The organism is Pseudomonas sputi, from assembly GCF_021603585.1.
In the GTDB taxonomy this organism is placed as follows: domain Bacteria; phylum Pseudomonadota; class Gammaproteobacteria; order Pseudomonadales; family Pseudomonadaceae; genus Aquipseudomonas; species Aquipseudomonas sputi.
Map to the genome: position 1 here is coordinate 1 of NZ_BQHI01000018.1, position 109,487 is coordinate 109,487.

At 61.0% G+C, this 109,487-nt stretch carries 81 protein-coding genes, 1 tRNA gene, 1 rRNA gene and 7 pseudogenes; 45 read left to right on the plus strand and 45 right to left on the minus strand.

Annotated elements, in window-relative coordinates:
• Window positions 1–164 precede the first annotated feature (164 nt).
• Together L6D81_RS21050 and L6D81_RS21055 are read left to right on the plus strand one after the other, a co-directional pair.
• Complete coding sequence (locus L6D81_RS21050; protein WP_236181775.1) at window positions 165–1,841, plus strand: MFS transporter; 1,677 nt, start codon at window positions 165–167, stop codon at window positions 1,839–1,841.
• Between the two features lie 124 nt (window positions 1,842–1,965).
• Window positions 1,966–2,934: an AraC family transcriptional regulator gene (locus L6D81_RS21055; RefSeq protein WP_236181776.1), complete on the plus strand. Its 969-nt coding sequence runs from the start codon at window positions 1,966–1,968 to the stop codon at window positions 2,932–2,934.
• Between the two features lie 30 nt (window positions 2,935–2,964).
• On the opposite strand, the gene L6D81_RS21060 is transcribed toward L6D81_RS21055, so the two are convergent.
• The gene (locus L6D81_RS21060) at window positions 2,965–4,875 is read right to left on the minus strand and encodes a tyrosine-protein phosphatase (protein ID WP_236181777.1); all 1,911 of its coding nucleotides are present in this window, start codon (window positions 4,873–4,875) and stop codon (window positions 2,965–2,967) included.
• A gap of 225 nt (window positions 4,876–5,100) precedes the next feature.
• Between L6D81_RS21060 and L6D81_RS21065 the strand changes: the two genes are divergently transcribed.
• From L6D81_RS21065 to L6D81_RS21080, 4 genes and pseudogenes are all read left to right on the plus strand, one after another.
• On the plus strand, window positions 5,101–5,355 hold the full coding sequence (locus tag L6D81_RS21065) for a FecR/PupR family sigma factor regulator (RefSeq protein ID WP_236181778.1): 255 nt from the start codon (window positions 5,101–5,103) through the stop codon (window positions 5,353–5,355).
• Window positions 5,356–5,410: 55 nt separating this feature from the next.
• Window positions 5,411–5,905: a PaaI family thioesterase gene (locus tag L6D81_RS21070; protein ID WP_236181779.1), complete on the plus strand. Its 495-nt coding sequence runs from the start codon at window positions 5,411–5,413 to the stop codon at window positions 5,903–5,905.
• A 24-nt stretch (window positions 5,906–5,929) separates the two neighbouring features.
• Entirely contained in the window at window positions 5,930–6,325 is a 396-nt protein-coding gene (locus tag L6D81_RS21075; RefSeq protein ID WP_236181780.1) for a RidA family protein, read from the plus strand.
• Window positions 6,313–6,453, plus strand: a pseudogene (locus L6D81_RS21080) (LysR family transcriptional regulator); the annotation flags it as partial. The gene L6D81_RS21075 and the pseudogene L6D81_RS21080, both read left to right, overlap by 13 nt.
• Window positions 6,454–6,514: 61 nt before the next feature.
• Here L6D81_RS21080 and L6D81_RS21085 read toward each other — a convergent pair.
• Window positions 6,515–7,675 carry a radical SAM protein gene (locus L6D81_RS21085; protein WP_236181781.1) on the minus strand — a complete coding sequence of 387 codons (1,161 nt, stop codon included), beginning with the start codon at window positions 7,673–7,675 and terminating at the stop codon, window positions 6,515–6,517.
• A 69-nt stretch (window positions 7,676–7,744) separates the two neighbouring features.
• A complete protein-coding gene (locus tag L6D81_RS21090; protein ID WP_236181782.1) occupies window positions 7,745–8,692 on the minus strand; it encodes a LysR family transcriptional regulator in 948 nt (315 codons plus the stop codon).
• 136 nt (window positions 8,693–8,828) lie between these two features.
• On the opposite strand from L6D81_RS21090, the gene L6D81_RS21095 reads away from it, so the two are divergent.
• The 3 genes and pseudogenes from L6D81_RS21095 (at window position 8,829) to L6D81_RS21105 (ending at window position 10,020) form a co-directional block, all read left to right on the plus strand.
• On the plus strand, window positions 8,829–9,233 hold the full coding sequence (locus L6D81_RS21095; RefSeq protein ID WP_236181783.1) for a RidA family protein: 405 nt from the start codon (window positions 8,829–8,831) through the stop codon (window positions 9,231–9,233).
• Window positions 9,234–9,355: 122 nt separating this feature from the next.
• Window positions 9,356–9,487 (plus strand): annotated as a pseudogene (locus tag L6D81_RS21100) (transcriptional regulator); the annotation flags it as partial.
• Between the two features lie 20 nt (window positions 9,488–9,507).
• On the plus strand, window positions 9,508–10,020 hold the full coding sequence (locus tag L6D81_RS21105) for a GNAT family N-acetyltransferase (protein WP_236181784.1): 513 nt from the start codon (window positions 9,508–9,510) through the stop codon (window positions 10,018–10,020).
• A 12-nt stretch (window positions 10,021–10,032) separates the two neighbouring features.
• On the opposite strand, the gene L6D81_RS21110 is transcribed toward L6D81_RS21105, so the two are convergent.
• The 5 genes from L6D81_RS21110 to L6D81_RS21130 form a co-directional block, all read right to left on the minus strand.
• Window positions 10,033–10,263 (minus strand): putative antibiotic biosynthesis monooxygenase, encoded by a 231-nt coding sequence (locus L6D81_RS21110; protein ID WP_236181785.1) that lies wholly within the window; start codon window positions 10,261–10,263, stop codon window positions 10,033–10,035.
• On the minus strand, window positions 10,260–11,297 hold the full coding sequence (locus tag L6D81_RS21115) for a catalase family peroxidase (protein WP_236181786.1): 1,038 nt from the start codon (window positions 11,295–11,297) through the stop codon (window positions 10,260–10,262). The genes L6D81_RS21110 and L6D81_RS21115 overlap by 4 nt, the downstream gene beginning before the upstream one ends.
• A 5-nt stretch (window positions 11,298–11,302) precedes the next feature.
• Complete coding sequence (locus L6D81_RS21120; protein ID WP_236181787.1) at window positions 11,303–12,760, minus strand: aldehyde dehydrogenase family protein; 1,458 nt, start codon at window positions 12,758–12,760, stop codon at window positions 11,303–11,305.
• A gap of 19 nt (window positions 12,761–12,779) precedes the next feature.
• Complete coding sequence (locus tag L6D81_RS21125) at window positions 12,780–14,309, minus strand: GMC family oxidoreductase (RefSeq protein WP_236181788.1); 1,530 nt, start codon at window positions 14,307–14,309, stop codon at window positions 12,780–12,782.
• 115 nt (window positions 14,310–14,424) lie between these two features.
• Window positions 14,425–15,348, minus strand: a complete 924-nt coding sequence (locus tag L6D81_RS21130; protein ID WP_236181789.1) for a LysR family transcriptional regulator — start codon at window positions 15,346–15,348, stop codon at window positions 14,425–14,427.
• Window positions 15,349–15,497: 149 nt separating this feature from the next.
• Here L6D81_RS21130 and L6D81_RS21135 point away from each other — a divergent pair, with 149 nt between their 5' ends.
• Entirely contained in the window at window positions 15,498–16,427 is a 930-nt protein-coding gene (locus tag L6D81_RS21135; RefSeq protein ID WP_236181790.1) for a LysR substrate-binding domain-containing protein, read from the plus strand.
• 173 nt (window positions 16,428–16,600) lie between these two features.
• Here L6D81_RS21135 and L6D81_RS29735 read toward each other — a convergent pair.
• A pseudogene (locus L6D81_RS29735) lies at window positions 16,601–16,774 on the minus strand (LysR family transcriptional regulator); the annotation flags it as partial.
• A complete protein-coding gene (locus tag L6D81_RS21145; protein ID WP_236181791.1) occupies window positions 16,771–17,091 on the minus strand; it encodes a hypothetical protein in 321 nt (106 codons plus the stop codon). The pseudogene L6D81_RS29735 and the gene L6D81_RS21145, both read right to left, overlap by 4 nt.
• Before the next feature lie 253 nt (window positions 17,092–17,344).
• On the opposite strand from L6D81_RS21145, the gene L6D81_RS21150 reads away from it, so the two are divergent.
• The 6 genes from L6D81_RS21150 (at window position 17,345) to L6D81_RS21175 (ending at window position 20,974) form a co-directional block, all read left to right on the plus strand.
• The gene (locus L6D81_RS21150; RefSeq protein ID WP_236181792.1) at window positions 17,345–17,530 is read left to right on the plus strand and encodes a DUF1843 domain-containing protein; all 186 of its coding nucleotides are present in this window, start codon (window positions 17,345–17,347) and stop codon (window positions 17,528–17,530) included.
• A 34-nt stretch (window positions 17,531–17,564) separates the two neighbouring features.
• On the plus strand, window positions 17,565–18,191 hold the full coding sequence (locus L6D81_RS21155) for a DUF1842 domain-containing protein (RefSeq protein WP_236181793.1): 627 nt from the start codon (window positions 17,565–17,567) through the stop codon (window positions 18,189–18,191).
• 39 nt (window positions 18,192–18,230) lie between these two features.
• Window positions 18,231–18,809 carry a DUF1842 domain-containing protein gene (locus tag L6D81_RS21160; protein WP_236181794.1) on the plus strand — a complete coding sequence of 193 codons (579 nt, stop codon included), beginning with the start codon at window positions 18,231–18,233 and terminating at the stop codon, window positions 18,807–18,809.
• A gap of 103 nt (window positions 18,810–18,912) precedes the next feature.
• Window positions 18,913–20,376: a GDL motif peptide-associated radical SAM/SPASM maturase gene (locus L6D81_RS21165; protein WP_236181795.1), complete on the plus strand. Its 1,464-nt coding sequence runs from the start codon at window positions 18,913–18,915 to the stop codon at window positions 20,374–20,376.
• A 96-nt stretch (window positions 20,377–20,472) separates the two neighbouring features.
• Window positions 20,473–20,679, plus strand: a complete 207-nt coding sequence (locus L6D81_RS21170) for a hypothetical protein (RefSeq protein WP_236181796.1) — start codon at window positions 20,473–20,475, stop codon at window positions 20,677–20,679.
• A gap of 220 nt (window positions 20,680–20,899) precedes the next feature.
• A tRNA-Gln gene (locus L6D81_RS21175) sits at window positions 20,900–20,974 on the plus strand.
• 49 nt (window positions 20,975–21,023) lie between these two features.
• On the opposite strand, the gene L6D81_RS21180 is transcribed toward L6D81_RS21175, so the two are convergent.
• The 3 genes from L6D81_RS21180 to L6D81_RS21190 all read right to left on the minus strand — a co-directional run bounded on the left by L6D81_RS21180 (window position 21,024) and on the right by L6D81_RS21190 (window position 22,646).
• Window positions 21,024–21,416: a DUF1801 domain-containing protein gene (locus tag L6D81_RS21180; protein ID WP_236181849.1), complete on the minus strand. Its 393-nt coding sequence runs from the start codon at window positions 21,414–21,416 to the stop codon at window positions 21,024–21,026.
• A gap of 154 nt (window positions 21,417–21,570) precedes the next feature.
• On the minus strand, window positions 21,571–21,912 hold the full coding sequence (locus L6D81_RS21185; RefSeq protein WP_236181797.1) for a YajG family lipoprotein: 342 nt from the start codon (window positions 21,910–21,912) through the stop codon (window positions 21,571–21,573).
• A gap of 86 nt (window positions 21,913–21,998) precedes the next feature.
• Window positions 21,999–22,646: an ATPase gene (locus L6D81_RS21190; RefSeq protein ID WP_236181798.1), complete on the minus strand. Its 648-nt coding sequence runs from the start codon at window positions 22,644–22,646 to the stop codon at window positions 21,999–22,001.
• A 164-nt stretch (window positions 22,647–22,810) separates the two neighbouring features.
• On the opposite strand from L6D81_RS21190, the gene L6D81_RS21195 reads away from it, so the two are divergent.
• Window positions 22,811–23,056 carry a hypothetical protein gene (locus tag L6D81_RS21195; protein ID WP_236181799.1) on the plus strand — a complete coding sequence of 82 codons (246 nt, stop codon included), beginning with the start codon at window positions 22,811–22,813 and terminating at the stop codon, window positions 23,054–23,056.
• A gap of 82 nt (window positions 23,057–23,138) precedes the next feature.
• On the opposite strand, the pseudogene L6D81_RS21200 reads toward L6D81_RS21195, so the two are convergent.
• The 3 genes and pseudogenes from L6D81_RS21200 to L6D81_RS21210 form a co-directional block, all read right to left on the minus strand.
• Window positions 23,139–23,525: pseudogene (locus tag L6D81_RS21200) on the minus strand (AraC-like ligand-binding domain-containing protein); the annotation flags it as partial.
• Window positions 23,526–23,667: 142 nt separating this feature from the next.
• A complete protein-coding gene (locus tag L6D81_RS21205; protein ID WP_011333744.1) occupies window positions 23,668–24,135 on the minus strand; it encodes a hypothetical protein in 468 nt (155 codons plus the stop codon).
• Window positions 24,136–24,233: 98 nt separating this feature from the next.
• Window positions 24,234–26,360 (minus strand): TonB-dependent receptor family protein, encoded by a 2,127-nt coding sequence (locus L6D81_RS21210; protein WP_236181800.1) that lies wholly within the window; start codon window positions 26,358–26,360, stop codon window positions 24,234–24,236.
• 144 nt (window positions 26,361–26,504) lie between these two features.
• On the opposite strand from L6D81_RS21210, the gene L6D81_RS21215 reads away from it, so the two are divergent.
• Window positions 26,505–26,933 (plus strand): hypothetical protein, encoded by a 429-nt coding sequence (locus tag L6D81_RS21215; RefSeq protein ID WP_236181801.1) that lies wholly within the window; start codon window positions 26,505–26,507, stop codon window positions 26,931–26,933.
• A 36-nt stretch (window positions 26,934–26,969) separates the two neighbouring features.
• Here L6D81_RS21215 and L6D81_RS21220 read toward each other — a convergent pair whose 3' ends face one another.
• The 3 genes from L6D81_RS21220 to L6D81_RS21230 form a co-directional block, all read right to left on the minus strand.
• A complete protein-coding gene (locus L6D81_RS21220) occupies window positions 26,970–27,596 on the minus strand; it encodes a DUF3885 domain-containing protein (protein ID WP_236181802.1) in 627 nt (208 codons plus the stop codon).
• 46 nt (window positions 27,597–27,642) lie between these two features.
• Window positions 27,643–27,915 (minus strand): hypothetical protein, encoded by a 273-nt coding sequence (locus L6D81_RS21225; RefSeq protein ID WP_236181803.1) that lies wholly within the window; start codon window positions 27,913–27,915, stop codon window positions 27,643–27,645.
• Between the two features lie 64 nt (window positions 27,916–27,979).
• Window positions 27,980–28,750, minus strand: a complete 771-nt coding sequence (locus L6D81_RS21230; protein ID WP_236181804.1) for an AraC family transcriptional regulator — start codon at window positions 28,748–28,750, stop codon at window positions 27,980–27,982.
• 223 nt (window positions 28,751–28,973) lie between these two features.
• Here L6D81_RS21230 and L6D81_RS21235 point away from each other — a divergent pair, with 223 nt between their 5' ends.
• The 7 genes from L6D81_RS21235 (at window position 28,974) to L6D81_RS21265 (ending at window position 37,550) form a co-directional block, all read left to right on the plus strand.
• Window positions 28,974–30,605, plus strand: a complete 1,632-nt coding sequence (locus L6D81_RS21235) for an APC family permease (RefSeq protein ID WP_236181805.1) — start codon at window positions 28,974–28,976, stop codon at window positions 30,603–30,605.
• 22 nt (window positions 30,606–30,627) lie between these two features.
• A complete protein-coding gene (locus L6D81_RS21240; protein WP_236181806.1) occupies window positions 30,628–31,554 on the plus strand; it encodes a 4-hydroxyproline epimerase in 927 nt (308 codons plus the stop codon).
• 55 nt (window positions 31,555–31,609) lie between these two features.
• Window positions 31,610–32,557, plus strand: coding sequence for a dihydrodipicolinate synthase family protein (locus tag L6D81_RS21245; protein WP_085649123.1), 948 nt, complete (start codon window positions 31,610–31,612; stop codon window positions 32,555–32,557).
• An 81-nt stretch (window positions 32,558–32,638) separates the two neighbouring features.
• Window positions 32,639–34,231, plus strand: coding sequence for an aldehyde dehydrogenase (NADP(+)) (locus L6D81_RS21250; RefSeq protein ID WP_236181807.1), 1,593 nt, complete (start codon window positions 32,639–32,641; stop codon window positions 34,229–34,231).
• On the plus strand, window positions 34,221–35,483 hold the full coding sequence (locus L6D81_RS21255) for an NAD(P)/FAD-dependent oxidoreductase (protein WP_236181808.1): 1,263 nt from the start codon (window positions 34,221–34,223) through the stop codon (window positions 35,481–35,483). The genes L6D81_RS21250 and L6D81_RS21255 overlap by 11 nt, the downstream gene beginning before the upstream one ends.
• Window positions 35,484–35,701: 218 nt before the next feature.
• Window positions 35,702–36,388, plus strand: a complete 687-nt coding sequence (locus L6D81_RS21260) for an EcsC family protein (protein ID WP_236181809.1) — start codon at window positions 35,702–35,704, stop codon at window positions 36,386–36,388.
• A 238-nt stretch (window positions 36,389–36,626) separates the two neighbouring features.
• A complete protein-coding gene (locus L6D81_RS21265; protein WP_236181810.1) occupies window positions 36,627–37,550 on the plus strand; it encodes a putative phage abortive infection protein in 924 nt (307 codons plus the stop codon).
• Window positions 37,551–37,601: 51 nt separating this feature from the next.
• Here the strand turns inward: L6D81_RS21265 and L6D81_RS21270 are convergent, their stop codons facing one another.
• Entirely contained in the window at window positions 37,602–38,777 is a 1,176-nt protein-coding gene (locus L6D81_RS21270; protein ID WP_236181811.1) for a XylR family transcriptional regulator, read from the minus strand.
• Window positions 38,778–38,952: 175 nt separating this feature from the next.
• Here L6D81_RS21270 and xylA point away from each other — a divergent pair, with 175 nt between their 5' ends.
• From xylA to L6D81_RS21295, 5 genes are all read left to right on the plus strand, one after another.
• Window positions 38,953–40,269 carry a xylose isomerase gene (xylA, locus tag L6D81_RS21275; protein WP_236181812.1) on the plus strand — a complete coding sequence of 439 codons (1,317 nt, stop codon included), beginning with the start codon at window positions 38,953–38,955 and terminating at the stop codon, window positions 40,267–40,269.
• 142 nt (window positions 40,270–40,411) lie between these two features.
• Window positions 40,412–41,413 carry a D-xylose ABC transporter substrate-binding protein gene (gene xylF, locus L6D81_RS21280; RefSeq protein ID WP_236181813.1) on the plus strand — a complete coding sequence of 334 codons (1,002 nt, stop codon included), beginning with the start codon at window positions 40,412–40,414 and terminating at the stop codon, window positions 41,411–41,413.
• A gap of 78 nt (window positions 41,414–41,491) precedes the next feature.
• Window positions 41,492–43,048, plus strand: a complete 1,557-nt coding sequence (xylG, locus tag L6D81_RS21285) for a D-xylose ABC transporter ATP-binding protein (RefSeq protein ID WP_236181814.1) — start codon at window positions 41,492–41,494, stop codon at window positions 43,046–43,048.
• Window positions 43,049–44,185, plus strand: a complete 1,137-nt coding sequence (locus L6D81_RS21290; RefSeq protein WP_236181815.1) for a sugar ABC transporter permease — start codon at window positions 43,049–43,051, stop codon at window positions 44,183–44,185.
• A 127-nt stretch (window positions 44,186–44,312) separates the two neighbouring features.
• Window positions 44,313–45,302, plus strand: coding sequence for a zinc-dependent alcohol dehydrogenase family protein (locus L6D81_RS21295; protein WP_236181816.1), 990 nt, complete (start codon window positions 44,313–44,315; stop codon window positions 45,300–45,302).
• 88 nt (window positions 45,303–45,390) lie between these two features.
• On the opposite strand, the gene ycaC is transcribed toward L6D81_RS21295, so the two are convergent.
• Together ycaC and L6D81_RS21305 are read right to left on the minus strand one after the other, a co-directional pair.
• Entirely contained in the window at window positions 45,391–46,023 is a 633-nt protein-coding gene (ycaC, locus tag L6D81_RS21300) for an isochorismate family cysteine hydrolase YcaC (protein WP_007958138.1), read from the minus strand.
• Between the two features lie 142 nt (window positions 46,024–46,165).
• The gene (locus L6D81_RS21305) at window positions 46,166–46,387 is read right to left on the minus strand and encodes a hypothetical protein (protein WP_236181817.1); all 222 of its coding nucleotides are present in this window, start codon (window positions 46,385–46,387) and stop codon (window positions 46,166–46,168) included.
• A 158-nt stretch (window positions 46,388–46,545) separates the two neighbouring features.
• Between L6D81_RS21305 and L6D81_RS21310 the strand changes: the two genes are divergently transcribed.
• The 3 genes from L6D81_RS21310 to L6D81_RS21320 all read left to right on the plus strand — a co-directional run bounded on the left by L6D81_RS21310 (window position 46,546) and on the right by L6D81_RS21320 (window position 48,366).
• A complete protein-coding gene (locus L6D81_RS21310; RefSeq protein WP_236181818.1) occupies window positions 46,546–47,088 on the plus strand; it encodes a YniB family protein in 543 nt (180 codons plus the stop codon).
• Between the two features lie 110 nt (window positions 47,089–47,198).
• On the plus strand, window positions 47,199–47,705 hold the full coding sequence (msrA, locus tag L6D81_RS21315) for a peptide-methionine (S)-S-oxide reductase MsrA (protein ID WP_236181819.1): 507 nt from the start codon (window positions 47,199–47,201) through the stop codon (window positions 47,703–47,705).
• 88 nt (window positions 47,706–47,793) lie between these two features.
• A complete protein-coding gene (locus L6D81_RS21320) occupies window positions 47,794–48,366 on the plus strand; it encodes an eCIS core domain-containing protein (protein ID WP_236181820.1) in 573 nt (190 codons plus the stop codon).
• A gap of 60 nt (window positions 48,367–48,426) precedes the next feature.
• On the opposite strand, the gene gabP is transcribed toward L6D81_RS21320, so the two are convergent.
• Window positions 48,427–49,833, minus strand: coding sequence for a GABA permease (gene gabP, locus L6D81_RS21325; protein WP_236181821.1), 1,407 nt, complete (start codon window positions 49,831–49,833; stop codon window positions 48,427–48,429).
• Between the two features lie 599 nt (window positions 49,834–50,432).
• On the opposite strand from gabP, the gene L6D81_RS21330 reads away from it, so the two are divergent.
• Window positions 50,433–50,795 carry a DUF6124 family protein gene (locus L6D81_RS21330; RefSeq protein ID WP_236181822.1) on the plus strand — a complete coding sequence of 121 codons (363 nt, stop codon included), beginning with the start codon at window positions 50,433–50,435 and terminating at the stop codon, window positions 50,793–50,795.
• 186 nt (window positions 50,796–50,981) lie between these two features.
• Here L6D81_RS21330 and L6D81_RS21335 read toward each other — a convergent pair whose 3' ends face one another.
• The 7 genes and pseudogenes from L6D81_RS21335 to L6D81_RS21365 all read right to left on the minus strand — a co-directional run bounded on the left by L6D81_RS21335 (window position 50,982) and on the right by L6D81_RS21365 (window position 64,119).
• On the minus strand, window positions 50,982–55,577 hold the full coding sequence (locus L6D81_RS21335) for an NACHT domain-containing protein (RefSeq protein ID WP_236181823.1): 4,596 nt from the start codon (window positions 55,575–55,577) through the stop codon (window positions 50,982–50,984).
• A 282-nt stretch (window positions 55,578–55,859) separates the two neighbouring features.
• Entirely contained in the window at window positions 55,860–59,633 is a 3,774-nt protein-coding gene (dsr1, locus tag L6D81_RS21340) for an anti-phage defense-associated sirtuin Dsr1 (RefSeq protein WP_236181824.1), read from the minus strand.
• Between the two features lie 376 nt (window positions 59,634–60,009).
• Window positions 60,010–61,189, minus strand: a pseudogene (gene solA / locus L6D81_RS21345) (N-methyl-L-tryptophan oxidase).
• A 143-nt stretch (window positions 61,190–61,332) separates the two neighbouring features.
• Entirely contained in the window at window positions 61,333–61,704 is a 372-nt protein-coding gene (locus L6D81_RS21350) for a colicin E3-like toxin immunity protein (protein WP_373874325.1), read from the minus strand.
• Window positions 61,649–61,900, minus strand: a complete 252-nt coding sequence (locus L6D81_RS21355; RefSeq protein ID WP_197870734.1) for a pyocin S6 family toxin immunity protein — start codon at window positions 61,898–61,900, stop codon at window positions 61,649–61,651. The genes L6D81_RS21350 and L6D81_RS21355 overlap by 56 nt, the downstream gene beginning before the upstream one ends.
• Window positions 61,901–61,910: 10 nt before the next feature.
• Entirely contained in the window at window positions 61,911–63,104 is a 1,194-nt protein-coding gene (locus L6D81_RS21360; RefSeq protein WP_236181825.1) for an S-type pyocin domain-containing protein, read from the minus strand.
• Between the two features lie 91 nt (window positions 63,105–63,195).
• Window positions 63,196–64,119 carry a LysR family transcriptional regulator gene (locus L6D81_RS21365; protein ID WP_236181826.1) on the minus strand — a complete coding sequence of 308 codons (924 nt, stop codon included), beginning with the start codon at window positions 64,117–64,119 and terminating at the stop codon, window positions 63,196–63,198.
• 104 nt (window positions 64,120–64,223) lie between these two features.
• On the opposite strand from L6D81_RS21365, the gene L6D81_RS21370 reads away from it, so the two are divergent.
• From L6D81_RS21370 to L6D81_RS21395, 6 genes are all read left to right on the plus strand, one after another.
• The gene (locus tag L6D81_RS21370) at window positions 64,224–66,191 is read left to right on the plus strand and encodes an alkyl/aryl-sulfatase (RefSeq protein ID WP_236181827.1); all 1,968 of its coding nucleotides are present in this window, start codon (window positions 64,224–64,226) and stop codon (window positions 66,189–66,191) included.
• A gap of 133 nt (window positions 66,192–66,324) precedes the next feature.
• Window positions 66,325–67,374, plus strand: coding sequence for an NAD(P)-dependent alcohol dehydrogenase (locus L6D81_RS21375; protein WP_236181828.1), 1,050 nt, complete (start codon window positions 66,325–66,327; stop codon window positions 67,372–67,374).
• Window positions 67,375–67,491: 117 nt separating this feature from the next.
• Window positions 67,492–67,878, plus strand: coding sequence for a hypothetical protein (locus L6D81_RS21380; protein WP_236181829.1), 387 nt, complete (start codon window positions 67,492–67,494; stop codon window positions 67,876–67,878).
• Window positions 67,879–67,973: 95 nt separating this feature from the next.
• Window positions 67,974–68,489 carry a GNAT family N-acetyltransferase gene (locus tag L6D81_RS21385; RefSeq protein WP_064382008.1) on the plus strand — a complete coding sequence of 172 codons (516 nt, stop codon included), beginning with the start codon at window positions 67,974–67,976 and terminating at the stop codon, window positions 68,487–68,489.
• A 37-nt stretch (window positions 68,490–68,526) separates the two neighbouring features.
• Window positions 68,527–69,567 carry a GSCFA domain-containing protein gene (locus tag L6D81_RS21390; RefSeq protein ID WP_236181830.1) on the plus strand — a complete coding sequence of 347 codons (1,041 nt, stop codon included), beginning with the start codon at window positions 68,527–68,529 and terminating at the stop codon, window positions 69,565–69,567.
• Window positions 69,536–70,225, plus strand: a complete 690-nt coding sequence (locus L6D81_RS21395) for a hypothetical protein (protein WP_236181831.1) — start codon at window positions 69,536–69,538, stop codon at window positions 70,223–70,225. Before L6D81_RS21390 ends, L6D81_RS21395 begins: the two co-directional genes overlap by 32 nt.
• A gap of 44 nt (window positions 70,226–70,269) precedes the next feature.
• On the opposite strand, the gene L6D81_RS21400 is transcribed toward L6D81_RS21395, so the two are convergent.
• The 8 genes from L6D81_RS21400 to hchA all read right to left on the minus strand — a co-directional run bounded on the left by L6D81_RS21400 (window position 70,270) and on the right by hchA (window position 96,507).
• Entirely contained in the window at window positions 70,270–71,139 is an 870-nt protein-coding gene (locus tag L6D81_RS21400; RefSeq protein ID WP_236181832.1) for a TauD/TfdA dioxygenase family protein, read from the minus strand.
• Window positions 71,140–71,154: 15 nt separating this feature from the next.
• Window positions 71,155–71,361 carry an MbtH family protein gene (locus tag L6D81_RS21405; RefSeq protein ID WP_236181833.1) on the minus strand — a complete coding sequence of 69 codons (207 nt, stop codon included), beginning with the start codon at window positions 71,359–71,361 and terminating at the stop codon, window positions 71,155–71,157.
• Complete coding sequence (locus L6D81_RS21410) at window positions 71,354–72,043, minus strand: hypothetical protein (protein WP_236181834.1); 690 nt, start codon at window positions 72,041–72,043, stop codon at window positions 71,354–71,356. The genes L6D81_RS21405 and L6D81_RS21410 overlap by 8 nt, the downstream gene beginning before the upstream one ends.
• Window positions 72,040–81,135 carry an amino acid adenylation domain-containing protein gene (locus L6D81_RS21415; RefSeq protein WP_373874326.1) on the minus strand — a complete coding sequence of 3,032 codons (9,096 nt, stop codon included), beginning with the start codon at window positions 81,133–81,135 and terminating at the stop codon, window positions 72,040–72,042. The genes L6D81_RS21410 and L6D81_RS21415 overlap by 4 nt, the downstream gene beginning before the upstream one ends.
• On the minus strand, window positions 81,135–85,247 hold the full coding sequence (locus L6D81_RS21420) for a non-ribosomal peptide synthetase (RefSeq protein WP_236181836.1): 4,113 nt from the start codon (window positions 85,245–85,247) through the stop codon (window positions 81,135–81,137). The genes L6D81_RS21415 and L6D81_RS21420 overlap by 1 nt, the downstream gene beginning before the upstream one ends.
• Window positions 85,244–94,252 (minus strand): non-ribosomal peptide synthetase, encoded by a 9,009-nt coding sequence (locus tag L6D81_RS21425; protein WP_236181837.1) that lies wholly within the window; start codon window positions 94,250–94,252, stop codon window positions 85,244–85,246. The genes L6D81_RS21420 and L6D81_RS21425 overlap by 4 nt, the downstream gene beginning before the upstream one ends.
• 660 nt (window positions 94,253–94,912) lie before the next feature.
• Complete coding sequence (locus L6D81_RS21430) at window positions 94,913–95,632, minus strand: PA1136 family autoinducer-binding transcriptional regulator (protein WP_236181838.1); 720 nt, start codon at window positions 95,630–95,632, stop codon at window positions 94,913–94,915.
• Entirely contained in the window at window positions 95,629–96,507 is an 879-nt protein-coding gene (gene hchA / locus L6D81_RS21435; protein ID WP_236181839.1) for a glyoxalase III HchA, read from the minus strand. The genes L6D81_RS21430 and hchA overlap by 4 nt, the downstream gene beginning before the upstream one ends.
• Before the next feature lie 165 nt (window positions 96,508–96,672).
• Here hchA and L6D81_RS21440 point away from each other — a divergent pair, with 165 nt between their 5' ends.
• The 3 genes from L6D81_RS21440 to L6D81_RS21450 all read left to right on the plus strand — a co-directional run bounded on the left by L6D81_RS21440 (window position 96,673) and on the right by L6D81_RS21450 (window position 100,470).
• Window positions 96,673–98,532 (plus strand): ABC transporter ATP-binding protein, encoded by a 1,860-nt coding sequence (locus L6D81_RS21440; protein WP_236181840.1) that lies wholly within the window; start codon window positions 96,673–96,675, stop codon window positions 98,530–98,532.
• A gap of 144 nt (window positions 98,533–98,676) precedes the next feature.
• Window positions 98,677–99,510 carry an oxidoreductase gene (locus tag L6D81_RS21445; RefSeq protein ID WP_236181841.1) on the plus strand — a complete coding sequence of 278 codons (834 nt, stop codon included), beginning with the start codon at window positions 98,677–98,679 and terminating at the stop codon, window positions 99,508–99,510.
• Between the two features lie 21 nt (window positions 99,511–99,531).
• Window positions 99,532–100,470, plus strand: a complete 939-nt coding sequence (locus L6D81_RS21450; protein WP_236181842.1) for an AraC family transcriptional regulator — start codon at window positions 99,532–99,534, stop codon at window positions 100,468–100,470.
• A gap of 26 nt (window positions 100,471–100,496) precedes the next feature.
• On the opposite strand, the pseudogene L6D81_RS21455 reads toward L6D81_RS21450, so the two are convergent.
• The 3 genes and pseudogenes from L6D81_RS21455 to L6D81_RS21465 all read right to left on the minus strand — a co-directional run.
• Window positions 100,497–100,710, minus strand: a pseudogene (locus L6D81_RS21455) (AraC family transcriptional regulator); the annotation flags it as partial.
• Window positions 100,711–100,738: 28 nt separating this feature from the next.
• Window positions 100,739–102,865 (minus strand): TonB-dependent siderophore receptor, encoded by a 2,127-nt coding sequence (locus tag L6D81_RS21460; protein ID WP_236181843.1) that lies wholly within the window; start codon window positions 102,863–102,865, stop codon window positions 100,739–100,741.
• A gap of 145 nt (window positions 102,866–103,010) precedes the next feature.
• Complete coding sequence (locus L6D81_RS21465; RefSeq protein WP_236181844.1) at window positions 103,011–103,595, minus strand: TetR/AcrR family transcriptional regulator; 585 nt, start codon at window positions 103,593–103,595, stop codon at window positions 103,011–103,013.
• Between the two features lie 210 nt (window positions 103,596–103,805).
• Between L6D81_RS21465 and L6D81_RS21470 the strand changes: the two genes are divergently transcribed.
• Both L6D81_RS21470 and L6D81_RS21475 read left to right on the plus strand, forming a co-directional pair.
• Window positions 103,806–104,483, plus strand: coding sequence for a type 1 glutamine amidotransferase domain-containing protein (locus L6D81_RS21470; RefSeq protein WP_236181845.1), 678 nt, complete (start codon window positions 103,806–103,808; stop codon window positions 104,481–104,483).
• A 116-nt stretch (window positions 104,484–104,599) separates the two neighbouring features.
• Window positions 104,600–105,724 carry an alkene reductase gene (locus tag L6D81_RS21475; protein ID WP_236181846.1) on the plus strand — a complete coding sequence of 375 codons (1,125 nt, stop codon included), beginning with the start codon at window positions 104,600–104,602 and terminating at the stop codon, window positions 105,722–105,724.
• On the opposite strand, the gene L6D81_RS21480 is transcribed toward L6D81_RS21475, so the two are convergent.
• The 4 genes and pseudogenes from L6D81_RS21480 to rrf form a co-directional block, all read right to left on the minus strand.
• A complete protein-coding gene (locus L6D81_RS21480) occupies window positions 105,703–107,235 on the minus strand; it encodes a sensor domain-containing diguanylate cyclase (protein WP_236181847.1) in 1,533 nt (510 codons plus the stop codon). The genes L6D81_RS21475 and L6D81_RS21480 overlap by 22 nt on opposite strands.
• Before the next feature lie 183 nt (window positions 107,236–107,418).
• Window positions 107,419–108,963 carry a methyltransferase regulatory domain-containing protein gene (locus L6D81_RS21485; protein WP_236181848.1) on the minus strand — a complete coding sequence of 515 codons (1,545 nt, stop codon included), beginning with the start codon at window positions 108,961–108,963 and terminating at the stop codon, window positions 107,419–107,421.
• A gap of 79 nt (window positions 108,964–109,042) precedes the next feature.
• Window positions 109,043–109,246, minus strand: a pseudogene (locus L6D81_RS21490) (VOC family protein); the annotation flags it as partial.
• A gap of 136 nt (window positions 109,247–109,382) precedes the next feature.
• A 5S ribosomal RNA gene (gene rrf / locus L6D81_RS21495) occupies window positions 109,383–109,487 on the minus strand; the annotation flags it as partial.

Sequence of the window (109,487 nt, forward strand, 5' to 3'; positions counted from 1 at the left end):
CCCCCCAATCCCAATTATGCTCAATGAAACCCCGCCCTCCCGCGCGGGCGGTGATTCTGTGCACGCTCCAAGAAACACCTGCTCCAGCACCAGCCAAAGGCCTCGGGTACGCGACGTTGATGAAGTGCTCCGGCCTACAAAAACAAGCACGACGGAGAACCCCCATGGCAGTACTCGACAGCACGTCCACAGGCAGTGCCCCGCACCACAGCGTTACCCGAGAGGAGCGCAAAGTCATCTTTGCGTCGTCGCTCGGCACGGTGTTCGAGTGGTACGACTTTTACCTCTACGGCTCCCTGGCGGCGATCATCGCCAAGCACTTCTTTGCCGGGGTGAACGAGACCACGGCGTTCATTTTCGCCCTGCTCGCCTTCGCCGCCGGTTTTGCGGTGCGGCCGTTCGGGGCGATTGTGTTTGGGCGGTTGGGTGACATGATCGGGCGCAAGCACACGTTTCTGATCACGATTGTGATCATGGGGGTGTCGACGGCGATTGTCGGGTTCTTGCCCGGTTACGCGACCATTGGCGTGGCGGCGCCGATCATTCTGATTACCCTGCGCTTGCTGCAAGGCCTGGCGCTGGGCGGCGAGTACGGCGGCGCGGCAACGTATGTGGCCGAGCATGCGCCGAAGGGCAAGCGCGGGTATTTCACGTCATGGATTCAGACCACCGCGACCCTGGGCCTGTTTATGTCGTTGCTGGTGATCCTCGCCTGCCGTACCGCGCTGGGCACCGAAGCATTCGAGGACTGGGGCTGGCGGATTCCGTTCCTGCTGTCGATCCTGCTGCTGGCGGTCTCGGTGTACATCCGGCTGCAACTGAACGAGTCGCCGGTGTTCAAGAAAATGAAGGAAGAAGGCAAGTCGTCGAAAGCCCCGCTGACCGAGTCCTTCGCCCGTTGGGACAACCTGAAAATCGTGATCATGGCCCTGCTTGGCGGTACCGCAGGGCAAGCGGTGGTCTGGTACACCGGGCAGTTCTACGCGCTGTTTTTCCTGCTGCAAACACTGAAGATCGATCCGCAGACCGCCAACCTGCTGATCGCCGGCTCACTGCTTATCGGTACGCCGTTCTTCGTGATTTTCGGCAGCCTGTCCGACCGCATCGGGCGCAAGGGCATCATCATGGCCGGGTGCATTCTGGCGGCGGTGACCTACTTCCCGATCTTCCAGGCGCTGACCCAGTACGGTAACCCCGACGTATTCGTCGCTCAGGAGAAGAACCCGGTCAAGGTGATCGCCAACCCCGACCAGTGCTCGTTCCAGTTCGATCCGGTGGGCAAGGCCAAATTCACCAGTTCCTGCGATCTGGCGAAAACCATCCTGGCCAAACGGGCGATCCCCTACGAAAACGTGGTGGCGGAACCCGGCACCGTGGCCCAGGTGCGTATCGGCGACAAGGTCATCGAAAGTTTCGAAGGCACCGCCATGCCGGCCGCCGACTTCAAGACCCGCAACGATGCCTTTACCGCCAGCCTCGGCACCGCGTTGAAAGAGGCCGGTTATCCGGAAAAGGCTGATCCGGCCAAGACCAATTACCCGATGGTGCTGCTCCTGCTGACCATCCTCGTCATCTACGTAACGATGGTCTACGGCCCGATTGCGGCATGGCTGGTGGAGCTGTTCCCGGCGCGCATCCGCTACACCTCGATGTCGCTGCCGTACCACATCGGCAACGGCTGGTTCGGCGGGTTCCTGCCGACCGTGGCGTTTGCGATGGTCGCGGCCACCGGGGATATCTACTACGGCTTGTGGTACCCGATCGTGATTGCGGTGATGACGGCGATTCTCGGGATCTTCTTCCTGCCGGAGACCAAGGATCGGGACATTCATCACACCTGAAATGACTTCGCTCGATGCTGTGCGTGGCGTTCACGCACAGCATCGAACGTTGTCACATCGGCGTCATTCTCCCTTGGTAACGTCCTCGCGCCCCTTCGCCCCGACCATCAAGGTGCCCCTGCCGGTGTACTCAAGTCCGACACGCCAGACCCTCATCCTGCGATCCGACAACATGGCCAGTGACGACTTTGGCGCGCTGTTCTCGCGAATGTTCGGCAACCGTTATGGCGACACACCGCCGCCGCCCAAAGACATCATCATTGGCGGCGTTTACGGGCGGTACGACGGCGTGAGTTTCCGGCGCATGCATTACCGGGGTGATTTCACCGTCGCGTTTCCCGAGCCATTCGACGAAATCACCTTCGTCATTCCCACCGCCGGCAAGATCGTTTTCAACCATGAAGCCGTGGGGCTGAGCGATGTGGGGCTGGCCATCGACAAGGCCGATCTGCGTTCGATGCGCTTTATCGACAATCATGCCCAGCATGGCATGTCGATCAGCCGTGCGGCGCTCACCGAACGCCTGTCGACCCTGCTGGGCAAGCCGATCGTGCACAAGCTGCATTTCGAGCCGAGGGTTGATCTGAACAGCCCGGCGTTTCAGGGCATTCGCGCCTTGATCGATCTGGCCACCGGTAGCGAATTCGATCTGCTGTTCAATGCCGGTTCGCTGATGCCGTCTCGGCTGCGGGAGATGCTGGTGGACGCGGTGCTGGAGGCCTGGCCGCACAATTTCAGCCAGGCCTTGCGCCGCCCGGAGGCATTGATTGCGCCGAGGCATGTGCGGCAGGCAATCGATTACATTCAGGCGCATCCCGAGATTCAGGTCAGTGGCACAGACCTGGCGCGGATGGCGAATGTCAGCCTGCGTGCGTTGCAGGAAGGCTTCCGGCGATTCGCCGGGACGTCGATTGTCGGCTATCAGCGACAGGTGCGGCTGGAGCGTGCTTACGACACGTTGCGCCAGGGCACCCCTGCGTCGGTGACCGAAGTGGCGCTGCGATTGGGCTTCAGCAATGTCGGCCGGTTCAGCCAGTATTTCCAGAGTGCCTACGGCGTGAGCCCGGCCGATGTGCGAAAAGGACTGCGATAGCGCAGTCCTTTTTTGTGCCGCTCAAATGCTTCAGAACTGATAGCTGGCCTTGAGTGCGCCACTGAAACCGTGGCTGTCACCTCCACCACTGGCACCGACTTCAGCCCCCAGGCTTAGCGCACCAAGGCTGGCCATGACGTTCACGCCGCCGTTGAACTGATCGCGGTTGTCGAACGCCGCGCGCTGCTCGATGTCCAGCCCCAGCAGATGGCCCTCGCTGTCGACCTGATGATCGCCGAGCACACGCTCATAACCGACCCGCACGCCCGGCACCAGTTGCCACGCGCCCATCACCACCGGGGCGAACGCAACGTCGAGGTTGGCCACCGCGCTGCGCCGGGTTTCTTGAATGTCATCAACGTCCAGAGCCAGTTCGCTGCCCTTTTCCTGGAAGCCCGACAGGTCCAGACGGCTGACCCGCACGCCGAGGCTCGGCTCCAGAATCACAGTGTTCAGCGGCACGCGATAACCCAGCGCCATCGTAGCGCCGCTGAGATGGCCGTGGGTGTCGCCCTTCGCCGAGCCGAGGCCACCACCGAGGTCGCGTTTGCTGTCGTAGTCGACGTAACCGGCGCTGATGTCTGCGTCGACAAACAGGCCACGTTCCAGGCTGGCGAAGCCATAACGAGCGCCCAGGTCGAAGAAGGTGAAATCGGTATCGGCCTCACCGCCCGCGCCGCCCACCGAGCCTTTGCTGTAACCGATCCCTGCGCGCGCACTGAGTTGTTCCGAGAAACGCTGGGTGACGCCAACCATCAGGCCCTGGCTGTGTTCGTTGCTGCTTTGCGCATGGTTTGAACCGTCAGTGCCCAGGTAACCGGCGAGCGCGGTGCTCCACAAACGGTGTTGGCCGACCTTGAGGTCGGTGCCGCTGGCGAACGGCGCGGCGGCCTGCTCGATCATTGCGTTCTGACGCAACAGGTAACTCGCCGCATCGGCGTGCACCTGACCGCCGACCGTGGACTCGACACCACCCAGAGTGCCGGCGTCGATGGCCGATTGCAGGTAGTAGTTGTAGGCGCTGTAAGTGCCCGACAGGCTGCTGTTCTGCAGTTGCTGCAACAGCTGCGCACCCGCGGCGGCGTTGCCGATCAGCCCGGCCTGACCGGGCAGGCTGTTGTACTCGACCATTTTGCCGCGTAGCACATAGATGGTTTCCTGGGACAGGCCCAACCCCTGCTTGAGGTAGTTGTCCATGCTGCCGTACTGCGCGGCCACCTGATCCAGACCCGCTTGCAGGTAACTGGCCTCGACGCCCAGCAGCGGCGCGTAGATCGCGGCCATGCTCGGCGGCAGCATCGCCAGGGTCTTGGCCACCCGTTCGGCGGTGTAGTCGTTGGTCGCCAGGTAGTTGCTCATGATCGTGGCGTTATCCACGCCGGCGATGCTCAACAGAACGGCAGCGGTCCAGCCCGTACGGTCCTTGCCGGCGGTGCAATGGAACAGCGCGGCGCCGTCGACACCGGCCAGTTCGTTGAACAGCACGTTGAACTGGCTACGCATCCCCGCATCGCTGACAAACGCGCGGTTGGTCTCCTGCATCATCGCAACGGCCTCGGCCGCACTTTTGAACGACACGGAGGTGATGTTCGCGCCGGAGGTGGTGCTGCCGATGATGTCGATATTCTGGTAGGTCGCACCGCTCGGCATCGTGTCCGGTGTGGCGGCGATTTCGCTCGGCGTACGCAGGTCGTACACCGCCCTGATTCCCAGACCGTTGAGGGTCGCCAGATCCGCCGTCGTCGGCGTCAGAGCATTGGAGCGATAAAACACGCCGGCGCGCATCGTGCCGTCATGGGCCGTGGAATAGGCGGTGGTGGTGCCGGCGATATCCCGGAAGTTGTCGATGCCCGCCAGACGCGGGGTTTCGAGGTCGGCCGCCTGGGCGGCAGCAATGGACAGACTCAGCACGGACAGCGAACACACAAGACGTTGAAACACGGGGCAGCCTCACTGAAAACACGTTGGGCTGCCCACTATCGGCATTGAAATGTGACGGAATATGACAAACCGAAGAAGCCCCGAAATCATGGCGCGATCTGTCCATCGGCGGCGTTTTTTGTCCGTTGAACGTTCACTAACCGTTTAAATACTCAAGGTGCTTTGACGTTTTTTTTGCAAGCGGCAACGTAAAATGCCCCTCTCCGGCCATCGTGGAAACCGTCAATGAACGACGCAGATGAAGAAATCCTGAACCAGGCAGCGCACTGGTGCCTGCGCCTGCAGGAGGACGATTGCACGCCCGACGAACGCCAGGCATTCCAGCAGTGGATTCAGCTCAGCCCGCGCCATGCCTTCGAATACGCCAAGATGCTGGAAATCTGGGACATCAGCGAGCAACTGCCCAACCACTCCACAACCCGCAAAAAACTCCTGACCGATCCACAACAGCCCGCGCAAAAGGAGCCATCCTCACGGTGAGCATTCGGGGTTAGAATCCGTCCGGTTCGGCTTACCGTTTAAGGATGACTGCGCCATGGCCTCCCCCGACATTTCCCTGCAAGACACCGCCGCCCCCGAGGGCGTTTGTTTCGGCTGCGGCAGCCGCAATCCGCACGGGCTGCACATCAAGAGCTTCTGGCACGAAGACGGCGTACACGTCATGGCCGAGCATGTGCCCGAAGCCAAGTACAGCGGCTGGCCGGAGCTGGTCTACGGCGGCCTGATCGCCATGCTGGTGGACTGCCATTCCAACTGGACCGTAATGGCCTACCACTACCGGGCGGAAAACCGCGAACCCGAAAGCCTGCCGCGCATCAACTGCGTCACCGGCAACCTCGGCATCAAGTTCATCAAACCCACGCCAATGGGCGTACCGCTGACGCTGAAAGCCAAGGTCGAAGGAGACGTCGGGCGCAAGACCCGGGTGATCTGCGAGGTCTACGCCGGGGATGTGCTGACGGCGGTGGGTGATTCGGTGTTCGTGCGGGTGGATACCGAGCAGTTAGCGGCGGCCGCCCATGGTCGCTGAGACCTGTCACTCAAGGAAAACAACATGCCTGATCGCAAAATCATCATCCCCGATTCCATGAAACCCATCGTCGAACGCGCCGGTTACGCCCCGGCGGTGCTGGTTGGCGACACGCTTTATTGCGCAGGCCAGGTGGGCCGCACCGCCGACCTGCAGGTCATCGAAGACCCCGAACAGCAATTCATCCGTGCCTGGGAAAACCTCGAAGAGGTGCTGCTGGCCGGCGGCTGCACGTTGAACGATGTGGTGGAGATGACCACTTATCACGTCGAGATGAGCCGGCACATGCCGGTGTTTCGCGAAGTGAAAAACCGTGTGTTCCCCAAAGGCTTCTGCGCCTGGACCTGCATCGGTGTCAGCGAACTGGCCCATCCGGGGCTGCTGGTGGAAATCAAGTGTGTGGCGGTGCGCAGGCGCTGAGCCTCACGCTGTCGGCCATCCGCCAGCAGATCCGCAGCCTTGAGGCGTACCTGGAACAGCCGCAGTTTTTCCGCAGCGTCAGCCTGACCAACGCCGGCCATGATCTGCTTTCTATCCGGCGTGTCATCAGAGCGTGTTAGCGCAGCCCGCAGCGCAGTCAACTCAACTGACAGCGCCCGCCCCGCAGATTCAGACCGCCGTGAAATGACCTGCGCCGAGCCGGCCTTCCAGCCGACCGAACAGGACGTAATGCTGATAACCGCTGGTAAAGGCTCCCGTGGAAATCGCATTCTTGACGTCCTGATTCATATGCAGGTATTGCGCTTCGTCGAAGTGCTCGGCGCTGACTTCGCCATTGCGCCCAAGCTTGTCGCTCTCGACTGGCATACCCATGATCGTGCGTCGCTGAAAATCGATGATCCGGTTGACGGCGTGACTTTCGAGCGGTCCCCGGTTGGAGTGCGCCGAGTAGATGTGCAATCCGTTGTTCGCGCAGCGATTGCACATGTCGATGCAGTTCGGCTGAGTGGACTTGCGTTCGGTCAGTTGGGCCAGCGGCATGTCCAGGTATTTGCCGACCTGATATTCGGTCTGATTGAAGATGGAACAACACAAGATGGTGTTGCCATTGCAGTCGAGCACCAACCAGTCGTCCTTGAGCGTACAGGCCTGCTGTGGGTACTGGCGGACCAGATTGACCAGGTCGTCGTAGGGCGGCAGCGCGAGTCGCTGCAGGGTCTCGCGGTCGGTATCGGTCACCGACGGGTCGCGCTCGATCAGCGCCAGCGTCTTCTCCAGCGGCATCATCACTGAATAGCCGGTCGAGAACTCAAAGCCCAGGCTCTGGCTGAATTCGCGCATCAGCCCTTCTTCTTCCATGTTGTCCAGGTAGCGGTGGTAATAGACCTCGATCCGCGTGTTCAAGCCGTGTTGCTGCTTGAGCTCATGCAGCTTGATCATGTTGGCCTTGACGACCTCAATGTCGCCGCCCACGTGTCCCTGTTCGTATGTCTGCTGATAAAACCCGGACAGCGAGATGCGGAAGAACCATGGATTGGCGAGCATCGCCGTCTCCATGTTTTTCGCCAGATTCAGATTGGAACTGATACCGCTGCGCAAACCGGCCGCGTTGATGATTTCGACAAATTCGCCGATGCGCGGGTGGATCAATGGCTCGGTCCAGTTATACAGAAAGATCGACTCGACCCCTTCGCTTCGGGCCTTCTCGACAATCTTCCTGAACATGTCAACTTGCATGGCTTTCTTGAAGTTGACGTTTTCCGAGTTACCCATCGGACACGAAGGGCAGCTCAAATTGCACGCGCCGACAATATCGATGTACATATTCATTGCGAGTGACGCTCCTGGAGTGAATAGCGGTGCATCCCGACTGTCGACTTTTGTGATTGCCGTTATTCGCTATTTTTTTGACAGTCCCGGAGCGCGGCGAGCAAGTTCCGGGCCATTGGCGTGCGTGGCCATCAATTCGACGATCCAATCGATAAATACCCGCAGCTTTTGGCTGATATGCCGGTTCGGCGGGTACGCAACGTACAGCGGCATCGGGTCAAGCGCCCAGCCCTCGAACAGGGGTAACAACTCCCCCCGAGCCTCGTGCACCGCCGACATGTAACGCGGTAGCCAAAGCACACCCAACCCGGCAAGGCCCGCCGCCAGGTAGGCGTTGCCATCATCGACCGCCAGGACATGCTGGCCCTTGATCAGCAGGTTCTCAGAGACATTGCGCAAGGCGTAAGGCACCGGCCTGCCGGTGCGCGCCCAAAGAAAACCGACCACTCGGTGATGGCTGTCTTCCAGCTCTCGGGGATGCGTCGGGGTGCCGGCTCGGGCCAGGTAACTCGGCGCGGCATACACGCCCAGTTGCAGATCGGCGACCCGCCGGGCCATCAGCGACTGATCCCGCAACTCGCCGCCGCGGATCACGCAGTCGACGTTTTCATCGATGATGTCGACGATCCGGTCGCTGACGCCCATGTCGATCTGGATCTGCGGGTAACGCGCGTAAAACTCGGGCAGCGCCGGCACCAGAATCAGATTGGCCAGAGGGCTCGGCACATCCACCCGCAAGCGCCCCTTGGGCTGCGCCGCCGCCCCCGGAAGGCTGGTCTCGGCATCGTCCATGTCAGCCAGCAGCTTGATCACCCGCTCGTAATAGGCCGCGCCGTCCGCCGTGGCGTTGACCTTGCGTGTGGTGCGGTTGAGCAACTTGACCCGCAGGCGCGCCTCCAGTTGCTGAATCAGTTGGGTCACGGTGGTCTTGCTCATGTGCAAAGTCTCGGCGGCCTTGGTGAAACTGCCCGCCTCCACCACCCGGGCGAAAGCCTGCATCGCGTCGAAACGGTCCATAACCCCACCTCTGATAACGGCTTGATTGTTTGGAATTTACAAACAGTGATCGCCAAGGTTGCGCGTTTATCGCGCGGATGCAAGGCCCTACAGTCTCTCCCTCACAGGTTTTCATCCCATTTGAAGGAGACTCCCCATGACGAATGTTCAGCCAAAACGCGACGTGGTTTTCCCGCCCGGACGCCACGCCCTTTACGAGCGCAATCGTTATTCTCCGGCGGTCCGTTCCAACGGTTTTCTGTTTGTCTCAGGCCAGGTCGGCAGCCTTGAGGACGGTTCACCGGAGCCGGATCTGAAACAACAGGTGCGACTGGCCTTCACCAACCTCAATGCCATTCTCGGCGCGGCCGGCGGCAGCTTCGATGACGTGGTGGACGTGACGGTGTTCATGGTCGACCCGCAATCGACCTTCGAAACCATCTGGGAAGTGGTGCCCGAGTTCTGGGGCGAGGCGCCGCATCCGACGATCACGGCGGTCGGCGTGACCTGGCTGTATGGGTTTCAGTTCGAGATCAAGGTGATTGCCAAACTGCCGGAATGACCTGATATCGCGTGGATTTGCAGTACGGGCCGACGGTCTTCAGACTGTCGGCCCGCATTTCTTTTGCGATCCATCGCCCTGTCTGACACCTTGCTGGAGCCCAGTCTGCCCGGCATCGCCCTGCGCCGCCGGCACTGGAATTCGTCACTGGCCGCAACGACTCGAACCTCGTGCCCATCCGCGAAAGCCTGTGCCGCTGGACGCGGATCGCGCTGTCGGACGGCACCGCCGTACGGCTGGTGGAAACCCTGTAGACCGGAACACCCGAGAACGCATGAACACAAACATCACAATCCGCAACGAACGCCCCGAAGACATCGACGCCATCGCCCGAATCACCGAGGCCGCGTTCCAGCACGAAGAACACTCCAGCCACACCGAACAATTCATCGTCAACGCCCTGCGCAGCGCCGGCCAGCTCAGTGTGTCGCTGGTGGCGGTGGAAAACGACACGGTGGTCGGCCATGTCGCCATTTCCCCCGTGACGATTTCCTCCGGTGCTCAAGGCTGGTACGGCCTCGGCCCGATCTCCGTACGCCCGACCCGCCAACAGCAAGGCATCGGCTCGGCGCTGATGAAAGCCTCGCTGGCGCAATTGCAGCGCATTGGCGGCGTTGGCTGCGTGGTGCTTGGCGATCCGGGCTACTACGGGCGTTTTGGCTTCAAGGCCCATGCCGGTCTGGAGTTGCCGGGGATTCCGGCGGAATACTGTCAGGCGTTGGCGTTCGAAGGTGAGTTGCCGGTCGGTGTCGTCAGCTACCACGAGGCTTTTGACGCCACCGAGTAAGGCCCGGACCGCTTAACGCACCAACCACCGCGCCATCAACCGCGAACTCTGCGGCATCAGCCAATACACCATGTTGAACGAAATCAACCCGGCCACCAGCATCTTGAACAACCACCCCGGCAATCGCAGGTCCGCCAGTTCCAGCAGCGCCGCCAGTGCCCAGGGCGTGGACACCGACAGCGGCCACACCACCAGCCATGACACCAGCCATTGCTTCCAGCGTGCGCCGGCCTCGGTGGTCATGGTTGTTGACGCCGCAGCACGGCGCGATGGTAGATGCGGTCGCGGGTCAGGGGCATCGGGTCGCGGCTCAGGGCGATGCCGTCGAGCAACCGACCGGGGCTGAAGTCGAGGCGTTGCTGGGCGGTTTGCTGATCATCGGCGGGCACCACAGAGTCGAGGGTGAAGATGCCCAGTTCGACTTCGCGGCGGTTTCTTGGCCACGGGATCGAGCCGTCTTCAATCACGTCGCCCGGCGCTGCCAGTTGCGCGATCAAACGCATCTGCGCGGGGCCCTTCGCCAGTCGTGCCGTCAGTTCGTCCTGCAAGTAGTCGGCTGGCATACGGGCGGCTTGCTGGTCGCTGAGCAGCGATTGGCCGGTCAACGGTTCGATGCGATAGCGAACGATCTGCTCCCGGTTTTCCCGGTTACTGAAAACCAGCGCGTTCACGCCGAAGTATTCGATGCTGGTGTAGCTCGACGGCGCCGGTTTCGGCGTTTCCAGAAAGTGCCTGGCCCTCGGATGCTCTGCCAGAAACGCCTGCAACGGCTGCGGATCCCGCGGCGTCGCGACCGTTGCAGCAATGCCTTTCAGGAAGCCGAGAAATTCCAGGGGCGTGGCCACCGGAAAACCGTCGAACGAATGGCCGACAATGTCGGTGAACTCGCCGTTCGGCAGTTTGAAGCGCACCGCAAAGCCGCGCGGGCTGGCCAGCGGATCGCCGTCCACCGTGGCCGGCACGCCGCTGAAGTTGGAGAACCGCAGCACCACCGGTACCGGTTTCCCCTGCAAATGTGCTGCTCGGCTGAGGGTCGCCGCCGCGGGTGAAGCGGTGAAGGTCCCGTTCACCAACAGACCTTTGGCATGGGTCGCGCGAAAGCCTGGATGCTTGCCGAACGTGGCATACAGCGCATCCAGCAGCGCGTCGTAGAGTTTGTCCTGTGACACCGGATCAGTCCTTGTGAAAGTCAGAGGTTGTTCGCCCGCGGCATAAGCCGGGGACGCGTTAAGCGCCCCCGCCAGCAGCGCGACGATCCACGGTCGGGATAATCGCATCGGGGTCACTCCTGACGCCGACCGGGGTTGAGCGCGATGTGTTTGTACTCGACAAAATCATCCATCGCCCCCACACCGTTCAGACGCCCCTGCCCCGATTGTTTGAAGCCGCCCTCCTCGAACTCGTCGTAGACCACCGCCCAGTCGTTGACCCACACCGTGCCGGCCTCCAGATCGCGGGCGACCCGCAGCGAGCGGTCGATGTCGCGGGTCCAGACGCTGGCGGCCAGGCCGAACTCGCTGTTGTTGGCCAGTTCGATGGCTTCGGCTTCGCTGTCGAATACCTGCAGGGTCAACACCGGTCCGAAGGTTTCGCGCTGGACGATGGCCATCTCCGGATCGCTGACCCGCAGCAGTGTCGGCCGATAGAACGCGCCCTTGGCCAGCGGCCCGTCAGTCACAGGCCCACCGCGCACGATGACTTGCGCACCGGCAGCAATCGCCTCTTCCACCACCTGATTGACCCGTTGCACGTTGGGCTTGTCGATCAGCGGCCCCATGTCACTGGCCGGATCCGCCGCCGGCCCGACCCGAACGGCTTCGAGCCGAGCAGCAAGGCGTTCGGTCAACACGTGAGCGATGTCCCGCTGCACCAGCAGTCGCGAACCGGTCATGCAGAACTGCCCCGAAAACACTGTGAGCGCCTTGACCAGCGTCGGCACCACGGCGTCGAGGTCGGCATCGTTGAACACCAGCATCGGCGTTTTGCCGCCCAGTTCCAGGCCGAAGCGCTTGAGGTGTGGCGCCCCCGCCGCCGAAATCGCCCGACCGGTGCCGGTGCTGCCGGTGAAGCTGATGACCGGCACCTGCGGTGACTCCACCAGATGGATCGAACCGGCCGCGCCCTGCTCGCTGAACAGGTTGATCACGCCACGCGGCAGCGACGGCGCTTCACTCATGATCCGCGCCACCAGCGCGTTGGTCTGCGCGGTCTGCCCCGGCATTTTGATGACCGTGGTGCAACCGGCGGCCAGGGCCGGCGCCAGCGAGCGGATCATCAGCACCACCGGCGAATTCCACGGCACGATAATGCCCGCTACACCGACGGCCTGACGGATCACCAGAGATATCTTGCCGGGCCGGGGTTGCGCGGCGCGGCCATATTCGGTGCGGGCCAGCGCGGCGTAATAGCGCAATTTGGACGGCACCATGCCGACTTCGAAGGCGGCCTCGGGACGGATTTTGCCGTTCTCCAGCGCCAGGGTGTCGATCAGCTCGGCGGCGTTGAGTTCGAAGACGTCCGCCAGTTCCAGCAAGACCTGCGCACGCAGCTGACTGTCGTCTTTCCATGGGGTGTGCGTGAAGGCCCGTTGCGCGGCGTCGATGCCTTGCTGCGCTTCAGCCAACCCGCCTTCGGCGTAGCGACCGATCAGCTCATAAGTCGCTGGGTCGATGGAATCTTTGTAGTCACCGGAATCCAGCCACAGGCCGTCGATCCAGTTCAAAACCTTGGTGTTGTTCATGGCGAAAACTTCCTTGGATTCAGGCATAGAGACCGGCGATTTTTTCGGCGGTGGCGATCACGGTGAGGTTGGTGGCAACCGACGGCACGTCCGGGAAGATCGAGGCGTCGACCACTCGCAGGCCCTGCACGCCGATCACTCGGGCTTCGAGATCGACCACCGCATGCGCATCTCCCGGCCGGCCCATCGGCGCGGTCGAGGTCGGGTGGTGATAGGTGTCGAGCGTGGCCTTGACGCTGGCCAGCAAGGCGTCGTCGGAATCGTTGCCCTGCCCCGGATTCAACTCCGAATGAATCAAACCCTTGAGCGGCGCCGTCGCCCCGATCCGCCGCGCCAGACGAATACCGTCCAGCAGACGCTGGCGATCCATCGGCTCGGCGAGGAAATTCAGATCAATGTTCGGCGCCACTGACGGATCGCGACTGGCCAGCGTGACCTTGCCCCGTGACAGCGGCCGGGTCAGCGCCACCGCGAGCACGAAACCGACCTGGGTCGGGCTCTGGTCGTGGGGGAACAGGTGGGTCGCGGTGATGTGAATATCCAGATCGCCGTGTTCGGCGCTGCGGCTGTGAGTCCAGAGTTTGGCGCCAATGGCCGGTGACTGGCGGCCGATCAGGTCGGGTTTAGCGGCGTAGGCGTTGTAGTAGAACGGGTGATCCGCCAGGTGTTGCCCGACCGGCAATTCGGCGACCGGTTCAATGTCCAGCGCGCGCAGATCGTCGCCAGGGCCGATGCCGGAGCGCAGCAGGATCGCCGCGCAGCCATAACTTCCCGCCGAAAGAATCACTTCGTTGGCGCGCAATTGCTCGCCATTGGCCAGTTGCACGCCCACCGCACGTTTGCCGTCGAACAGCACCTTGTCCACCACACTGTCGGCGCGAATCTGCAAATTGTCGCGGGCGCGCACCTCGTCCGTGAGGTAAGCCATGCCGGTGTTGACCCGCACGCCGTCGACGATGTTCATCGGGTACGGGCCGACGCCGTTGGCATTCGCGCCGTCGAAGTCGTCGATCATCCGGTAACCGTTGGCGACCGTGGCATAGATGAAGGCTTTCTGCATTGGCGTGACGTCGGCGCTGCCGAGCTGACGCACCGGCAGCGGCCCGTCGTGGCCATGCAGTGCGCTGGCGCCGCCGCTGTGGTTTTCCAGTTTCTTGAACGAGGGCAGCAAGTCCTCAAAGCTCCAGCCCGGCAGATCCCAGCGCTGGAAGTCCGTTGCTCGGGCGCGAATCGCCACCGCGCCGTTGATGGCCGAACTGCCGCCCAGCACTTTGCCGCGCAGCGCGCCGATCGGGTGTTCGACGTAGCCTGGCCGGGAGGTGTAACCCCACTCGAACTGGCGATTGCCATTGGCACCGACCACGTCGCTGCTGGCGACGATTTCGGGGTACTTGCCCGGGGCAAAACTCTGGCCCGCCTCCAGCAACAGCACCTGGCGCCGGGTATTTTCACTCAAGCGACGGGCCAGCACTGCGCCGGCGGAACCGCCGCCCACCACGATCACATCGACCGGGGCACGCCGGGCAGAATTTACAAGGGTATCGTTCATCGGTTTCTTCCCTGTCAGGCGTCAAAGCGCGCCTGTTGAGGAAGAGCTTATTGAAGGGTTCGAGGGCTCATAAGCCGGGACAAACCGAATCGCGGTTTCGCTTTTCCCGAACGGCTCAACCTGTCGAATGGGCCGCGAGCAATTGCTCCCACACCGGCGGACTGCCGATCTGTTCGCAGAGAAAATCGGTCAACGCCTGCAACTTCGGTGAGGCCCGCTGGGAGCGCCGATACACCGCTGAAATATTCCCGCCCCGAGGCGCGTAAGGCGCCAGCACCTCTTGCAGTTCGCCGTCCACGATAGCTTGCGCCGCCAGAAACGTCGGCAGGATCGCCAACCCCATGCCGGCCTTTGCCGCTTCCATCAGTTGATGGCCGTTATTGGTGCGCATCCGGCAACGCACGCGAAACGATTCCAGCGCATTGTTCACCGGCAACGTCCACATGCCGTGGGGTTCGCGGTTCACGTAGAGCATGGCGAAATGCTCGGACAGTTCCTGCGGCGTTTGCGGCGTGCCATGGGCGGCCAGGTAATCGGGACTGGCGCAGATGATGTGGCGATTGGAGGTGATGGTTTTCGCCACCAGCGAGGAGTCCGGCAACTCGCCGATGCGGATCGCCGCGTCGTAACGTTCTTCGTGCAGGTTGACGTGGCGGTCGTCGAATTCGATGTCCAGCCGCAACTCGGGATAGCGCACCGCGAACGACGACAGGATCGGCGTCAGGTAACGAATGCTGAACGCCATCGGCGCCGCCAGTCGCAGACTGCCGCGCAGGCTCGATTGAAAGGCCAGCACCGCGTCCTCGGCCTCTTCTACCTCCGACAGAATCCGCACGCAATAACGATAAAACACTTCCCCGGCCTCGGTCAGCCGGGCCTGCCGTCCACGTTCGAGGACGATGCTGCCGAGGCGTTTTTCCAGTTGTGCAATCCGCTGGCTGACCATGGATTTGGCGGTGCCCAATTGCCGGGCTGCCTCGGTGATACTGCCGGTGTCGACCACCATGACGAACGATTGCATCTCGCAAAGCTTGTTCAAGTTCTACATCCAGTGTGTGCAAGGTCAGACGGCGCAATCTACGGCTCGTCCGGCATCGCCCACCAGAGCCGAAAACGGGCCGCTGCTTCCCACACAATGGACAATCGGGCTTGTATAGTTGGCGTCCCTTTTCCAGCGAGTCTCGCCCCGTGCTAGACCTCAATGACTTGCAGTATTTCGTGATGGTGGTGGACCACGGTGGCTTTGCGCCGACGGCGCGGGCGCTGGGGATTCCCAAGTCCAACCTGAGCCGGCGCATTGCCTTGCTTGAGGAGCGTCTGGGCGTGCGCCTGATCATCCGCAACACCCGGCACTTCTCGGTGACGGAGCTGGGCCAGACCTACTACGACCATTGCCGCGCAATGCTGAAACAGGCCGAGGTTGCCGAAGCCGCGATTGCCATGACCCGCGCCGAACCGGGCGGCGTGTTGCGCGTGACCTGCCCGACGACGCTGCTGGAAGAATGCGTCGGCGGGATCATCACGCGTTTCATGGCGATGCACCCGCGCGTCGAAGTGCATCTGGAGGCCAGCGACCGGCAGGTCGACGTGGTGGCCGAAGGCGTCGATCTGGCGTTGCGGGTGCGACCGCCACCCTTGCAGGATTCCGAGCTGGTCAGCCGGGTGCTGTCGCAGCGGCCGCAATGCCTGGTCGCCAGCCCTGCGCTCTTGAATCGACTGGGCGAACCCCGTGAGCCGCGAGACCTGTCGCGCTTCCCCAGCGCTCACCACGGCAGCCCGCAGCAGGTTTACAGCTGGACGCTGTTTCATCAGGACGGTTCTGAGTTCACCCTGCAGCATCGCCCGCAGTTGATCACCAAAGGCTTGCCGATGCTGCGCTGCGCGGCCATCGACAGCGTGGGCGTTGCGCAAATGCCGATGTCGCTGGTGCATGACTTCATCGAGCGCGGCCAATTGGCGGTGGTGCTGCCCGACTGGGCGCCGCGCACGGAGATGATCTACGCGGTGTTTGCCAGCCGTCAGGGCATGCTGCCGTCGCTGCGGATGCTGATCGATTTCATGGCCGAGCAGTTCGAATTGCTGGACGATCCTTTGCGCGGAATGCGTGCAAAGGCCTGAGAGCATTGCTCACGCTTCGTGTTCAACCGCTTCACCAAAGCGCTATGGATGCCATTTCTGCGATCAATATTCTGTCCTCATGTTGTTTTTGCCCCGGACAGAAAAGAGCGCAAGCCATGCCCAGCCCGAGAACGCTGTACCAGAAGCACATCGACAGTCACACCGTCTGCACCCCGAGCCAGCAGCTTGCTCGCCAGCGTGGTTTCCAGCACAGAGATGCGTTTACTGACGTAGGCCGGCGAATAGCCCATCTCATCGGCGGCGCTGGCAAAGCTGTTCTTGCGGATGACGGTAAGAAAAACCTTGAGGTCTTCGGGCAAGGGAAACTGGTCACGATTGGTGTTCATTGATCGGCTTTTTTCCAGACCGAGTGTCGCAATCCGTGAAAAATAGCCGCGGTAATGACCGTTCGGCGCTTTTTCTGGCAGCCCTGCACAAACGGGTCTAGGGTTGCGTGGCTGGCATAATGCTGGCCACTTGGCAAACGTCGCTCGACGGGCGCCATCAGCGGCACTGGAAGAAAAATCAGGGATGGTTTTTGTGCTTGCGCGGGTATTGCACTCTTGAAGAGTGAACGACCTATCCCTGTGTTTCGTTGCTTTCTATCAAGGACAGAAAGATGACCAACGTACAGGCGAAATTCCTCCGTTTGCCCCTTCGGCAACTTCTCTCATTAATGCCCGAGGCCAGACCCGACGGTTTTGGCTGACGACGCTTGCGCGTGAGCCGGCGCTGCGGCGTCGCCCCTGCGCGAACCCGATTTACGGATTGATCAGATCCCGACGGATCAGGCAGTCACGTCGCCGAGAATCCCGGCTGCCGGTGATTCTGGCGGATGTCGTTCGCCTGCCTGTCAGGAAAGGCGCCCCTTCTGCGCAAGGGGTCGAGCGGTAAATACCCACGAGGAAGGCCTCGACATGACCGGTTCAAACCACAACATCCCGCCCTACGGCGTCGCCATCCAGAGCGCGATCACCGACGGCGACCTGCAGCAGATGAAGACTTTGTTGAAGCAGCGCGATTCAACGAAGCCGGAAGCGAAGGCGCTACAAACCGCGTACGAAAAACTGGCCAAAGAAGTTTCTCGACTGGAAAAACCCTAAGGCCAATTCCCACATTGCAATGGAGGCAATCAACATGTCAGCTACTCAGCAAAATGTCGGCTTGTTCCCGGTGAGCTACCGGATCGGTACCGGCCAGCCAGGGGCGCAGAGTCTTGCGCTGAACCTGCTGGTGTCCACGCCGCAGCAGCAGGTCACCGGCAACGCCGCCGTGACTCAGGCGACCAATCCGCCGCTCGACATTGACTCGGACGTCTGGGGCGAATACACCTACATGACGGTGATGAAGCCCGGTGTCAGCAAGATCCTGATCACCGCCCAGGGCAACCATGGCGGCCCCGGCTCCAACTCGATCATCAACTTCAAGATCCATCTGGTGGTCGGCACCGACTGGCGCGAAGGCGTGGCCAACTATGAATACTTCGACGGCCAGCGCTGGCACGAACTGAACAACGTACCGGCGCATCTGGTGGAGGTGCCTTCGAACGTCCTCCAGCCGTTCAATCCCGGCCCGGTGATCGAGCCGCACAAACCGGTTCTGCCGCTGTATGCCGCGCCGATTCAGGGCGCCATCGCCAGCGGTGACCTGGCCCAGATGAAAAGCCTGTCCGCGCAGGCCAGGCAGCAGCTGGAGCAATTGCCGCAATTGCGCATAGCGGTGGACTCCGCCAAGACAGAAATCAGCCGCTTGCAAAGTCGCTGATCGGCTATCGGACCCATTACTTTCACAAGGAGCAGCATCATGTCGATCGGACTTTTTCACACCCGCCTCATCGCCAGCAATTCACTGCTGGGCGCACCGGTCCTGACCCTCGATATCGTGGTCGATACCGTCCGCAAAAAAGTCAGCGGCACCGCCAGCGTGTTTCAAAGCACCTGGCCACCGGTGAATTTCCATGCCCGGGTCTGGGGCGACTATTCCGAGGCCAAGCTCACGCCATCCACCGAGACCTACCTCATTCTCACCCTCGACGGCAGCCCGAGCGGCCCGCTGAGTCAGATCGCCCAGACCTTCCACCTCAAGGGCATTCTGAACGACTGGACCAGCGGTTTTGTCGATTACCGCTACAACGAAAGCGGCCAGTGGCAGGACGTGCGGCACGTCGCCGTGCATCAGGCACCGAGCGTCGAGCCACTGCCGCCCGAGCATCACGTCCAGCCGCTGTATGCCGTGGCTGTGCAAACGGCAAAGGAAAGCGGCGATCTGGCGCAGTTGAAAGTCGCCGTGCAGCAAGGCGAGCAACAACTGGCCCACGAGGGCGCACTGCGCAGTGCCCTTGAGCAACTGAATGCGGAAATCGCGCGACTGGAAGCGCGCTAAGGCGTACGGCCCGGGCGCGGTCATGGGTGACCGCGCCCGGTCTTCCAGCCCATCGAGGTCAGTCCAATCGTGCCGCGCACAGGCCCGTGCGCAAGGATCTCCCATGACAGACAACCGCCCTGCCCGCTACCTCAGCGACACCGACCTCAAACGCTACGTGCCGGTGCACGTGGTCTGGGAAATCACCCTCGCCTGCGACCTCAAGTGCCTGCATTGCGGCTCCCGCGCGGGGCATCGGCGTCCCGATGAACTCAACACCCGCGAATGCCTTGATGTCATCGACTCCCTGGCTGCGCTCGGTACGCGGGAAATCACCCTGATCGGCGGCGAAGCCTACCTGCGCAAGGACTGGACGCAATTGATCCGCGCGATCCACGACCACGGCATGTACTGCGCGATCCAGACCGGCGGGCGCAATCTGACCCCGGCGAAGATGCAGGCGGCGGTCGATGCGGGGCTCAACGGGGTCGGGATTTCCCTGGACGGACTCGCCCCGCTGCACGACAAGGTGCGCAATGTGCCAGGCTCGTTCGACAAGGCTGTCGACACCCTGCGCCGGGCCAAAGCCTCGGGGCTGGCGGTGAGCGTCAACACCCAGATCGGCGCGGCCACATTACCGGACTTGCCGGAATTGATGGACACCATCATCGAACTCGGCGCCACCCATTGGCAGATCCAGATCACGGTAGCCATGGGCAATGCCGTCGACCATCCGGAACTGTTGCTCCAGCCGTACAAGCTGTTGGAAGTGATGCCGCTGCTCGCCCGGTTGTACCGCGAAGGTTTGGATCGCGGCCTGCTGATGAACGTCGGCAATAACATCGGTTACTACGGCCCTTACGAACATCTTTGGCGCGGTTTCGGTGACGAGCGGGTGCACTGGAGCGGCTGCGCGGCCGGCCAGACCGTGCTCGCATTAGAAGCGGACGGCACGGTGAAAGGCTGCCCGTCACTGGCCACCGTCGGTTTTTCCGGTGGCAACGTGCGCAACATGAGCCTGCACGACATCTGGCATTACAGCGAAGGCATGCACTTCGGTCGCCTGCGCTCGGTCGATGATCTGTGGGGCTACTGCCGAAGCTGTTATTACAACGACGTCTGTCGGGGTGGCTGCACCTGGACGTCGCACTCGCTGCTGGGCAAACCCGGCAACAATCCCTACTGCCATTACCGCACCCTGGAATTGCAAAAGCAGGGTTTGCGCGAGCGCATCGTCAAAGTCGAAGACGCCGCCCAGCGCTCGTTTGCCGTCGGACGCTTTGACCTGATCACCGAACGCATCGACACCGGCGAAAAAGTCAGCAGCGTCAGCGATAGCGGACAGGTGATCAAACTGGCCTGGATCAATCAGGGCCAGTCCTCCCCCGAGGAAGGACGCCTGCCGACGCAATTGGCCCTGTGCCGCAGCTGCCTGCAATACATCCACCCGCATGAATCGATCTGTCCGCACTGCCACGCCGATGTCGCCGCCGCCGAGGCCCGACACTTGACCGACCGGGCCCGGCAGCAGGCGATCATGAAGACGCTGAGCGGTTTGCTCGCGGGAGTGCCGAGTTCGTTGAGCTAAGACGGTGGCAGCGGCCGTTCGCCCGCTCGCCGCGAAAAATCTCGAACTCGCTCGGTGGCGCTGCATCCAACGTTTAAGCCAACGGAGGTCAACGCCATGAACAACGACAACAAAGCCCAACCCACGGATACATCCGGCAAACCGGTCGATGTGGTGATACGCGATCTTGAGGACCGGGACCACGACACTCGCGGCGTGGATGAGGTCATCACGCCCTCGTCCACTCGCACCAAGGAACAGGACGCCGAGACGTTACAACGCAAGGTTGACGAAATCGAACGCAAGGTTGCAGACGGCAACTGATCGGTTAGCCCGAGCAGGTCTTTCGGGCTTCATCGGTGGCCCTGATTGTCAGGGCCATCGCTGGAAAAGCCCGGAAAACCTGACCGGCGATGCCATCCGGGAAATAAGTAGCTGTTTTCCATGAAATTTATTGTCTTGAGGGGTTCCCAGATCGGAAGAACGCTGGTAAATTGCCGCCCACTGTTGCAGAGGTCCTCCCGGGACTGAAACCAATAGCTACAGGGGCGTCGCCAAGCGGTAAGGCAGCAGGTTTTGATCCTGCCATGCGTTGGTTCGAATCCAGCCGCCCCTGCCATTTTTCCTCGTTTCACCCTCCTCCGTTTCATCTCTGCCTCAACGGCACATCATTTCTTTGTATTCAACGTAATCGCCGAACGCACCAGTGCTTTCAAAGCCTTGGCATCGATCGTGTCGTCTTCGTGAACATCAATCGCCCGCCGGGTATTGCCTTCCAGACTGGCATTGAACAGTCCTGACGGATCCTCCAGCGCCGCGCCTTTGGCGAAGGTCATTTTCACCACAGCCTTGTAGGTTTCCCCGGTGCAGATGATTCCGTTATGCGACCAGACCGGAACACCGCGCCACTTCCACTCCTCGACGACCTCCGGATCCGCCTCATGAATGATCGTGCGAATCTCGGCCAGTTTCTGGCCGCGCCAGTCGTTCAGTTCCTTGATTCTCGCGTCGATCAGCACAGACGGATTCTCAATCGCCACGCCGCCGCTATCCTTCTTCATTTCCTTTTCCTCCCGAAAAACCTTGTCCGCCATCCAGCCTGGCGCCGACTGCGCCAAACGCCGGGCAAAAAAAGCCCCGCAAGGTGCGGGGCAAAGGAATTGGTTGGTTGCGGCCAACCAAAGGAGCATCGTCAAAAGCGTTAACCGTCAGGCGTTACAGGCACTCCTGGGCAGCCCGTTCAAAACTCGACGGCAGGAAACTCGACGCCAGCAAGTGGCGCTCATACAAAAACACCTTGCCGCCGTCCGGTGCCTTGTAGGCTTCAAGGACGTTGTCCGCCGCCACCTTGCTCGGCACCACGATCCGATAGCTGCGCTGGGTCTGCGACACGGTCGGGTTCAGCGCACTGCCCTGCAGTTTCGGCACCACGCATTCGGCGTACTGGGCGGGCGTCTTGTGCGTCTGCAGGGTCAGCGTCGGGTCGTTCGGCGCAGAGGCGCAAGCGCTCAGCAGTAAAGTGACAGAAGCCATGGCAGGGATAAAAAAAGCACGCATGGATGAAATCCTGAAAATAAAAGGTTCGGTTATTCGGCAACGTTCAGTGTCACGGGCACTGCCGTTGCCGTTTTTGATTAAGGTGTTCAGCCTGCACTCACCAGGGCCTTGAGCGAATCATCGAACTGCTTCAAGGCACTCAGTTGCAGGTCGCGCTGCTGTTCGATCCCGGCGGCGATTTCAGGCGCGGCCTTGTTGTGTACCCACACCGACGGCAGCTCCTTCTCCACCGCGCCTTCGGCCTTGCCGATGTATTGCAGGTTGGCGTCGTAGAAGCGTGCGGCGAACCGCGCTTCGACCTGGCTGTTGCGTTGAGTCAGCAGACGGTTGTGGGTATCGAGCATCACCACTACGTCTGGATGGGCCTGCACCAGCGCATCAAGGTTTTCGTAGACGGTCACCGAGAGAAACTGGTGTTGCAGCGAACTCATCAGCCAGTCGATGGCCAGTTCCGGCTCGGAGCTGTCGACGAAAGCCTCACGGATCCGCGCATCGAGCGCATCCTTGGCACCGTTCACCGCTACATCGTGGTAACGCTCGAGGTATTGCAGGTTGTCCAGGGTGTTTTCGCTGTACAACACACCGACGGTTTGCGAGTGCTGCAGCGCGGCACTGCTGGCGGCGACGGGCAGAAAATGGCACGACTTGGCGTCGTCTGCGTAAGCCGGGGCTACGGTAGCGGCCACCCCGCCCATCAGCAGGGCGACGACAGCCAGTCGGATCAATGTCTTCATCGCGCAAATGCCTTCAGCAGCGTGTTCGATGGAGGCGATTTTCCGCCCATCGGCGCCAAAGCAGAACTTGCGTTTCTTGATGGTCACTATTACTTGAACCAATAGTTACGCAGCGTGCAGACTGCAGCACACTCAATCACAACGAAAACAGATGAGGATTACCCGTGCGAACCTTTGATCTGATCCGCGATGCCGTCGTGCCAGAATTTCGCGACCGCGTGGCCGAATACCTTGTCGAATACGAAACCGTGCTGGGCCAGTCAGCGGACGATTCGGAGTCGGTGCGGGCCGTGGCCAATCAATTGCGCGGCTATCTGCGCGGCCTCAACACCACGCGAGTACTGGGCATGGCGGACTGGGAAGAACTGGACCGGCGCGTGCTGAACACCTGGCTGGCACCTGCTCGATGACACGCTAGCCTCTTCAGGCCGGGAGGCACCACCTCGGCCGGCGTGCCGCTGCAGCGCGTCAGTCGGGAGCCGTCGCCCCTCTGCGCAGCGGCAAGTTGAGGATGAATTTCTCGCAGTCGTCGGAATAGGTCAGGTCGACCGGATCGTCCGGGTTGATCAACAGCAATTCGCCCGGCACCAGATGATGCTCGCGCTGGTGCCCGCGCCACAGGCAGTTGCCTTGCAGCAGGACTTGCAGGTGATACACCGTTTCCAGTGCAAGTGAAGTGACGCGAACGCTGCCGCCATAGCTGATGCGGCACAGGTCGAGGTCGGCGAGTTTGCGGTGGTTGAGGCTAGCTTGCGGATGGGTGGTTTTGGACAGGCCGATGAAATGCTGGCCGACGTGCTGATTCACATAGTCGGAGACGGCATACGGGTCAGCGTGGCGAAACACGCTGCTGCGGTCACTCAGCAGGCGGCTGTCCATGGGCAAGGCACTCGATCTTGTCGTTATGGTGATGGTCACGGTTTACGCCATCACCGGTCACAGTACGCCGGCGAGCAAGATCGGGCAATTGGACGAAGGTTCGGGTGTCCGGTGATCGAACGGTTTCATCGAGCAGATATGTTCAGGCCAATGTATGCCAGTAGAAATGAATGAATTCGTCTTCATATTCGGCGAAAAGCGAGACGATGAAATCCGTTTTCATCGAGTACATCAATAACGCACCGATGAAACCGGAAGGCTCGTGCAGTGGTTGCTTGAGCGGCACGATCAGTTCGACCGCCCGTTCTGCCACCAACTGGTTGAAAACCTCTTCGGAAATCGGTTCAAACTGCGCGCCGCCAACGTATTCCGGGAAGCTGTGATCCCCACCTGGTTGACGTTCGTGCCACTCGGCATTCAGCCACACATTCAAGCCGTTCGTATGATGCGATTTGCTCACACGGGTGATTCGAATGTACTCCTGACCGCAGGGGACGAGGAAGGCGCTCGATGGATACGTCAGGTAGTAAAGACCGGGACAATCGTTGTGGCAGGGCCAAAAAAGCAGCTGTTGTCGCGTGAGTTGGTCAAAGTCGTTTCTGTCGAACATGGGAACCTTTGGCTGATAAGGGGATGAGCATACATTTGCAGCGCCAAATTTTTTTCAGGTGGCAGGACAACGCGGCTCTGCAAGGTGAACCCAGCCCCTCAAAGCAAACTCCACGACACCCCGACATACATCGCCATGCCCTCGCCCGGTGTGGATCGTGCCGCGTCCAGTCCTTTATCGTCATAGCCCGGCGTAACGGTAGCGGCGTAGTGTTTGTCGGTCAGGTTGCGCATGTCCAGCCAGGTCTGCCAGTCGCCTTTCGGTGCGTTGTAGCCCAGTGTGGCGCCGAAGGTGGCGTAAGGATCGGCGTAATAGCTGTTGGCGTAATCCACTGCGGTTTTCGAGACCAGTTGCGTGTTGACCGCCGCGAAGAAGCCCTGCGGAAAGTCGTAGCGCAGCTCGCCCTGGTAGTAATGCATCGGCAGGCCCGGCAGGCGGTTGTCGCCGAAGCGGTCGTCGTCGCGGTAATGGAAATCGCTGAAGGTGTAGGCCTGCCGCAGGCTCAACTTGCCACCATCGTTCGCTGACCACAGATTGCTGTTCAGACTGGCCTCAATACCTTGGTGCACGGTCGGGCTGGCGTTGAGTTCGTAAGGTGTGGTGGCGTTGGCGTCCGGCAACACCGAAAGCAATTCGTGGCGCACCTGCGCGTAGTACCAGGCCAGGCTCCATTCGCCGAGGGCGCTGTCGCCACGGCCGCCGAGTTCCAGGGTGGTCGCGGTCTGGTTCTGCAGTTTGACCGGGTCGCGCTGGGTGCCGGTGGCGGCGCCGCTGCCAGCCGGGAAGCGTACGTTGGAGCTGTAGATCAGCGACCACGGATGCGGCGCTTCGACCGAGCGGCTGAGGTTGCCGAACAGTTGCAGATCCGGCGTCAGCTGATAGCGCAGGCCCAGACGGGGCGCGTAGTCCCAGTCGCCGAGGCTGGTCTTGCCGCCACCTTCCGGATACGTGACCGCGCTTTCGCGGCGGGTGTAGATCGCGGCGAGGCCGGTGGTCAGCCACAGGTCGTCGGCGATTTCCAGGTCGTTGCCCACGTGCAGGACAGAATCCGACCCCTGATAAGTGAAGTTGCGCATATGCGTGCCCGGCGCATAACCAGCGGTGTTGCCGGTGGGAATCCGCACCAGCTCGCTGGCACCGTCGTTGGGCAGGTGTTTGGTCACTCGCAGGCCCACGGTGCTGTTGCTCTCCATTCCCCAGAGGGTGTCGCGGCGCTTGTAGTCGAACGTGCCGCTGACGTCGGTGTACGCGACCTTCAGGCGGTTGGGGCCCTCGCGCAGGTCCATCGGGTAATCGTGATAGACCAGACCGGTCTGGATGCTCGAATCGTCATCGATGTAGTACGTGGTCTTGTTGCCGATGAAGGTGCTGCCGGGCTGATCGCGGCTGTCGTTGCGCGTCACGTAGGCCGGGTTGGCCGCACGCGGATCGTGCTCGATGGCGTGTTTGGTCACCCGCCCGGCGAGGTCGTTGTCGGTTTCGCGATGACGGATGTAGAAGCGGGTTTCCAGATTCGGATTGAAGCGATAACCGAAGTTGGCGATCACGCCCTGGCTTTTGCTGGCGGTGTGATCCTGATAACCGTCGGAATGCGCGTCGGTCATCGACAGGTAGTAATCGAAATCGCCCAGTACCTGGCCGGAGCTGACTTGCCGCTGGGCATAACCGTGGCTGCCCATCACGTAACGCACATTCAGCAACGGCGCGTTGTAGCCGGTGTGGCTGACGTAATCGACGGCGCCACCGAGGGCCAGCGCACCGCGATCAAAACCGTTGGCGCCGCGCAGCACTTCAACATGGTCGAGCCACAGCGGCTCCAGCAGTTCATAAGGCGTGCCGCCGGGGCCGGTCAGCGGCAGGCCGTCGAGCATCGTGTACAGCCCTGATGCGTGGGCGCCGGGAGCGCGGTTGATGCCCGAGCCACGGATCGAGATTTTCGTCCCTTCGTTACCCGCCGACTGGGCATAGACACCGGGCTGATACGCCAACACGTCCTGATTGCTGGCGACCCTGCCCTGCAAAGGCTGGCGCATATCCACCACGTTGCTGCCACCCGGCACCTCGGCCAGACGAGCCTTCGCCTCTTCCACCGACGCATCTTCACCGCTCTGATCCTCGGCCCCGATCAGTACTTGCCCCAGTTCCAGCCCCTGGGATTGCGCCTTGAGCGGACAGACAAGGGCCAGTCCCAGCAAGGCAGCGGGCAGGGTTTTGAGCGAAGGCATCGGGTGAACTCCAGACAGGCGGGAACGGACAGTGACAACTGCGACGCAGGAAAGAACGAAGGAAACACATGGCGATTTTGTTTTTTGTCAGGTAAACAGGCGGCTGAAATTCGGGACATTGATTTGAACAAGGGAGATGCAGGGATGGCCGAAGAAGTTCTGAAGTCGAAGATGGTCAACTTTCTGGTGACCGATGCTGAACTGAACTACGAAGATGTAGGCGAGTTCTACGAGGTCGTGGGGAGCGGCAATGTCGGCGTACTGGCCGGGGTGCTCGAGGGATTCAGAAATCACTATGGCGGATTGTGGGTGGGCGGCAGAGTCACCGTCACCGAAAACGCCGTTTACTTGAATGCCAATGCCATGAACCGCATGGTTCAGGACCGGACACTGGATGTCGAGATACCGATGCCGACGATCCGCAAGGTCACCGTCGAAGGCGGTTTCGTGACGAAGATCGTCCGTCTCGACACAGACGCCTACAGTGTCAAATTCCGCTGCTACGGTGCCAAGGACGTTGCCTCGCTGATCGCCAGGCAGGCCCTTTCGCAGTCGTTGAAACGCGCGCGTTAATAAGGCCTCGCCTGAATGCCCGGGTCGAACCCGGGCTCAGAGGGAGCCCGCGAAGTCAGCGTCCATCGCGGGCCGGTCGTAATCGAGAAGATACGTCTGATGCCGGTGATACAGCCTTGAAAGTAGCGCCTTGTTGGGCCCGACCACGTCCATCCCTCGGTCGTCGTAAGGGAAAACCATCACTCCGGCCTTCAAGTTGAACAGGTAGACCGCGCAGCGAGGATTCGGCGCGATTGCCCCAAAATCCGCAGCCAGTGCACACCAGAGCAATGCCTGAAGCAACCTTGCGGGCGTTTCGAATGCGAGATTGATCCAGTACTCGGGTTCGCTTTCGCAGAACCAGTCATCCGGGTCAGTGGGTTCACTCCAGATCGAGCGTTGTGCAGGTATCTCGATGCCTGCCGAACGAAGGGACTGAAGCAACGATCGATGGGCAAATCGTTGGCCGTCGGAGTGGAAACGCAGGCAGGTCACCAGCGTGGGCTCACCACTGAAAATGTCGGCGCAGATCTCGGTCGACTTTCGCAAGGCCAACAGGAACTGCTCGATCATTCCTCCCGTTTCGGAGAGTTCGAAACGCAGTCCTCCCGGGCAGGAATAAAACAGAGGCCTTGCGAAGGCCTGATCGGTAAAAATCCGCTCGATTTCAAGATGAAGATTCACTGAAGTCCTTTCCGGTCAATGTGGCGTGGGCGGCCATGCCGCCCTGTTAATTCTTGCACTTGGCCAACACCACCTGACAGGTATTGGGCGTTCCGCCCGAGCGGCCGGCGTAGCGCATGCAGTTATTCATGGATTTTTTTTGCGCGATCCCCAGGGTCGCTCCCCACGCAAGACCGCCCTCGCCTGACGTCGGCACCGCTTTGGCATAGCAGCGATCACCGGTGGTCGCGTAGTGAGCCTTGCTCGAACAGGACGCCGTCAGGATCAGCAGGAACGCGCACAGGCCATACGAGCATCGGCGTACCCAGAATTCGCTCATCTCGTTTCACCTGCAGCAAATGGGGCTGACCTGTTCAGTTTAGCCGCAATGACTCGGTAGCCGCTCATTGCTCCGTCGCCTGTCGATACTGACGTGGCGTGAATCCAGTCGACGCCTTGAACTGGCGAGTGAAAGCACTGTGATCGGTGTAGCCACATTGCAACGCCACCTCGGTGATCGGCAGTTCGGTGTGCAAAAGGCGATGGGCCTGTTCCAGCCGCACTTTCTGGATCATCTGTCTCGGCGTCAGGTGGAACACCCGTTTGCAGTAGCGCTCCAGTTGCGCCACCGAAATACCGGCGATCCGGGTCAACTCGCCCAGGGTCACCCGCCGATTGAAATGCGCGCGGATGTGTTCGTCGACCGCCGCCAGTCTCTGGAACGCCGGGTGGGTTTCGCTGGCCGATTGCAGGTCCACCGAAATCCCCGCGAGGCCGATGATGTCGCCGTCACGGTTGTACAGCGGACGCTTGTGCGTCAGGCACCAGCCTGGTTCGCGACTGCCGTACAGGTGCAGTTCCAGCTGATCCTCCAACACAAATCCCTCTTCCAGCACCCGTCGATCCTGCTCGGTATAGCCCGGCCCCAACTGCGCTGGAAACACCTGCGCACTGGTTTTGCCGAGCAGCGGTTTCAGGTCTTTCAGGCCGCAGCGCTGCACCAGCGTGCGATTGGCCAGGACGTACCGCGCCTGCACATCCTTGATGAAAATCGCCGCGTTCGGAATCACGTCCAGCATCGGCAACAGCGGCGCCACCCCCGCCAGCAGTGCCTCGAGGGTGTGGGGACGATTGTGCTCATCGTCCTGGCACAGGATCGCAAATGCGTTGTGCATGGTGACGGTTTTCCCCGGTGAGTGGATCGGGCTGAGGCGTTCGCGTGCAGATTGCAGCAACGATCCAAGCGTGTCGAGCGCCGCTGTCGTTCTTCGCAACTGTGCCGATTTCGTCATCCAGAGCTGCGCAAAACATCAATCGCCCGACGCCTGATGAGTTCACTGTTTAACCGTTCCTGTGACTCACACCTGCCTATCCAATAACTCACAAGAAGGCGATGCCATGTCAGGCCAAGGCAAGTTCAAAAAACAACTTTCATTGATCGACCTCACCTTTATCGGACTGGGGGCGATCTTCGGTTCCGGCTGGTTGTTCGCAGCCAGTCACGTGTCGGCGATTGCCGGGCCGGCGGGGATTTTTTCCTGGTTGCTGGGCGGGTTCGCCGTGTTGCTGCTGGGCATCGTCTACTGCGAATTGGGCGCAGCATTGCCAAGGGCCGGCGGTGTGGTGCGCTACCCGGTTTACAGCCACGGGCCGCTGCTCGGTTACCTGATGGGTTTCATTACGCTGATCGCGTTTTCCAGCCTGGTGGCGATCGAGGTGGTTGCCTCGCGCCAATATGCGGCGGCCTGGTTTCCGAGCCTGACCAAAGCCGGCAGCGGTGATCCGACCCTGCTCGGCTGGCTGGTGCAGTTCGGCCTGCTCTGCGTGTTCTTCCTGCTCAACTACCGCAGCGTGAAGACCTTCGCCAAGGCCAACAATCTGGTCAGCGTGTTCAAGTTCATCGTGCCGCTGCTGGTGATCGGCGTGCTGCTCACCTTCTTCAAACCGGAAAACTTTCAGGTTCAGGGCTTCGCCCCCTTCGGACTCTCGGGCATCGAGATGGCCGTCTCCGCCGGCGGTGTGATCTTCGCCTACCTGGGCCTGACCCCGATCATCTCGGTGGCCAGCGAAGTGAAGAACCCGCAACGCACCATTCCGATTGCGCTGATCCTGTCGGTGCTGCTTTCGACCGCGATCTACGTGCTGCTGCAAATCGCCTTCCTCGGCGGCATCCCGACCGAATTGCTCGCCAATGGCTGGGCCGGGGTTTCCAAGGAATTCGCCCTGCCGTACCGCGACATCGCCCTGGCGTTGGGCGTGGGCTGGCTGGCGTATCTGGTGGTGGCGGACGCGGTGATTTCCCCGAGCGGCTGCGGCAACATCTACATGAACGCCACGCCTCGGGTGATCTACGGCTGGGCGCAGACCGGCACGTTTTTCAAGGTCTTCACCCACATCGACGAAAAGTCCGGCATCCCGCGTCCGGCACTGTGGCTGACCTTCGCCCTGTCGGTGTTCTGGACCCTGCCGTTCCCGTCCTGGGAAGCACTGATCAATGTGGTCTCCGCCGCGCTGGTGCTGAGCTACGCCGTGGCGCCGGTGACCGTCGCCGCGCTGCGGCGCAATGCGCCGGACATGCCGCGCCCGTTCCGGGTCAAGTGCATGGGCGTGCTGGGGCCGGTGTCGTTCATCATCGCTGCACTGATCGTCTACTGGTCGGGCTGGAACACCGTGTCCTGGCTGCTCGGCCTGCAAATCCTGATGTTCGTCGTCTACCTGTTCTGCGGCCGCTTCGTACCGACCGCCCACCTCAGCCTGTCCCGGCAAGTGCGCTCGTCCGCGTGGTTGATCGCCTTCTACGGCGTGACCATCGTCCTGTCGAAACTCGGCACCTTCGGCGGCCTGGGCATCCTCACCCATCCGTTCGACACCCTGGTCGTCGCGGCCTGTGCGATGGGCATTTATTACTGGGGCGCCGCCACCGGCGTACCGGCGCATCTGCTGCGTCTGGAATCCGAAGAGGATGAAAGCGAAGTCGCTGCGACCTCCCCCGCCGCCTCCACTAACCCGCGCACTGCCGGCGCTTACTGAAATCACTCAACGGGACCTGTCCATGAAACGAGTACACGTCATTGATTCCCACACCGGCGGCGAACCCACGCGCCTGGTGATGAAGGGTTTCCCCGATCTGCCCGGCCGCACCATGGCCGAGAAGCGCGATGCCCTGCGCAACCAGCATGACCAGTGGCGCCGCGCCTGCCTGCTGGAACCGCGCGGCAACGAGGTGCTGGTGGGCGCGCTGTATTGCGAGCCGGTGTCGCCGGACGCCACTTGCGGGGTGATCTTCTTCAACAACGCCGGTTACCTCGGCATGTGCGGGCACGGCACCATCGGCCTCGTTGCATCGCTGCAACATCTGGGGCTGATCGCACCGGGGGTGCACAAAGTCGACACGCCGGTCGGCCCGGTCAGCGCCACGTTGCATGAAGACGGCGCCGTGACGCTCGGCAACGTGCCCGCTTATCGCTCACGCAAACAGGTGGCGGTGGAAGTGCCGGGATACGGCCGCTTCCTCGGTGACGTCGCCTATGGCGGCAACTGGTTTTTCCTGGTCTGCGAACACGGCCAGACGCTGACGATGGACAACGTCGACACCCTGACCGACCTCACCTGGAAAATGCTCAAGGCCCTCGAAGAGCAAGGCATCCATGGCGAGGACGGCGCGGTCATCGACCATATCGAATTGTTCGCCGATGACGCCGAGGCCGACAGCCGCAACTTCGTCATGTGCCCCGGCAAAGCCTACGACCGCTCCCCTTGCGGCACCGGCACCAGCGCCAAACTGGCATGCCTGGCCGCTGACGAAAAACTCGCGCCCGGCGAGCGCTGGGTGCAGGCGAGCATCACCGGCAGCCAGTTCGAAGGCCGCTTTGAATGGGAAGGCGAGCGCATCCGCCCCTACATCACCGGCCGCGCCCACATGACCGCCGACAGCACGCTGCTGATCGACGAAACCGATCCGTTCGCGTGGGGCATCTGAGCCGCCGCGCTGCACTTTCAAACCCCTCTGAATGACCGTTCCAAGGAGAACAATAATGAGCGACAACATCTTCACCGGCTGCATGCCCGCCCTGATGACCCCGTGCACCGCCGCGCGCAAACCGGACTTCGACGCGCTGGTGGCCAAGGGACGCGAGTTGATCGACATCGGCATGAGCGCGGTCGTGTATTGCGGCTCCATGGGCGACTGGCCGCTGCTCACCGAAGCCGAGCGTCAGGAAGGCGTGGCGCGGCTGGTGGCCGCCGGGATTCCGACCATCGTCGGTACCGGCGCGGTCAACACCCGTGAAGCGGTGTCCCACGCGGCCCATGCGGCGAAAGTCGGCGCGCAGGGCTTGATGGTGATTCCTCGGGTGCTGTCCCGTGGCGCTTCGGCGGCAGCGCAAAAAGCCCACTTCGCGGCGATTCTGCAAGCGGCGCCGAACCTGCCGGCGGTGATCTACAACAGCCCTTACTACGGCTTTGCCACCCGCGCCGACCTGTTCTTCGAACTGCGCCGTGAATACCCGAACCTGATCGGTTTCAAGGAATTCGGCGGTGGCGCCGATCTGCGCTACGCCGCTGAAAACATCACCTCCAAGGACGATGACGTAACTCTGATGGTCGGTGTCGATACTCAGGTGGTGCACGGCTTCGTCAACTGCAACGCCACCGGCGCCATCACCGGCATCGGCAACGCCCTGCCCCGCGAAGTGCTGCAACTGGTGGCCCTGAGCAAGCAGGCCGCCAAGGGTGACGCCAAGGCCCGGCGCCAGGCCCGCGAGCTGGAATCAGCGCTGGCGGTGCTGTCGTCCTTCGACGAAGGCACGGATCTGGTGCTGTATTACAAACACCTGATGGTGCTCAACGGCGACAAGGAATACACCCTGCATTTCAACGAAACCGATGCCCTTAGCGACTCACAGCGTCGTTACGCAGAAGCCCAGTACGCGCTGTTCCGTCACTGGTACGAAAACTGGTCGGCGGAGCAAAACTTCGCCTGACCTGCCGCTGCGCTCAAGCCCGCCGCCCCCCCACGGCGGCGGGCCTTATTCGTGACCTGTTTTATTGATAAGGAATGCGCCATGACCCTGACGGGCCAACTGCTGATCGGTCAGCAAACGCTCACCGGCGACCGCGACGTCATCCACGGGATCAACCCCGCCACCAACACCCCATTGGAACCAGCCTACGCCGGCGGTTCTGCCGAGCATGTCGAGCAGGCCTGCGCACTGGCCTGGGCGGCGCTTGACCGTTATCGCGAGACATCGCTCGACGCTCGGGCCGAATTCATTGAAACCATCGCGGGCGAAATCGAAGCCCTCGGTGATGAACTGATCGACCGCGCCCTGGCTGAAACCGGCCTGCCGCGCCCGCGCCTGCTGGGTGAACGGGGCCGTACCTGCCAGCAACTGCGACTGTTTGCCCGCACCGTACGGGCCGGCGAATGGCTGGATGTGCGAGTCGACACCGCCCAACCGCAGCGCCAGCCAATGCCGCGTTCGGATCTGCGTCAGCGGCAGATTCCACTGGGGCCGGTGGCGGTGTTCGGCGCGAGCAACTTTCCGCTGGCGTTCTCGGTGGCCGGCGGCGATACCGCTTCAGCGCTGGCCGCCGGCTGCCCGGTGATCGTCAAGGCCCACGGCGCCCATCCCGGTACCAGCGAACTGGTTGGCCGTGCGGTGGCACGGGCAGTGAAGGCCTGTGGTTTGCCGGAAGGTGTGTTCTCGTTGCTCTACGGTTCGGGCCGTGAAGTGGGCATTGCGCTGGTCAGCGATCCACGGATCAAGGCCGTCGGTTTCACCGGTTCGCGCAGTGGTGGTCTCGCGCTGATCAAAGCGTCCCAGGCGCGGCCCGAACCGATCCCGGTGTACGCGGAAATGAGTTCGATCAACCCGGTGTTGCTGTTCCCGGCTGCGCTGCAGAATCGCGCCGAGACGTTGGCCCAAGGCTTTGTGGCTTCGCTGACGTTGGGCGCCGGTCAGTTTTGCACCAATCCCGGTCTGGTGATCGCCCACACAGGGCCGGCGCTGGACGCCTTCATTGGCGCCACCAGCGAACTCATCCAGCGCAGTCCCGCGCAGACCATGCTCACACCGGGAATTTTCAATGCCTACGAATCCAGCGTGAATGCCCTGGCGGAAAACGCCCGGGCGCGCATTGCCGCCGTCGGCCAGCGCGCGACGGAACCGAATCAGGGCCAGGCTCATCTGTTCGTCACCGACGCCGCCGACTTCCTCGCCGATCATTCGTTGCAGGCCGAAGCCTTCGGCGCCGCCTCCTTGATCGTGCAATGCGCCAGCACCGCGCAAATCCGGCAGGTGCTCGAGCAACTGGAAGGCCAACTGACCGCCACGCTGCATCTGGATGACGAGGATCTGCAACAGGCCCGCGCATTGCTGCCAACCCTGGAGCGCAAGGCCGGACGCCTGCTGGTCAACGGCTGGCCCACCGGCGTTGAAGTCTGCGATGCGATGGTGCATGGCGGGCCGTTCCCGGCGACCTCCGATTCGCGCACCACGTCGGTGGGCACCGCGGCGATCCTGCGTTTCCTGCGCCCGGTCTGCTATCAGGATTTCCCCGACAGCCTGCTGCCGACCGCGCTCAAACACGCCAATCCGCTGTCGCTGCGCCGCTTGCACGATGGCCAAAGGGAAACCGCGAAAAATGCCGAATAACCCCCACGACATCGCTGTGGTCGGCGCCGGCATCATCGGCGTCGCCAGTGCCCTGCGCCTGGCCCGTCAGGGCATGCGGGTGGTGGTGATCGACCCGCAGGAACCGGGCCACGGCGCCTCGTTCGGCAACGCCGGACACTTGGCGACCGAGCAGGTGTTTCCGATTGCCGACAGTTCGATCCTCAAACGTCTGCCAACCATGCTCCTGGACCCGATGGGCCCGCTGCGTCTGGACTGGAAATACCTGCCCCGCGCCCTGCCCTGGTTTACACGACTGTTGCTGAACCTGCGCTCGGCGCCGTACCAGCGCACCGTTGCCGGGTTGCGCGCGCTCAATGAAAGCGCCCTCGACGCCTGGCACCGTTTGCTCAATGACATCCAGCGTCCCGACTTGCTGAAGATGGAAGGGTCACTGCTGGTGTTCGAACGCCCCGACTCACGCCCGGCCCTCGAAGCATTGCAGCGACGCCTGCAACAGCAACAGGTGCCCGTCGAAGGGTGGCAGGCCGGAGCGGTACGCGAGGCCGCGCCGCAACTCAGCGAACAGATTCAGGGCGGTCTGTTTTTCCCGAACACCGGGCATTTCATCGATCCCTACCGCGTCGTGCGTGAATTGGTCGAGGCGGCGAAAGCCCGCGGCGTGCAATTTTTGAAGCAGGCGGTTCAGGACGGGCAACTGCACGAACATGGCGTCAACCTGATGACCGAAACCGGCACGCTGTCCGCTCGCCAGGTACTGATCGCCTGCGGCGCCCACTCGGCAAAACTCACCGCCGCACTGACCGGTAAGAACGTCCCGCTGGACACCGAGCGCGGCTATCACCTGATGCTGCCTCACGAACACAACCGACTGCCCTTCCCCGTCACCTCGCTGGAACGCAAATTCATCATGACCCCGATGTCCGACGGGCTGCGCCTGGCCGGCACCGTCGAATTCGCCGGCCTCGACGCCCCTCCGACCATGGCCCGCGCCTGGCAGTTGCATCGATTGAGCCAAGGGTTGTTTCGTGAGGAGTTGAGTGACGAAGCAGCCACACCGTGGATGGGTTTTCGACCGTCGCTGCCGGATTCGTTGCCGGTGATTGATCGGGTGTGTGACGGCAAAGTATTGCTTGCGTTCGGGCATCAGCATCTGGGGCTGACGCAGGCGGCGGTGACGGCGGAGATGGTTGGGGGGATGGTTTTGCAGGATGCAACGAGTCCCATTCGAAGAGAATCAGTGATTCAGGCTTATCGGCTAGACCGCTTCTGAGGGCATAACCCGTCATAGCGAATGGCTGCAGATCGGTATCGAATCAAGAAGCCGGTCTTGGGATGGCTGTAAGTCCTCTGGAATCTTTTCGTTCGAGTTCTCTCTCGCCACTGAAGCAAATCAAGGAGTGCAATGTTATTTTGATATCAATTGTGTCACTCTTTTAGCCGCACTCAGCCTCAAAGCTTCTGATAAAAATTCATCGAATGGAATCTAGAATGACCACAGAGAAAGACGAAAACAGCTCTTCCTTGATGAAAATGGTAGAAGCCATTGCCATCAGCCCTCACGATGCGCGTGAGCTCGTTCAACAGTACGAGAATCAGGCACGCAGTTCGATGCCCTCCGCGACGGATGAGAAAATCCAGGAAATCATCGTCGACAAGATCATAAGTCGCTATTCCAAACTGGCCGCAACGTCTGGCGCCGCTACCGCTCTTCCGGGCGTTATCCCTGGCATTGGCACCGCGGTAAGTGCTGTCGGAGGTGGATTAGCGGATATATCAGTCTGCATGAAGCTGCAGATCGACATGACTATGTGCTTGGCAGTAGCCATCAACGGCAAGATGTCCAACGAAGATGCGAAGCACATGTCGTACATCATCGCTTTGTGTGGGTCCTTGGAACAGTTGGGCTCTTCTGGTGCCACCAAGATCGCCAGCAAGGCTGGCGTGCGAATGGTACACCAGTATTTGAAAGGCCCAACGCTTCAGCTAATCAAGGAGCTTTTTGCGAAAATCGGAATTTCGTTCACTCAAAAAGCTGCCGCTAAAGTTATCCCTTTTGGTATAGGCGTAGTCATCGGTGGCACCGCGAATTACGCGCTCACTACTTATGTAGGCAAAACTGCTCGCGACACTTTCCGACTGCATCTGAAAGAAGAGATAACCACGGAGCAATCCTAGGCAACCCAATGAACTGCCGTCGTTGCTAATGCCCCTTTTCAAGAGCCATCAGCGACCCATCAACCGAATTTCTGCAGAATTGGTTTCATGGGTCGCCAAACAATTCAAAAAAAAGCGCAGCAAAAACTTGTTTATTCGAAGTACCTGTGCACTTGGAGGTCGCACCTTACCATGAGCTCCAACTTCGAAAACTATCACATCAGCCTTAAACTTCAGCCTGAAAGGTTTCATGATATATATGAGTCTAGAACAGAAATTCGAGAACATCACATCCGCAGTTCTATTCAAATGGCTGGCATGGATATTAGTCTTCGCCACAGCAGTAGTCATAGTGGTTTTCACATTCTACTTTATTGAGTTCAACGGAAAACTCAGCAGTAAACATGCCGACTGGGGAACCTTTGGAGACTTTATAGGAGGAACCCTCAACCCTTTACTCAGTTTCCTAGGTTTGATCGCCCTCCTGTTGACAATCGTTTTGCAAAGCAAAGAACTAGAGTCGACCAGAAAGGAGTTAGCGCGTTCCACGTCAGCACAGCAGAAATCAGAAGCAGCATTGAGCGAACAGGCAAAAACACAAATCAAGCAACAGTTCGAAGGGACATTTTTCTCCCTACTGGATCAGCACAATAAAACACTGGATAAGATCTCAATCCCAACGGGAAAGTGGACGAACGGAAAATCAGATATAGATATTGTAAGGCAAGCTGTTTTTTATAGCTCCGCTGCAAATCTTATAGAAGCGAAGAACAACCTGGAAAGTAAAAACGGCCTGTGTGGGCATTACTTCAGAAGTCTATACCAAATACTGAAATTCATCGCAACAAACGTACCTGACAGCACCATCGGAACAAATTTCAACGAAGACACGATTAAAGAAAGCGCACTGTCAGCAAGCGAAAAAATGTACAGCAACATTGTTAGATCATTCCTAAACTACGACACCACCCAACTTCTCGCTATATATTGTTATTGCAGCCCAACAGATACATATTGGAAATTCAAGCTCTTGCTAGAGCGGTATGCTTTTTTAGAGCACATGCCTTTTGAAATTGACAACCACAGCAACAAACTACTCTTGGACACTCAGTATTTTTACGAACTTTCCGCCTTCGATAAAAGCCAATTCAAGAGCGTGCTGGATGCCAAAAAGGCTGATTAAGCAATCATTCAATCGAAAAAATCCGGAAGAAAATGTTAGGAATTCGCCTCGCTATCTGGCGCCCTGCTGATATTCACGGGGCGTACACCCGAACTCTCGACGGAACACCGTGTGCAGGTACTGAGCGGATTTGAAACCGCACGTGCGGGCCACGTCCGCAATCGCCGTGTCGGTTTTTTCCAGCCCGCGAGTGGCCGCCGCCAGTTTGAAACGCAGAATCTCGTCATGCACGCTGCAGCCTCGCACCGCGCGAAAGTGCGACTCCAGCGAGGAACGCGACACGCCGACATAAGCCGCCACTTGCGCGGTCTTGATGCCTTGGCAGGCATATTGGCGGATGAACAGCAGCGCCTGCATCACGTAAGGATTGCCCAACGGTTGATGCAGGCTCGACACCTGCACGTTGACCGCATCAGGCGGAATCAGAATGTGCGTGCCCGTGGACGGTTTGCCATGCAGCATCTGGTGCAGCAAATGCGCGGCGGTGCGGCCCATGGTTTCGGTGCCCTGAATCACTGAACTCAGGGGGACCCGGGTCAGGCTGCGGGTCAGCGGGTCATTGTCGATGCCGATCAACGCCACCTGCTCCGGCACGGCGATGCCGGCGGTCAGGCAGGCTTGCAGCAACTGCCGGGCGCGGGCGTCACTGACCGCGATGATGCCAATGGGTTTGGGCAGGCTCTGCAGCCAGGCGATCAGTTGTTCGACGGCGCTGTCCCACAGCGGTGCGCTGGTGCCCATGCCGCGATAGACCTCGGCGTGCAGGCCGTCCCGTTGCATCAATCGTAGAAAGGCTTTTTCGCGCTCCTGAGCCCAACGATTGGCCTGCGCCTCAGGCAGGCTGAAGCAGGCGAACCGTTGCAGCCCGGCCTCGACCAAGTGTTCGTAAGCCAGTGTGATCAGCGCGTTGTTGTCGGTGGCGACGTACGGGATCCCTTTCGGATAGGCCCGCTCATCCTGATAGGAACCACCCACCGCCACCACGGGCAGCTTGATATCGGCCAGCGCCTCGCCGATCAGCGGATCATCGAAGTCGGCAATGATGCCGTCACCCTGCCAGCGCTCGATGCCTTTCAACCGGCAGAGAAAATCCTCTTCCAGAAACAGATCCCAGGAGGCGCGCGTGCTGCTCAGGTAGTTGCCGATGCCGCTGATGATGCCGCGGTCATAGATCTTGCTGCCGTTGAACAACAGGGCGATGCGGTGAACAGGCGGTACGGTTTTCATTGTTTTCAGGCTTGTTCCGGGCCTCTTGCCGTAGAGGCGGTTTGCACAGACTAGGCGCGCTGACGGTGAATCTCAACACGCAAAATCGCACTGCGTGTTGGTGATTTTCGTAATCGGCAGGCACAGGGCCGTTGCTAGTATCGGGGCACGCCCAAGAACAACAAGGACATTGCCAATGCCGTACTTCCCCGATGTCGAGCCGATCCGCTACGAAGGTCCTGCCAGCGATTCTCCCCTTGCCTTCCGTCACTACGACGCCGACAAAATCATCCTCGGCAAGCCCATGCGCGAACACCTGCGCATGGCCGCCTGTTATTGGCACACCTTTGTCTGGCCGGGCTCCGACGTGTTCGGTGCCGGGACGTTCAAGCGCCCGTGGCAACACGCCGGTGACCCGATGGAGCTGGCCATAGGCAAGGCGGCGGCCGCGTTCGAGTTCTTCTCCAAGCTGGGTATCGACTACTACTGCTTTCACGACACGGATGTCGCCCCCGAAGGCCACTCGCTGAAGGAGTACCGCAACCACTTCGCCCAAATGATCGATCACCTGGAACGCCATCAGGAACAAAGCGGAATCAAGCTGCTGTGGGGCACCGCCAACTGCTTCAGCAATCCGCGATTTGCCGCCGGCGCCGCCAGCAACCCGGATCCTGAAGTGTTCGCCTGCGCCGCGGCCCAGGTCTTCAGCGCCATGAACGCAACTCAACGCCTCAAAGGCTCCAACTACGTGTTGTGGGGCGGTCGCGAAGGTTACGAAACCCTGCTCAACACCGACTTGAAACGCGAGCGCGAACAACTGGGTCGCTTCATGCGCATGGTGGTCGAGCACAAATACAAGATCGGCTTCAAAGGTGACCTGCTGATCGAACCCAAACCGCAGGAGCCGACCAAGCACCAATACGATTACGACAGCGCCACGGTGTTCGGTTTTCTCCAGCAGTTCGGTCTGGAAAAGGAAATCAAGGTCAACATCGAGGCCAACCACGCCACCCTGGCCGGTCACAGTTTTCATCACGAGGTGGCGACGGCCGTCTCGCTGGGGATTTTCGGCAGCATCGATGCCAACCGCGGCGATCCGCAAAACGGTTGGGACACCGATCAGTTCCCCAACAGCGTCGAGGAAATGACCCTGGTCACCTATGAAATCCTCAAGGCCGGCGGGTTCGGCAATGGCGGGTTCAACTTCGACTCCAAGGTACGGCGTCAGAGCCTCGACGAAGTCGATCTGTTCCACGGTCACGTCGGCGCCATGGACGTCCTCGCCCTGTCGCTCGAGCGGGCCGCCGCCATGGTCCAGAACGATCAGCTTCAGCGGCTCAAGGATCAACGCTATGCCGGCTGGCAGCAGCCGTTCGGCCAGTCGGTGCTGGCGGGTGAGTTCAATCTCCAGACATTGGCCGAGCACGCCTTCGCCAACGAGCTGAATCCGCAGGCCGTCAGCGGCCGGCAGGAAATGCTCGAAAACGTCGTCAACCGGTTTATCTATCGCTGATCGCCAACGGGAACTGCAGACGCTGTGACATTTGCGCGACAAATCTGTAGTCCGTTGCGTCTGCTGATTCTCTACAGTTCCACCAGCCCGATATTCATCGTCAGGCCGTGTCTTTCAAACAAAAATAAAAGGACGCACCACCATGAAGAACGTAAAACGCACGCTGCTGGCCAGCGCCCTGGCGCTGTTGTCGCTGCCGGTTTTGGCCGATGCGGCCCATCCGAAAATCGGTTTCTCCATTGATGATCTGCGGCTGGAGCGCTGGTCCCGTGACCGGGACTACTTCGTTGCAGCGGCAGAAAAAATGGACGCCAAGGTCTTCGTGCAGTCGGCCGATGCCAACGAGCAGAAGCAGATTTCGCAGATCGAAAACCTGATTTCCCGTGGTGTCGATGTCATCGTCATCGTGCCATTCAACGCCACCGTGCTGACCAATGCCGTGGCCGAGGCGAAGAAAGCCGGAATCAAGGTCGTGTCCTATGACCGTCTGATACTCAACGCCGATATCGACGCCTACATTTCCTTCGATAACGAAAAGGTCGGTGAAATGCAGGCCAGCGGCGTGCTGCATGCAGCGCCCAAGGGCAATTACTTCCTGCTGGGTGGCGCGCCCACCGACAACAACGCGAAAGTGTTGCGCGAAGGTCAGATGAAGGTGCTGCAACCGGCCATCGACAAGGGCGATATCAAGATCGTCGGCCAGCAATGGGTAAAGGAATGGAACCCGACCGAGGCGCTGAGCATTGTTGAAAACGCCCTGACCCGCAACGACAACAAAATCGACGGTATCGTCGCCTCCAACGACGCCACGGCCGGCGGCGCCATTCAGGCCCTGGCCGCTCAGCAACTGGCCGGCAAGGTGCCGATCTCCGGACAGGACGCGGACCTGGCAGCGGTCAAGCGGGTCATCTCCGGCACGCAAACCATGACGGTTTACAAACCGCTGAAACTGATTGCCTCCGAAGCCGCCAAACTCTCGGTGCAACTGGCACGCAACGAGAAACCCGCCTACAGCTCGCAGTACGACAATGGCAGCAAAAAAGTCGACACCATCCTGCTCACCCCGACGCCCTTGACCAAGGACAACATCGACCTGCTGGAACAGGACGGTTTCTATACCAAGGCGCAGCTCGCCGGAAAGTGACACTCACTGCGTGATACCCCCGCAGGAGCCCTGCTCCTGCGGTTTCAGTCCAGTATCGGCCGCTTGTGAGTCTCTGCCATGTCCGACTATCTGTTGCAAATGAACGGCATCGTCAAAACCTTCGGCGGTGTCAAAGCGCTCAACGGCATCGACCTCAAGGTCAGGCCGGGTGAGTGCCTCGGGCTGTGCGGCGAGAATGGCGCCGGCAAGTCCACGCTGATGAAAATCCTGTCTGCGGTCTACCCCCATGGTACCTGGGACGGTGAAATCCTCTGGGAGGGTCAACCGCTCAAAGCGCAATCGATCAGCGAAACGGAAGCCGCCGGCATCGTCATCATTCACCAGGAACTGACGCTGGTTCCCGACCTCTCGGTGGCCGAAAACATTTTCATGGGCCATGAGCTGACGCTGCCGGGCGGACGGATGAATTACCCGGCGATGATCCACCGCGCCGAAACCCTGATGCGTGAACTGAAAGTGCCGGACATGAACGTGTCGCTACCGGTTTCGCAGTACGGCGGCGGTTATCAGCAACTGGTGGAAATCGCCAAGGCTTTGAACAAGCAGGCACGCCTGCTTATCCTCGACGAGCCGTCATCAGCCCTGACCCGTTCGGAAATCGAGGTGTTGCTGGACATCATCCGCGACCTCAAGGCCAAGGGCGTCGCCTGCGTCTACATCTCCCACAAACTCGATGAAGTGGCCGCCGTGTGTGACACCATTTCAGTGATCCGCGACGGTAAACACATTGCCACGACCGCCATGGCGGACATGGATATTCCTCAGATCATCACCCAAATGGTCGGTCGGGAAATGAGCAATCTCTACCCCACCGAACCCCACGCCATCGGCGAGGTGATTTTCGAGGCGCGGCACATCACCTGCTACGACGTCGACAACCCCAAACGCAAACGGGTGGACGACATTTCGTTCAGCCTCAAACGCGGGGAAATCCTCGGCATCGCCGGGCTGGTCGGTGCCGGCCGCACGGAGCTGGTGACCGCGCTGTTCGGCGCCTACCCGGGTCGCCACGAAGGCGAAGTCTGGCTGGACGGCCAACCCATCGACACCCGTACGCCGCTCAAGTCAATTCGTGCCGGCGTGTGCCTGGTGCCCGAGGACCGCAAGCGTCAGGGGATCATTCCCGACCTGGGTGTCGGCCAGAACATCACCCTGGCCGTGCTGGACAGTTTCTCGAAACTGACCCGCATCGACGCCGAAGCGGAACTGGGCAGCATCGATCGGGAAATTTCGCGCCTGCACCTCAAGACCGCGAGCCCGTTCCTGCCGATCACCAGCCTGTCGGGGGGCAATCAACAAAAAGCCGTGTTGGCGAAGATGCTGCTGACCAGGCCCCGGGTGCTGATTCTCGATGAGCCGACCCGAGGGGTGGATGTCGGCGCCAAGTACGAGATCTACAAACTGATGGGGATGCTGGCCGCCGAAGGTGTGTCGATCATCATGGTGTCTTCGGAGCTGGCCGAAGTGCTCGGTGTGTCCGACCGCGTCCTGGTCATCGGCGAGGGTCAACTGCGAGGGGACTTCATCAACCATGAACTCACCCAGGAACAGGTGCTCGCCGCCGCACTCAGCCAGCCTGACAGCCATAACAATAAAGCTCGGAAATCCGCGTAAATGAATCAGGTCAAACAACTCTTCACCCGCTACAAGATGCTCGCACTGGTGTTTGCCGTGGCGTTGATCTGGCTGTTCTTCAGCTGGCAGACCGAGGGCGGATTCCTGACACCGCGCAACCTCTCCAACCTGCTGCGTCAGATGTCGATTACCGGGATTCTTGCTTGCGGCATGGTGCTGGTGATCATCAGCGGCGAGATCGATCTGTCGGTTGGCTCATTGCTGGGCCTGCTCGGTGGCGTGGCGGCCATTCTCGATGTCGTCTATCACATACCGCTGCTGGCGAACCTCAGCCTTGTGGTGGTGTGCGGCCTGCTGATCGGCCTCGCCAACGGCTACATGGCGGCCTATCTGCGCATTCCGTCGTTCATCGTGGGGCTTGGGGGGATGCTGGCGTTCCGGGGGATTTTGCTGGGAATCACCGGCGGCACGACCATTGCGCCGGTGTCGCCGGAGCTCGTTTACATTGGCCAGGGTTATTTACCACATTCGGCCGGCGCGGGACTGGGTGTCCTGCTGTTCGCGCTGACGTTGTTCCTGACCTGGAAACAACGACGCAATCGCGCCCTTCACGGCCTGGCAGCACACTCCCTGGTGCGGGACGTGGCACGCGTGTTGTTGATCGGCGCGGTGCTGGCGGGTTTTGTCCAGACCCTCAACAGCTATGACGGCATTCCCGTACCGGTTCTGCTTTTGCTGATTCTGCTGGGCGGCTTCAGCTACGTGACCAGCCAGACCGTGTTCGGCCGCCGCGTCTATTCGGTGGGCAGCAACATGGAAGCGACGCGCCTGTCCGGGATCAATGTGCAGGCCGTGAAGCTGTGGATCTTCGGGATCATGGGCGTGATGTGCGCCCTCGCCGGCGTGGTCAACACTGCGCGCCTGGCCGCCGGCTCACCTTCGGCCGGCAGCATGGGCGAACTCGACGCCATCGCCGCCTGCTTCATCGGCGGGACCTCGATGCGCGGCGGTTCCGGCACGGTCTATGGCGCCCTCCTCGGCGCCCTGGTCATCACCAGCCTGGACAATGGCATGTCCATGCTCGACGTCGACAGTTACTGGCAGATGATCGTCAAGGGCAGCATTCTGGTGTTGGCTGTCTGGGTGGATGTGAGTACGCGGACCGGGCGGCGTTGACAGGCTGCTCGTTGTTTCCAGTGTTGCGCCATCCCAGGCCTTTATCCGGAGCAGACCAAAGCCTACATTGGCGTCCATGGCACCGGATCACGCCGGTGCAATTTCATCGATAACCGAGGAAGTACAGATGGCACGCATTGTCAGGATTCATGAATACGGTGACGCGAGCGTCCTGAAACTGGAAAACGTCGACGTCCCGGCGCCCGCTGCGGACGAAGTGCAGATCGAGGTCAAAGCCTTTGGCCTGAATCGCGCTGAAGTGATGTTCCGCAATCACGCCTATTTGCAGGAAGCGGAGTTTCCCAGCCGTCTCGGCTACGAAGCCGCCGGTGTGGTGGTCGCGGTTGGCGCCAACGTCAGCGAATTCAACATTGGCGATGCCGTCAGCGTGATTCCGCCGCTGGACATCGCACGCTGGGGCACTTACGGCGAACTGGCCAACGTGCCCGCCCACCTCACCGTCAAACACCCGCAGAACCTGTCGTTTGAACAAGCGGCGGCGGCCTGGATGCAATACGTCACCGCGTGGGGTGCGCTGGTCGAACAGGCCAAATTGCAGAAGGACGATTTCGTGATCGTCACTGCCGCGTCCAGCAGCGTCGGCCTGGCTGCCTTCCAGATTGCCAGAATGGTCGGTGCCACTTCGATTGCCGTCACCCGGACCCGCGCCAAGAAACAGGCCTTGCTCGACGCCGGCGCGGCGCACGTGATCGTCAGCGACGAAGAGGACATGGTTGCAGCGGTCATGGCGCTGACCGACGGCAAAGGCGCGCGGGTGGTGTTTGATCCGGTGGGCGGCCCGTCGTTCGAACCGCTGACCCAAAGCATGGCCCGGGGCGGCATCCTGCTGGAGTACGGCGCCCTGAGCCCGGAACCGACACCATTCCCGCTGTTCACCGTGCTGGGCAAATGCCTGACCCTCAAGGGCTACCTTTACTCGGAAATCGTTTCCGACCCGGCCACCCTGGCACGCGCCAAAACTTTCATCGGCGACGGGCTGGCGTCCGGCGCGCTGAAACCGATCATTGCCAGGACATTCGCCCTGGATGACATTCAGCAAGCGCATCGCTTTCTTGAAGCCAATCAGCAGGTCGGGAAGATTGTTGTCACGGTTTGAGGTGACGAATCCCCTGCTCCACTGTTTGCGGTAGAAACGACGAAAGCCTGCTTTTTTCAAAGCAGGCTTTCGTCCATTCAGCATCCGGTTATTTCTGATGCGCCGTCAGTGCGGCATAGCCGTTCATCAAGTTGCGGTAGTTCGGGATGCGCTGGGACAGCAGGTTGCCCAGGCCTTCAATGTCGTTGCGCCAGTCGCGGTGCAGTTCGCAGGCCACCGAGAACCAGTTCATCATCTGCGCGCCCGCCTGGGTCATGCGGTTCCACGCGGCTTGCTGCACGGTGGTGTTGAAGGTGCCGGAGGCGTCGGTCACCACGAACACGTCAAACCCTTCCGCCAGCGCCGACAGGGTCGGGAACGCTACACACACATCGGTCACGACACCGGCAATGATGATCTGCTTGCGGCCGGTGGCCTTGATCGCCTTGACGAAGTCTTCGTTGTCCCAGGCGTTGATCTGTCCTGGGCGGGCGATGTATGGCGCGTCCGGGAACATTTCCTTGAGTTCCGGCACCAGCGGGCCGTTCGGGCCTTGTTCGAAGCTGGTGGTGAGGATGGTCGGCAATTCGAAGAATTTGGCCAGATCGGCCAGCGCCAATACGTTGTTCTTGAACTCGTTTGGCGAGAAGTCCTGAACCAGAGAAATCAGACCGGTCTGATGGTCGACCAGCAGAACCACGGCGTCGTCTTTGTTCAGGCGGTTGTAGGTTGGAGTGCTCATGTGTGAATCCCTTTTTAGTTGTGCAAGTGCGTTTGCGTTCAAGATGGGCACAGATTACTGACTCGCCTGAAAGCGATAAATCGGCTGAAAAGCGTTACACCGTCAACCGAAACAGGACAATAAATTCAAACTGCCGAGCAGATCACACCGCCATCCCGACCTCCCCGCCGATCCTTGTCACACTGTTCCGATCGCTCACAACGACCTTCAGGGAAATGTTGATGCCCGGACGCAACACGCAAGCACCCACGCCGGATGAAACACCGCGCGCCCCCCGCCAAGGCGCGAAGGCCGGCTCGACCTTTCGCTGACCGTCAGTTTCATGCTGATGGTCGTCGTGGCTTTTCTGGATCTGGAAAGCCATGTTCAAAAGGCCAGGCGACGCATGTAAGCTCAAGATCGTAACGAAAGCGAACACCTCTACTGTCAGTATCGACGCACGGAAGCGTGAGCGCCTCCAGTCCGGTCACCCACTAAACTGCGCACAGATTAAACGTTAGTTGTTTCAATTGGAGAATGAGCGTGAATTTCAAGGATGCAAAAAGCAAGTCAGTAAGAAAACGTCTACTAGGCGCGGCAATAACTATCCCGGCAGTTGTATCTACCGGGGTATCGTTTCTGAAAATGATTTATTTCCGTCTCGATGATGGATCACAGCTAGGAAGCATGATTGCCCGACCATTCAAGGAGCTCACAAGCTGGGCATATCAACATACGCCCTATCTCAATTTTTTCTGGGAACACTCACCGCTCCCAGATCACCTCAACTTCTCAGAAGTACAAAATTATTATTTCCTGGCCATTTACCTACTGATTTTCATTGGCGCTGCTTTATATGCATCCGGTGCAAAGCTTTCTTATCGCCTCGCAAAAATCAGTGAAAAAATCGAGGACCAGATTTTAGAAGAGTCAATCAAAGGCACAGCAGCCCGCAGTCGAGAAGAAATTGAGCGCTCTACGGAGATACCCTCGAACAGTGTCTTTTCCCAATTCCACCAACTGTATTTAGCACCTGTCGTAACAGCGCTATTAGGTGCTGCACTGGTGAAAATACTTGGTATTTGAATTAAAGCCGCGAATGCAATGCTGATTTATGGAGGGATCGGCCTTGCAATCGGCCCACACTCCCTCATATCAAGGAACATCTGCGACCTATTCGAGAGGAAGGACATGCCATGACCACTCAAACCGAAACTGCCATTCTCGCCGGCGGCTGCTTCTGGGGCATGCAGGATCTGTTGCGCCGCTACCCCGGCGTGCTGCAAACGCGGGTCGGTTACACCGGCGGCGATGTGCCGAACGCCACTTACCGCAATCATGGCAACCACGCCGAAGCCATCGAAATCGTCTTCGACCCTGCCGTGATCAGCTATCGGCAGATTCTCGAATTCTTCTTCCAGATCCACGACCCCAGCACGCCCAACCGTCAGGGTAACGACCTCGGTCCGAGCTATCGTTCGGCGATCTATTACCTGAACGAGCAGCAACGCGATATCGCCGAAGACACTGCGGCCGACGTCAACGCATCGGGCCTGTGGCCGGGTCGTGTGGTCACCGAAATCGAACCGGCGGGGCCGTTCTGGGAAGCGGAACCGGAGCATCAGGATTACCTCGAGCGGATTCCGAATGGCTACACCTGCCACTTCATTCGCCCGAACTGGAAGCTGCCGAAACGCGGTTGAGGTGCAGCGGGGTCGGTGCGCAACGCGGTGTTCGTCGCGTTGTGCCTGATCCCTTTCTATTGTGCGGCCTTACGATCGAAAAGCGCCCATGCCCTCCACGCTCATCAGCTTCGTCACCTGGCTTGCCCTTGTAACGCCGGCCCAGGCTGACCCATGCCCTGCCGGCGAAAAACAAGTGTGCCTCGACAGCTGCATTTGCCTGCCGGACCCGGGGCGTCTGTCTGAAGACCTCTTCCGGATCGCGGCCCCGGCTCTGGCGCTGGCGTTGACTCAGGCCCACGCCGAAGCCGCCAGCACCGACATCAAACCGATTCCCCCGCACATCCGGGAGCAACTGCTGCGCTGGTATGACCCTGGCATCCTCGATGCCGTGCACTACAAGGTCACCGACGACGGCCAATACAACGCCGCCACGGCCATCCTGCAAAACCCGGATGTCGGTGCGGTGACGCTGATCGACATCATCCTGTTCCGCGACGCTGAAACCGCAGAACACAACGTTGCGCTCTGGGCCCACGAACTGAAGCATGTGCAACAGTTTCAGGAATGGGGCGTCGACGGGTTTGCGCAGCGCTACACGCAGGATTTCAATGCGGTCGAGGCGCCAGCGTATGCGATACAGGGCGAAGTCCGACGTTGGCTGCGAGCCGAAGCCCGGTGATCGGACATCCCCTGCGTCCATACCGGGGATAGCTCCCACCGTTCAAGCACCAGAAAAAACCTAAGCCTTGCCCGCCGCAACCGCCGCCCGCGCCTGCCCATGTTGCCGCGAGGTCACCAGCCCGATAAAGGAAATCGCCAGCGCCAGGCCGATGGTCGACGTCACCTCCAGGCGATGCTCGGGCGTCACCATCATCAATGCGAGCGCGGCGCAGATAAACAAGATCACCAGCCAGGTCAGCCATGGAAACAGCCACATGCGAAACGTCAGCTCGACATTCTGCCGACGCAGCATCCGGCGCATGCGCAATTGCGAAACCGCGATCACCAGATACACCAGCAACGCAATCGCGCCGGAGCTGGCGAGCAAAAACTGGAACAGCCCCGCCGGCATGAAATAGCTGAACAGCGTCACCCCGGCACCGATCACGGTGCTGGCAATCACCGCCGCCCTCGGTACGCCCGCCGCGGAGGTCACCTTCAGCGGTTGCGGAGCGTCACCGCGACGCCCCAGCGAGAACAGCATCCGCGAGGAAATGTAGATCGAGGAATTCATGCAACTGGCCACCGCAATCAGCACGACCACATCGACCAGGAATTTGGCGTGGGGAATGTTCATCAGCTCCAGCGCTCGCTGGTAAGAGCCGACGGACGCCAACAGCGGATCGTTCCAGGGCACCACGGAAATCACCACGAAAATCGACAGCAGATAAAACACCCCGATGCGCCAGATCACCGAGCGCGTGGCCTTGGCGATGTTCTGCGCCGGGTTGCTCGATTCGGCGGCCGCGATGGTTACCGCCTCCGTCCCGATAAAGCTGAACATGATGGTGATAAAGGCCCCGACCACCGCCGACAAACCATTGGGCGCGAACCCGCCGTGCTCTTCCATCAAGCGGCTCAACCCGCTGGCCTCACGCTCCGGAACCCAGCCCATCAACACCGCAAAACCCAGCCCGATGAACCCGATGATCGCCACCACCTTGGCCATCGCGAACCAGAACTCGAACTCGCCGTACTTGGACACACTGAACAGGTTGGTCACCACCAGCAAAATGATCGACAACAACGCGAACAACCACGCATCGACCTGAGGAAACCACTGATTCAAGACATGCCCGGCGGCCAGCGCTTCAATCGGAATGACCAGCACCCAGAACCACCAATACAACCACCCAATGGTGAACCCCGCCCAGCGCCCGATGGCCTGATCGGCATAGGTGGAAAACGATCCCGTGTCCGGGCGGGCGACGGCCATTTCACCGAGCATGCGCATGACCAGCACGACCAGCAGACCGGAGAAGAGATAAGCGAGCAAGACGGCCGGGCCGGCGGCGGCAATGGCGTGGCCGGAGCCGACAAACAGCCCCGCACCGATGATGCCGGCAATGGAAAGCATGGTGACATGACGCGGCTTGAAGCCCTGCGCCAACTGACCGTTCGAGTCCTTCGAGTTCAGGCTATTCATTGTTTTTGTTGTTCTCTGGTGATCGACATTTGGGCGTACTGACGACATGTCAGGCGATCATCATTTCGCCCTCTTGCCCTGCTCCAGAGCGGCGCACCTCAAGCGCTGCAGCGTTACAAATCGGTCGGACGACGACGCAGGGCGATGAAATGATGCGTCACCTTACGTGCCCGGCGTTGATCGCAAATAGCCTGGGAGCGGCATGGGGGCGTCTGATTTCGACATGGCGAGGGCAGCGCGTTTAAGCGTTTTTCGAATGATGTTTAGAAACGCCCGGCATTACTTCCCCACGGCTACAGCGTCTTGCGTCATTGCCTACGACTGCGCCAGAATCCGCCGGCTTGTGCGTCTGGGGTGCGGGTTTTATCGTTTCCGGGTCACTGAAAAACAGTGATCGGGTTTGGTAGCCCGCAGCGCTGACGCATCGCGTCACCTCATGCAGTTGCATTCATGCGACTGGATTTATGGTGGCCATGCTCAGGGCTTCTTCGGAAGCGCCGGTTCCAGTGCTCCGGTCTACCAACCTGCGTATGGTCGCCACCCCTCGTTTGGTAGCGAGAGTGGATGACTCCCATTTAATAAGTGCTGGAGATTCATCTATGTTCAAGCCAACACCGAACCCACCGGAAACCGATCCGGTTTCTCCCTACAAATTCCCCGATTCCCGAACCCTGAACGAAGCGGCAGAACGTGCGCTCGATCACTACCTCACCCCGCAGCAACGGATCATGGGCAGCCATCACAAACACGACCCCATGTACATGGCCAACCCGGCGTACAACACTGAATCCCTCTTGGCCAATGCCAGCGAATCATTGGGATCGGCCAGTGAAATGCTCAATAACTTCGCTGCCACGTTGGAGCCTGGCCATCGCAAGACTGCGATCGGGATTGCGCAGTTGGTGATGTTGAGTGAGTTGGCGGTGAATCAGGCGCTGGATCATGTTGAGGTGAAGACCTGATAGATAAACCCCTGTAGTGATTAACTATTAGGGCCGAAGCTGCCACGGTAAACGGCAGCTTTCGGCCAGAAGCAGACATAGTGGTGAGATTTCCCGGGGCAGCCTTGCGCTCTTATTTCGGCCATTTACGAAGCCGATACCTAACGACGAAAGCGGCCACGCTTTCGCCTCTGCCTTCGCACTTCATTATTCGAAACTCAACATTACAGATGAGGGAGCTTTTTCACCGAAGAGCTTCTCTTGGCGCTTTTTCTGGACCTTAATTGCCCTATTGCTGATCTCCCGACTTATCGTCGGCATAAACGCCGTGAAGATGGCTGTTGGTGCTATCGAGGCTTCGGACCATATGTCAAAACGGCCATCGACGATCTTCATAAACAGAATGGACGCGCTCCAGAAATCCTCCTGCCGTTGGGCATTTAGCATCTTTGCATACCAAGTCTTTGCCCAAAGGTTCCTTGCATACGAATCTCTCGCAGTTGAGTGGGCATTGCCAATGAAGCCCTCGGTGCCGTCGAAGCGGGACAGAACCGCCTCAGCGTGGACGCTATCGTCGCAGAAGCCTGCAATCATGAGCGCAAGTGCTGTCTCGTACGGCCGGTCCGTGGCAAGCAGTTCATCAATGTAGGTCTGTAGAATTGCCACCTTTCCGCAGAGATGGGCCGCGATGACCTCGCGCGCGATGTCGCTGTCGCTTTGCGGAGTTCGTAGGCGCTTTTTGCATATGTCCACCATCGCCGGGCTGGCAGAGTTGCTCCATAGGACAATGGTCTCTACAGGAATTTTTGCAGCGCCGGTGACACGACGTATGGTTGGGTCCAATGCCAAAATGCGGGTAATGAACTCAGGTACTAGCGGATTGCCGCTGGCGCCAAGTGCGACCGCTACCTGTAGGGCGACGTGGTGAAGATGACGGAGCTTTCGATCGGAGGTTGCGACCAACATCTGGAGCCAACGCTGATCGCGATCAGCATCCTGTCCGATGATCGATTTGATGCCGTCGAACGTGAGGTCGGAGAGTATTAGGTCTGCTTCAACAGCCGTGAGCTCACCGGCAAAGTGTTCATAGGCGTTGTTCATGCGGCGTTGGCGCTCGTCGAACTGTTCTTCCGTTTCCGAAAGCCGATTCATCTGGGATGTAAAGTCATTTTCCGACGGAGCCCGTTCCGTTAACGAAACCAGGGGAGGCGCGAGGTCGGACACTGTCGGCGCCCCAGTCTCAATCTCCGGCAACTCCACATCACCCTCATAATCCAATGCCTTTACAAGCGCGGCTTCGATGCGAGCGGCGATGGCATCATCCTGTTCGGCATGCAGCGTTTCGGCGGCGAACCCGTAGTGGGACACGTTCATTCGATCAAGCGCGGACTCCGTCTCTATCAGACCCGCTTCCAACGCTTTCAATATCGCGGTGGACCCGTGCCACTCCTCGAAACTGTTGTCGCGCTTGTTCGGTTTTTCTGCGCTCCATCCACTATCTATGACTTCCTGTAGTAATGAAGTGTCGCCGCTTGATGCGGCGAGGGCGAGCGCTTCATGCCGGAGTTTTTTGAGTGGAGATCGGATGAAGCCTTTTACAATACCGGCAGCCTGCGGTGTGAGCGGCGATCCAGAATAGTGGATAGAGGCAAGAACTGCTGTCTGCGCATGCTCATTTCCACTCTGCAGAACACCCTCGAGCACCCGTTCCACTTTTTCGGGTGTGGCACTGCGCACGCATGAGAGCAGCTCCAGCAGGAGGGTCTCGCCCTGCATTTTTGCGATCGCGTCGAGCTGCTCGTCGGCGGTGAAGTGCGGCAATGCGATGATTGCGGAAAACTGTGCCGTAAGAAATTCGTCCCGTTCGTCTTGCCCGTCTTTATGCGACGCGGTGCTAGCTACACTGGCCGAAAGGAAGCGTTGGGCAAGGTCTTTTGTGAGGGCCGCACTATGCCGCAAAAGCATCAATACGCCCTGAAGCCGTGCGTGCCCGCTACGGCCGAGCACTTCGCTCGCGAGTGCACGGTGCGTATGTATCGCATCATCAGGTACGAAGCGTGCGACACAGGCCCGAGCACCACGGAAGTAATGGTCCTCTTGGGCCATTCCCCGGCTCATGGCAATTTTTTCTGGGTCAATCTGTCGATAGTTTTTGGCTGTCGCTATAACGTTCTCTGGTTCAACGGTATTGGGATTGCAAGGATCAACAGCGCTGTATTTTTCCTTTATAGACCAGCCTTCAAAGCGTTCTTGGTCGCGTGTGAGTTCCCCGCGGATACGGGCCCCCTCTTTGGCGTCGCCGACATCCCCGGTGCCGTATAGGATGCCAACGCGTGTCCACGTCCCCACGCTGGACGTGTGTTCCGCCGGCAGCGCTTCCAATCCCTTCAGGATTGCTAATCGAGTCTCCTGCCAATCGACGCGATTGTAGTGAAGAACCTGCTCGAATTCCGCGTAGGGCACCGACGTTGATAAATTGAGTGCGGCAGAAAACCGCCAACGGACAAGATAAGTTGCAATCTCTTCTAGCGGCATACCAGCCAGAAGATAGAGAGCGAAGCGACTTATGCCATCGAACCTAGGGTGCGGAGCGATTACGAGGTTGCTAGTGATGAAGGATCGCTCGACTTCAGTGAGGGCAGCCTGACGTTCTTGAATTTTAGCCAAGACTCTATTGCGCTCTTCGTCAGCCTGAGTGACAGATCCATGGCCCGACGTCCGGTGCATCCCTCGTTCTGGTACAAGCGAATAGAAGGACAGCCACCGCTTCGTAGATTGCAAAATGTGCTGCCAAATTCCCGGCTCGTCGCGCCGGTTGAGTAGCGCGTAAAGCAGCCACTCTTTGCTGGCGATGTACTCTTGAGACAGGTATACATTTTCAGCGGCTTGCAGGAAAGCGAGTGGAGCCGATTTTGCTAGCACGGCGAAGGCGTCGGCCTGGCTGTTCGGAAGATTTTGCAGTGATACGAAATTTTCGATCAGCGCGGAGCGTATCTCAGGGCTCGTTTCATCCTCAAGGCAAGCGATCTGCGTTGCGAGCAAGATAACCTTGGCCGTTTCATCAAGTGCACTGATCGGTTCCAGTATTGTCGCTAGCTTTTCTCGCGGGTCGCGTTTGTTGCGCAACTCGCGTTCGAGTTGGCCGACGAGGTAGAGCGCGAGTGCCAAGTTGAGACCATCGAGTTTTATCTCATACTGTGACGCGCTTCCTTTCACCGAGGAGAAGAACCGGCTCGATGCAACAGCTTCGAGTTGGGCTTCTTGGACGGCATCGAACAGCCTAAGGTCATCCGTATTCTGCGCATTCGCTCGAGCCAATACCTTAGCTGCGAGGTCTTTCAAAAGGTCAGCGAATGCGGGCGCCGAAACTGTAGCCGCCCCATGCTGCTCCATTCTGCGCATATGCTCAAAGAGCAGTCGCCCGACGCTTAGCTCATCCAAAAGCTCGATGGCCTTGGCTTCTATCAGCTCAATAGCGATACCAAGAAGTCGAGGATTCCGAACGGATTCGAGAACCTCAATCCTGGTGTTGGAGAAGTCGATGCCGCGACTGCCCAATATCTGTTTCACGTCATTTATGGACCACTCGGCCAGCGTGATCGTCCTTACTGCACAAAATAGCGTTTTTTTGAGATGCGCCCAGTGCTGCGTACGGGTGGTGACCACCAGGCAGCCGCCCAGCTCCTTCAAGCGTAGCGCGGCGCGATCGAGCCAGCGCCCCCAGTTCGATTTGAGCGGTTGGTTGAGCCCGTCCGCTATGAGAGTTACGCGGACGGAGCTTGCTGGAATGTTCGTGCGCCAATCTTTGAAGCGGCGCCGCCAGCGCGCGATCACTTGCGGCGTAACATTTCCATCTGTCTGATAGATCAGTTTGCGAATTAGAAAGTCATCGAAGTCTTCTGCATCATCTCCGGTCAAATCGTCGGCAGGACACAGGACGAGAAGTGATTTGGGATTGGACAGATTCCAGCTCTGGACAGCCAGCCAGGATTTTCCGACTCCCTCTTCGCCGACAATTGCGTAGATTTCGCTTTCTGGAGCTCCGGAGAATGCCTTTGTAAGAAGCGCACGCTCAGGTCGGTCGAGTGCCGAAGGGCCGGACGGATCAAATGGAGAGAGTGGTTGGCCGAGTTCGGCGCGCGCCTGCACTTTGTCTGTGAACAACCGGCCCAGCCATTCTTGGTTGAGCGTCTTGGCGTGGCCCAACCCAACGTCTGTGGCGAGTGATTTTCTGAGCGCACTCAGCCTTGAGGGATAATCACCGTGTTTTTCAAAGTGATCGATTGCTTTGATAGCGGGTGCGATAAGGCCCGATCCAAGCTTTCCGGTGAGTCCTTGTTCGATAATTGCTTTGGATTTTGAACCTGCCGCAACAGTGGCGACGAGCAGCGCCCCTAGATCGTTATTTGACCAGTCCAATACCGTGAAGCCGAAGCCGTTCTTGGCCGAAAACTTACGCCCGTCTTCGACTGTTTGGGATGCCACCTCGCATGTTGCTCCGAGTATCCAAAGATCCACCAAGCCGGTGTCGTCGTTCGCAACGTCGAAAAGCTTTGTCGAAATATCGTTCTTCGAAAGGCCTTCTTTGTAGCGTTTGCCCTCGAAATATGTAGCCCCGCCATCGAACGCCGAATCGCCGTCTCGTCCTCGCTGCGTACCTGACTTTGCAAGACGGAAAGATTGTCCTGTGATTTCACCTAGTACGACTCCGAGTAACCCTTCAAATCCTTCTGGGCCTGAAGGGTCGAGGGCTAAAAGGGCGTCCTGTAGAGCCTTCGCGTGCATTTTATCTGCTGTGTTCATGCTGGAATGACAGTTCCACAAGTATTGCAGCCAATGGGAGTTAGGGAGGCGTAGCTTTGTCAGGGGTGAACGTTTTACTTCACCTCTTGGCTAGGTTCGGAAGAGTGAAGGTGTCGGTTGCAGAACGACAACTTTCCGGACCTCCCGTTTTTAAAAGCAACGAATGTCTCCAACTGGTCGATTTCTACCTGTCGCCATCGCCAGCTTTGGGTCGATTGTAGTTGGTCGCGAAAGGCAGGAACCAGCCAAAAGCAGCCTTTCACAAACGACCGCTACTGGTTGTCATCCGCGCCCATGCATACGTAGATAATTCAGCAATTGCTCGTGGCGTGGATCCTCCTCCAGCGCTGGCGCAGTGGTACGGATAGCTTCTAGGCAGTTGGAAAGATCGGTGGGTGGCCACTGGGTTTGTTCACCAATCACGAGGCTCAAAAAATCCAAGGCGTGCTCAGGGAAAATCCTGCAAAGGTCCGCTTTATGAAGCATACGCACTGCGGGGTCTGGATGACCCAATGGCTGGAGCCACGCACGAAGTATCTCCATAGCCTCAGGGAATGCTCCGCCCGCCGCAACACACAATCGGGACAGGGTTTCGGCAATCACCGGTGTCATAACGTCCTGGCCTTTTGGCCAGAGATTATTGATAAAGGGCGCCACCCGGTTCGCCCAGTATTCCGTACGTTGATCGCCCGCTCCTTCCAGAGCATTAACCAACGCATTTGCGGCGTACCTCAATCCTTCTGGAGGGAGCGCGCGGACGGCGCCAGCGAGCTCGAAGGACGTGAAGGTATCGCCCGGATCCAGTGCGGCATAGGTCAAAAGTGAAGCGTATTGCACGCGATGTTTGCCCAACGCTTCAAAGTGATGAGCGGAATCCAGAAACGAGCGTTTCAACACCTCCATCAGAGGGCGGTATAGACGGGGTGACCATAAAAATCCCTCCCAAGCCGCGCGAGCTTCATGCTCGGAGAGCTGCCATTCAAAGTGAGACAGCAAGTGTTCCGAGGCCCAGTCAGGATCAACCCGGAACAATGCAATAACATGGGCCGCGAGCAAGACTCGCCCGTTCCGATATTTTTCAATACTGCCATCGCAGAGTTCGGTAAACGTGGGCTTAAGTTCGACAGGCAAGCCTTTACCGTCCTCCAGTGACTGCCGGTACCACCATTGGAGTAGCGCCTCAGTGACGTGTCCCACGGGATGATTGATGGCGCGTCCAACGGGGTCGTCCGTCTCACTACCGTCGCGGCTGTGCAGTTCCAAGACGCGATGCGCGAGCGTGAAAAACTCCTCCTCGTGCCCAACGAAGGTTTTAGCGATGGTTCTCAGCCAGGAGCTCACTCCCTGAATTAAAGGCTCCATGGCCTCATCCGGCGCCCCAGCCAATACGGGTGCCATATAACGCCAAGCGCGTGAGACGTGCTTGCCCTCAGACCATGCCTGCAGCGCCTCGCGCCAGCGGCTTGCCGGCCAAAAATCCTCTTGCGCCAGGCCCCATAGAGCGCAGGCCGTAGTTGCAAAGTTGTCGCGGCAACGCTCCCTCCAGTCATCCTGCTGGAAGTAATCGGCGTTTGGATGCTGCTTTAACCATTGGATCAGTTCACCGCGTCGGCGAGGTGTGGCAGTGAATTTTCGCCAATCATCGTCGCTTCCGCTCCAGTATGGAAACTCATCGCTTTGATCTTGTGGCAAAGCCCACTCCGGGTACTGCCGGCTGAGTGCATCCAGTCGTCCCTGTGCAACCGTATTCAGCGTGGCCCCGGCGCCGGCGACCTTAGCCAGCCGTTGCCATACCTCCCTATCCACAACACGTGCCAGCCGCTCGGGATCGGCGCCGACATCGAACATTGTGGGAGACGGGCCGGCAAGAATGGCTTGTTCGAGCGCCTGGACCATCTCAGGATCGCCCTTCTCCGCTAGGTCAACGAGCAAGCGGGTGGATTCACGCTCAGTCTCCAACGACCAAAGCCACCAATGATCATCCGCTAACAGCCAGTCAAGAGCGCGACGACTGCCTATGACATCCCCTTTCGTTGCAGCAAAAAATGCCAGGCGCTTGAAAAGAGGATATGGGATGGTCCACCAGAGCTCCGCCTCGAGGGCTGCGCGCTCAGGAGAAACCGCAGCCGTGGCCAGCCACGCATCCCGCGTCAGCTCAATGAGCGCTGTCCAGTCGTTGTAGTCGTTGTTCTGTGGATGCACATCGATAGATGGCTGCTGCGTGTACGAGTTGTCACGCCGATCATCAGCGCCCCCCAACTCCCGCGTCAGGTCGAGCGCGTCTCGCAACAAACCCGTGAAGTCAGTTAGCAGACTAGGAAGTGCTACATTCCAGCGTTCGTTACCGGAAAGATCCTTCAGGTTGGAATGGACGTCATCCGCCGTGAGGACGATCTCCCATTCAACCAAATCCTTCAGTCGTTGTTGCTCTTGACCATCCTCGGCGGAGGAGCCGTACGGCGCACGGATCGAAACACGTGGCGACAGTAACTCCCTGAACTCCAGACGCAGGGACGACGTTAGGCCATCACGATTGAATCGGTTTCGCCAACGGTAAAAATCGAGTGCCTGCGGCCCCACTTTGACGCGTCCGCCGAGCAGCAGCCTCCATAGCGTACGCATCAGAGGCCCGGGTACGGCATTGGGGGCACCGGCTCGTATCTGAGCCAACTCATCAGATTTACCGTCAAGCTCAAGTGCGACCAGCCGTTCTAAGGTGTGCTCAATACACGAGGCAAAATTGACGTGTAAACGGCCGCCCCAACTGATCAGCCAAAGTAACAACGCGGGATCATCCAGGTGGCGAGTCAGCCACCGAGCCAAATGCCCCATCACCGCATCCCACTGACTGCTGACGCCGTCGCTTTCTACAACGCACATGACGGGGGCCAGCGGGTAAGGCAAGGGCCTACGCATCAAGCTGAAGGCAAGCTTTTTATCCAAGCGAGTATTTGGAGGGACACCATACCGGGCAAGGTCGATATGGCCGAAGCGAGCCTCACTCAACGGCGTTAGCCAATCAAGCGTAGGCACCGGCTCCAGATCGGCGAAGCGCTTGGCTGGAAGACCGTGTCGGTCACTCAACGCCCAAAGCAAACGGCTAACGAAATCGTCCTCCTTGGTGCTTGCCAGCGGGCGAGCAATCGCGCTTTCAACGACGATGCGTTCCTTGCCGCGCACACCGTCGCGGTAGGTTGCCGACCATGCCTGCAGCGTCTTGTGAAGGTACGTATGACGGCGGTGTTCCTTGTAGAGAATCGGTGTGACGTTCTTGGCCTCCCACTCGTTGGCGCGATCCTCTTCCTCGCCTCGAGAGTAACTGCCGAACGCGAACATTTCCGGAGACGATTCCCCCAGCAGGCGGTCGGCGGCAAGAGCGTCCATCATGTAGCGCAAAACTGGGTCGGCGATGCTATATCCAACAAAACAGACGGTGTAATTGCGGAACATCTCACTGACGAATCCCGCAGCCCATCGCTCAGTGAGGTACGCCAGGCCGAAATCACCGCTGGAAATCACCAAGTGATCCAGTTCACTTGCTGTGGGCGCTTCGCTCAGTAGGCCATGAAGATACACCAAACCGTTCCAACGATTTTTTGGCACTGGTAACAGGGGGGCTTGGAAGACGTGGACCGGAAATGACGCCGCCGGCTTCGCCTCTTCAAACAAACGGTCGAAGTTGGTAGTGATCAACCGAGTGCGCCCATCACGAGTCCTGCCCAGGTTCAACAAGGCCTTGTGGGTTGCGGTTGCCTTGGGCGAGCTCAGGTCTGGCGTGAGAATGCTCGCCATAGTTCGCCGAACTCTCTCACGCCCTACAACAGCCTCCAGCAGTCCTACGGCAGTGTCGTATTGCTTGGACTTGATTGCCAGCTTTTGAACCCCGCTCGCATTGGGCTCAAGGCGCCGATACAGCTCCTCCACAAGGCCGCGGAACCCTGGCAGGCGTGCAGGGTAGGAGATCCCTGCCCCGCAGAAAAACACCACGCGCCCCTCCTCGTGTGCCTGCAGCAAACGCTCGGGAATGTAGGGGCCATTTTGGACGAATTGCGGCATTCAGCGAACCTCGTAAATCATCCGCACCCGACCAACTGGCAGCCGCTGGCTGCGGGGCTCAGTGATGGGGGGGTGCGTAACCATAAGAGAGACACCATCGCCGGGCGGGTGGTCGAGGGTGTTTTGGTTGGCCGTCAATGCCACGGGAGCTGCCCCTGCATCGGGCTGTACGATCTGTCCATCTCGCATAGGCGCTCCCTAGTATTTTTGGACAACATAAACGACTAATGCAGCAGTCTGGCACAACGGCCGGCGGCACGCGCAGTCGACATAGGCTGTTACGGTCCGAGCACATCTGTTCCGTGGTTACTACTTCGCGGAAGACTCTTTCGTGAGAGCCCATCGGCCATCGACGTCTGTTATTGGCCGAAAGCAGTCACCCACAAGCGCTGTCACCCCTCCCAAACCGCCCCACCGAAAACAACGAAAGATCCAGTTCACTCCCCCCCCCGCAAACACCACTGCGCAAACGCCTCCCCCAGCGCCGCCGAGTGTTTGAACCCATGCCCGGAGCATGCCGACACCACCAACGTGTGCTGCAACCGTGGATGCTCATCAATGATGAAATGCCGATCCGGCGTGACGGTGTAGGCGCAGACCGCTGACTTCGCCACCCGATCCGTCAGCCCGGCAATGCGCCCCTGCACCTGCTGCTCGTACATCTGGCGTTCTTCCTCGGCCGAGATTGTGCGATCCAGCGTCTCGGGCGTGGATGTGCTGTGATACTGCGCCGTCGCCACCTTCAAACTGCCCTCCCCCGGCAAGGCGGGAAAGCCATAGAAATCGTCGTCCGGGCCGTGAGTGAAGATGAACGTGGGTGAGTGGCCGACCAGTTGCGCGTCGGGCTCGGTTTCGAACCAGAACAGTTTTTGTCGATAGACGCTGAGTAGCCCGTCGAACGGCGCGCCGAGCAAGCCGCCCGCCCAGTTGCCGGCGGTGACCACCAGTTTGTTCGCCCGCACGGTGCGCTGGTCGGTGGTGACGGTGACGCCCTTTTCGTCCGAGCGGATGTGGGTCACGGTCTCGCCCTTGTAGAGCGTGGCGCCGTGTTGTTCGGCCAGTCTGAGCTGCACGTCGATGCAGCGTTCGGGCCGTACAAAACCGCCTTCGGGCTCGAAGTAGCCAATGGCGTCGTCGCGCACCTGGGCAAACTGCGGAAAGCGCTGGCGGATCTGGGCAGCGTCGAGGACTTCGTGTTCGATGCCGTAGGTCTGTGCCAGGGCGATGGTGCGCAGGGTGAAGTCGGTTTCGTCGGCGGGATCGAAGTCGGGGCGGGAGGTCAGCACCAGTAGGCCGGTCTGTTCGAACAGGGACTCGCCTGACAGCGCTTCCAGTTCGCGCCAGATGCGGTGGGAGTTGCGCACGATGGGCACGTATTGCGCGCCCTCGCCCACGGACAGCCGGGTGATGCGGGTGTCGCCATGGCTGGAGCCGAATGTGTGCGGCGGATGGTGGCGGTCGATGCCGACCACGTTGACCCCGGCCTTCGCCAGTTGATACACCGTGGCCGCGCCCATGGCGCCGAGCCCGATGACCAGTGCTTCGCATCGTTCCATGATTGATTTCCGCTCAGGCAAAAGAGCCACAGTGAAGCGGATCAGGCGATGGAAAACAATCCGCTGAAAGCCGCGCTCTGGCAAAAATGCGGGAAGCGAGCTGATGGGCGTCCCACTTACTGTCAATCAGCCGTCTGTCGGTGCTAGCTGTAGTCAAACGAAATTTGATAGTCGTTTGTACTCAGAGCGATCTGATGTTGAAAGTACGGCTGAATGGTCGCGACCCACTTCTCGACGACGTTGAAGCTGCCATTATTGATGTTGCCCTCCACTGGAATGCCTAAGGCATTCAATACTGACTCATCATCCCCCAGATCTTTTGACGTCTCCTCGCCCTGGAATTCCAGGGTTGCTGTGTCGTACCACTCCAGTCTCAGCTCCAGTCCCATCTTTTTCTCACAAATATCTTTTTTGACGAAAAAAGGGACGGTGGCCCCGTCCCCTTTGCTCTCCGCAGTATCAGTACTTCGCACAGGTGCCCATGAAATACTCCAGACCGCTCGGGAAGCTGACATTCAGCAGGGCTCCCAGTGCCGCTACCTGATCCTCGCGCAGTAACAACTCACCTGGTTCCAGTTCACTCAGGGGCTTGGATTCAATGAGTTGCGCAACTTTTTCATTCATTTCGCTACCGTCGATATCCAACTCGAATTGCAGCGTGTCGTCTTGGACGTCATCGGGATAAAAGCCGGTTATTGAAAGGAAGAGCATGGTTTCATCCTTAATTCTTGGTGGTTCTTCTATCAGGCTCTGCTGGCCCGGTTTGCTCACCCGTCAGGTGATTGAACTCACCCAGATGTGTGGTTCCTAGTTTGTCGTATTTTTCTACAGCATTACTTTTGTAGTCCCACTCATAAATTCGGCCTTTACGGTCTACCCAGCGTGCTCGCCGCTTTCCTCCACCTTGTACCGATGATTTCGACTTCACCCTGACTGCATCTGGGAATGCTGGTAGCGTCTTTGGATGACCGTAATAAGCATGGTCGGGTGGGCGGCTGAGAACAATGTACAGCGGCCGGACCCCGGACTCCGCCGGAAACACCAATATGAAATCCCGATACTCCGGCGGATAAACCGGATTCACCAGAATCCCGTCCGCCGCTTTCGTCGGCGGGTACACCCAGATATGCGGCGCCTGCGGAGCAGCCTCCAGCGCAGGGATGCCTAGGATGTCGGAACCGTTCACAGCCGGCGTCCAGACCAGCTCAACACCTTCGCCAAGACCTGCGACAAACCGGTTACCGCGTGCCGCGAACTGCACAACCTCAACCATCTCCCAATCGCGATTCTTGCCGGTGTAGAAGCCGTAACCCTTGAGGCTGCCATCGGCCTGCTGTTCAACGCGCAAGCGCACGCGGGTTCTGGCCTGTTTGAGGGCGAGCAGCTGGTCTTCGGTGTAGAGGGCGCTGTCGCCCAGGTTTGAGGGCATGAACATCGCCACCAAACCGAGCAATGGGCTGATGACGGCAGCAGAGGCCATCGCGGGCAATGCCTTGAACGCTTCACCGGCAAGGGCAAAACTGCCCAGCCCCGCAGGAATGGCCGTGCCGCTGATTTTCTTGAGCTCAACCCCACCGCTGTCATCGGCCTCACGGCCACCGAGCAAAATCAGCTCGCCGTAATCCTTCAGGCTGTCAGTCGGCACCATTCCCGCAGGATTCGCGTAATCGATGATCGCGTCCGGCAACTTGCAGGACTTGGCAAACACGCAGCCGGCGCGCACCGGCTCAGGCTTGTTCGCCGCTATCTCGCGGCTGCGCTCGAAGGCGTCCTGCCTCGCCAGCATGGCGTCGTACTTGTCTTGTCGGTCTTGCTGATCGGCCAGTCCGGTGGCCGTCATATAGCGGTAGGTAACGTGATGCCCGTCGCCTGCCGGTGGGTTGGGAACCCGGGAAATGTCCTTTTGACCAGCCACTGATTGTCCTTTCGTTCATGCATCGGCAGCCCCTCGCAAGGGGCTGCACGACGTTAATGAAGCAGGAAAATCGTGGCTGTAGGACGCGTCTCTAAAGACGTGGAGATTGTTCGACGTGAGCCGATTGCATCTCGGCAACAACCGCCTCGATCAAACACAAGGCCGTCGGCGACAGGCTTCTGCCCTGCAAACTCACCACGCCAATTTCAGAATGAAATCCCGGCCTGTCCACAACATGCAGTTCGATCAAACGCCCCACCCGAATGTCTTCGGCCACGGCGCCATGGATGACGCCGAGGATGGTGTCGGTTGAACCAGCGACAGTTTTGAGCAAGGCCACGTCGTCGCACTCCAACACGATAGGCAGCGCCTGGCGGGTGGAGATGCCGAGGGTTCGGGCGGTTTCGAGTTTCAGCACCTCCGGCAGGCGCGTCGTGGCGATGCCGTAGCCTTCCAGTTCGCCCATCGCCACTTTACGCCCGGCCAGTGGGTGCTCCGGACGTACGAAAAAGCCTGCCGAGACCTGGCCCAGCGAACGGATCAGCAGATCGGATTCCGCCGTGAAGTTGCGGATATCGGCAACGAAGAATTCGATCGCTTCAGCACGCAGCCGCGCTTCGAGAATCTGCCAGTTGTTCACTTCCACCCGCAGCGTGACCGCCGGGTGATCCAGGCGCAGTCGCGGCACCACTTGATGCATCAACATGGCCGCCGGGAACGGCCCGACGCCGAAGGCGAGGCTGCCCAGTTGGCGGTCGCTGTAGAGCGCCATGTCCCGCTCCAGCGAACGGGCATCGAACAGCAACCGCCGCGCCCGCTCGATCAGAAAGGCCCCCGCCGGCGTCGGACGGACGTCGCCGGTGTCGCGATCGAACAAGCGCTGCCCGGTTTCGCTCTCCAGCGCCTGAATGCTGCGGCTCAGGGCCGGCTGGCTGAGGTGAACACGGTCGGCTGCGCGACCGAAATGGCGTTCATCGGCCAGTGCGAGCAGGTGTGACAGTCGTTTGAGGTCCATTCGCCCGATGCTAGCGACGCATTATCCGGATGTAAACAATGCATTGGATACATCACCGCCCTGCCCCTAGGCTGGAGCGCATTCGACCTCGGAGAACAACAAGAATGAAACCGACCCTCTACACAATCATTGCCCTGTCGCTGGTATCCCTCGGCGGCTGCGACAACCAGCCCGGCGTCGCAGCCGGCGACGCCACGCCTGCCACGGCCGCGGTGATCCAGGCGTCGATCAAGGGCCTGGACCTCAGCGACAACCGGGACATGGAAGATGCCCAGCGCGGTTTCATCGCCCGGCCCACCGGCAAGATCCTCGGCGCTGACGGTAATGTCCTGATCGACTTCGATGCCTACCGCTTTGTCGAAGGCCAGGCGCCGGCCACCGTTAACCCGAGCCTGTGGCGGCACGCGATGCTCAACGCGCAGATCGGCCTGTTCAAGGTCCGCGATGGGATTTACCAGTTACGCGGTTTCGACATCGCCAACATGACGCTGATTGAGGGGCAGACCGGCTGGATCGTGGTCGACCCGCTGACCTCTAGGGAGTCCGCCGCCACGGCGCTGGCATTCGCTCGCGAGCATCTGGGCAACAAACCCGTCACCGCGATCATTTTCACCCACGATCATGCCGACCATTTCGGCGGTGTGCTGGGCATCACTTCGAGCAGCGAAGTCGCCCAGCGCAACATTCCCATCGTCGCACCCGCCGGTTTCATGGAGGAAGCCACCAGCGAAAACATCCTGGCGGGCCCGGCGATGGCGCGGCGGTCGATGTATCAGTTCGGCAAGAACCTGACGCCGGGCGCCACCGGCATCGTCGACACCGGACTGGGCAAAAACGTCGCTTACGGCAGCATGGGCATCCTGCCGCCGACGCAGATCATCGACCAGCCGATCCAGCCGCTGGTGCTCGACGGCGTCAGCTTCGTGTTCCACAACATGCCCGGCGCGGAGGCCCCGGCCGAGCTGACCTTTTCGATCCCCGCGCTCAAGGCATACGGCGGTGCGGAGCTGCTGACGCAGACCATGCACAACCTGTTGCCGATCCGTGGCGCCAAGGTCCGCGATGCGCTGCGCTGGTCCGACTACATGCAAATCGCCCTCGACGAGCTGGGCGACACCGAGGTCTATTTCGGTCAGCACAACTGGCCGATCTGGGGCAACGAGCGGATCCGCGAATTCATCACCAAGCACCGCGACGTCTACAAATACCTGCACGACCAGACCGTGCGCCTCATGAACGCCGGCTACACCCCCAACGAGATCGCCGACAAGATCCAGCTGCCGGACTCACTGGCGTCGTACTTCGGCACCCGTGGCTATTACGGCGACCTGCGCCACAACGTCAAGGCGATCTACCAGCTGTACCTGGGCGCCTACGATGGCAACCCTGCACACTTGAATCCTCTGGTGCCCAAAGAATCGGCAAAGCGCTACGTCGAACTGATGGGAGGCAACGCTAAAGTGGTCGAAGCCGCGCGCGTGGCCTATGACAAAGGTGAATATCGCTGGGTCGCCGAGCTGCTGGATCAGGCCGTGCTCAATAAGCCCGACGACACGGCCGCCAAGGAACTGCTGGCCCGCGCCTACGAACAAATGGGCTATCAGGCGGAATCGGCGACCTGGCGCAACAGCTACCTGACCGCTGCCATGGAACTGCGCAACGGCCCGCCGGCCAAGGGCGTCAAACGCTCCGACCTGATCGAACTGATGAAGCAGACGCCCACCGAACGCTTCCTCGAAGCCATGGCCGCAAGCCTCGACGGCCCGGCGGCGGATGGCAAGCACTGGACGTTCAATCTGGAGCTGACCGATACGAATGAATCGTTCGTGCTGTGGATCGAGAACGCCGTGCTGCACTACCGAAAAGGCCCGACCGCGGCGAACGCCAACGCAACGCTGAGTGTCACCAAGGACCTGTTCGTCCAACTGCTCGGCGGCACCGCCGGGCTGAAGGAAGCGCTCACCTCCGATGATCTGAAGGTCGAAGGCAGTAAAGTCGATCTCATGAGATTCCTCGGGCTGCTGGAAAAGGCGCCGGGGAATTTTGCGATTGTCGCCCAGGCGCGTGACTGAACCGGTACGTGTCGACGGTGGGTTGCACGGTTCGAAAACAGGATCAGGCAAGCAATCCACAGAAATGCACAACAGCCTGTACGAGCAATCCGGGAAAAATGGTCCCTCGACACATTCATCAAGGACCACTCCCATGCTCGTACACGCCTACGGTGCCCACGCCGGCGACCAACCCCTTGAGCCGATGCAGATCCATCGCCGCGCGCCCGCAGCCCATGATGTGCAGATCGATATCGCCTTCTGCGGCATCTGCCACTCCGACCTGCACCAGGTGCGCGCCGAATGGGCCGGGACGCAATTCCCCTGCGTACCCGGGCACGAAATAGTCGGTCGCGTTTCGGCGGTTGGCGCGCACGTTTCCGACTACAAGGTCGGTGATCTGGTGGGTGTCGGCTGCATCGTCGACAGCTGCAAACACTGCGACGACTGCGAAACCGGTCTGGAAAACTACTGTGACGGCATGATCGGCACCTACAACTTCCCGACCCCGGATGCACCGGGCTGGACCCTTGGCGGTTACTCGCAAAACATCGTGGTGCATGAGCGTTACGTGCTGCGCATCCGCCACCCCGAAGCTCAACTGGCCGCCGTCGCGCCGCTGCTGTGTGCGGGCATCACCACTTACTCGCCACTGCGTCACTGGAACGCCGCGCCGGGCAAAAAAGTCGGGGTGGTCGGCATCGGTGGCCTGGGCCACATGGGCATCAAACTGGCCCATGCAATGGGCGCGCATGTCGTGGCGTTCACCACCTCCGAGTCCAAGCGCGAAGCCGCCAAGGCACTGGGCGCCGATGAAGTCGTGGTGTCGCGCAACGTTGAAGAAATGGCCGCGCACACCAAGAGTTTCGACTTGATCCTCAACACCGTCGCCGCCCCCCACGATCTCGACGCGTTTCTGGTGCTGCTCAAGCGCGACGGCGCCCTGACGCTGGTCGGTGCCCCCGCCTCGCCGCATCCGTCACCGAACGTGTTCAACCTGATCATGAAGCGCCGGACTATCGCCGGTTCGATGATCGGCGGCATCCCGGAAACCCAGGAGATGCTGGATTTCTGTGCCGAGCACGGCATCGTTTCCGACATCGAGCTGATTCGCGCCGATCAGATCAACGCGTCCTACGAGCGGATGCTGCAGGGCGATGTGAAATATCGGTTCGTGATTGATAACGCGACGCTGGCTGGCTGAACCTCTCAGGTATTCCTTTCCAAAATCACCTCGATTGAAGTAGCCTTTTTGATGTCAAAAGGATATCAATCGTCTTCGAGGGTCCTCAGCCCCGAGTTTTTTGCGGAAAGGAATTTCATGAACAAAGCAGTTTACGTAAAAGCCCACTTTTGCCCGATCGGCGAAAACGTAGAAGTCAAAGTACCCACTGGCAGGATGAAGAAAGGGCTTTTTGGCGAAAAAGAGGAGATGGAGAAGGTCATCGAGTGGAAGCAGACAGGCTGGTCTGACTCCCAGATCGATGGCCAACGCTTGAACGAGGACATCAATGAGGCGGTGAAGCGCCTCAACGAAGAAGGATACGAAGTTCAATCCATCCTCCCGATCCTTTCCGGTGCGTACAGCTACGATTACAAATACAAAGAAATGCCCCAGGGCGGCTGGGGATACGGCTATGGATACGGTTACAGCTATACCGAAGGCGTCACGATCATCGCTAAAAAAATAAACGCCCAGGCTCAGTAAAACCATTGAAACCGCGAGCAGTGCCGCTCATTGATCTTTCCCCCCACACCAAGTAAAAAACCCTCTCCTTTTTCCATTCTTGCAAGGAGCAGCGGATGCTCGAGCTCACCACGCAACGCCTGGACCTGCGCACGATGGTCGAATCCGACTGGCCGCTGTTCCTCAGGCTGCATTCCGAGCCGCAAACCATGCAGTACGTGTTCGGTGAAATTGCCGAAGAACAGGTGCGCAAAGGCTTCGAGCATCGGCTTCCGGCCTGGGGGCCGCAGTCGGATCACTGGTTGTGTCTGGTGGTGACCGACAGGGCCAGCGGGCAGGAACTGGGCGTGACCGGATTCCGTATCCTGTCGCCGGGGCATGCCGAGGTGGGTTGCCTGTTGTTGCCCGAGCATCAGGGCAAAGGCTTCGGCACCGAGTCGCGGCAGGCGATCATCGACTATGCCGCCGCCATCGGCCTGGACTCGTTGGAGTCGACCGTGACCGACGGTAATATCGCGTCCTGCAAGGTGTTGGAGAAATGCGGTTTTGTATTCGAGCGCCGCGTGCCGCAGGCCTATCAGATTGGAGATCGGTGGTTTGACGACCTGATCTACCGCTATCAAATCAGCTGACCCCGTTTTATCAGCGACCGCCAAGGAGGCCCTCGTCGTGAATCCTTATCAATGCCTGCCACCCCGCGCTTTCTGGCGCACTGCCGTGGCTGACAAGCCCGCGCTGAACATCGATCAACTGTGGACGCCACGATTCGAAATCGGCAACAAGGACGCCATCGTCACCGCCGGCTCGTGTTTCGCCCAGCACATCGGCCGGGCGCTGGTGGAACGCGGCATGAACTGGCTGGATGCGGAACCGGCCCCGGCCGGTTTGCCCGAAGCCGACTGCAAGGCCCACAACTATGGGGTGTTCTCGTTCCGCACCGGCAACCTGTACACCCCAGCGATGCTGTGCCAGTGGCTCGAATGGGCGCTGGGCGTGAGCCTGCCACCCGACGAAACCTGGGCTCAGGACGGGCGTTTCTTCGACCCGTTCCGCCCCGCCGTGGAGCCCGACGGCTTTGCCAGCGAAGACGCGCTGTTCGCCTCGCGGGAAGCCACCCTCGACGCCATCCGCACCGCCCTGCGCCGGGCCAAAGTGTTCGTGTTCACCCTCGGCCTGACCGAAGCCTGGCAAAACCGCCAGACCGGTCTGGTGTATCCCGTGTGCCCCGGCACCGTGCGCGGTACTTTCGATCCGCAGCTGCACCACTTCTGTAATTTCGGTTTCATGGACACCTATGGCGACATGGTCAGGGCGTTGGAGCTGATGCATTCGATCAACCCGCAACTGCGTCTGCTGCTCACCGTGTCACCAGTGCCCCTGACGGCAACGGCCACGGGCGAGCATGTGCTGAGCGCCACCACCTATTCCAAATCAGTCCTGCGCGCCGTCGCCGGGCAACTGTGCGAAGACCTGCCCGACGTCGACTATTTCCCTTCTTACGAAATCATCACCGGCACACCGTTCAAGGGCGCGTTCTACCAACCCAACCAGCGGGAAGTCACGCCCGAAGGCGTGGCGTTCGTCATGCAGCAGTTCTTTGCCGGGCTCGACGCCGTTCAACCGCTGCAGGTGCCGGCCAGCATTCCCCCCACCTGCGTGCCCAGCGAGGAGCTTGTCTGTGAAGACGCCGTGCTCGATTACTACGCCTAGGTTTGTGCTGCTGGGCGACTCCCATGCCGGGGTCATCGGCAAGGCGGCGCAGGCCCGCGAGCTGCCGTTCAGCGGCGGCCCGCTGGGCACCGGCCGGGATTTCGCGGTGGATTTTTTCAGCCTGACCCGCCATGACGTGGTGTTTCGGGACGCCGAGATGGAACGCCTGTATCGCCAGGCCCTGGCGCCGTTCGACGTGCCGCAACTGGCGAAGGTCGGGGTGCCGCTGGTCAGCACCCTCGGCCTGAGCCTGCACTACCTCGCCACCGCGCCGAACTGGACCTGCTACCAGACGCCGGACGGCGAATTCGACGAAGGTTTTCTCGCAGGTCCCCTGTTCGAATCCATCGTCGACACCTTGTCCAAACCTGCGCTGGCGTTCTATGAACAGGCCCGGGCGATGAACCTCAAGGTGTTCGCCGTGCTGCCGCCGCAGCGGGTGCCGGATCTGTCCGATTCGCGGGTGTTCATGGCCGCGCAGGCGCTGCTGATCGAGCGCCTGCAAGGGCTGGGCATCGAGCTGATCGACGTGCGCGCGGCAGCGAATGATGAGCAGGGTTTTCAGCTTCCGGCGTATTGCGAAGTGGATGACCCGCTGCACGGCAATCTGGCGTTCGGCGAGTTGATCGTCGAGCAACTGCTCAAACAAGGTCTGTGAATGACCGGTGGGAACGGCACCCGCTCCCACCGGTTTTTCTCGATTCAAGCCTTGGGCTGCGTCCCGAGAATCGTCACCCGCTCGCCATACCGCGAGTGCGGGAAATAATCCCAGACCGCATGGTGCTGGGTGCAACGGTTGTCCCAGAACACCAGCGTATTTGGCGTCCAACGCACGCGACAACTCAAAACCGGCTCTCGAGCCACCCGATCGAACAGCATGTTCAACAGCACCTGGCTTTCACCGCCGGACAACTGGACGATGTGTGACGTGAACCCGGAATTGACGAACAACGACTTGCGCCCGGTTTCCGGGTGGCGAACCACCACCGGGTGTTCGGTTTTCGGCAGGTTGGCCGGCGCCTCATAACCCTTCCACGGAATCGCGCCGTCGTGGATCGCGGTCAATTCGCCGAGAAACTGCTGCATCGTCGGCGACAGCATTTCCAGCGCCAGGTGCATGTTGGCGAACAGCGTATCGCCGCCGGTGCCGATGGCCGGGGTTTCCTTGACGTACAGCATCGAGCCCATGGACGGTGCCAGATCGGCGGTGCCGTCGGTGTGCCAGGTTTCGCCGGCCACGTAGCGCGATTGCGCATTGGCGCGGATCACCACCAGCTCCGGGTCATCGCCGTCGATGTCCTCCACCGGCAGCGCTCGCAGCTCACCGAACAGCCGGCCAAACGCCTTGTGTTCGTCCACCGTCAGGTGCTGATCGCGGAACACCACCACGTGGTTCTCCAGAAAGGCCCGGCGGATTTCCGTGAGTTGTTCGTCGCTCAGCGGTTGCGAAAGATCGACGCCGCCGATCTCGGCCCCGATGATCGGCGTGATTCGCTCGACCGTGATGTGCTGATACGGCGCGCGCCGTTCGGCGGCGATGCGCTCGATTGCCTTGAGTGCCAACTGATCCATGTTCCCTCACCTTTTTTATTGGAACGACACCGACGACTGCTCGCGCAGCGAACGCGGGCGCATGTCGATCCAGTGCTCGTTGATGTAATCCAGACAGACCTGACGCTCGCCGCGCATCCCCGCCTCGCTCCAGCCGCAGGCCATCGGCTTGCCCGCCGGCCACAGGGAATACTGACCCTGGGCGTTGATCACCACATCGAATTGCAGGTGTGCGTCATTCATGTCGTTCTCCTGTTGAACGGGATTGCAGTGTGGCCAGACTCCGGTCGAGCCCGGCGGCGAGATGGTTGAGTGCGGCATGCCGCTGTTCGTCGCTCGAAGCGCAGGCCCCGACGTACACCCGCACGGACGCCCCGCAGACCTGCGCGCAGGTGTCTGCGTCGTCGCCCGCGAAAGCCCGGGCCGACACCTCGGCGTTGGCGCTGGCATGAGCCTGGGCAAACGCCGTGGCGGCGGCCTCGGTATTGAGTTGTGCGTAGTACTCGGCGAACGCCTCGGCATCGCCGAAGTGTTCGGCAATCATGGCGCTGTTGGCCGGTGCGAGGCCGTAGGTCATCGCACTGGCGTGAGCCTTGGCGTAAGCCGCGTCGTAGGCATAGGCCTTGCGATACAGCGCCAGCAACACCGGTTTGAGCGTGGCCCGCCATTCGCCCTGACGCCCGAGCACGCCGAGTGCCGCCCGCTGATGCAGGCTTTGCAAAGCGAGCAGCGCCTGCCGATGTTCCGGCAAGGCTTCGCCGAGCATCGGCAGGACCACGTCGGCCTGCCAGAGATGAAACAGCTGAAACGGCACCTGCTCGTTGAACCGGCTCAAACGCAGACGCAAGGCCTCGTCCGGCTCGGCTTCGCACAGCACCTTGGTCAAGGCCAGCCACCATTGCGGCATCGAGGTCGGTTCACTCATGGCGCAGGCTCATCCGTACCAATGACCTCGGCCAGCAACCGCGCCCAGCGGCCCGCCACGATGCCGTAGTGATCGGTGTCCAGGGTTTGCCAGCTGCGCAACTGCGGCAGCAGGGCCTGCCAGTTGCGTTGCAGATCATCCGGATTCCAGGCATTGCCCAGCCCATAAGGATTGGCCTGCCCGGCACTGAACAACCGCACCGTCGTGGTCACCAGTGCCGGCGGCTGGAAGTCGATCATGCTGGCCATGTTATTGCGGCAACACACCGTCAGCCGTTGCAGATACGCCTGACGTTCTTCGGCTATGCCCTGCCCTTCGACCTCCGGCCAGCGCTGGGCGAACTCGCGCTGGAACACCTGCTCGATGGTCTGTTCGTCGATGCCGGCCAGTTGCGCACCGGCATCCGGCGCGGGCGGGTCGATCAGGTACAGCAACGGCTGCCTGAAGCGGTCGGCCCGGGCCTGATGACACAAGGCCTGCGCCACCCACGCCCCGAACGACCAGCCAGCCAGACGCCAGGTGCTGCCGAGCGGAAGGTGGGCCTTGATCGCCTCCAGATACTGGCTTGCACGTTCGTCCACGCTGATGTTCGGCAACTGCGGCACACGCAGCGCCGGGTCGGCGATCACGCACACGCCCAACTCCGCCGGCAGTGCCGAGACCAGTTCCCGATAGGCCTGAACATCGCCACCCACCGGGTGGATCAGGTACAGCCAATCGCGGCCGGCACCAGCATGCCATTGATCGATCCGCACCGCGTCGTGCCAGCCGTGCGGTGCAGCGTTGGGCGCCTCTTCAACCGTGGCGGTCGAGACCAACCCCAGCACTTCGCTCAGGCTGACCTTGTGGCTGAATTGCGACAGCTGGAACACCTCACCGGTGGCCGCTTGCAGCTCGTCGATCAGGTCGAGCAGCGTCAGCGAGTCCGCGCCCAGGTCGTACAGCGAGTCGTCGTCCTCCAGCTCGCCCACACCGAGCCACTTGCACAGGCACTCACGCAAGCGCGCCGACAGATCAACGCCCTTCGGCGCCTCGCCCGCTGCGGCCACTGCGCCATGGCGAACCGGATAAAACCTTCGCGCTGTGTCGATGCCGGTGGTCGAGATCAGCAGCTGCGGCAACTGCGTCGCCATCGCCAGATCGAACACCCGACAGCCCTCTTCGGCCGACAGACCGACCGTCAGATGCTCCAGATGCGCGGCGTCCCCGCCGTTGCTGGTGGTGGCCATGCCGATGTCGCGCCAGATGTCCCAGTTGATCCCCAGGCGCAGGCAAGCGTCGGCCGGGTTCGGGCGATAGTGGCTGAAGCCGTCGAGCACCCCGCTGGCCGCTGCGTAGTCCAGATGCCCCGCGCCGCCGAACAGAGCCGACATCGACGAGCAGTACAGGACAAACCCCGGTTTCAGATGCTCGATCAACGCTTCGACCGCCAGCATGCCGCGAGTCTTGGCGGCCATCGCCTCGGCCATTTGCCGGGCATCGCGGTGGCGAATCAGGCTGCCCGCACCGACACCCGCCGCATGAATCACCCCGCTCAGACGACCGTAACGAACGGCCAGTTGATCGAGGACCTGCGGCCAGCGCAGCAGGTCAGCGATATCCGCGTTGATGCAGTCGATCCGCGACGTGTACGCCGCCAGCGACGCGGGCAATTGCCCTTGGCGCGAAATCAGCACCACACGGCGTGCAGGTGCCTGCAACAGGTGTTCGCACAAAGTCCGGCCGATGCCGCCGCTGCCGCCCAGCACCAGAAACGTACCGTCTTCCGGCAGAAGCCCTGATGTCGTTGCTGGGCCGGTCAATGGCTGAGGCACCACGCGTGGCTGCCAGAGGTAACCGTCACGCACCGCCATTCGCCGAGGCCGTGAAGCCGGATCGCCAAGCAGCGTTGCCAACTCGCCGGCGTGCGTTTCGAGGCGCGACGACGGCCAGTCCAGCCAGTGGCAACGCACCGGGTATTCCTGCGGCACCACTTCGGTGATGCCGGCCAGTGCTGCCAGTTCGGGTCGCTGAACTTCGCCATCCACCGGACACGCCTGCCACGACATCAACCACAGCCGCAGACGTGTCGGGCGCGCGGTTTGCCCCCAGGCCTGCATCAGCGCACTGACCGTGTCCAGACAGGCCCACTGTGCCAGATCCAGAGATTGCTCGTTGACCGCGCCCGACACCGCCAGTGGCAAGGCATGCAGCCAGTCGAGTTCGCCGAGTTCAGGTTCTGCAACGTCGGTGAGCAAATGGTTCAGTGCGTCAGTGTCCAGCGGATCCAGCTCGAATCGGTCCGCGCTCAGGCGCTTGAAGCCATTGCCGGTGCGCACCTGAATCACCCGTCGATAGACAGTGTTCAGGCTCGCCAGCAACGCCGATTCCGGCGCTTCATGGCTGCACAGAATCAGCACCTCACGGGATTCCACCGTCGCTGTCGCACTCAGGCGTCGGATGCGCACCCACTGTCGTTGGTGGAACCAGTCCGCCAGCGGTTGTCGCGCAAGGGCTGGCGTTTCAGGTTCAGCAGCTACAGGCGTCGGGAAACGATACGGCTGAAGATCGAACGATGACGGCGGCAGATCCCACGGCGGCGGTGCCGAGCGCTGCGGCCACTGGATATTCGCGCCTTCGTACCAGGCGTCCAGCAGCTCCTGCGGCGATTGATCGACGATTTTAAGTTGCGCGCCCGAAGCGGTGACTTCCTTGATCGCTGTCGGCTGCAACGGAATGTCGTCACCCGACCGGCAGACCATCGCGAAGCGCCAGCGCAACTGCCGGCGACCCGACTGCAAGTGCCGCAGCAACGCAGCGCGCTGTTCCGGGTTCGCGTGCAGGTATTGGCGAATCGCCGCGACATCGCGCAGCAACTCCGCTCGACTGTGGGCCGAGACCATCAGCAGCGTCAACGTTTCCTCGACCCCATCCCGCACCTCGGGCGCAGCGCCGACGATGACATGCGCATTGGTCCCGCCAATCCCGAAACTGCTGACACCGGCCAGTCGCCGCCGCCCTTGCGGCCATGGCCGGGAGGTGGGCGGCACGTAGAACGGCGAATGCTCCAGATCGATCTGCGGGTTGATCCGGCCAAAACCGAGGTTCGGCGGCAGCACGCCATGGAACACCGCGAGGCTGGCGCGAATCAGCCCGACCACCCCCGCCGCCGCGCCCAGATGACCGATCTGGCTTTTCACCGAGGCCAGCGCGCAACTGCCGGCCGGCGCATCGCCGAAAGCTTTGGTCAATGCCGCGACCTCGATCGGATCGCCGAGCAAGGTGCCGGTGCCGTGGGCCTCGATGTAGCCGATGTCGGCACCGGTCAAACCGGCCCGGTTCAAGGCATCGCGAATAACCGCGCTCTGCCCGGCCACCGACGGCGCGGTGTAACTCATCTTGGCCCGACCGTCGTTGTTCAGCGCCGAGCCTTCGAGCAGCGCATAGATCCGGTCGCCATCGGCCCGCGCCCTGGCCAGCGGTTTGAGCACCACCACCCCGTAACCACTGGCGCCGAGGGTGCCGCTGGCGTCGTCGCTGAACGGACGACACAGACCGTCGGCGGAAAAGATGTGTTGCGAGCGGTGCCGGTAGCCCTCGGTCAGGGTCGGGTCGATCAGCACCCCGGCCGCGAGCATCACGTCACTGTCGCCCTGACGCAGCATCGAACTGGCCAGGTGCACAGCGATCAGCGAACTGCCGCAAGCGGCCTGCACACTCAGGGCCGGGCCGTTGAGGTCCAGGTGATACGCGGCTTTGGTCGCCAGAAAATCCTTGTCGTGATGCAGCGCCAATTGGAAGCCGTCCGGCAGATCGTCGTCGGCGGTTTCGCGCAGCATTTGCTGGAAGTACGTGGTTTCGCCGCAACTGGCGATCAGACCGATGCGCGGACCATCCGCCGACGGGACGATGGCCGCGTGTTGCAGGGCCTGCACGCACGCCATCAGCAGGTGCCGCTGTTGCGGGTCCATCAGGCGCGCTTCCTGGCGGCTGATGCCGAAGTACTCGGGATCAAAATCGAGCATGCCGGCCAACTGACTGCGGGCGCCGACCAGGCCTTCTTCCGCGGCAAAGTGCTCGATGCCCAGCCCATTGCCTTGCACCATCGCCCAGAACTCGGACAGGTTCTGCGCCCCGGCCACATTGACCGCCATGCCGATGATCGCCATCGGCGGGTGACCTGCATCGGTGTGCCGTACACGCGCCGCCACGTCCATCGATCCAGTCGAGAGGTGCGCCGCCAGACGTCGCACCGTGACGTGTTCAAACAGGTCGGCCATCGTCACCTTGTGCGGCAGTTCTTCGGCGTAACGGCCATGCAAACGCATCAGGCCGAGGCTGGTGGCGCCGGCCTCGAAGAAGGTCTGCTCCGGTTCGATGTCACGGCCGATCACAGCCTGGAACAACTCGCTCAGTTGTCGTTCCAGCGCGGTCAATTGAACAGCCGGTCCTGGCGTGCTGCGCCGCTCCAACGCCTCGCCCAGATTCAGCAAAGCCTTGCGGTCGATCTTGCCGCTGGGCGTGCGTGGCCAGAGGTCGAGCCGTCGGTATTCATCGATTCGCACATGGGCCGGCATTAGCCGCGCCACCTGACGATCCAGTTCATCGGAAGTCGCAGGCTCACCCTCAAGCTGCAGCCAGGCGATCAGCCGTGGTGGATCGGCCTGCACCGCCACCACCGCGTTGACCACTTCCGGCACCTGCATCAGCGCCGCCTCGATCTGCCCCAGCTCCAGCCGATGGCCGCTGAGTTTGATCTGCTGATCGTCACGTCCCAGGTAATGCAGGCAGCCTTGGGCATCGGCCCACGCCAGATCGCCGGTGCGGTAGTACAAACAGCCGTCTGCCAGCTCGACGAACCGCGCGGCGTTCAGCCCAGGATCAGCCAGATAACAGCGGGCAACCATCGGCCCCGCCACCAGCAGATAACCGCGACGGCCCATCGGCACCGGGCGATCATGCTCATCGACCAGCAGCAGCCGGGCATTGCCAACGGCATGGCCGATCGGTGCGCGCAATGGCCAGTCCCGCGCCACGGGCGGCAGGCGCAAGGCGCTGACCACGTGGGTTTCGGTCGGGCCATAGTGATTGAACAACGAGGCGTGCGGCATGCCGCCGAACCAGTGGCGCAGCGCATCGGTGCAGAGCAATTGCTCGCCGGCCGTGATCACCTCGCGCAACGCCGACGGGTAAACGCCCCGGGCCACGGCGGTTTGCGCCAGATGCTGCAAGGCCACGTACGGCAGGAACAGGCGCTCGATCCGCGCCTCGACCATGTAATCCAGCAACGCCTCGGCATCCTGACGCCAGCGCGGCGTGATCAGGTGATAACAACCGCCGCCGCACAGGGTGCTGAAAATCTCCTGGAACGACACATCGAACGACAGCATCGAGAACTGCAGAGTCACCGCTTTCGCCGGCAACTGCCCCTCGGTGCGCTGCCATTGCAGCAGGTTGCACAGGGTGCGTTCCGACACTTGCACACCTTTGGGCGTGCCGGTCGATCCGGAGGTGAACAGCGTGTACAGCGCCCGTTCACCGACGTGGCGTGGACGTTCGAACGTTCCGGCATCGGCGCGCAGATCGACCCGATGGGTGGCGAATCGTCCGGCGTTCAGGTCATCCAGTGCGGCCTTCGTCATATCGCTGAACAGCACACAATGCGGCTGCGCCTGTTCCAGCACCTGCTGCAGGATCGCCACCGGATAGGCGGGATCCAGCGGCACGGACGTCAGATTGAGTTTGGCCAGCGCCAGCAAGGCGACGATGTGTTCCACCGAGGCGTCGAGGAACAACACGACATGCAACGGTGCGGACCCGGCCGGCAACGGATGACGCTCGAGCAGGTTTGCCGCCAGAGCATCGGCCAGCGCATTCAGTTCGCTGTAGGTGAGGCGTTGCTGGCCTTGAACCAGCGCGACCGCCTCCGGTGTGCAATGCACTTGATGCTCGAACCCGTCCGCCAGTGTGTTGAACGGCAGCGCAATCCGAGGGCCCTCGCTGGCCGGTGGCAGGCTGCGTCGATACGGCTCCAGCAAATCGTTGAGGTTGGCCGCCGGGGTTTCCAGCAACAGGTCCAGGCCTCGGCGAAACAGCGCATTCAATGCCCGCATCTGTTCGCCATCAAAATAGCTGCACTGATATTCCCACCAGCATTCCAGTTGCGACCCGCTGCCCACCATCAACAGTGTCAGCGGGCACTTGGCGTGCAAGTGTTCGTTGAATTCCAGCGTCGCGCGCAGGTTCGAATCGGCCAGCGCTGCGTAATCGGTGTTTTCCAGCACGAACATGAAATCGAACAGCGAGGGGCTCGACGACAGCCGCAGGTCTTCCACCACATCCGCCAGCGCCACGTCCTGCAACGCCAGCACCTGGCGCACGGTGACGGTCTGCTTGCGCACCTGCTCGCTCAGGGTCAACGCCTGTTCAACGGCGGTCGGGATCAGCACGGTGTTGGCAAACATGCCGACCGTGTCTTCGAACTCCACCAGTGGCCGGTTGGACACCGGGCTGGCGATCCGTGGCCGCTCGCACCCGGTCAGGGCGTACAGGCTCCAGGCGAAGACACTGAACAGCACTTCGAAACGGGTCAGCCGCTGCTGGGTGCAAAAGCGTTCGAGGGCCGCGCTGCGCAATGGTCCCAAGGGTTCCCGGTGCAACCGGGCGGCGGGGCTGATTTCGCACACTGGCATCAACGCCGGCGACGGTTCCTCCTGCCGGCGCTGCAACTCGGCCAGGGCGCGGCGCTGGTCGCGATAATGCGGATCGACGCTCCACTGGCGCTGCCACTGGCCAAACTCCAGCGTCGTCAGTCGGGCGGGTGGCTGCGGGCTGTCGTGGCCGTGCAGGACATCGGTGTAAAGCTGATTCAGGTCGTCGAACAGCAGGTTCACCGACCAGCCATCGACGATGATGTGGTGCAGGTTCAGCAACAGCCGGCAGCTGCCATCGGCAAACGGCAACAGCCAGGCTTGAAACAGCTTCGGGGTGGTCAGGTCGAACGGCGCGGCGAACACCAACTCGGCGAAGGCTTGCCAGTTGTCCTCGGTGAAATGACCGACCGCAAAGGTGCGACAGACCGGACCCTGTTCGCCAATCACCTGATCGAGCTCATCGGCACCCGCCACGAACGCCGTGCGCAATCCCGGATGGCGCTGCACCAGACGCCCCAAAGCCTCGGCCAGTGCCGCAACGTCGACACCTGCCGCCAGATGCAGAATCAGCGGCACGCTGTAGGCGGTCGAGCTCGGCGAGCGTTGTTGCAACAGCCACAGCCGGCGCTGTTCGGCGGTCGCCGGCAGGCGTTTGGCGTTACTGACCGGGGGCGCAGGTGGGTAGATCGAATCACCGTTCGTTTCACCGGTCAGTTGTGCGGCCAACGACAAGAACGACTCGTTGAGCAGCGTATCGATGGCGATCTCGCGCTGCCAGCGAACACGGATCGCCGAACGCAGGCGCAGGGCCTTGAGCGAATCGCCGCCGCTGCCCAGCCAGTCGTCCTGCGCATTCAGGGCCGGTTGACCGAGCAGCGAACGGGCCTGACTCAGCAACCAGTCCAGCGCCGGTGAAACGCTTTCGTTATCCGTAGCCGCCAGGACTGGATGCCACGGACTCAACCCTTGGGCCAGCAAGCCGTCACGATCAATCTTGCCGTTGGCCGTCAGCGGCAGGCGCTCCAGCAGGAACAGCTGATGCGGCCGCATGTAGGGCGCCAGTTGTGCCCGCAGATGATTTTCGAAGGCGTGATAGTCCAGATCCCCGCGAGGCACGATGAACGCCAGCAACTGATGATCTTCAGCCGCCTGACGCCGCGTGCAGACGTACACCTGCGCCACGCCCGGATACTCCAGCATCCGCTGTTCAACCTCCCCCGGCTCGATCCGGAAGCCGCGAATTTTCACCTGCCGGTCGATCCGCCCCCGGTATTCGATCAAGCCTTCGGTATTGCGTCGCACCAGATCGCCAGTGCGGTAATGCACCTGCGCGCCACCGTCGAGGGCGGGCAAACGGACGAACTGGCGGGCGGTTTCTTCGGGCCGGTTGCGGTAGCCACGGGCGACACCGCTGCCACTCAAATACAGCTCGCCGACCTCGCCTGCCGGTACCGGTCGCTGCCGATCATCCAGCACCTGCACGCCGGTATCCGGCAACGGTCGGCCAATGGGCGCCGAGTCACCGGCAAAGTCACGGCTGATCGGCCAGCACAAGGCAAACGTGGTGCATTCGGTCGGGCCGTAGACGTTGAAGATCCGGCAGCGGCTCTCAGGATTGGCCCGATACCAGCCGCGCACGGCGGCAGCGCTGATCTGCTCACCGCCGATCAGCACCTGACGCACGCTGGAGAAACACGACGGCCACTCGACAATCAAGGTGTTGAACAGCGACACCGTCATGAACAGATTGTCGACCTGCGTGCGCTCCAGCACCTCGGCCAGACGTCGCGCATCCAGCACGTCCTCGTCAGCGATCATCACGGAGCAACCGCCGTTGAGCAGCGGCGCCCACAGCTCGAAACTGCAGGCATCGAACGCCGGGTTGGACAGGCAGGCAAACCGGTCCGTCGGACGAATCTCGATATAGCCGTCGGTGTGCGCCAGCCGCAGCAAGCCGCGCTCGCCCACCTCGACCGCTTTTGGCGTGCCGGTGGTGCCCGAGGTGTAGAACAGGAACATCACCTCGCTGAAGTCTTCGGCCAGCGCTTGCGGCGGAGCGTCCGGCTGATCGAACAAGGCCTCGACGCCGGTTTGCCAAAGCGAAGCCGACCACAACGGTTCTTCGTCCAGGGTCATCAGGCCGACACACGCCGCATCCGCCAGCATCAGTTCCCGGCGTTTACGCGGACTGGCCCGATCCAGCGGCACCACCACCGCGCCGACTTTCAACGCGCCGAGAATCGCCGCCAGCCATTGCCAGCAACGCGGCATGCACAACGCCAGCGACTGGCCGGGCTCGACGCCGCGCGCCAGCAATCCTCGAGCGATGCGCTCACTGGCGCTGGCCAGCTCGGCGTAAGTCAGGGTGACCGACTGATCGATCACCGCCGGGGCTTGCGGATTTCGCGCCACTTGCTCGGCAAAACGCGCAAGCAACGGCCTGTCTTTGGACGCACTCATCATTTCGCCTCCTGCGCGTCGAAGCGGTGCAGCTCCTGACGGATGATTTGCGAGACTCGATGGATTTCCGCGCTTTCGAGCATGTCCCAGTGCCCGCCGCTGACCAGTTTCGCCAGATAGCCACTGCCTGCGCGGCGACGCCAGAAGCCGCGCAGCTCATGCAACTGATGGCGGCTGAAATCTTCCCGCGCCTGGATCAGCACCACACGACCGGTGCGCGGCGCGCAGTCATAGGCGGCCATCGCGAGCCGGTTGTGGTTGTAGATGTTGAAATAGCGCTCGACCTGGGCGTCTTCGATGCCGGGGTACATGCCGTTGAAGCGCACCAGTTTGTCGCGGAACTCGGCCATGTCCACGGTGCCGATCTGCTCGCGAAAACCCGGATCGTCGCTGCCCTGGGTGTCGAGCAGCACCACCGTCACCTGACGATGCCCCGCCGCCGTCAACCGCCGCGCCATTTCATAGGCCACCAGACCGCCGAACGACAGCCCGGTGAGGATCAAAGGTTGCTGCGTCAGCGGTTCGATCTGGCGCAAGTAGGCCTCGGCCATCGCTTCGACCGTCGGCTCGGTGTTCTCCCCCGGATTCAACCCCGGCGATTGCACCCCGTAGACGCCAGTTGCATCCGGCAGCACCTTGGCCAGCGACAGGTAACAGAACGCCGTGCCGCCTGCCGGGTGAATGCACACCACGTTTTTTTGGCCGGTGCCGCGACGGAATTCGATCAGGTTGCTCTGGGCCAGCGCCGGGTTGGCGCCGACCCGCAGCCAGCCGCCCAGCGCTTCGATGGTCGGGTAGCTGAGCACCACGCGCACGGGCACTTCGACCGAAAACTGCTGGCTGATTTCATGGGCCATTTTGATCGCGGCGATGGAGGTGCCGCCGACATTGAAGAAGTTGTCGCGAATGCCGATCTGCGGCGCCAGCAACAGGCTTTTCCAGATCTGGTACAGCGCCAGCTCGATGTGATCGCGCGGGCTGCTCAGGTTGACCTGACGGTTGACCATTTCTTCATCCGCCAAAGCGGTCAGCGCCATACGATCGACCTTACCATTGGCGGTCAGCGGCAAGGCGTCGAGCCACAGATAGCTGCCGGGGATCACCGCTCTGGGCAACGTCGTCGCCAGATGGGCGTGCACCGCTGCTTCGTCCACGGTGTCGGCCACCACGCAACAGGCCACCAGCCGCTGATCCTGCGCCGCTTCGCCGACCATCAACACAACGGCGCTGCGGATACCCGGAAACGCTTCGAGCCGGGCTTCGATCTCGCCCAGTTCCAGGCGCACGCCGCGCAATTTGACCTGAAAGTCGTTGCGACCGAGAAATTCCAGCTGACCGTCCGGGCGATAACGCGCCAGATCGCCGCTGCGATAGAGCCGATCCCCTGCCACAAACGGATTGTCGATAAAGCGCTCGGCACTGAGCTGCGCCAGCCCCAGATAACCCCGGGCCACACCGACGCCGCCAATGTGCAGATGCCCGGTCACGCCCACCGGCACCGGTTGGTCGCGGTCATCGAGCACGTAAAAACGGTTGTTGGCAATCGGCCGACCAATCGGCAATTGCCGGGCCGGCACCTCGGCGCCGGGCTCCAGGGTCCAGATGCTGTTGATCACCGTGGTTTCGGTCGGGCCGTAGACATTGTGCAGCCGCGCATGGGGCAGACGTTCCTGAAAACGCCGGGCCAGGGCTGGCGGCAGTTCACCGCCACCACTGAACACATCGGTCAGCGACGTACACTGGCTGACCTCGTCGACCTCCAGAAACAGCTGCAACATCGCCGGCACGAACACCAGCGCCGTGACTTTCTGCTCGCGCACCTCGCGTGCCAGGTACGCCGGCTCGTAATGCCCGCCGGGCCGCGCGATCACCAGCCTTCCGCCGGTTGCCAACGGCCAGAATGTCTCCCACGCCGAGGCATCGAAACCGAACGGGATCTTGTGCAACATCGCCCCCGCCTCGCCGCAGACCTGCAAACACCACAGCAGCAGGTTGCTCAGGCCACGGTGGGCGACCATCGCGCCCTTGGGCAAGCCGGTGGTGCCGGAGGTGTAGATCACGTAGGCGAGATGGTCAGGGGTGACGCCGACACTGCGCGGATCGAGATTGTCCGCCGGCAACGATGCCCAGCTCGCGGCGTCTTTTTCGAGGTCGAGGATTGGCGCTTCCCAGTTCGAGCCTTGCACGGCCTGGCGCAAAATCCCGTGCGCCGAGCCGAGGGTCAGCAACACCGCCGGGGTGCTGTCGCCGAGCATATGACTCAGGCGTCCCAGCGGATAATCCGGGTCCAGCGGCACATAGGCGCCTCCGGACTTGAGCACCGCCAGCAGCGCCACCGGCAACTCAAGCGAGCGCTCGATGCACACCGCCACGCGCACGTCCGGGCCGACGCCCAGCGTGCGCAAATGCCGCGCCAGACGGTTGGCCTGGGCATTGAGTTCGGCATAGCTCAGGGATTCACCCTCGAACACTACGGCGCAGGCCTGAGGGTTGCTCGCGGCCTGCGCTTCGACCAGTTGGTGCACGCAAGGCGCCGCTTGCGTCAGCGGCGCGGCGCGGTTGAAGTCCACCAGTACCTGTTGACGCTCAGCCTCGTTCATCAACGGCAAGGCATTGATCGGTTGCTTGGCATCGGCGGCGATCTGCTCGAGCAGATGCCGATAGTGCCCGCTCACGCGCTCGATGGTCGCAACGTCGTAGAGGTCGGTGTTGTACTCCACCAGCAAGTCCAGCCGCCCTGCCCGCTCGACCCATTCGAACGCCAGATCGAACTTGGCCGTGGCACTGCTGGTGCCGTACGGCGCCAGTTCCAGACCGGGCATCTGCAGCGCGTTGCCTGGGGTGTTCTGCAGCACCAGCATCACCTGGAACAACGGCGAATGAGCGGGATCGCGCGGCGGGTTGACGGCCTCGACCACGCGGTCGAACGGCACGTCCTGATGGGCATGGACGTCGAGCATCTGGCCACGCACCTCGCGCAACAGCTCGGCGAAGGTCTGCTGCGGATTCAGGCGTTGACGCAGCACCAGGGTGTTGACGAAATGACCGATCAGCGGCTCGACTTCCGGGCGATTGCGGTTGGCGAACGGCGTGCCGAGGCACAAGTCCTGCTGGCCGCTGTGGCGCCACAGCAACACCGCCAATGCGCCCAGCAGCACGTTGAACAGCGTGCCTTGGGTCTGGCGGGCCAGCGCCGTGAGTTCGCGCAAGGTGCCGCCATCGACGGAGGAACTGAACGTGGCCCCGACATAGCGCTGCACCAACGGGCGCGGCCGGTCGGCGGGCAGGGTCGACAACAGCGGCGCGTCGTCCAGGGTGCGGCGCCAGTAATCGAGCTGCGCGTCCAGCACCGCACCGCCCACCCGCTGTTGCTGCCAGCAGGCGTAGTCGGCGTATTGCACCGGCAACGGCGCAAGCGTCGGCGTTGCACCACGCAGATAATCGCCGTACAGCGTCGCGACTTCATGCAGGATCACGCCCATCGACCAGCCGTCGGCGATGATGTGATGCACGCTGTACAGCCACAGATGTTCGTCGTCGGCCACGCGCAGTAACGACGCCCGCAGCAATGGGCCGGTGGCCAGATCGAATGACGCCCGGGCATCCTGCTCGACGGCGATTCGCACGTGCTGCTCGCGCTCGTCGGCAGACAACTGGCGCAGATCCGTCACCGACAATGACAGCGGCATCGACGAATGCACCACCTGACGCGGTTCGCCGTTCACGCTGCAAAACGTCGTGCGCAGGACTTCGTGGCGGGCCACCAGTTGGTTCAGCGCCCGCTCCAGTTGCGCGACGTCCAACTGCCCTTTGAGCGTTACCGCCGTCGGCACGTTGTAGAACGGGTTGCCGGGTTCCAGTTGATCGAGAAACCAGAGTTGCCGTTGCGAAAACGACAACGGCCAGGACGTGTGCGCGCCGGATCGGCGGGGAATTGCCGCGTCACCCTGCCCGCCGAGCAAGGCGATCAGTTCCTGCTTGTGACGCTTGAGCGCCTGGGTCAGTTCTTCGGTGAGAAACCCGCGCGGCGCCTTGCAGCGCAGCCTGTCACCGTCCACCTCGAGCACCACGCCATGGCGAGCGAACAACGCCAGCAATTGATCGGCATTCATACTTCGAACTCCTCCATGTCTTCATCGTCCAGGCTTGCGGTTACTGGCTCGATGGCAAACGCCTCGACCGGCGCGCGGTGTTGTTCATCGGCCGTGCGCAGCCCGCCGATCATCGAGTAGATCAATTCATGGCTTGGCCCGAGGTCGAACAGCGCCGTCAGTTGCTGCTCCTCGACCGAGCCGATGCCGCACAGGCCCAGGCCATGCTCGACGGCGGTCATGCTCAGCAACTGGGCCATGGCGCCGCTTTCGATGTGGCAGAAGTCGCGGCTGCGCTCGCCATACAGCGGGCGGATCGCGGCCATGTCGGCAATGAAAAACAGCGAGAACGCGGCGTTCTCGTACACCGGACGGTTGACGAAATAGTCGTAGGTGTCCGGGTCGAGTGCGCCGCTCTGGAGCGCCAGCAGACGATGCTGGCGGGGATCGTAGTAATACGCGCCGCCGGGTACGCCAAGCACGCGATCCGGCTTGACGTAGAGGTACGCCTGAATCGGGTACAGCCCGCCCGCCGACGGGAACTGGTATTTCACCTCGCCGTCGAGTTGCCCCTGGGCCAGTGCCGCCAGTACATGGGCAAAGGCCTGGGTGGCGATCGGTTGCAGAGCGTATTGACGCACCGAGCGGTAATCGCTCAAACGTCGGGCGAAGGCCGGGTCTTGCGGCAGGTCCAGCGCCAGCGCCGGCAGGGTCTGAGCGAAGTCGCGGCGTCCGCGCTGTTCGGCTTTGAACTGCGCCCGCTGCTGCGGATCCTCGATGATGTCCTGTACGGGTTCCTGAGCCTGCTGAACGTTGCCAAGCAGATCCTGCCGCGCCCGGTTCTGGCGGTACATGCCGAGCAGATGCAGCAAGGTCGGCTGGGCCAGCAATTGCGCCACATGCGGGCGGAACTGCAAGGCGCCGGACAAGGCGTTGCTGATCCGGACGATATCGATCGACGTTGCGCCGAGGTTCAGCAGATTGGCGTTGGCGGCAATGGATTCGCGCTTGAGCACGTCCTGCACGATGTCCACCAGCCGTTGCTCAAGCGGGCCCTCGACTTCCAGCGCCGGCCCTTGTTCCTCGATTTGCTCCGGTTCAGGCAGGCGTTTCTTGTCGACCTTGCCGTTGGACGATAACGGCCACGCTTCAACAAAGGTGAACGACGGCGGAATCATGTAGGCCGGCAGTTTGTCGCTCAGGTAGGCGCTGAAATCGCTGGCCTGCAACGCCGGGTCGGCCTTGAGCACATAACCCGCCAGACGCTTCTCGCCCAGCGTGCTGCCCAGAATCCGCACCACCGCGCTCTGCACGCCGGGATGGCGATTGAGCGCGGCTTCGATCTCGCCCAGCTCGATGCGATAGCCCTGGACCTTGACCTGATTGTCTTCGCGACCGAGGAATTCGATGTTGCCGTCCGGCAGCAAGCGTCCCAGGTCGCCGGTGCGATACAGCCGCTCGCCGGTCAGTGGATGATCGAAGAAACTGCCGGCGCTGAGTTTTTCATCGCGCCAGTAACCTTTCGCCAGACCGATACCGCCGATGTACAGCTGACCCGCGACCCAGGTCGGGCGCACTTGCAGCGCTTCATCCAGCACGTAGAAGCGCTGATGATCGAGGGCCTTGCCGTAGGGAATGCTGCGCCAGGCCGGGTCGACGTGTTTCACCGGATAATAGATCGACCAGATCGACGCCTCGGTGGCGCCGCCCAGGCTGATCAGTTGCAAGTCCGGCTGCAAGGCCCAGGCCCGCTCAGGCAGGGTCAGGGGAATCCAGTCGCCGGACAGCATCGCCACCCGCAGGCACACGGGCAACGCGCCGCCCTCGCCCTCCACGTACTCGACCAGCATGCCGAGCAGCGCCGGTACCGAGTTCCACAGGCTGACCCGATGACGTTCGATCAACGCCAGCCAATGCGCCGGATCGAGCGACAGTTGCGGCTCGAGAATGACCACCGCCGCGCCCACCGCCAACGTGCCGAAGAAGTCATAGACCGACAGGTCGAAACTCAGCGACGAGATCGCCAATACGCGGTCGTTCGGGCCGACGGCAAAGCGCCGGTTGATGTCGAGCAAGGTGTTGACCGCGCCGCGATGGTCGATCACCACGCCTTTCGGCTGCCCGGTGGAGCCCGAGGTGTAGATCACGTAAGCCAGGTCGCTTTCGTTCACCTGCACCGGTTGCAGTGGCAGTGCATCGTTTGAAACGTCATCGCTCACGGCAATGGCCGTGACCTGCGCCGGCCATTCGATTGTGTCGAGCAGCGCCGGTTGGGTCAGGGCCAGACTCGCCTCGGCCCGCTCCAGAATATGCCGCAGCCGTTCCGCCGGCTGAGTCGGTTCGATCGGCAGGTACGCACCGCCGGCATACAGAATCGCCAGGGTCGCCACCACTTGCTGCCAACCGCGCTCCATCACCACCGCGACCAAGCGGTTCGGCAGCACGCCCTGCGCTTGCAGGCGGGCGCCGAGTTGCCGGGACTCAAAACGAAGCTGGGCGTACGTCAGTTGCCGCGTACCGATCACCGCCATTGCGTCCGGTGTGGCGAGAGCCTGACGCTCGAACAGTTCGTGCATCAACGGCAGCGTTTGCTGACGGTCGACCGGTGCCGGCAAGCGTGCCTGCGGCAGCAGTTGTGGCGTGTTTGCGCCCCAGGCTGCCGGCTCGCACAGGCTGTCGAGCAAGGTGTTATAGGCGACGAACATCTGCTCGATCATCCCTTGCGGGAACAACTCGTCGATGCTGTCCCAGTTGAACAACAGGCGCCCTTCCAGCTCCAGCAACGTGTGGTCGAGCCACACTTGCGGGGTCTGGGTGATGCTGTGCATGTGCCGGGCGTTCAATGCGTCGGCCAGGTTGAATTCGGCCAGCTCCGGCGCCGCTTCCGACAGCGTGCTGTTGAACACGATCGGCATCGCCGTCTGCTGCACGCCCCGGGCCTGGGACAATTCGCGCAGCACCCGCACGCCGCTGACCACCGAATGGTCGATGTCGCGCCACAGTTGCGCCTGCACCGCGCGGGCCTTGTCGGTGAAACTCTGCGAACCGTCGATACCGACTTCCAGCAGCACCAGCGAGGTGAAGTCACCGATGATTTCGTCCACATCGGGATGCAGCGGCATGCGGTTGAACAGCGGCAGGCTCAGGGTGAAACGCGGCGTGCGGCTCCACAGCGCCAGCACTTCGCTAAACGCGCTCAGGAGCATCACCGACGGCGTCACCGCAAACTGTTTGGCCACGGCTTTGAGCTGCGTCCACTGCGCTGCCGACATGTCGCGGTCGCGACGGGTGAAGTGCGGGTTGGCGATACTTTCGGGTTGACGTACCAACGGCAGGTCCGGCGCCGGGGCCAGTGTGGTCACCCGCTCGCGCCAGTAGCCCAGCGCCTGCTCGTAGCGGCGGCCATTGCGCAGTTGCTGTTCGGCCAGCACGTAGTCGCGGAAAGTCAGGCCCGGTTCGGCCAGCTCCAGGGTCGGATCAACGTAAAACGCCATGAGTTCGCGGGCAAGAATCTGCGTACTCGCGGCGTCGACGATCAGCGCATCGAGGCTGATGTGCAGATGGGTGATGCCGTCATCAAGCAGCGACAGGCTGAACTCGAACAGCGGCCAGCGACTGGCGTCCAGCACCTGATGGGACTGGCGTTCGCGGGTTGCCTCGAGGGTGCGTTGCGCTACGTCAGCGGGCAACCCGCGCAGGTCGCTGCGGGGCATGCGATAGGTCGGCACCTGCGCCAGCACCTGTTGCGTGCCGTCGCTGAGGAACACCACGCGCAGCATGTCGTGGCGCTGGATCATACGGTTCAGCGCCAGCTCGAAACGTTCGGCGTCGAATTCGGGAATGCGCAGTTCTTCGTAGCCGTGAGCACTGACGCCGCCGAGGCTGACCGTGGCCTCGCGACCGAACCAGTAGGCTTGCTGGATATCGGTCAGAGGGAACGGTTCATGTCGATTAGCGCGATCCGGCTCGATCTGGATGAATGCCGGTTCAACACTTTGATCATCACGCGACACCTGCGCCGCCAGATCCCGCAACACCGGCGTCTGGAACAGGCTGCTCAGGGACAGTTGCGCGCCCATGCGCTGGTTGATCGCGTAGATCATCCGCGTCGCCAACAGCGAGTGGCCGCCGAGGTCGAAGAAGTTGTCGTGGATGCCGACCCTTTCGCACTTGAGCACTTCGGCCCAGATCTCGGCCATGTGCCGTTCGGTGTCGTTGCGCGGCGCCTCGTAAGTCGCCCCGGCGCTGCGTTCCGGTGCCGGCAGCGCCTGGCGGTCGAGCTTGCCGTTGCGGGTCAGCGGCAGTTGCGACAGGCGAACCCAGGCACTCGGGATCATGTGTTCGGGCAACTGGCGTTGCAGTTCGGCCCGCAGGCCTTCAGGGGTCGCGGTGCCGACCACGTAGGCCACCAGACGCTTGTCCCCGGCCACGTCTTCGCGCAGCAACACGGCGGCTTCCTGCACGCCGGGCTGCTGATGCAACAGGCTGTCGATTTCGCCGAGTTCGATGCGAAAGCCGCGCAGTTTCACCTGTTGATCGATGCGCCCCAGGTACTGCACGTTGCCATCGGCCAGGAATTTTGCGAGGTCGCCGCTGCGGTACATCCGCGCGCCCGGCTCGTCACTGAACGGATCCGGCAGGAAACGTTCGGCGGTCAGGTCCGGGCGGTTCAGGTAACCACGGGCCAGACAGGCGCCAGCGATGTACAACTCGCCCGCCACGCCGACCGGCACCGGATTCAAATGCTCGTCCAGCACGTACAGCCGCGCATTGGCGATGGGACGGCCGATGGGCGGCGCGTCCGGCCAGGACTCGGCCTCGTTGCAGTCAAGGCTGAACTGGCTGACCACATGGGTTTCGGTCGGCCCGTACTGGTTGTGCAACTGCGCACCGCCGAGCCCCCGGACAAAACCACGCAGTTCATCATTGATTTGCAAGGCTTCACCGGCGGTGATGATCTCGCAACCACCGGCCGGCATCGGCGCATCGGCCTCGGTCAGGCCGGCGAGTTGCTGCAACACGGCAAACGGCAGAAACGCCCGCTGTACGCCTTCGGCCACCAAGGTCGGGCGCAGCGCGGCGAGGTCCTTGCGACGGTCTTCGGTCATCAGCAACAGGCTGCCGCCCTGGCAGAGGGTGCTGCAGATTTCCTGGAACGAGACGTCGAAGTTCAGCGAGGCGAATTGAAGAACGCGCGGCGGCGTTGTGGCTTGAGCGAGCTGCCAGGCGATCAGGTTGTCCAGCGCGCGGCGGCTGTGGGCCACACCTTTCGGACGCCCGGTGGAGCCGGAGGTGTAGAGCACGTAGCCGAGGTTTTCCGGACTCACATTGATTTGCGGGTCATCCGTCGGGTGTTGCGCCCATTGCGATGCATCGGTGTCCAGGCAGCAGATTTTCGCCTCGTTAGCCGGCAACCCGGCCTTCAGACTCGACTGCGTCAGCAGCAGGATCGGCGCGGCATCGCTGAACATGAACGCCAGACGCTCGCTCGGGTAAGCCGGGTCGAACGGCACGTACGCCACGCCGGCCTTGAGGATCGCCAGCAGGCCGATGACCATTTGTGGCGAGCGTTCCAGGCACAGGCCGACGCGATGCTCGGGGCCGACGCCTTGCTCGATCAGGTAATGCGCGAGGCGGTTGGCGGCGCGATTGAGTTTGCCGTAACTCAACTGCTCACGGTCGGCGAGCAGCGCAACGGCGTCGGGCGTCTGCCGAGCGAGGGCTTCGAAGCGCGCCACGCAACCGGGCAGTGACGCGGTATCCCGCGCCGTACGGTTCCAGTCATGAACAATCTGCTGATGTTGCTCGGCGTTCAGTAACTTGATCGCGGCCAGCGACTGTTGGCTGTCGTCGACCATCTGCGTCAGCACCCGGCGCAGGTACTCGCCGAACTGCTCGACGGTGCCGCGCTCGAACAGGCCCGAGGCGTATTCGAGACCGCCTACGATCTGCCCGTCGCGCTCACTGAGGGCCAGTTGCAGATCGAACTTGGCCACGTGATGACTGCTTTCGACTGGCGTGACGTCGAGCCCGGTCAACAGCAGGTCGGAATCCTGATCCTGCTCCCAGGCAAACAGCACCTGAAACAACGGACTGTGGGCCAGACTGCGCGGCGGGTTGAGCAATTCCACCACTTGCTCGAACGGCAGGCCCTGATGCTCTTGAGCCTCCAGCGCCACTCGCCGCGCCTGTTGCAGCCATTGCGCCACCGACGGCGTGCCGGACTGAGTCATGCGCAGCGCGAGGGTGTTGACGAAGAAACCGATCAGCCCTTCCAGTTCCTGTTGCGGGCGGTTGGCCGATGGCACGCCGATCACCACGTCGCTCTGCCCCGAGAGGCGCGACAACAGCAGCGAAAACCCGGCCAGCAGCGTCATGAACAGCGTGGTGCCTTGCTGCATGCCCAAGGCTTTCAATCGCGTGGTCAAGGCTTCGTCGAAGACCAATGGAACAAAGCCGCCGAGGTAATCCTGCACGGGCGGACGCTTGTGATCGGTCGGCAACTCCAGCAGCACCGGCGCGCCCGTAAGGGTTTCGCGCCAGTAACGGCTCTGCTGCTCCAGCACCTCTGCGGACAGCCATTGCTTTTGCCACACGGCGTAATCCACGTACTGCACCGGCAACGGCGGCAGCGGATCGTCGCGATCCAGCAACGCCGCCGCGTACAGCTGACCCAATTCGCGGGTGAGCACACCCATCGACCAGCCGTCAGAGATGATGTGGTGCTGGGTCAGCAGCAACACATGGTCATCCGCCGCCAGCCGCAGCAGGCTGACCCGCATCAGCGGGCCCCGACTCAGGTCGAAGGGTCTGGCGCCCTCTTCGTCGATCAAGCGGGTCAGGCGCTCTTGCGCATCGTGCCCCTGCACGTCCGTCACCGTCAGCCGGATGCTGTGCGCCGGCGGCGAAACCAGTTGACGCCCTTCCCCTTCAACGGCGATGAACGTCGTGCGTAGCGCTGCATGCCGTGCCACCAGTTGATTGAAGCTGCGCTCGAGTGCCGGCACGTCCAGCGAACCACGCAAACGCAGGTTCAGCGGCATGTGATACGCCGCGTTGCCACCCTCCATTTGTGCCAGAAACCACAGGCGCTGCTGAGCAGACGACAACGTTTGCGCGCCCGTCCGTTCAAGGGCCGTGATGGCCGGGCGAGCCGCCGCCTGACTGGCTTGCAGCCGTTCGGCGAACGCCGCCAGAACCGGCGCGGCAAACAGCGTCGAAGGCGCCACTTCCAGCGCCAGCGTGTGGCGAACCTGCGCCAGCACGCGCATCACCAGCAACGAGTGGCCGCCGAGGGCGAAGAACTGATCCTGACGCCCGACCCGCTCCACGCCGAGGACGTCGGCCCAGATCGCGGCGAGCGCGGTTTCCAGCGAACCTTGTGGTGCCTGGTATTCCTGCTGATCAAATGCCTCGACGTCCGGTGCCGGCAGATTGGGCCGGTCAACCTTGCCGTTGGCGGTCAGCGGCAGTGCATCGAGACGCACGAAGGCGGTTGGCACCATGTAGTCCGGCAGGCTGATCTGCAGCTGTTCACGCAAGGAACGCGGGCTTAGCGTTGAGTCTGTTTTTTCGCAGTAGTAGGCAACCAGACGCGGTTCACCGGGACTGTCCTGACGCAGCAGCACCACGCTTTCCCGCACGCCCGGGATGTCGGCCAGCCGGGTTTCGATTTCACCCAGTTCCAGACGCAGGCCACGCAACTTGGCCTGGGAATCGTTGCGGCCGAGGAATTCCAGTTGGCCGTCGGCCCGATAGCGCGCCAGGTCGCCTGTTCGGTAAAGACGCTCGCCCGCCACGAACGGGCTGTCGATGAAACGCTCGGCGGTCAGTTGCGGCAGGTTCAGATAACCGCGTGCCACGCCGACGCCACCGATGTACAGCTCGCCCGCGACACCTTCGGCAACCGGTGCGCCGTCAACGTCGAGCAGGTAAATCCGGGTGTTGGGCAGTGCCCGGCCGATGGGCAGTACCGCGTCGATCTGGCTACCTTCGGTGAACTCGAAACAGGTGCTGTCGATGCTCGCTTCGGTCACGCCATAGGCCTGGACGATCTGCACCTGCTCACCACACAGCCTGCGTAATTGTCGTGCGCTGTGGGCGGTCCAGATGTCGGAGCCGCAGACCACGGTGCGCAGGAACGACAAGTCATGGCCAGTCTCTTCGACCCACGCCAGCAGCGGATTGAGCAGCGCCGGTACGAAATCGGCAAAGCCAATCTGCGCCTCGCGCATCAGCCGATACAGGGCCGGCGGGTCCATCAGGGTGTCCCGTGGACACAGCACCAGCGTGCCGCCGAAACCCAGTGCACGGATCACGTCCGCGCTGAAGACGTCGAAGGAAAACCCGGCCATCTGCAGGTGGTTGATCGGCTCGCCCAATCCATAGAGCCGCGCCCAGTCAGCGCTCACGGCCACCAGTCCGCGATGCTCGACCATCACGCCTTTCGGGGTGCCGGTGGAGCCAGAGGTGTAGATCACGTAAGCCAGATGTCGGGGTGTCAGGCCGATCGCGTGAGGATCGGGGTTGTCAGCCGACAGCGCAGCCCAATCCCGGGCGTCGGCCAGATCCAGCAGCGTCGGGGTGGTCGCCGACTGTTCGAGCGCTGCCCGCAAAACACCGCGCACCTGGCCGTGGGTCAGCACCACCGACGGTGCGCTGTCGGCCAGCATGTGCGCCAGCCGCGCCTGCGGGTACGCCGGGTCCAGCGGCACATAGGCGCCACCGGCCTTGAGCACCGCGAGTACGCCGACCAACATCTCCAGTGAACGCTCCAGACACAGCCCGACCCGCACGTCCGGCCCGACCCCGAGCTTGCGCAGGTGATGGGCCAGCCGGTTGGCGCGGGTGTTCAGTTCACGGTAACTGATTACCTCCTGCTGCCAGCGTGCGGCGATGGCCTCGGGGTTGCGCAGCACCTGCGCCTCAAACAGACCGTGCACGCACAGGTCTGCATCGAACGGTTTCAAGGAGCAAACGTCGGGCTGCGCGGAATTCGTCCCACGCAAGGAAGTGTTGTCGAACATCGGAGGCTACCGTCCATGACTACTTTATTTTTGTGATCAGGCGGAACAGAGCATGCCCCGCCAGTCAGGCCCCGGCTTCAAGGTGCCGGTACGGTCTTTCGAATTCAGGAGGATGGCGCGGCGCGCGCGTGCAGACTCGCGTTGAACGCGGGCACACGCAGAAATTCGGGGGGAGACAGGCTGGAGAAAAATGCCGCCGCGCGGTCGGCGCAGGCAACTGGAAAGTGGGCCGGATCATTGGCGACAGAGGTCGCCCCGTTCATTGCATCGACGATTGCAAACCGCGTGACCAATTGAAACCTCGACTTCCATTTGAGGGTCAACGACGAGGAACAACCTGCGCGGGGATGACAGCGCCAGGGTGGTCCCGATCGGCTGCGACTGCCGGGTCTGTGGACACGCGGCAATCTTCTGGCGCCGGGTTTGTGACCCGAAGCGCCGGCGGATAATAACCACGTTTTTTGTTAGGGAGGCAAACAAAATGTAGGAATTTTGCGAAATAAGTATCGGATGTTTCCTACTCGATTGTGACGATGGCAAAGAGACAGGGATGTCAAAAATGCGCCAATGCAAGCCTCTGGCATGTTGAAACGAAGGAATCCGCAAAACATCGCGCCGGCCGCGCGAAACGCGCTTCAGCATCCGCTGTGCGCCCGGGTTTCAGCCCTTTATTTCACCCTTGCGAATGGCAATCTTGATGGCCTGGGCGGTGGTGGCCACGCCCAGATGCCGACGGGCCGAACGCAGGTGATTTTCCACCGTGCGCCCGGACAAACCGAGGGTGGCGGCGATGTCCGCCTGTCGGCGACCGGCGGCGACCCACGCCAGCACTTCGCGTTCACGGTTCGACAGCCTGCCGGACGCCTCGTCCAGCGGCGCTTCGAGCAATCGCCGGGCGGAGTAAAACGCCACCGAAGCGAGCATGCCCAGCGCCAGACGAATCCGCGCCGAGGCATCGATCTGTTCGCCGCCCAGGCTCATGGCACCTTCAAGCCCCTGCGGGCCGAAGACCGGAATCTGCAAACCATGCACGCCCGGGCCACTCGGCACGCGAACCACCCGATACAGTTCGCCGTTCTCCTCCTGCACTTTGCTCCAGAAGAAGGATTCGCGGGCGTCCAGCAGGTGGCGAGTCACGGGGCAGCGTTGAACGTAGGTCTCGGCGTCGACGCCAATACCGTCGCCAAACCAGTTGCCTTCCACCCAGTAAATGCGCTCGACCACGTCCTCCGATGCCGAGGTGGCGGAAAACAGGACGAATCGATCGTAACCATAGGCCCCGGCAAAACTGCGGACGACCTTCTGGATCGTCGCCAGCGTGGGCGCCGCCTCGATGTCGAGGGCGGCGCGCAAGAGTGCCTCGGCAGGTCCGGAGCTCACCCCGACGTGACCTCTTTCAGGAGCGCGGCCGCCGCCAGTTTGCCCAGTGCATTGCCCGCCAGCGGACTGTCACCGGTCAGCAGTTTGCGATCCTGAAGCGTGGCCCCGGAAATGCCCTGGTTGGTGATTTCCACACCGAGCGCCTGCAACTGCTCGCCGAACTTCCAGGTCAGGTGGCCGGGCATGTAACCGATGTCGGGGGTCGTCGCGTCCAGGGCATCGGGAAAGGCGCAAATCCGGTAACCGTTGAAGATGCACGAGTCTTTTGTTTCACCGAGGCCGGCCGCCAGCAACGCTGCCGGGCCGTGGCACAGGGTGATGACGAATTTGTCCTTGGCGACGGCCCATTGCAGGACCTTCTTCACGTCCTCGCTTTCCGGCAGGCCGATCAGCGCACCGTGCCCGCCGGGAATGAACACGCCGATGTAGTCCGAATGTTCGCCCAGCGCTTGTTCGATCACCTGGGACAGCTTGAGCGGACGCTTGAACTGATCGCGGTATTGCTCGTAGAAGCCCTTCACTTCGGCGTCTTCGGAGGGCATGGCCCAGAACTCGAACTTGACCGGGTTGCCCGACAGCGTCGCGACGTCGAAGCCGAAACCGGCCTTGTCCAGGTGATACATCGGCAGCAGCGTTTCAACCGGGTGATTGCCCGTGGAGAACATCGTGCCGTTGTCGGTCAACAGATAGCGCTCGTCCGCGCCGATCATCAGGACCTTCCAGCGCCCGCCCTTGTAACGGTTCGGGTATTCGGCATCACTGAGATCGGATTGGGGTGAAGTGAACTGGCTGAGGGAATACGGCGAGGGGAAAAACGCGTTGTCCTCGGCAGGATCAGGGGTTGGGCGCTTGTCGTCAGTCTGCGTGGTAGCCATGGTGCTCTCCATCGAGTGGGTCAACGTCGGAGTTCATGCTAGTAAGGCGTCAGCGTTACAACAATGAGGGTTTTCCCTCAAAAGATCATGCGCTGAACCTGCGGCCCCTCAATGTGATCGATAAGTGGCAGAATCCCCCGCAACTGATGAATTCGGAGACCCCCAATGCTTCGCCTGTTTGAACAACGGCTCGACCCCTTCCCGCCCGACGAAGCGCCGCCACCGCCGGTCGGTCTGGCGCGATTCCTGTGGGCCTGCACCCGTGGCGCTCGCGGCTATATCCTCGCGCTGGCGCTGCTCAGTGCCGGTGTGTCGATCTACGAAGCCTGGTTGTTTTCCTTTCTGGGCCAGGTCGTGGATCTGCTCTCGACCTGGCAAGCCGGCGGCGCTGCGAACGGCCAGGAGAGCCGTGTGCTGTGGGGCATCGGTATCGTGTTGCTGACCAGCGTCGGGCTGGTGGCGCTGCGCACCCTGGTTCAGCATCAGGTGTTAGCGATCAATCTGCCGCTGCGTCTGCGCTGGGATTTTCATCGGCTGATGCTGCGCCAGAGCCTTTCATTCTTTTCCGACGAGTTCTCCGGCCGGGTCACGACCAAGGTGATGCAGACCGCACTGGCCGTGCGCGAGGTGCTGTTCACTGTGATCGAGATCGCACCGGGCATCGGCGTTTACTTCATTGCGATTATCGCGCTGGCCGGCGGCTTCGCCCTGAAGCTCATGCTGCCGTTCATTGCCTGGGTCGCGCTGTTCGGGCTGGCGATGCTGTATTTCGTGCCACGCCTGGGCCAGGTCGGACAGGAACAGGCCCATGCGCGTTCGTCGATGACGGGCCGGGTGTCGGACGCCTACACCAACATCACCACGGTGAAACTGTTCTCCCACTCCAAACGTGAAGCGCACTTTGCGCGGGCGGCAATGGAGGATTTCAAGCAGACCGGTTTCCGCCAGATGCGGCTGGTCAGCCAGTTCGAGATCGTCAATCAGGCGCTGGTGGTCGGGCTGATCATGGGCGCCGGCGGCTACGCCTTGTGGCTGTGGCATCAGGGCGACGTCGGCACCGGGGCCGTGGCGGCGATCACGGCCATGGCGTTGCGCATCAATGGCATGTCGCACTGGATCATGTGGCAGATGACGTCGCTGTTCGAGAACATCGGCACGGTGCAGGACGGCATGGACACCCTGACCCGTGGCCCCAAAGTGCAGGATGCGCCGGACGCCGGCGTGCTGGTGCCTTCCGGCGGCGCCGTCGAATTCGACAACGTGAGCTTCAACTACAACGGCGAACGCCAGGTGCTCGACGGCTTGAGCCTGAGCATCCGTCCGGGGGAAAAAATCGGTCTGGTGGGCCGCTCCGGCGCCGGTAAATCCACGCTGATCAACCTGCTGCTGCGCTTCTATGACGTCGATCGCGGCGAGATTCGCATCGACGGCCAGAACATCGCACAGGTGACACAGGACAGTCTGCGCAGCGCGATCGGCATGGTCACTCAGGACACGTCCCTGCTGCATCGCTCCATTCGCGACAACATCGCCTACGGCCGACCGGACGCAACCGACGAACAGATCCAGCGTGCCGCCGCCAACGCCCAGGCCGATGGTTTCATCAACCAGCTCAGCGACCGCCAGGGCCACACCGGCTACGACACGCTGGTGGGCGAACGCGGCATCAAGCTTTCCGGTGGCCAGCGCCAACGCATCGCCATCGCCCGGGTGATGCTCAAGAACGCGCCGATCCTTCTACTGGACGAAGCTACCAGCGCGCTAGATTCCGAAGTCGAAGTCGCCATTCAGGAAAGCCTCGATGAAATGATGCAGGGCAAAACCGTGATCGCCATCGCTCATCGACTGTCGACGATTGCGGCGATGGATCGCCTGATTGTCATGGATGAGGGGCGCATCATCGAGCAAGGCACCCACACCGAACTGCTGGCGAAAAACGGCACCTATGCGCGACTGTGGCAGCATCAGAGTGGCGGGTTTCTGGGTGAGGATCAGGAGGTGGCAGAGGCGATGGATCAAGCGTGAATCTGCGGTATCGATCAGCCCCGCAATACTGACCGGGGGCTGATCGTCGCTCAGAGGATTAGGCAAGGCTCAAAGACAAACCGGCATAGGTGAACGATTTCTCGCTGGCTACCATGACGTCACACCTGATTTGCGGAGCCCGTCATGACCACCACCAAAACCCTCTTCATCACCGGCGTCAGCAGCGGCTTCGGCCACGCACTGGCCAAGGAAGCACTGGCCGCTGGTCACCGCGTCATTGGCACCGTGCGCAGCGAAGCCGACTTGCAAGCCTTTCAGGCGCTGTCCAGCGACAATGCGTACGGCGTGCTGCTGGATGTCACGGACTTCGAGCGGATTGAGAGTGTCGTGGCGACTGTGGAAGCGACCCACGGTCCGGTCGATGTGCTGGTCAACAACGCCGGCTACGGCCACGAAGGCATTTTCGAGGAGTCGCCGCTGGAGGACATGCGCCTCCAGTTCGACGTGAATGTGTTCGGCGCGGTCGCGGTGACCAAGGCGTTTGTGCCGTTCTTTCGCCAGCGGCGGGCGGGTCATATTCTCAATATCACGTCGATGGGCGGCACGATCACGATGCCGGGCATTGCCTACTACTGCGCCAGCAAGTTTGCCCTCGAAGGCATCTCCGATACCCTGAGCCAGGAACTGGCGCCGTTCAATATCTTTGTGACCGCCGTCGCACCGGGTTCATTTCGCACCGACTGGGCCGGTCGTTCGATGCAGCGCACGCCCCGCAGCATCGCCGACTATGACGCCAGCTTCGATCCGGTGCGCAAGGCCCGCGAAGACAAGAGCGGCAAGCAGCTCGGTGATCCGCGCAAAGCCGCGCAGGCAATATTGCAGATCATCGCCAGCCCCGCTCCGCCAGCGCATCTGTTGCTGGGCAGCGATGCATTGAGCCTGGTGCGCGACAAGTTGAAACGTGCCGCCAGCGAGATCGATGAATGGGAAACGCTGACCCGCTCCACCGACCATTGAACGGCCCACAGAGAGAACCCGATGAAACAGGCCGACCCAGGCATTTCGCGCATGGTGCAACTCATGGAAACGCTGGCGCCCGTCGAGGGCTACAACCTCAGTGCGCTGGAAGGCGTGCGCTTCCTGCGCTCGAACCGCCCATTGACCCGCACGCCGGTGCTGTACGACCCCGGCATCGTGATTCTCTGTCAGGGGCAGAAGCGCGGGTATCTGGGCGATGACGTCTACGTCTATGACGCCCAGCACTATCTGGTGGTGTCCGTTCCGATCCCCTTCACCATGGAGACCGACGCCTCTGAAGATGAGCCGATGCTTGCGATCTATCTGCAACTGGATTTCCAGGTGGCCAGCGAGTTGATGCAGCAAGTGGATGAGATTCACGGCCCGAGTGATGCGCCCCCCAAGGGCATGTACGCCTCGCCGATGGACGACCGCCTGCGCGCATCAACGCTGCGCTTTCTCGAAGCCATGAGCATTCCGGGTGAGGCGCAGATATTGGGGCCGTCGCTGTTGCGGGAAATCTATTACCGCATCCTGACCGGCGAACAAGGCGGCTCGATGCGCGCCGCACTCAATCGGCAAGGGCACTTCGGCAAGGTGACGCGGGCGATCCGCAAGATCCACAGCAGCTATCAGGAGCGTCTGGACGTCGAGCAACTGGCCCGCGAAGCGAGCATGAGCGTGCCCAGTTTTCATCTGCATTTTCGCAGCGTGACGGACGCCTCCCCCATGCAATATTTGAAGTCGACGCGCCTGCATCAGGCGCGATTGCTGATGCTGCGCCACGCCATGACTGCATCAGCGGCGGCGTTCAGTGTCGGCTATGAAAGCGCTTCGCAGTTCAGCCGCGAATTCAAACGTTTCTTCGGCCGGACACCGCAAACGGAGATCGAGTGGATGAAAGCAACCTATGCGTTGCCTGCGCCGACGTCGCCCTCGGTCTATGTTTCGTCGCATTAAAGCATTGAGCAGCTAATCGCGCGCAGGAGGATCGAGACCTCTTCCAGATCCATCGAATCGCACTGCAAGTGCGCCAACACAAAGGTCTGGGAAACGTTGATCACCACGAATGGGCTGTTCGCCGGGTGTGGGATCACCTGCACGCGGTGCGGCAGGATGAATCCCAGTGCGTTATGCGCCAATGTGCTGCACCCTGTCGCCACCGAAGTTGATCAGGATCTGGAAGTATTCGTGTCGATGCCGGCCGGCGTTACCCGCGCCGTACGGACTACAAGGTGTAAGAAATACCGACCTGCACCGTTCTCGGCGCCCCCGGATAGGCGTAGACGTTACCGAATGCACCCTCGTCATAGTCCCGGTCAAACAGATTCTTCAGGTCCAGATTGAGGCGCACCTTGTCATTGACCTTGTAGTACCCGAGCAGGTCGACAACGGTGTAGCTCCCCATCGAAAACGCGGTGTTCGCCGTTTGACCCGCGCGCTCATCGACATATTTGAGGCCGGTCCCCAGACCCAGACCTCTGAGGGCTCCGTCCTGAAACTCATAGACGTTGAGCAGGCTGAAGCTGTTTTTCGGGATGTTCATCAGTCGCGTGCCGGAGCGGATCACGTTGTCCTTGGTCACCTCGGCATCGACGTAGGCGTAACCGCCGATGACACGCCACTCGGGGGTCAGGTTGCCGGCGACATTGAGGTCAAATCCTCGGCTGCGCACTTCCCCGGCAGCGACGCTGAACGTCGAGTCCACAGGGTCAGTGGTCAGGACATTGCGCTTTTCAATCTGATAGATCGCCGCGTCAACGCTCAGCTGATGCTCCAGCGCTTCCCATTTGATCCCCATCTCCCACGACTTGCCTTTCTCCGGTTCGAAGCCCCCGCCCTGTCGGCTTGCGCCGGTATTGGGTTTGAAAGAGCGTGCGGTGTCCGCATAGACCGCGAGGGTGTCGGTCAGGTCATAGGTCACACCGATGCGCGGCGTGACGGCATTGTCGCTGGCCTGCCAGTTTTTGCCGCCGGGCACGTAGGTTTCGTAGTCGTGCTCGAAGCGTTCGAAACGGGCACCGGCCAGGACCTTCAGCCGATCGGTCAGCGCCACCTGGTCCTGCACGAACGCGGCGTAGGTCTTGAGGTTTTCCTTGTCGTGGGTCGGGGTGCGCGTCAGGGCCGGACGGGGCTGACCATAGACCGGATTGAAGATATCGATCGGATAGGCACTCACCGCGCCGCTGGAGCGCTGGATGATCGACTGGTAGTCGTAATCTTCGTATTCGATACCGGTCAGCAACGTGTGCTGCAGGCCGCCCGTGGAGAAGTGACCGGTCAGGTTGAGCTGGGTGTCCTTGTCCGTCCACTCCAGCTTGCGATAGTTGAAATTCCGTCCCAGGGTCCGGCCATCGGCGGCAATGCCGTTGGCTTCGATGGCATTGCCCTGCAAGGTTCCGTCGAGCCACTGGAAGCCACCGCCGAGCGTCCAGTCCTCATTGAGCACATGCTCGAAGCGCAATTGCGCCATGTTGTTGTCGTTGTGCAACTTGCCAGCGTCCGGTTCTCCGAAGAAGGTGTCGCGGGAGGCCGTGCCGATCTGCCGTGGATAACGCGTCGCGCCCCGGTCCAGCGGATGGTTGTTACGCATGAAGTCACCCTCGAAGATCACGCGGGTGTCATCGCTGGCTTGCCAGGTCAGCACCGGGGTCACGCCGTAGCGTTCGGTTTCGACGTGATCGCGGAAGGTATCGCCGCCCTCGCCCACCACGTTCAGGCGGTAGGCCAGTCGCCCCTCTTCATCGAGTGGGCCGGAAGCATCCAGGGTACCGCGCTGCATGCCTTGGTCATTCAACTGGCTGCCCAGTGTGACCGTGCGCTCAGGCAACGGTTGTTTGGAAACGACATTGAAGGTACCGCCGGGATCGCCACGGCCGTAGAGCATGGTCGCCGGCCCGCGCAGGACTTCCAGACGCTCGATGGTGTTGGCATCCGGCATGTTCGGATAACCACGGTTGATCGGGAAACCGTTACGGTAGAACTCCCCGGTGGTAAATCCGCGCACGGTGAACGTGGTCAGTCCCTGGCCGCCGAAATTGTTGGCACGCCCGACTCCGCCCGCGTAATCCAGTGCGTCCTGCAACCGAGTGGCGCCGATGTCTTCGACCGCATCTTTGGTGACGACACTGATCGATTGCGGGGTTTCATGGATCGAGGTATCGGTTCGGGTGGCGCTGGCCGAACGGGTCGCGCGATATCCGACTACCGGGCCGTCCGCTCTTTCGTAATCCGCGGTACCGACCACATCGGTTGCATCCAGCTCCAGCACTGATGCCGTTGAATCGGATGGCTCGGCCCACGCAAAGGGAGACAACGTTTGCAACACACAGATGGACAGCAGAGTTCGACGCATGAGGGGAGAACCTTACGGATAGGCCAGAACGAAGGGTATAACTGCCAACAAAACGCGGCGGATGGTATACCACTCGCCGCGCAATTGATAGGCATTCCCATTCGTTTGTGCAGGTGACTCTCAACCTCTTGCGTTTATCCTTTCCTCACACGCTCAACAGGCGCTTCGTGGTCGCCATCGACGTACTCAACGATTGCCCTGTGCGTTGCAGTTTGTTCAGCAAACTGGCCCCCAGCCACAGCTGGTACAGAGTTTCGGCCAGTTGTCGGGCATCCCCCTCAGGCAAGCTTTTTTCGACCTGGCCCTGTTCGATGCTCTCGGTGATACGCGCCACTACTCGCTCGGCGCCGTCACGCAAGGTCAGGCGCATGGTTTCGGACAGGTCAGCCACCTCGGCACTGAGTTTCACCACCAGGCATTCGTCACCATGGCCTTCCAGGGTGCAGCGATCCTGCCAGCCCTGCCAGTAATCCATCAGCCGCTCACGAGCACTCAGGCCCGGCAGCGTCAGGCGTCGCTCCATGTCGGCCAGGTAGTCGACGAAGTAATCCTCGAGCAACGCCTGGCCGTAGAGTTCCTTGGATTTGAAGTAGTGATAGAACGAGCCCTTGGGCACGCCGGCGGTCTGCAGGATCTCGTTCAGGCCGACACTGGTGAAGCCTTTTTCGGCCATCATCCGGTGGCCGGTGTCGAGCAAATGTTGGCGGGTGTCGTCGTAGGTCGGTTTCATGGGGCGCGAATTACCAGGCAATAGACCAGTCGTTTATCTCAAAGGAACGCGAGTTTGCCACACCTGTCCATGAAAAAGCTTCAGAGAAAAAATTACTAGACGACTGGTCTAATTGGAAACTATGCTGCGCTCCGACAAACCTTTTCCCCGGTGTCGATCCTGTGCGAATCCCTTGCTCATGAACGCCGCCAGACCAACCCAGGGTGCTCTATGAAAATCTTGATGGTTCTGACTTCCCACGATCAACTCGGCAACACCGGCAAGAAAACCGGCTTCTGGCTCGAAGAGTTCGCTGCCCCCTACTACGCCTTCAAGGACGCCGGCGCCGACATCACCCTGGTTTCACCCGCAGGCGGCCAGCCACCGCTGGATCCGAAGAGTGACGAGCCCGACGCTCAGACGGCTGAAACCGAGCGTTTCCGCCAGGACCCTGCGGCCCAGCAGGCACTGGCGAACACCGGCCGCCTGGCCGATGTCCACGCCGAAGACTTCGATGCCGTGTTTTATCCAGGTGGGCATGGCCCGCTCTGGGACCTGGCCGAAGACAAGCATTCGATTGCCCTGATCGAAGCCTTCGCGCGCCGTAACAAGCCCCATGGCTTCGTCTGCCATGCGCCGGGGGTGCTGCGTCATGTCGTCGACGCAGACGGCAAACCGCTGATCCAGCATCGCGAAGTGACGGGTTTCACTAACTCCGAAGAAGCAGCGGTCGGTCTGACGGACGTAGTGCCGTTCCTGATCGAAGACGAGTTTCAGCGTCTTGGCGGCCGCTATTCCAAAGTCGCCGACTGGCAGGTTCACGTGGTGACGGATGGCAAACTGGTCACCGGGCAGAATCCCGCCAGCTCGGCAGCGGTCGCCGAAAAATTGCTGAAGCTGCTCGGCTGAAACTTTTCGCTCCACCCTCGAACGACTGATCCGGACACCGTGTGTGTTGCACGGTGTTCTTTTTTCGCCCCTCAAATAGTTGACCGGTCTAATAAGACCATGACCAGGGTACATCCATGAACCGCAGCCGCTTCTTCACCCCCGCCACTCTGGGCCACCACACCCTGAAAAACCGTATCGTCCTGCCGCCCCTGACTCGTCAGCGCAGCACTCAACCGGGCAATGTCGCCAATGAATTGATGGCCGAGTATTACCAACAACGCGCCGGTGCAGGTTTGCTGGTGACCGAAGGCACCCAGATCGAACCCCGTGGCCAGGGTTACGCCTGGACACCGGGTATTCATACGCCTGAGCAAATTGCCGGTTGGCGCCAGGTCACCGAGGCCGTTCACGCCAAGGAGGGGGTGATCTTCGCCCAGCTCTGGCATGTGGGACGCGTATCGCACAGTGCTTTGCAACCCGATGGCGCCGCGCCAGTGGCGCCTTCCGCCGTCGCCACCGATCGGGTCAGCGTTTTCATCGAGACCGGGCCTGGCATTGGCACTCTGGTTCCACCGTCCACGCCTCGCGCACTGACCACCGAGGAAGTCCAGGAACTGGTTCAGCTGTACATCCAGGCGGCGCGCAATGCCATGGACGCCGGTTTCGACGGTATCGAGCTGCACTGCGCCAATGGTTATCTGGTGAACCAGTTCATCTCCGCCCACAGCAACTTGCGAACCGACCAATACGGCGGTTCGCTGCATAACCGTCTGCGCTTTCTGCGCGAAGTGGTGGCCGGGGTCGCCGAGTGCATCGGCAAGGAAAAAGTCGGTGTGCGCTTCGCGCCGCTGTTCACCACCACCGATGAAGCGCGGACTTATCTGGGCATGGTCGAGGATGACCCGCACACCACCTACATCGAAGCGATCAAGGTGCTGCAAGACGTCGGCATCGCCTACCTGTCCATCGCCGAAGCCGACTGGGACGACGCGCCAGTGATGCCGGAGACGTTCCGTCGAGCGGTGCGCAACACCTTCAGCGGCGCGATCATCTATGCGGGCCGCTACAACGCCGAAAGCGGTGCACGATTGCTTGAATCCGGACTGGCCGATCTCGTGGCTTTCGGTCGCCCGTTCATGGCCAACCCGGATCTGCCCGCACGCATCGCCAATGACTGGCCGCTGAACTCGCTGAACCCGGCCACGGTGTATGGCGGTCAGGCCGAAGGCTATGTGGATTACCCGGTGTACGCAGAGTAGCTTTCGCTGGCGACACGCTTGGCGAGCTGGTTACGGCCCGCAGCTTTGGCTTGATACAGCGCCTGATCTGCCGCAGCGATCAGGCCTTGTACCGTGTCCAGTCGCGACCCTGTGGCGGCCGCGATGCCGATACTCACACTCACTCGGCCAAATGGACTGGTCGGATGAGCAATGGGCTCGTGCGCCAATCGTTCCAGAATCAGTCTCGCCACGACTCCCGCACCGTCACTGTCGGTCCCGGGCATGATCACCGCCATCTCTTCACCGCCATAGCGCGCCACCAGATCGGACGGCCGGCGCACGCAGGTTTCGAGGATTCTGCCCACCTGCCGCAAACATTCGTCGCCGGCCACATGCCCCTGGGAATCGTTGAACAGCTTGAAATAGTCCAGATCAATCATCAGCAATGCCAGTGAAGTCCCGTCACGCTTCGCCCGGCGTGCTTCCATCTCGAGGGTCTGATCGAAGCACCGCCGGTTTGCCAGATCGGTCAGCGCATCCTTCATCGCCAACAATTCCAGCTGCCGGTTCGTACCGAGCAATTGCTGTTGAGTGTCCCGCAGTTCGCCTTCCACCTGGGTCCTGCGACGGATATCGAGAATCAGAAACCAGCCGATGATGCCGGTAAGCCCCAATAGCGTGGCGACCACACCTATCGACAGAAGCGCTTCGAGTCGCCACGCTGCCAGGGCTTCGCGCTTACCGAGCGCAACCGTAGTGATCAGTGGCAGCGTTTCACTTTTGCGAAAGGCATAGAGCCGTTCAACGCCGTCCAGGCTGGAGGTGAAGGAAGCGGTACCGACCGATTGGTCCACCAGGTATTTCGCATAGATCGGCGACTTGGAGAAGTTGCGCCCCATGTCCTGTTCGCGGAAGGGATAACGAACCAGCAGTGTACCGTCGGTATAGGACAAGCCGATGGCCCCCTCCTGCCCCACATCGAGTTGCCCGAACAGCCGCAGGAAGTTTTCCACCCCCAGGGTGACCGCCACTACACCGGCAAACTCCCCGTGATCGTCATTGAAACGCCGGCTGATGGTAATCACCCATTCCTGATTCGAGCGACTGCGGATCGGCGGGCCGATGAAAGGCTCGCGGGATGGATCATCGCGGTGATGAGTGAAATAGGCACGATCGCTGCTGTTGGCACCGACAGGAATCGGCCGGCTGGATGACATCAACCAGTGACCCTTGTTGTCGTAGATAGTGATGCCACTCATCTGCGGCATCAGCGGTTGCTGCCGGTTGATCAGTGTTTTCAGCCGTTCGACCTGCGCAGGGCCACTGCCCTCGGTTTCCAGACGTTCGACGAGTCCGAGCAGAAGCAGCGAGCTCTGCCGGACAATACCTTCGGAATAAGTCGCCAGTGCCTGCGTCAGGTTCAACCCGTGGACGTTGACCTCATCCAGTGCTTGATCCCTGGAGCCCAGCACCTTCCAGATCGTCAGCGATGCCAGGGAACAGCCGATGACCAACAGCAAGAGCATTACGAGGTGAGTATCACGCTTCACGACAGTACCTTATGGAAAGTCCGATTTCCGTCACCGCTACTATTTGACCTGTGCATTACATCGACCGCACGTCCTTGGCGGCATGTCCGCCGCGGTACCGTCGTTTTGGTTTTTGCGCAAGAATTCGAAATGTGCCGGACGACGGCAGGCGACGCGAGGATCTCCTGCCGTCCCTCTTCTCGACTAGACGATTTTCAAAGCCTTGAGAATCACCAGAGTACTCTCGGAAAACGCTTGAGCCTGCCCGGTCAGTTCGGCAAGATTTTCTTCAGCGGTGGTCAGGACCTTACCATCCTTGAGCAGACCTTCGCCTTGACCACCGATGATGGCCCATGCCAGTTGCGCCCATTCAGCCGGGTGCTTTTTACCTTGCTTGATTGATATCAGGAACAGCTGCTGGAAGCGACTGACCGTCACGCCACCTCCGGTCACCGGACTCGCCAGGGTCTGAATCTTGTTGTCATACAACGAACGCTTGCACAGCTGCAGGTTGAGGCTATTGCAGCGGGCCTGCACCAGTTTTTCGGCCGCTTCGCTCTGACAGGGCGCCACGGCGCTCATGGCGATCAGCACGTTGAGGGCCTGCTCCGCATCGCCATAGGCCAAGGAGGGCAAAAGATCCAGCAAATGCCGCAAGGTCTTCGGCACATAGGCGTCCTCCGCCAGTGCGGCGAGTACTGGGCCATAGATCTCTGCCTGCAAGGTGGCTGCGCCCGCCGGACCGGTGACATTGGCCGGCACGCTGTCGGCTGCCTGCAACAGGACGAAGCGCGTGCTGAGCATACGCTCGCGGTGCTCGAAAGCGGACAACCTGTTGGCGCCGCGCACATAAAGGTCCCGGCGGAAACTCTGGTTCACGAAATAGTCACGCGCCTGCTCACGCATGACGGGATGGTCGATGCCCTCCAGAAAGTCCATGCCTTCGGCGCTCAGATTGAGTGGGTCGACCGAGTCCAGCGGCACCGCTGTCGTGGCGTAATCGAGCTTGGCGGCCGCCAGGGCATCAACCACGTCGGTGAAATACATGCAGTTCCAGTCACGGTTGAAATACTCATGGGCGACGTACTGGCGATCCTGACCTTTGACGCTCTGGAGCTTGGCGTCCAGCCCAGGCGCGGAGTTGGCATATTTAGGATTTGCCGCCAGCAGCGCTTCGGAAAACTGCAGCGCGGCGTCGATACGTTGATCCGGACGCAAAGAGGCCTGGCTGGCGAAACGGTCGTGCAGGCTGAACAGTTGGCGCAACGGTGCCTGAGGTGACCAGCCCGGGAAGCAGTTGTAACTGACGTACAGCAGGCCACCTGGCTTGAGATGACGACGGGCGAACTCGACGATCAACTTGTGGTTATCGCGGCTGACCCAAGTCCAGATGCCATGCAGGCTGATACTGTCGAACTGAGGCAAATCATGACGGGCCAGTAGCTGCTCGAAGCTGTCGTCATACAGTCGCGCATCGCTGCCCCAGTCGCTTGCAAGCGCGATGGCATGGGACGCCTGACCTGGGTGAAAGTCGGTGCCGACATAAGAGCCCGGATTACCCGCCGCATGGATGTTGATCGAAACACCCTGACCAAAACCCAGCTCACAGTGGTGACCGTCGCTACTCTCCAGCGTGGCAAAACCGCGCAACAGCAGACAATATCGCTGGAAAACCGGATTGATTTCCCGGCTGTAGCTGTAGGTGTAGCCTTCGTCCGTGAAGTATCCCTCGTTCCAGGCATTGCTCATGCGTGCACCCTTTTCTTATATCGGAAGTGAAAGTCGCTCTTATACGGGGTAGCCATGGCGTATCACAAGAGGAAAGTGATCAGGCAAACGCCTCCTGGATAAACGCCTCCAGCGTCTGTTCCTCAAGAACCTCGATCGAGAAGTGACCGAACTGTCTGGGCAACCAGATGATGCGTGTTCCTGCCGGCGATTGCAGGTGTTCGCGGGCCAACGGTTTACCGTTTTCATCTTCAGGCTGTACGCCTTCAGCGACCAGTTCGTCGTAGGCTTTTTCGATGTCGGGGGGGTGAAGCATTGCCTGATTCCTGCCGAACGGACGCAGATGGTAACCATCAACGTGATCGCTGACGCGAGCAAAAACTTTCCCGCGGACAAAACAAAACCCCAACTGCTTTCACAATTGGGGTTTCGGAATTTAATCTTGACGATGACCTACTCTCACATGGGGAAACCCCACACTACCATCGGCGATGCATCGTTTCACTTCTGAGTTCGGGATGGGATCAGGTGGTTCCAACGCTCTA

Coding starts and splice junctions, on each gene's coding strand:
- L6D81_RS21405 (WP_236181833.1), bottom strand. CDS start 71,361: ATGAATGACGCACACCTGCAATTCGATGTGGTGATCAACGCCCAGGGT.
- L6D81_RS21440 (WP_236181840.1), top strand. CDS start 96,673: ATGCTTCGCCTGTTTGAACAACGGCTCGACCCCTTCCCGCCCGACGAA.
- L6D81_RS21270 (WP_236181811.1), bottom strand. CDS start 38,777: ATGAAAACCGTACCGCCTGTTCACCGCATCGCCCTGTTGTTCAACGGC.
- L6D81_RS21465 (WP_236181844.1), bottom strand. CDS start 103,595: ATGAAACCGACCTACGACGACACCCGCCAACATTTGCTCGACACCGGC.
- L6D81_RS21385 (WP_064382008.1), top strand. CDS start 67,974: ATGCTCGAGCTCACCACGCAACGCCTGGACCTGCGCACGATGGTCGAA.
- L6D81_RS21190 (WP_236181798.1), bottom strand. CDS start 22,646: ATGAAGACATTGATCCGACTGGCTGTCGTCGCCCTGCTGATGGGCGGG.
- L6D81_RS21110 (WP_236181785.1), bottom strand. CDS start 10,263: ATGACCACCGAGGCCGGCGCACGCTGGAAGCAATGGCTGGTGTCATGG.
- L6D81_RS21370 (WP_236181827.1), top strand. CDS start 64,224: ATGAAACCGACCCTCTACACAATCATTGCCCTGTCGCTGGTATCCCTC.
- L6D81_RS21050 (WP_236181775.1), top strand. CDS start 165: ATGGCAGTACTCGACAGCACGTCCACAGGCAGTGCCCCGCACCACAGC.
- L6D81_RS21070 (WP_236181779.1), top strand. CDS start 5,411: ATGGCCTCCCCCGACATTTCCCTGCAAGACACCGCCGCCCCCGAGGGC.
- L6D81_RS21485 (WP_236181848.1), bottom strand. CDS start 108,963: ATGAGCAATGCCTGGAACGAGGGATACTTCACGGACGAAGGCTACACC.
- L6D81_RS21295 (WP_236181816.1), top strand. CDS start 44,313: ATGGCACGCATTGTCAGGATTCATGAATACGGTGACGCGAGCGTCCTG.
- L6D81_RS21120 (WP_236181787.1), bottom strand. CDS start 12,760: ATGAACAACACCAAGGTTTTGAACTGGATCGACGGCCTGTGGCTGGAT.
- L6D81_RS21150 (WP_236181792.1), top strand. CDS start 17,345: ATGACCGGTTCAAACCACAACATCCCGCCCTACGGCGTCGCCATCCAG.
- L6D81_RS21125 (WP_236181788.1), bottom strand. CDS start 14,309: ATGAACGATACCCTTGTAAATTCTGCCCGGCGTGCCCCGGTCGATGTG.
- L6D81_RS21400 (WP_236181832.1), bottom strand. CDS start 71,139: ATGGATCAGTTGGCACTCAAGGCAATCGAGCGCATCGCCGCCGAACGG.
- L6D81_RS21290 (WP_236181815.1), top strand. CDS start 43,049: ATGAATCAGGTCAAACAACTCTTCACCCGCTACAAGATGCTCGCACTG.
- L6D81_RS21460 (WP_236181843.1), bottom strand. CDS start 102,865: ATGCGTCGAACTCTGCTGTCCATCTGTGTGTTGCAAACGTTGTCTCCC.
- L6D81_RS21355 (WP_197870734.1), bottom strand. CDS start 61,900: ATGCTCTTCCTTTCAATAACCGGCTTTTATCCCGATGACGTCCAAGAC.
- L6D81_RS21155 (WP_236181793.1), top strand. CDS start 17,565: ATGTCAGCTACTCAGCAAAATGTCGGCTTGTTCCCGGTGAGCTACCGG.
- gabP (WP_236181821.1), bottom strand. CDS start 49,833: ATGAATAGCCTGAACTCGAAGGACTCGAACGGTCAGTTGGCGCAGGGC.
- xylF (WP_236181813.1), top strand. CDS start 40,412: ATGAAGAACGTAAAACGCACGCTGCTGGCCAGCGCCCTGGCGCTGTTG.
- L6D81_RS21260 (WP_236181809.1), top strand. CDS start 35,702: ATGACCACAGAGAAAGACGAAAACAGCTCTTCCTTGATGAAAATGGTA.
- L6D81_RS21105 (WP_236181784.1), top strand. CDS start 9,508: ATGAACACAAACATCACAATCCGCAACGAACGCCCCGAAGACATCGAC.
- L6D81_RS21365 (WP_236181826.1), bottom strand. CDS start 64,119: ATGGACCTCAAACGACTGTCACACCTGCTCGCACTGGCCGATGAACGC.
- L6D81_RS21210 (WP_236181800.1), bottom strand. CDS start 26,360: ATGCCTTCGCTCAAAACCCTGCCCGCTGCCTTGCTGGGACTGGCCCTT.
- L6D81_RS21250 (WP_236181807.1), top strand. CDS start 32,639: ATGACCCTGACGGGCCAACTGCTGATCGGTCAGCAAACGCTCACCGGC.
- dsr1 (WP_236181824.1), bottom strand. CDS start 59,633: ATGCCGCAATTCGTCCAAAATGGCCCCTACATTCCCGAGCGTTTGCTG.
- xylG (WP_236181814.1), top strand. CDS start 41,492: ATGTCCGACTATCTGTTGCAAATGAACGGCATCGTCAAAACCTTCGGC.
- L6D81_RS21065 (WP_236181778.1), top strand. CDS start 5,101: ATGAACGACGCAGATGAAGAAATCCTGAACCAGGCAGCGCACTGGTGC.
- L6D81_RS21305 (WP_236181817.1), bottom strand. CDS start 46,387: ATGGCTTTCCAGATCCAGAAAAGCCACGACGACCATCAGCATGAAACT.
- L6D81_RS21425 (WP_236181837.1), bottom strand. CDS start 94,252: ATGTTCGACAACACTTCCTTGCGTGGGACGAATTCCGCGCAGCCCGAC.
- L6D81_RS21115 (WP_236181786.1), bottom strand. CDS start 11,297: ATGCGATTATCCCGACCGTGGATCGTCGCGCTGCTGGCGGGGGCGCTT.
- L6D81_RS21235 (WP_236181805.1), top strand. CDS start 28,974: ATGTCAGGCCAAGGCAAGTTCAAAAAACAACTTTCATTGATCGACCTC.
- L6D81_RS21350 (WP_373874325.1), bottom strand. CDS start 61,704: ATGTCAGCTTCCCGAGCGGTCTGGAGTATTTCATGGGCACCTGTGCGA.
- L6D81_RS21375 (WP_236181828.1), top strand. CDS start 66,325: ATGCTCGTACACGCCTACGGTGCCCACGCCGGCGACCAACCCCTTGAG.
- L6D81_RS21225 (WP_236181803.1), bottom strand. CDS start 27,915: ATGAGCGAATTCTGGGTACGCCGATGCTCGTATGGCCTGTGCGCGTTC.
- L6D81_RS21160 (WP_236181794.1), top strand. CDS start 18,231: ATGTCGATCGGACTTTTTCACACCCGCCTCATCGCCAGCAATTCACTG.
- L6D81_RS21215 (WP_236181801.1), top strand. CDS start 26,505: ATGGCCGAAGAAGTTCTGAAGTCGAAGATGGTCAACTTTCTGGTGACC.
- L6D81_RS21470 (WP_236181845.1), top strand. CDS start 103,806: ATGAAAATCTTGATGGTTCTGACTTCCCACGATCAACTCGGCAACACC.
- L6D81_RS21090 (WP_236181782.1), bottom strand. CDS start 8,692: ATGGACCGTTTCGACGCGATGCAGGCTTTCGCCCGGGTGGTGGAGGCG.
- L6D81_RS21205 (WP_011333744.1), bottom strand. CDS start 24,135: ATGTTCGACAGAAACGACTTTGACCAACTCACGCGACAACAGCTGCTT.
- L6D81_RS21320 (WP_236181820.1), top strand. CDS start 47,794: ATGCCCTCCACGCTCATCAGCTTCGTCACCTGGCTTGCCCTTGTAACG.
- L6D81_RS21170 (WP_236181796.1), top strand. CDS start 20,473: ATGAACAACGACAACAAAGCCCAACCCACGGATACATCCGGCAAACCG.
- L6D81_RS21245 (WP_085649123.1), top strand. CDS start 31,610: ATGAGCGACAACATCTTCACCGGCTGCATGCCCGCCCTGATGACCCCG.
- L6D81_RS21075 (WP_236181780.1), top strand. CDS start 5,930: ATGCCTGATCGCAAAATCATCATCCCCGATTCCATGAAACCCATCGTC.
- L6D81_RS21330 (WP_236181822.1), top strand. CDS start 50,433: ATGTTCAAGCCAACACCGAACCCACCGGAAACCGATCCGGTTTCTCCC.
- L6D81_RS21095 (WP_236181783.1), top strand. CDS start 8,829: ATGACGAATGTTCAGCCAAAACGCGACGTGGTTTTCCCGCCCGGACGC.
- L6D81_RS21265 (WP_236181810.1), top strand. CDS start 36,627: ATGAGTCTAGAACAGAAATTCGAGAACATCACATCCGCAGTTCTATTC.
- L6D81_RS21410 (WP_236181834.1), bottom strand. CDS start 72,043: ATGAGTGAACCGACCTCGATGCCGCAATGGTGGCTGGCCTTGACCAAG.
- xylA (WP_236181812.1), top strand. CDS start 38,953: ATGCCGTACTTCCCCGATGTCGAGCCGATCCGCTACGAAGGTCCTGCC.
- L6D81_RS21445 (WP_236181841.1), top strand. CDS start 98,677: ATGACCACCACCAAAACCCTCTTCATCACCGGCGTCAGCAGCGGCTTC.
- L6D81_RS21180 (WP_236181849.1), bottom strand. CDS start 21,416: ATGAAGAAGGATAGCGGCGGCGTGGCGATTGAGAATCCGTCTGTGCTG.
- L6D81_RS21415 (WP_373874326.1), bottom strand. CDS start 81,135: ATGAGTGCGTCCAAAGACAGGCCGTTGCTTGCGCGTTTTGCCGAGCAA.
- L6D81_RS21240 (WP_236181806.1), top strand. CDS start 30,628: ATGAAACGAGTACACGTCATTGATTCCCACACCGGCGGCGAACCCACG.
- msrA (WP_236181819.1), top strand. CDS start 47,199: ATGACCACTCAAACCGAAACTGCCATTCTCGCCGGCGGCTGCTTCTGG.
- hchA (WP_236181839.1), bottom strand. CDS start 96,507: ATGGCTACCACGCAGACTGACGACAAGCGCCCAACCCCTGATCCTGCC.
- L6D81_RS21185 (WP_236181797.1), bottom strand. CDS start 21,912: ATGCGTGCTTTTTTTATCCCTGCCATGGCTTCTGTCACTTTACTGCTG.
- L6D81_RS21450 (WP_236181842.1), top strand. CDS start 99,532: ATGAAACAGGCCGACCCAGGCATTTCGCGCATGGTGCAACTCATGGAA.
- ycaC (WP_007958138.1), bottom strand. CDS start 46,023: ATGAGCACTCCAACCTACAACCGCCTGAACAAAGACGACGCCGTGGTT.
- L6D81_RS21255 (WP_236181808.1), top strand. CDS start 34,221: ATGCCGAATAACCCCCACGACATCGCTGTGGTCGGCGCCGGCATCATC.
- L6D81_RS21165 (WP_236181795.1), top strand. CDS start 18,913: ATGACAGACAACCGCCCTGCCCGCTACCTCAGCGACACCGACCTCAAA.
- L6D81_RS21420 (WP_236181836.1), bottom strand. CDS start 85,247: ATGAATGCCGATCAATTGCTGGCGTTGTTCGCTCGCCATGGCGTGGTG.
- L6D81_RS21085 (WP_236181781.1), bottom strand. CDS start 7,675: ATGAATATGTACATCGATATTGTCGGCGCGTGCAATTTGAGCTGCCCT.
- L6D81_RS21475 (WP_236181846.1), top strand. CDS start 104,600: ATGAACCGCAGCCGCTTCTTCACCCCCGCCACTCTGGGCCACCACACC.
- L6D81_RS21335 (WP_236181823.1), bottom strand. CDS start 55,577: ATGAACACAGCAGATAAAATGCACGCGAAGGCTCTACAGGACGCCCTT.
- L6D81_RS21380 (WP_236181829.1), top strand. CDS start 67,492: ATGAACAAAGCAGTTTACGTAAAAGCCCACTTTTGCCCGATCGGCGAA.
- L6D81_RS21230 (WP_236181804.1), bottom strand. CDS start 28,750: ATGCACAACGCATTTGCGATCCTGTGCCAGGACGATGAGCACAATCGT.